Origin of the sequence: Microbulbifer sp. MI-G (assembly GCF_030440425.1) — a bacterium.
Lineage (GTDB): Bacteria > Pseudomonadota > Gammaproteobacteria > Pseudomonadales > Cellvibrionaceae > Microbulbifer > Microbulbifer spongiae.
The window spans coordinates 3662231-3777573 of sequence record NZ_CP098023.1; the positions used below are offsets into that span (position 1 = coordinate 3662231).

The 115343-nt window shown below is 51.8% G+C and carries 80 protein-coding genes (2 of these 80 running past the window's edge); 44 read left to right on the plus strand and 36 right to left on the minus strand.

The window, feature by feature from the left end:
* The 7 genes from M8T91_RS15030 to M8T91_RS15060 form a co-directional block, all read right to left on the minus strand.
* Positions 1–1547: the 5' portion of an aldehyde dehydrogenase family protein gene (locus M8T91_RS15030; RefSeq protein WP_301414980.1), read on the minus strand. It extends 1516 nt beyond the left edge of the window; only the first 1547 of its 3063 coding nucleotides appear in the window; it begins with the start codon at positions 1545–1547; its stop codon lies beyond the left edge, outside the window.
* A 673-nt stretch (positions 1548–2220) separates the two neighbouring features.
* A complete protein-coding gene (locus tag M8T91_RS15035; protein WP_301414981.1) occupies positions 2221–2619 on the minus strand; it encodes a hypothetical protein in 399 nt (132 codons plus the stop codon).
* Between the two features lie 182 nt (positions 2620–2801).
* Entirely contained in the window at positions 2802–5237 is a 2436-nt protein-coding gene (locus tag M8T91_RS15040) for an ABC transporter permease (RefSeq protein WP_301414982.1), read from the minus strand.
* A complete protein-coding gene (locus M8T91_RS15045) occupies positions 5238–5990 on the minus strand; it encodes an ABC transporter ATP-binding protein (RefSeq protein ID WP_301414983.1) in 753 nt (250 codons plus the stop codon). It lies immediately after the preceding gene.
* 24 nt (positions 5991–6014) lie between these two features.
* Positions 6015–7268 (minus strand): efflux RND transporter periplasmic adaptor subunit, encoded by a 1254-nt coding sequence (locus M8T91_RS15050; protein WP_301414984.1) that lies wholly within the window; start codon positions 7266–7268, stop codon positions 6015–6017.
* A 1593-nt stretch (positions 7269–8861) separates the two neighbouring features.
* Positions 8862–9389, minus strand: a complete 528-nt coding sequence (nusG, locus tag M8T91_RS15055; protein WP_301414985.1) for a transcription termination/antitermination protein NusG — start codon at positions 9387–9389, stop codon at positions 8862–8864.
* A 3766-nt stretch (positions 9390–13155) separates the two neighbouring features.
* A complete protein-coding gene (locus tag M8T91_RS15060) occupies positions 13156–13416 on the minus strand; it encodes a hypothetical protein (RefSeq protein ID WP_301414986.1) in 261 nt (86 codons plus the stop codon).
* Positions 13417–13607: 191 nt separating this feature from the next.
* Here M8T91_RS15060 and trhO point away from each other — a divergent pair, with 191 nt between their 5' ends.
* On the plus strand, positions 13608–14621 hold the full coding sequence (gene trhO / locus M8T91_RS15065; RefSeq protein WP_301414987.1) for an oxygen-dependent tRNA uridine(34) hydroxylase TrhO: 1014 nt from the start codon (positions 13608–13610) through the stop codon (positions 14619–14621).
* Here the strand turns inward: trhO and M8T91_RS15070 are convergent.
* Both M8T91_RS15070 and apbC read right to left on the minus strand, forming a co-directional pair.
* Positions 14609–15019 carry a hypothetical protein gene (locus M8T91_RS15070; protein ID WP_301414988.1) on the minus strand — a complete coding sequence of 137 codons (411 nt, stop codon included), beginning with the start codon at positions 15017–15019 and terminating at the stop codon, positions 14609–14611. The two genes, trhO and M8T91_RS15070, sit on opposite strands and share 13 nt — an antisense overlap.
* A gap of 606 nt (positions 15020–15625) precedes the next feature.
* The gene (gene apbC / locus M8T91_RS15075) at positions 15626–16777 is read right to left on the minus strand and encodes an iron-sulfur cluster carrier protein ApbC (protein WP_301414989.1); all 1152 of its coding nucleotides are present in this window, start codon (positions 16775–16777) and stop codon (positions 15626–15628) included.
* Between the two features lie 210 nt (positions 16778–16987).
* Here apbC and metG point away from each other — a divergent pair, with 210 nt between their 5' ends.
* Positions 16988–19015: a methionine--tRNA ligase gene (gene metG, locus M8T91_RS15080; RefSeq protein WP_301414990.1), complete on the plus strand. Its 2028-nt coding sequence runs from the start codon at positions 16988–16990 to the stop codon at positions 19013–19015.
* Between the two features lie 18 nt (positions 19016–19033).
* Here metG and M8T91_RS15085 read toward each other — a convergent pair whose 3' ends face one another.
* Entirely contained in the window at positions 19034–19936 is a 903-nt protein-coding gene (locus tag M8T91_RS15085) for an EamA family transporter (RefSeq protein WP_301414991.1), read from the minus strand.
* Between the two features lie 152 nt (positions 19937–20088).
* On the opposite strand from M8T91_RS15085, the gene M8T91_RS15090 reads away from it, so the two are divergent.
* The 3 genes from M8T91_RS15090 (at position 20089) to M8T91_RS15100 (ending at position 22160) form a co-directional block, all read left to right on the plus strand.
* Positions 20089–21030 carry a D-2-hydroxyacid dehydrogenase gene (locus tag M8T91_RS15090; protein ID WP_301414992.1) on the plus strand — a complete coding sequence of 314 codons (942 nt, stop codon included), beginning with the start codon at positions 20089–20091 and terminating at the stop codon, positions 21028–21030.
* A gap of 350 nt (positions 21031–21380) precedes the next feature.
* Positions 21381–21632 (plus strand): hypothetical protein, encoded by a 252-nt coding sequence (locus M8T91_RS15095; protein WP_301414993.1) that lies wholly within the window; start codon positions 21381–21383, stop codon positions 21630–21632.
* A gap of 39 nt (positions 21633–21671) precedes the next feature.
* Positions 21672–22160, plus strand: a complete 489-nt coding sequence (locus M8T91_RS15100) for a hypothetical protein (protein WP_301414994.1) — start codon at positions 21672–21674, stop codon at positions 22158–22160.
* Between the two features lie 288 nt (positions 22161–22448).
* Here the strand turns inward: M8T91_RS15100 and yghU are convergent, their stop codons facing one another.
* From yghU to M8T91_RS15115, 3 genes are all read right to left on the minus strand, one after another.
* A complete protein-coding gene (yghU, locus tag M8T91_RS15105) occupies positions 22449–23324 on the minus strand; it encodes a glutathione-dependent disulfide-bond oxidoreductase (RefSeq protein WP_301414995.1) in 876 nt (291 codons plus the stop codon).
* Between the two features lie 572 nt (positions 23325–23896).
* The gene (locus M8T91_RS15110; RefSeq protein ID WP_301414996.1) at positions 23897–24493 is read right to left on the minus strand and encodes a Yip1 family protein; all 597 of its coding nucleotides are present in this window, start codon (positions 24491–24493) and stop codon (positions 23897–23899) included.
* A gap of 382 nt (positions 24494–24875) precedes the next feature.
* Complete coding sequence (locus tag M8T91_RS15115; RefSeq protein ID WP_301414997.1) at positions 24876–25946, minus strand: branched-chain amino acid aminotransferase; 1071 nt, start codon at positions 25944–25946, stop codon at positions 24876–24878.
* Positions 25947–26551: 605 nt separating this feature from the next.
* Between M8T91_RS15115 and M8T91_RS15120 the strand changes: the two genes are divergently transcribed.
* The 17 genes from M8T91_RS15120 to M8T91_RS15200 all read left to right on the plus strand — a co-directional run bounded on the left by M8T91_RS15120 (position 26552) and on the right by M8T91_RS15200 (position 47952).
* Positions 26552–27847 carry an energy transducer TonB gene (locus M8T91_RS15120; RefSeq protein WP_301414998.1) on the plus strand — a complete coding sequence of 432 codons (1296 nt, stop codon included), beginning with the start codon at positions 26552–26554 and terminating at the stop codon, positions 27845–27847.
* A 170-nt stretch (positions 27848–28017) separates the two neighbouring features.
* Positions 28018–29151: a hypothetical protein gene (locus M8T91_RS15125; RefSeq protein WP_301414999.1), complete on the plus strand. Its 1134-nt coding sequence runs from the start codon at positions 28018–28020 to the stop codon at positions 29149–29151.
* 17 nt (positions 29152–29168) lie between these two features.
* Positions 29169–30398: a hypothetical protein gene (locus tag M8T91_RS15130; protein WP_301415000.1), complete on the plus strand. Its 1230-nt coding sequence runs from the start codon at positions 29169–29171 to the stop codon at positions 30396–30398.
* Positions 30399–30613: 215 nt separating this feature from the next.
* Positions 30614–32167 (plus strand): hypothetical protein, encoded by a 1554-nt coding sequence (locus tag M8T91_RS15135; protein ID WP_301415001.1) that lies wholly within the window; start codon positions 30614–30616, stop codon positions 32165–32167.
* A gap of 280 nt (positions 32168–32447) precedes the next feature.
* Positions 32448–34538 (plus strand): PEGA domain-containing protein, encoded by a 2091-nt coding sequence (locus M8T91_RS15140; RefSeq protein WP_301415002.1) that lies wholly within the window; start codon positions 32448–32450, stop codon positions 34536–34538.
* 9 nt (positions 34539–34547) lie between these two features.
* Positions 34548–34760, plus strand: a complete 213-nt coding sequence (locus tag M8T91_RS15145; protein ID WP_301415003.1) for a hypothetical protein — start codon at positions 34548–34550, stop codon at positions 34758–34760.
* 23 nt (positions 34761–34783) lie between these two features.
* The gene (locus tag M8T91_RS15150) at positions 34784–35578 is read left to right on the plus strand and encodes a MotA/TolQ/ExbB proton channel family protein (protein ID WP_301415004.1); all 795 of its coding nucleotides are present in this window, start codon (positions 34784–34786) and stop codon (positions 35576–35578) included.
* 50 nt (positions 35579–35628) lie between these two features.
* Positions 35629–36933 carry a hypothetical protein gene (locus M8T91_RS15155; protein ID WP_301415005.1) on the plus strand — a complete coding sequence of 435 codons (1305 nt, stop codon included), beginning with the start codon at positions 35629–35631 and terminating at the stop codon, positions 36931–36933.
* Entirely contained in the window at positions 36923–38005 is a 1083-nt protein-coding gene (locus M8T91_RS15160; protein ID WP_301415006.1) for a vWA domain-containing protein, read from the plus strand. Before M8T91_RS15155 ends, M8T91_RS15160 begins: the two co-directional genes overlap by 11 nt.
* Positions 38002–39006 carry a VWA domain-containing protein gene (locus tag M8T91_RS15165; RefSeq protein ID WP_301415007.1) on the plus strand — a complete coding sequence of 335 codons (1005 nt, stop codon included), beginning with the start codon at positions 38002–38004 and terminating at the stop codon, positions 39004–39006. Before M8T91_RS15160 ends, M8T91_RS15165 begins: the two co-directional genes overlap by 4 nt.
* Before the next feature lie 23 nt (positions 39007–39029).
* Positions 39030–39698, plus strand: a complete 669-nt coding sequence (locus M8T91_RS15170; RefSeq protein ID WP_301415008.1) for a hypothetical protein — start codon at positions 39030–39032, stop codon at positions 39696–39698.
* 12 nt (positions 39699–39710) lie between these two features.
* Positions 39711–40373, plus strand: coding sequence for a hypothetical protein (locus M8T91_RS15175; protein WP_301415009.1), 663 nt, complete (start codon positions 39711–39713; stop codon positions 40371–40373).
* 181 nt (positions 40374–40554) lie between these two features.
* Positions 40555–42015, plus strand: a complete 1461-nt coding sequence (locus M8T91_RS15180; protein ID WP_301415010.1) for a M48 family metalloprotease — start codon at positions 40555–40557, stop codon at positions 42013–42015.
* 102 nt (positions 42016–42117) lie between these two features.
* A complete protein-coding gene (locus M8T91_RS15185; RefSeq protein WP_301415011.1) occupies positions 42118–43749 on the plus strand; it encodes a long-chain-fatty-acid--CoA ligase in 1632 nt (543 codons plus the stop codon).
* A gap of 195 nt (positions 43750–43944) precedes the next feature.
* The gene (gene glpQ / locus M8T91_RS15190; RefSeq protein WP_301415012.1) at positions 43945–45042 is read left to right on the plus strand and encodes a glycerophosphodiester phosphodiesterase; all 1098 of its coding nucleotides are present in this window, start codon (positions 43945–43947) and stop codon (positions 45040–45042) included.
* 895 nt (positions 45043–45937) lie between these two features.
* Entirely contained in the window at positions 45938–47344 is a 1407-nt protein-coding gene (locus M8T91_RS15195) for a sodium-dependent transporter (RefSeq protein WP_301415013.1), read from the plus strand.
* A 17-nt stretch (positions 47345–47361) separates the two neighbouring features.
* Positions 47362–47952 (plus strand): carboxymuconolactone decarboxylase family protein, encoded by a 591-nt coding sequence (locus tag M8T91_RS15200; protein ID WP_301415014.1) that lies wholly within the window; start codon positions 47362–47364, stop codon positions 47950–47952.
* A gap of 884 nt (positions 47953–48836) precedes the next feature.
* Here the strand turns inward: M8T91_RS15200 and M8T91_RS15205 are convergent.
* Positions 48837–51182: a hypothetical protein gene (locus M8T91_RS15205; protein ID WP_301415015.1), complete on the minus strand. Its 2346-nt coding sequence runs from the start codon at positions 51180–51182 to the stop codon at positions 48837–48839.
* Between the two features lie 1233 nt (positions 51183–52415).
* Here M8T91_RS15205 and M8T91_RS15210 point away from each other — a divergent pair.
* On the plus strand, positions 52416–52961 hold the full coding sequence (locus M8T91_RS15210) for a serine O-acetyltransferase (protein WP_301415016.1): 546 nt from the start codon (positions 52416–52418) through the stop codon (positions 52959–52961).
* 513 nt (positions 52962–53474) lie between these two features.
* Here M8T91_RS15210 and M8T91_RS15215 read toward each other — a convergent pair.
* The 4 genes from M8T91_RS15215 to M8T91_RS15230 all read right to left on the minus strand — a co-directional run bounded on the left by M8T91_RS15215 (position 53475) and on the right by M8T91_RS15230 (position 57816).
* The gene (locus M8T91_RS15215; RefSeq protein WP_301415017.1) at positions 53475–54209 is read right to left on the minus strand and encodes an FkbM family methyltransferase; all 735 of its coding nucleotides are present in this window, start codon (positions 54207–54209) and stop codon (positions 53475–53477) included.
* Positions 54210–54529: 320 nt separating this feature from the next.
* A complete protein-coding gene (locus M8T91_RS15220; RefSeq protein WP_301415018.1) occupies positions 54530–55309 on the minus strand; it encodes an enoyl-CoA hydratase in 780 nt (259 codons plus the stop codon).
* A gap of 257 nt (positions 55310–55566) precedes the next feature.
* Positions 55567–56487 carry a dimethylarginine dimethylaminohydrolase family protein gene (locus tag M8T91_RS15225; RefSeq protein WP_301415019.1) on the minus strand — a complete coding sequence of 307 codons (921 nt, stop codon included), beginning with the start codon at positions 56485–56487 and terminating at the stop codon, positions 55567–55569.
* An 81-nt stretch (positions 56488–56568) separates the two neighbouring features.
* Complete coding sequence (locus M8T91_RS15230) at positions 56569–57816, minus strand: Zn-dependent hydrolase (RefSeq protein ID WP_301415020.1); 1248 nt, start codon at positions 57814–57816, stop codon at positions 56569–56571.
* 128 nt (positions 57817–57944) lie between these two features.
* Between M8T91_RS15230 and M8T91_RS15235 the strand changes: the two genes are divergently transcribed.
* On the plus strand, positions 57945–58727 hold the full coding sequence (locus tag M8T91_RS15235) for a tryptophan 2,3-dioxygenase (protein WP_301415021.1): 783 nt from the start codon (positions 57945–57947) through the stop codon (positions 58725–58727).
* 162 nt (positions 58728–58889) lie between these two features.
* Here the strand turns inward: M8T91_RS15235 and M8T91_RS15240 are convergent, their stop codons facing one another.
* The 3 genes from M8T91_RS15240 to M8T91_RS15250 all read right to left on the minus strand — a co-directional run bounded on the left by M8T91_RS15240 (position 58890) and on the right by M8T91_RS15250 (position 61531).
* Positions 58890–59309: an ExbD/TolR family protein gene (locus M8T91_RS15240; RefSeq protein WP_301415022.1), complete on the minus strand. Its 420-nt coding sequence runs from the start codon at positions 59307–59309 to the stop codon at positions 58890–58892.
* A gap of 185 nt (positions 59310–59494) precedes the next feature.
* Positions 59495–59947 (minus strand): methylglyoxal synthase, encoded by a 453-nt coding sequence (locus M8T91_RS15245; protein WP_301415023.1) that lies wholly within the window; start codon positions 59945–59947, stop codon positions 59495–59497.
* Between the two features lie 186 nt (positions 59948–60133).
* Entirely contained in the window at positions 60134–61531 is a 1398-nt protein-coding gene (locus M8T91_RS15250) for a tryptophanase (protein ID WP_301415024.1), read from the minus strand.
* A gap of 945 nt (positions 61532–62476) precedes the next feature.
* Between M8T91_RS15250 and M8T91_RS15255 the strand changes: the two genes are divergently transcribed.
* Complete coding sequence (locus M8T91_RS15255; protein ID WP_301415025.1) at positions 62477–63262, plus strand: hypothetical protein; 786 nt, start codon at positions 62477–62479, stop codon at positions 63260–63262.
* A gap of 76 nt (positions 63263–63338) precedes the next feature.
* Here M8T91_RS15255 and M8T91_RS15260 read toward each other — a convergent pair whose 3' ends face one another.
* From M8T91_RS15260 to M8T91_RS15275, 4 genes are all read right to left on the minus strand, one after another.
* Positions 63339–64265: a phosphoribulokinase gene (locus tag M8T91_RS15260; protein ID WP_301415026.1), complete on the minus strand. Its 927-nt coding sequence runs from the start codon at positions 64263–64265 to the stop codon at positions 63339–63341.
* A 40-nt stretch (positions 64266–64305) separates the two neighbouring features.
* Positions 64306–67452, minus strand: coding sequence for an efflux RND transporter permease subunit (locus M8T91_RS15265; protein ID WP_301415027.1), 3147 nt, complete (start codon positions 67450–67452; stop codon positions 64306–64308).
* Positions 67449–68651: an efflux RND transporter periplasmic adaptor subunit gene (locus M8T91_RS15270; protein ID WP_301415028.1), complete on the minus strand. Its 1203-nt coding sequence runs from the start codon at positions 68649–68651 to the stop codon at positions 67449–67451. Before M8T91_RS15270 ends, M8T91_RS15265 begins: the two co-directional genes overlap by 4 nt.
* Positions 68652–69023: 372 nt before the next feature.
* A complete protein-coding gene (locus tag M8T91_RS15275; protein ID WP_301415029.1) occupies positions 69024–69734 on the minus strand; it encodes a cyclic nucleotide-binding domain-containing protein in 711 nt (236 codons plus the stop codon).
* A gap of 340 nt (positions 69735–70074) precedes the next feature.
* Here M8T91_RS15275 and M8T91_RS15280 point away from each other — a divergent pair, with 340 nt between their 5' ends.
* From M8T91_RS15280 to M8T91_RS15290, 3 genes are all read left to right on the plus strand, one after another.
* Complete coding sequence (locus M8T91_RS15280) at positions 70075–71298, plus strand: TonB family protein (RefSeq protein WP_301415030.1); 1224 nt, start codon at positions 70075–70077, stop codon at positions 71296–71298.
* Positions 71299–71464: 166 nt separating this feature from the next.
* Positions 71465–73534 carry a M13 family metallopeptidase gene (locus M8T91_RS15285; RefSeq protein ID WP_301415031.1) on the plus strand — a complete coding sequence of 690 codons (2070 nt, stop codon included), beginning with the start codon at positions 71465–71467 and terminating at the stop codon, positions 73532–73534.
* 184 nt (positions 73535–73718) lie between these two features.
* The gene (locus M8T91_RS15290; protein ID WP_301415032.1) at positions 73719–75605 is read left to right on the plus strand and encodes an MFS transporter; all 1887 of its coding nucleotides are present in this window, start codon (positions 73719–73721) and stop codon (positions 75603–75605) included.
* Between the two features lie 218 nt (positions 75606–75823).
* On the opposite strand, the gene M8T91_RS15295 is transcribed toward M8T91_RS15290, so the two are convergent.
* Entirely contained in the window at positions 75824–77755 is a 1932-nt protein-coding gene (locus M8T91_RS15295) for a cytochrome c/FTR1 family iron permease (RefSeq protein WP_301415033.1), read from the minus strand.
* Between the two features lie 171 nt (positions 77756–77926).
* Between M8T91_RS15295 and M8T91_RS15300 the strand changes: the two genes are divergently transcribed.
* The 5 genes from M8T91_RS15300 (at position 77927) to M8T91_RS15320 (ending at position 83437) form a co-directional block, all read left to right on the plus strand.
* Positions 77927–78406: a glutathione peroxidase gene (locus tag M8T91_RS15300; RefSeq protein ID WP_301415034.1), complete on the plus strand. Its 480-nt coding sequence runs from the start codon at positions 77927–77929 to the stop codon at positions 78404–78406.
* Positions 78407–79145: 739 nt separating this feature from the next.
* Complete coding sequence (locus M8T91_RS15305; protein ID WP_301415035.1) at positions 79146–80681, plus strand: 2-isopropylmalate synthase; 1536 nt, start codon at positions 79146–79148, stop codon at positions 80679–80681.
* Positions 80682–81440, plus strand: coding sequence for a hypothetical protein (locus M8T91_RS15310; protein ID WP_301415036.1), 759 nt, complete (start codon positions 80682–80684; stop codon positions 81438–81440).
* The gene (gene rimI, locus M8T91_RS15315) at positions 81437–81922 is read left to right on the plus strand and encodes a ribosomal protein S18-alanine N-acetyltransferase (RefSeq protein ID WP_301415037.1); all 486 of its coding nucleotides are present in this window, start codon (positions 81437–81439) and stop codon (positions 81920–81922) included. Before M8T91_RS15310 ends, rimI begins: the two co-directional genes overlap by 4 nt.
* 132 nt (positions 81923–82054) lie before the next feature.
* Entirely contained in the window at positions 82055–83437 is a 1383-nt protein-coding gene (locus M8T91_RS15320) for an MATE family efflux transporter (RefSeq protein WP_301415038.1), read from the plus strand.
* Positions 83438–83632: 195 nt separating this feature from the next.
* Here the strand turns inward: M8T91_RS15320 and M8T91_RS15325 are convergent, their stop codons facing one another.
* Positions 83633–85396, minus strand: coding sequence for an aminopeptidase P family protein (locus M8T91_RS15325; RefSeq protein ID WP_301415039.1), 1764 nt, complete (start codon positions 85394–85396; stop codon positions 83633–83635).
* Positions 85397–86309: 913 nt separating this feature from the next.
* Here M8T91_RS15325 and M8T91_RS15330 point away from each other — a divergent pair.
* The 3 genes from M8T91_RS15330 (at position 86310) to M8T91_RS15340 (ending at position 90939) form a co-directional block, all read left to right on the plus strand.
* Entirely contained in the window at positions 86310–88493 is a 2184-nt protein-coding gene (locus M8T91_RS15330; RefSeq protein WP_301415040.1) for a tetratricopeptide repeat protein, read from the plus strand.
* A gap of 303 nt (positions 88494–88796) precedes the next feature.
* Positions 88797–90602: a VCBS domain-containing protein gene (locus M8T91_RS15335; RefSeq protein ID WP_301415041.1), complete on the plus strand. Its 1806-nt coding sequence runs from the start codon at positions 88797–88799 to the stop codon at positions 90600–90602.
* Positions 90603–90639: 37 nt separating this feature from the next.
* Positions 90640–90939 carry a hypothetical protein gene (locus tag M8T91_RS15340; RefSeq protein WP_301415042.1) on the plus strand — a complete coding sequence of 100 codons (300 nt, stop codon included), beginning with the start codon at positions 90640–90642 and terminating at the stop codon, positions 90937–90939.
* Positions 90940–91164: 225 nt separating this feature from the next.
* On the opposite strand, the gene M8T91_RS15345 is transcribed toward M8T91_RS15340, so the two are convergent.
* The 3 genes from M8T91_RS15345 to M8T91_RS15355 all read right to left on the minus strand — a co-directional run bounded on the left by M8T91_RS15345 (position 91165) and on the right by M8T91_RS15355 (position 97441).
* Positions 91165–92475 (minus strand): DEAD/DEAH box helicase, encoded by a 1311-nt coding sequence (locus M8T91_RS15345; RefSeq protein WP_301415043.1) that lies wholly within the window; start codon positions 92473–92475, stop codon positions 91165–91167.
* 315 nt (positions 92476–92790) lie between these two features.
* On the minus strand, positions 92791–94785 hold the full coding sequence (locus tag M8T91_RS15350) for an alkyl/aryl-sulfatase (protein ID WP_301415044.1): 1995 nt from the start codon (positions 94783–94785) through the stop codon (positions 92791–92793).
* 301 nt (positions 94786–95086) lie between these two features.
* Positions 95087–97441 (minus strand): tetratricopeptide repeat protein, encoded by a 2355-nt coding sequence (locus tag M8T91_RS15355; protein WP_301415045.1) that lies wholly within the window; start codon positions 97439–97441, stop codon positions 95087–95089.
* A 324-nt stretch (positions 97442–97765) separates the two neighbouring features.
* Between M8T91_RS15355 and M8T91_RS15360 the strand changes: the two genes are divergently transcribed.
* The gene (locus tag M8T91_RS15360) at positions 97766–98971 is read left to right on the plus strand and encodes a right-handed parallel beta-helix repeat-containing protein (RefSeq protein ID WP_301415046.1); all 1206 of its coding nucleotides are present in this window, start codon (positions 97766–97768) and stop codon (positions 98969–98971) included.
* A gap of 82 nt (positions 98972–99053) precedes the next feature.
* On the plus strand, positions 99054–100256 hold the full coding sequence (locus tag M8T91_RS15365; protein WP_301415047.1) for a RidA family protein: 1203 nt from the start codon (positions 99054–99056) through the stop codon (positions 100254–100256).
* 213 nt (positions 100257–100469) lie between these two features.
* Here the strand turns inward: M8T91_RS15365 and cls are convergent, their stop codons facing one another.
* The 3 genes from cls to M8T91_RS15380 all read right to left on the minus strand — a co-directional run bounded on the left by cls (position 100470) and on the right by M8T91_RS15380 (position 105097).
* Complete coding sequence (gene cls, locus M8T91_RS15370; RefSeq protein WP_301415048.1) at positions 100470–101894, minus strand: cardiolipin synthase; 1425 nt, start codon at positions 101892–101894, stop codon at positions 100470–100472.
* A gap of 400 nt (positions 101895–102294) precedes the next feature.
* Positions 102295–103659 (minus strand): glutamate decarboxylase, encoded by a 1365-nt coding sequence (gene gad, locus M8T91_RS15375; protein WP_301415049.1) that lies wholly within the window; start codon positions 103657–103659, stop codon positions 102295–102297.
* Between the two features lies 1 nt (position 103660).
* Positions 103661–105097: an amino acid permease gene (locus M8T91_RS15380; protein WP_301415050.1), complete on the minus strand. Its 1437-nt coding sequence runs from the start codon at positions 105095–105097 to the stop codon at positions 103661–103663.
* Positions 105098–105474: 377 nt separating this feature from the next.
* Between M8T91_RS15380 and M8T91_RS15385 the strand changes: the two genes are divergently transcribed.
* Positions 105475–105777, plus strand: coding sequence for an HdeA/HdeB family chaperone (locus tag M8T91_RS15385; protein ID WP_301415051.1), 303 nt, complete (start codon positions 105475–105477; stop codon positions 105775–105777).
* A 74-nt stretch (positions 105778–105851) separates the two neighbouring features.
* Positions 105852–106391, plus strand: a complete 540-nt coding sequence (locus tag M8T91_RS15390; RefSeq protein WP_301415052.1) for a general stress protein — start codon at positions 105852–105854, stop codon at positions 106389–106391.
* Positions 106392–106639: 248 nt separating this feature from the next.
* On the opposite strand, the gene M8T91_RS15395 is transcribed toward M8T91_RS15390, so the two are convergent.
* From M8T91_RS15395 to M8T91_RS15405, 3 genes are read right to left on the minus strand one after another with little or no spacing between them, the layout of a single operon-like run.
* The gene (locus M8T91_RS15395; RefSeq protein WP_301415053.1) at positions 106640–108043 is read right to left on the minus strand and encodes a sigma-54-dependent transcriptional regulator; all 1404 of its coding nucleotides are present in this window, start codon (positions 108041–108043) and stop codon (positions 106640–106642) included.
* Positions 108024–109541, minus strand: coding sequence for a sensor histidine kinase (locus M8T91_RS15400; protein ID WP_301415054.1), 1518 nt, complete (start codon positions 109539–109541; stop codon positions 108024–108026). The genes M8T91_RS15395 and M8T91_RS15400 overlap by 20 nt, the downstream gene beginning before the upstream one ends.
* Before the next feature lies 1 nt (position 109542).
* Positions 109543–109881 carry a hypothetical protein gene (locus M8T91_RS15405; protein ID WP_301415055.1) on the minus strand — a complete coding sequence of 113 codons (339 nt, stop codon included), beginning with the start codon at positions 109879–109881 and terminating at the stop codon, positions 109543–109545.
* Positions 109882–110690: 809 nt separating this feature from the next.
* Between M8T91_RS15405 and M8T91_RS15410 the strand changes: the two genes are divergently transcribed.
* The 4 genes from M8T91_RS15410 to M8T91_RS15425 form a co-directional block, all read left to right on the plus strand.
* A complete protein-coding gene (locus M8T91_RS15410; RefSeq protein ID WP_301415056.1) occupies positions 110691–111110 on the plus strand; it encodes a hypothetical protein in 420 nt (139 codons plus the stop codon).
* A gap of 1304 nt (positions 111111–112414) precedes the next feature.
* Positions 112415–113851 carry a copper-containing nitrite reductase gene (nirK, locus tag M8T91_RS15415; RefSeq protein WP_301415057.1) on the plus strand — a complete coding sequence of 479 codons (1437 nt, stop codon included), beginning with the start codon at positions 112415–112417 and terminating at the stop codon, positions 113849–113851.
* Between the two features lie 21 nt (positions 113852–113872).
* On the plus strand, positions 113873–114688 hold the full coding sequence (locus M8T91_RS15420; protein ID WP_301415058.1) for a formylglycine-generating enzyme family protein: 816 nt from the start codon (positions 113873–113875) through the stop codon (positions 114686–114688).
* A gap of 107 nt (positions 114689–114795) precedes the next feature.
* Positions 114796–115343: the 5' portion of an SCO family protein gene (locus M8T91_RS15425; protein ID WP_301415059.1), read on the plus strand. The gene runs 322 nt beyond the window's last position; only the first 548 of its 870 coding nucleotides appear in the window; the start codon lies at positions 114796–114798; the stop codon falls past the right edge of the window.

Below are 115343 nucleotides of genomic sequence, written 5' to 3' on the forward strand. Positions count from 1 at the left end.
TTAATGTTGCCGCCCACGAGAGTTGGCATTATCGAAGCATCTGCGATGCGAATACCTTCTATACCACGCAGTTTCAACTGATCATCGACCACTGCCAACTCGTCATTGCCCATTTTGCAGGTTCCTGCCGGGTGAAAGATATGGTAGGTTTTGTCTATTAGTTCTGCTCGCAACTGCTGGTCAGTTTTCACTAGTTCCCCAGGTATCAGCTCCATTTTATAATGACTTCGATATGCAGGCTGAGACAAGATTTTGCGAGCTATACGTATTCCGTTACACAAGTCTATTTGATCCTGTTCCTCGGTCAGCAGATTTAGCTGGATCTGCGGCGGATCTCTAAAATCAGATGACTTTAATGTTACTCGACCACGGCTTTTAGGGCGCAACAAAGATACATGTAAACCAAATCCATGGCTTTTCATAACACTTGTATCAAAACCGTGTTTGTTGAATAAGTTTATGGTCCCTTGCAATTGAATATCCGGAATAGGCTGCTCGGATGATGATTTAACAAAGCCACCAGCAGCAGCAACTGGACGAGATAGAATACCCTCTTTACCACGCATATACCGGTAGAAACCATGTGCCAGTTTAGATATTCCCATAGGTGTAAATGTCAGTGTATCTTTGATGCGACTCGCAATCGTTACAGTAAAGTTTGCATGCTCTTGTAAGTTGGCACCGACTCCGGGCAAGCAATAATGAGGTGTAATATTATGCTGCAACAAATCCCGTTCTGGACCAATACCAGACAACATTAATAATTTTGCAGTATTATATGTACCTGCACACAATAACACCTCACGACTGGCTCTGACGGCAAAATGGCTGTTATTATGCTGAACTTCTAACCCTGTTACCTTTAAACCATCTATGATTAATCTTTTGCTATGAGCGCGGGTTAATACAGTGAGGTTTTCTCTGTGCCTGACCGGATGAAGAAAAGCACTAGCAGCGCTGCACCTTTGAATCCCATCTAAAGTAGCCTGATAATAGCCAAAACCTTCCGGATCCGTACCATTAAAATCATTATTGAAACTATATCCTGCCTGTAATCCGGCCAGTATCAAACGTTCATCATGGGGGTGCAGATAGTCAGGGCTTCTCACCTTTAGCTCACCTTTACTACCATGAAAATGATCATGTATATGCTGATTATTTTCACAAGCAACAAAATGGCGCAACATATCTTGATAACCCCAGCCTTTATTACCAAGTGCCAGCCAGTGGTCGTAATCCCTCTGATGCCCTCGAGCATAGACCATAGCGTTAATGCTACTACTGCCACCTAGGCCCATTCCCTGAGGGCAGTAAATTTTACGATCATTAAGCTGTTCATCTTCCTGACTCCAGAAGCCCCAGTTGTAACGTTTCATATGATAGAGAGGAAACACGCCAAAAGGTAAGCGAATCAATGGTGAGTTGTCTTCGTCACCTGCCTCCAATAACAACACCTTGAATCGAGGAATTTGACTCAATCGATTCGCCAATACACATCCTGCACTACCTGCACCAACAATAATGAAATCAAACACCTCTTTGATCATATTGGCATATCCATTGTTTCTAATTTTGAAAATGTGCAGAGGATCCTGACTAAAAATTACGCGTCCTTGACTTATACATATTTTTTACAATGTGATGTTTTCTGGACAACCGGGATTACTTTATTTGTTAGCGATTTATTTCCATATATTACTTATTACCTGGGTACGCTAACCTGTATTTACACTGATTGTGTGTGGAAGCTTTTTTTATTTTCCTATCCTTGCAGTAACCGGTATCTAATTGCAGGATAAAGCTGAGAAGCAAGATCTATATCAGCCTTATGCCGAGATAGTTAAATGATTTTTATACTTGGTGTCTTTTCCTTGGGATTTATCATAAATATCATGCAGTATCTGTAGTGATACTCAGATTATAAATTCCAACCAGTTTGGCTGTAAATTGTATAAATTTCGAAGTACTATGAGTTTAAACACTATACCCTCATTAGATGGTTTTCTGACAATATTGCTTTTATGTTCTTATATTTAAACTTTGCTCAAATTGACAAGCAATATTTTTCAAGCAATCAGTTATTTCATCGCCAAGTTAGGGTTGCACTTGCTCGGTGTAAAATCATAGTCCTCGTATTAGACTATGATCGTGGAATATTCAGAAATAATAGCACTAAGCAAAACACTAATAGTTTTTGTCGATGCTAATAAAATGATACAACTAGGAATATTTCATCAATATTGGCTTGTAACTAGGCAAATATGCCCGCAATAAAATCGCCGAACAAACGAACACCACGGTGAAGGCGTAGTACCAGTGCAAAACCAGTAAATAATACATGCAAAGTACCGCTGAAATAGGCATCAGCAAAGCGAAACCGAGAGCTGGTCGATAGTTAAAAAGCAAACTAAATGCTCCAATCGCCTGGATTAGCTTCATAAAAATCCAAAAAAACAGCGTTCCTTTTAATGCAGCTAAAAATGGCTCAGTGGGATTCCCAGTGATTTTTATATCAAAAAAGATATATAAAAAACCATCTATTGCACCGAATAAATAAACAATCCCCAGCATATAGCGGGCTATTTTTTCATGAATTTTGAGTTTGGTTATCTCTCCCACTACCATTCTCCTGAACATTGATTTGAGTAATATTCTGCAAATGCAAATCTCAGCTTTAAATACTGGTGCTTTTTGCCGATCACTGTAGCTCCTGGTCATGGGGCATGTTACATACACTTCATACAATAGATCCTGAGACCAGCTAGATGCTCCGCAAAAGGACTATTTAAGCTGAAATAGCACTATTCGTCACGTAATGATTCAATAGGCTCCATTTTCAAGGTTCGTATAGTAGGCAAGTAGGTTGCGTACAACACGATGGTAGCAATCAACGAGAATACTACTATCACGGTGATAATTAACACGGAGGAGCCTCCTGAGGCCAATACTTTGGACATGACAAAACCTAAGCCGCCACCAACCAACAGCGCAGGTATGCCCCCCCAAAGCAGATGTTTGGAAGATTTTGAAAGGTAGTCTTTGATAATGCGTAGATCAGTGGCACCCAATGCACGCTTGACACCGATTTCAGTGGCTCTCTGATTGATAGTGTTGGTCATAACTCCATAAATCCCACTAGCCGCAAGCACTGCAGCAGCAATACCAAAAATAAAGAAAATACTAGTGATAAATATTAGTGGCGCTACATTACGATTCATTCGCTCTACATAGGGCTCGACTCGGAAAGCTGGCAACTCCTGATCCATCGAAGAAAGCACTTTCCTAAGCTGTGCGATCATTTGTACCTCATCAGCATTCATCTGCATAGCAATCGTCATTTGTGCTAAGGGAGCCTGAGTAATAGGTCGAAATACAGTTGGTACAAACCTACTGGTGCGATTGGCCAAGCCTTGAATGGTATGTTCAACCACACCAACCACAGTTAACCATTGCTGATTTTTAACAGTTTCGTCCACCACCTTTATACGCTTACCTATTGGATCTGCATTGTTGAAATATTTATCCACAAAGCTTTCAGTAACAATTGCAGTTTTGTTGTTGAGACCATCATCACTACTGTCAAAATATCTACCGTTTACCAAGGAAACACCCAGATCTCTTAGTGTACCCGGCATAACCGCAACATAGTTGAGTCTGGGATAAAGATTGTCTTCTTTACCCTGGCCATACTCCTTCCCTTCAATGGCTACTGGCATCACAGTAGCAAATTCCCCCGGCAATGCCGAAGCCAGCATTACTTTCTCTATCTCTCTTTTGCTGGAAAGATTGGCTTGTAATGATTTATAAAACTGAATCCTGGCTTGATCATTCTGATATTTTGCCTCGTTCAGAGTGATTTTGGCCGTCAGAATATTATCCGGATCAGCGCCGTAATCTGCATTTATTGCTTTTGCTGCACCTATAACTGCAACAGTAGCCGCAATCAAAACCATAATAGCGATAAATATTTCACTGATTACCAGTAGCTGGTTTAACCGACCTGACTTTTTACTTAGTGCTCCCCGAGTACCATCGCGTAATACAGCATTAAAATTGCTCGCAGAATTTTTCCAAGCTGGTACTAATCCGGTAACCACAATCGCGCTGACGACAAAAATACCAAATAATATTAGCGCATAACTATCTATACCAAATTGCCACCAGAAACGAGGTCTATCCGAAAAAAAAGATCCTATAATACCCTGGGTAAATTCAAGACTTAACCACAATGCTATTAAGCCTATCACACCACCAGTTAAGCAAATCATGATGCTTTCCCAAAGCATTTGAGCAATTAAACGCATGCGCGGAGCACCCAGTGCTACTCGAATGGCCGTTTCTTTATTTCTCTCAACAGCCCGGGAAAGCAATAAATTACCGACATTAACCGAGGACAGAAGTAAAATCAAAATTGCAACTACATAAAGGGCATATATCACCGATATGCCATCACCAACAGTTGCTTTTTGAATGGTTTCCACGTAAGCACCAAAGCCACTATTGGTTTCTGGATACCGATGCTGTAGGCGCTGCATAACTAATGCAATCTGCTGGTTCAACTCTTCTATAGTTGCATCAGACTGCATATGAGCTATGCCCCAAACATTACCTGCATCACCTCGATTAATCCGGGTAGCATCTTCACGAAGAGGAATCCATAGTTCTGCGTTGTTGGGGAAGAAATATCCATCTGGCATAACCCCTATAATACGGGTACTAATACCATTTATACGAATGATTTGATCAAGAATATCCGCCTGTCCACCAAATTGGTTCTGCCAGATTTCGTAGCCTATAATGGTCACATATTCATTCCCAGGTAAATTATCAGCTGGGATAAAGTCCCTGCCTAGAATTGGCTGGGTACGAGTTAAAGAAAAAAAATTGTGCTCAGCTTCAATTCCCACATAGCGACGTGCACCATCACGGCCAGAAACATTTAAATTAGTAGGGCGATAGGCGGTGAACTCTATCAGTCCGTCGACATTATTTCTGATTTCATAGTAGTCATGTAATGAAATTCTACGATTGTTTTTCTTTCCATTTTCTGAGCCACTAATTTGAACAATGCTAGCACCATCCTGAAATGGTAACGGCTTAAACATTATGGTGTTAAGAAATGAAAACAGGAAAAGACTAAGACCGATTCCTATCGCCATAACAAAGACTGTTAACAGAGTAAATCCGGGTTTTTTCAATAACAGCCTTAGCGAGTATTGTAAATCTGCGAAGTTCATTTAGCTCTCCTCTTTACTCACCTGTTCTTGTTTTTGTATCGGTTTATTGCTTTCCGCAGAGCTATTTTTTCTTATACTGGTCACTGAGCCATCAAACAGATGTATTTCTCTTTCAGCCAAAAATGCCGAGCGCGGATCGTGAGTGACCATGCATATGGTAGTGCCCTCCCGGTGTAGCCTTTGCAACAAGGACATCACTGATTGAGTATTTTTACTATCCAAATTACCAGTTGGTTCATCTGCCAATAACAGCGATGGACTGCCCGCTATAGCACGTGCAACAGCAACTCTCTGCTGTTGGCCACCAGATAATTGCGAAGGAAAATGTTTACTCCGATGGGACATTTCAACCTTCTCCAGCGCCTCCTTAACCAAGCGTTTCTGGGTAGCTTTATTTATATCAGAACGATAAGTTAACGGCAGCTGTACGTTCTCTTCTGTAGTCAAATCACTAATTAGATTAAATGACTGAAAGATAAAGCCAATTTCCTTATTACGGATGTACGCCCTATCATTCCTGCTTATATCGGAAACATTATGACCAGCCAGAATATAGTTTCCTGCTGTAGGCGCATCTAATAATCCTAGAATTGACAGCAAGGTTGATTTTCCACAACCAGAAGGTCCAGATATTGAGACAAATTCACCTTTGTCAATGCTGAAGGTAATACCGGCTAGCGCCCGCGTTTCTACTTCATCGGTATGAAATACTTTTTGAATATCTTCCAGTTTAATTATATTAGTGTTACTCATGATGTATTTCTTATCCCCACTTAACTATCGAACTCTAAATTTTTGATAACTATCAAAGCGACTGGGGTCGGATGTTACAATTTTATCCCCGGCTTCCAATCCCAAGATAATCTGTATTTGATTAACAGACCCCAGCCCTAATCTAACGTCTATTCGCTCAGCAAATTGTCCATCCCCTGTTAATTTATAGAGCGTTGTACTGCTCTTACTTTGTGAAAACAATGGACGTTTTACATAAAGGGTATCTGGTATTTTTGCAATAAAAATTTCACCATCCACACTTAAATCCGGGCGTGCATCAGACGGTAATGGTTCGGAAAAGGTTACATCAACCTGTACGTTACCATTATTAACCGTAGGTTCCACGCGAGAAACTACGCCTTTAACCTTGCTGTTTCGCGTGTCTATTATTACAGGCTTACCCACTTCAATATCTCTGACCTGGATTTCCGGTACCTGCAGCTCTGCAATTAATGTGTCCTTTTCTGCGAGCTTGGCAATGTTATCTCCCAACCTGACTCGCTGACCTGGCTCTAAAGGTATATCCAGTACGATACTATCAATAGTAGCTACAACCTTCAGATCAGTAACCTGTTGCTGGATCCGTTCAAATCGCTTAATAAACTGCTTCAGCCGTGCTTCGTTAGCATTTTTCTGAGCTTGTACGTTATCTTTAATTTTTTCCAGCCGACTGACAGAAAACTCCCAACGTCTTTTAGCCTGATTCATAGCAATTTCTGAACGCACATAATCTAGTTTTGGCACTATCCCTTGTTCAATAAGATCAGAGAACGCTTTATATTCGATACGACCTTGATCATAGGCAAGTTCGGCATCTAAAACTGCAGCCTCTTGCTGTAAAATACTGGTATCTAAACGGACAACCTCAGCCATATAATTGGCTTTTTCAGCCTCCAGCTGCCACTCGGCCTCTTCTAATTGCTGTGATAGTTGCTGGTTACTCAGCTCTACCAATAAATCCCCTTTTTTAACACTATCTCCAGGTTTTACGTAACGTTTTTTAATTTCTGCTTCAACTGACGCTGACAGCCATTGGATATTTTCAGGTACTAAAATACCAGTACCGCGAACAGAAATACTGAAATCCCCACGTTTTACTTCACCAAAAACCAACTCATTTTTGTCAATACTCAGACCTGTCTGACTAAACAACCATAAATACCTAACAGCGTACAGCATCCCCATTAACGCTATAACATATAATAAATATTTTTTCTGGAAGGTTTTCTTTTTTGGTGACGTTAATTTGATATCCAACAAAAACTCCTAGTTTACATTTACATGAGCTTCATTATAAATAATGAAAACTATGAATCTCCTATCCTGTTCACTATTTGACTGACGCGTAATCTAGACAGCTTGTCCAGTCGCAATAAAACACCAAAACACCCAAGCCTGTTAATCTTTAATATCCGTAAATCAATCATCCCAGATCGTCAATCATATCACAATAATTTATAGTCGATTTATCTTACCGAATGACTTTTGTTTGATATATTTTCAATCTTGTTAGTGGAAATATTTTGAGTAGTTTCGAGAGTTAGAAGCCTGGACCTACAAGCCTCGAGTCACAAAGAGAACTGCTTTAAAGCAAATCCAGATGGACAGTGAACGACATGAAAGTTAGCATTCATTTATCGACTTCCGAAGAATACCGACCTTACCAAATTGAATACCTTTCCGGAGTATTGTAAAAGCAATCTAGACCATATCACTTCAGCGATATCAGCACCTATCAGTATCACCACTTTCTTGTCCGTTGTTTTCTTTTTTGATATCCTATGTTGAATGTTGCAATTCCTAATGAATACTTGTAAAGCCTTGCCATCGTATCCTCAACTATCACATTGGAGAAGACAAATTTAACAGTTTTCAATAACTTAGATTGTGAGCCTTATCCCGGTACAATTCAAAAAATACAGAAAACCATGCTTTATTTTAAGGCCGCTCATTTTCAGTCAGTTTTGATGCCGATTCTCTTTCTCCAACTCAAGCCCTTGGCATTGGAGTGCTTTTAAATTGCTGACTCTTTTCTTGCTTCATTAGAATCACTCCAGACACAAGCTCTATTATCAAGGAAAAGCTCCACTATAAAGCAGGGTTGTGAAAGTTCACGGCAGTCACGGCAACGCTATGAATCTGATTGATTTTACTTTCTACACTGATGTAAGCCTTCCTACTGAATTATCACTCATTCCCATTACATGCTTTCTGTATAATTTAGGCCCCATTTTGCCCTTGCCTTGATGGAGCTTAAGCATTGATGATTGCCCCTGGATAATCATAGGCCACTCCCATACAGAGATACATTCGCCTTATAAATAATATTTCCTAATCTTTTTCACTATGAAGTGGCAAAATGACCAATAGTGATCTCATCAGGAACGCGTTAGTTACTGAAATATATATCAACAAGATTGCGTATCCATAGAGAGGCGCAGATACCCTTTTCGGCAATAAAACTAGACAAATTAACGCAATCTTGAAGGCAGTAAATGTACAACATTCGACTCCGTGTCAGATTGTCGACCACGGTATCTTGGGGAGAAAGGGATTGGTGCTACAGACAAGCCCTCCCCTGGGGAGGATGTCATTTAGCTCTCGAAAAATCACTCTTTATACACATTTGCACCATGCTTCCAACGCTATCCATTTAAACTGTTGTCACAAGAGATCCTGTCTTGCCGCTTTAATCAGTTGGCACTAGCAATACAATTTTTATAAATTAATAAGCATCACAATAAATTTGAGAAAGGCTCCGCCATTTTGACGAACTTTACACACGTCAAACTAAAAATAGAGCTAAACTTTACACTACCGTAATTATAGCCAGCACCCTGGCTGAAAATCTCAACTTACTTTTTCTAACAAATCGATATGCACCTCCAGCACTTTACTTTGTTCCAGCCAATTAATCAATACAAAGACCCTCTCTTTAGAGCTCAATTTTGATACGGTTCCTAGGATTTCGTGAAAACCGTCGGCATTAATATTTACAAAGTCGCCTTCTCGCAAATAAGCATCTTGCTTTTTTTGGCTAACCCAATTCTCTCTGAACTGTCGAATCTTGCATATTACGTCATCAGCTATGGATGCGTAACCGATTCCGAACTGTACAAATTTAACAACACCTGGATAGTAACGGATTTCATCTATTTTTTGAAAACAACTTTCGTTTAATCTAATGAAAACATATCTGGGAAACATTGATTCCTTTCTGATTTTACCAACTTTACCATTTGCTTTTTTATTCCCTTCAATAACTGGACGGTAAACTACAAATCCTTTATTTGATAAACCTGACTCCACCAAAGCATCTCTTCCAGCTTTGCAGAATAATACATACCATTTAGCAGTACACACACCCTCTTCAAACACATCGCCTCTCCTTGCTTGTATTTTTTCGCTTCCGAGCTGGTGCGTGCTCTGGGAATAAACTCTATGCTGCCACTTCCCTAAAAATTTCTCAGGGTATTAAAGAAATCAATATAGTATTTTCGTTAATCCCATACCCTACACCAATAACACAGTGTGGTGGGGCAGACTTGGAAGATTGGTTTGTCAGTCCGCCAGATCACCAAATTTGTTAGAGCGCTTGTAAGAGCTTGCCATCCATACACGGATCCGGGTAGGTTGGAGAAGTCCGGCCTCTGTGTAAAGCTTGTTGCCGTGAAGACAGCGTAACCGTACTTCCTTTTCATGCAGATCCGTGTGCAGCATCTCCATCTCCTCAGCGACCTAACTCAACAAGAGGATTTAGCTCCTTTATTGGATTTTATCGGCAACCTATCCAGAGCATAGATAAAACATGTTACTCATTTAGGGGCATTCATTTTTTTCATCCAAACAACTTCCTTGTATGCCTATGTCCTTGCCATCGACAATATGAGCCGAACTATAACGACGAGATTCACTGTTTAAAAAAATCAACTACGGTTTAGAAAGCAATCTCTACCCTAACACTTGACTCTCCACAATCACCACCAAAACTGCTAGTAGCAGAAATGTATAATCGTTACCACCGCCTCCACAAGTGGACAATTCGAATCTCGCCCCTATAAACCCTCTTCGTAGAATTGTAACAAGAAAATATATTTTTTATCTTCGTTTTCCTGTAGAAGAAGCTGTTCATAACTCTACATTACAGCGCAGCTGTCAAACCTGAAGTTAAGTAAATTGCAACTAGTTGGCTGCAAATTTTTCTCAACTTACAACCCTATCGCAAAAAAGCGACAGCAGCCGTGAAAATCCAGAGCACTTTTCATAGTCAGACAGCATCCCTAAAAGCTTCTTGCTTTTAGTGACAGAAGTTAGCGCAAGTGGACTTACTGACTGGCTAAAATAGTTTTCATCATCAAAATAGGTTCTCTCCTGAGTTTAAGCTACACCCATCTCTTTAGAAACAATTGAGCAGCACATCCCTGCTGCTGCAGACGCCCATGTATGGCTTCAACACGCAAGGGGAGTTTGCCCTTGCAGCACCAAATCAGTTGACGATCAACGCAGCTTTCCCGTCACCATCGGCATAGACTACGATTAAGTGTTTCATAGTCTAGTGACAGATGCGATTTGTCCTATATTGTAGAATGCCGCGCCCACCTCATGCAATAAGTAAGTCGATTGAATTTTCTGTTGGACGCCTCTGATAATAAATTATTTTTGTAGAACACTATCACCCGAGCAAATCCAAGACCGTAATGTAACCCAATCCTTTTTTAGTTAGAGAACCATCACTATGTGCTGAATAAACCTGATCCTTTCGTCGAGCTGATCAGACTGATTATTTTAAGAGACCCTAGTACCACTTTGGACAAAGTTTCCACAAAGAAACATAAGAACAATACCGATAGACAGACAAGCGCTGTACCGATAGTATTTAAGTTCCCATTACTGCAAAGCCTGTAAAACTTGTCAGTTGGTACGCTGAAGCTTCAAATCCAAGATTTTTATAGCCTCTGCTGCCTCTTGAAATTAAAACGCAAGAATAAGGCAATCGATACAAAAGCCATTTGACCACTTGTGGTGCAACTGGCCACTGCAGGCTTGATGAAAACTATGTTTCGAGAATGTGACCTGTATTTGATGCTAGCTTTTTGAAGCTCAAAGACGGCGTGACACCCCTAAGGGACACAAGGAGATCGACAAAGGCGAAATCTGGCAGGGTCTTCAAGCCAATAAAACGCGCTGTGGCAATTAGGTTCCGGAACATCGCCAGAACAGGAAAAATAACGAAACACTCTAAGAAACTTTCTAAACTGCGCTCACGCAAACAATCAATATATGTTGCGCAGCTACCCAATGCGCTTCCCTGTAGTTCACGATTTCAACCTATTCCAAGTGCTGCTGGTTGAAGGCAGAAGCTGCCCACTACAACTAAAACAGAGAAACCACTTTAAGTTTCATAGTTTACGAGGCAATATTCACAGGAAAAGTTGTCGCCAGCAGTCACTGACTGAACAAGAGGGGCAAAAAAATCGACATCAGCCTGAAATCCGTATGCGTATTGGGCATGCCTTTGATTCTATGAGAAACATACAGGGCGGTGTGTTGTGAGAATCGTTGGATTTGCGGAGGCGACCTTCAAGGCTACGATGGACGTGAGATGCTATTTATATCGGTTGGTCAGCCTTCACAGGCAAACCGAGTCCACGTAGTGAGAAATCCAAGGAATTACATCTTTTGCGAACCAACTTATTTCTTTTTTCGGCAAAAATTTCAGTTGTGACTCTACAGGTAAAACAAGTCACCAATATATACAAATAATATTCTCAAAAATTTAGCGCAGAATCCTCGGTAACTTTTTGAAATTTATAGAGGTGCCCTATAGTACATCCTGAACAGAACACAGATACCACTTGTTAGCATTACTTCAGGCTTGCCTTTCAGAAGAATTTCCCGCCACTATCAAAAACTCGCTATCGAAAAAAAATTTTGAATTGGCGTGGAACAGGCTGGCGGTTTTCAGCATTCTGTGTCATATCTTTGCCAATAGCAAAAAAGGTATGTGCTATAACCAAACCTACTTTCTTTATGGATGCTACTGCATGGTATTGTGTGAGGGCAAAGACTGCAGTGGCAAAAGGAGCATATTGTTTCCTCTGATCAAATCACTCACTGAAACTGTCATAAAATCGCAGCTAGACTAGCACCTCGCTAGTGAGGACAACTTTAACTGCAACAATTGTACTACAATCAAAACCATGAAAAGTCCCGCAGGCAGCTTCGAGACACAGATTTGTCAAAAAGTACCAACCCAGCTTAGCCTAGCATGGCCTCCCTGGGACCATTCAGAGCTTCTATCCCAAAGTCGAGCTGTGGCTAAGTCACCCCTGGCAGTGGGCTGCCACTATGATGCCCTAGTGAATACCCACAGTTGACACAATCGCGGCCTTTGGTCAGCGCCGGTAGTTTTGGGGTCCGAGTGGGTTGCAGGTTCACGCTGTCTCCTTGAGTATTTCCGATCCAAACAGTGAAATCCACAGGCACAGCTTGTCTTCCAATACACCATCAGACATGGGTAGATACACTATCTTATCCAACCACCCGCCTTTATTAAGTCCAGATTGTGGGGCAGATCCTCGCCCGGTACGGGCTCGAGGTCATCCAGACGGCCCTTGTGCGAGCCTTTTACTTTACACCAACACCGGTAAATCCTTCCTCCAGTGCGATACTCAGCAGTTCCCAGGCGGACCGGACCCGAGGCACAGAGCCACCCACCGCCTGCCCGATGGTGTTTGGCATGGTAAAACCTTGACTCGCGCTATGTCCTGGCAGCGATCACCCGAGTCAATCGCCACCAGCTTGTTGAACCCTCCCTGGTTCAGATCGACAGACGCAAGGTGTCATTCGAGAAGGGATATTTCCCGCTACAACAACAAGACAAGCTCTATTCCGTGAAGTAGTTGTGGTTGGATATTGTGTCACCAGTTACGAAAAAGCCCGCAATGAGCGGGCTTGGGAGGATTCGAGGTGTAAAACTGCAAACCTCAAAGCTGCTGGAGCAAACTACCGGCCTGTTGGGCGGTATGGCGGTATATAGCCGCGTTAGATATAGAGACAAACCTGCAGGGAGCCACCTGTATTTCATCGGTTTGCACTAAATCAGTACCAGCAGGTCACTGCCATTAACAGCTTAATAGTTGACTCACCAGCTGCCGTTCATTTCCTGAACCGGCCCTACAAAGGAGGCGATGCCCTCCTCACGAAGGGAGTCGAGAGCCTCATCCAGGGCCTCCTTGTCTGTCTCGAACACATCTTCCCATACGGTGGAGTAGTTATTCTCGTCGACGACCTCGAGCAGCCAACCACCACCCTCACCTTCGTATATATCGATCCGGACAGACACGCCTCCCTCGCGATAGCTCTGGCTCAACTCAGACTCTCTCGGTGCATATTCTTCGTCCATGGAATTCGCCTCACTGTGGCCCTGAAATTTCAGCCAGAACTTTGACAAGTTGCGGCCTTCGGGTCAACCACCGGACAAATCCGGTGCAAACTGCCAGCCAAAGCTACGACAGGCTGTTTTTTTGCGATAAACTCCACGGTGATTTTTTCTGCTCCGGATTTACGCTCCGGCCCGCAAAATAAGGTAGTACCATGGATCAATTCGTTGTCTGCGCACTCTACAAGTTCGTCACCCTGGAGGATTTTGAGTCCCTACGCTCCCCCCTGCTGCATGTTATGCTGAAAAACCGTATACGCGGCACTCTGCTGCTCGCCCGCGAAGGGATCAATGGCACTGTTGCCGGTCCCCGCGGTGGCATAGACGCACTGCTGTCCTATTTGAAATCCGATCAGCGCCTGGCCGATCTGGACTACAAGGAGTCCTTCACCGGCGAGATGCCCTTCCTGCGCAGCAAGGTCAAGTTGAAAAGGGAAATCGTTACCATGGGCGTGGAGGGTATTGACCCCCTGCACGTGGTGGGCACCTACGTCGAACCCAAGGACTGGAATGCTCTGATCAGCGACCCGGAGGTCGTTTTGGTGGACACTCGCAACGACTATGAGTTCCAGGTGGGCACATTCAAGGATGCCATCAACCCGAGGACCGACACCTTCCGCGAGTTTCCCCAGTACGTGAAAGACAACCTGGACCCGGCCAGGCATCGGAAAGTCGCCATGTTCTGTACCGGCGGCATTCGCTGCGAAAAGTCCACAGCCTATATGAAAGAACAGGGCTTTGAGGAAGTCTACCACCTCCGCGGCGGTATCCTCAAATACCTCGAAGAGGTACCCAGGGAGGCCTCCCTGTGGGAGGGTGAGTGCTTCGTCTTTGATGAGCGGGTCACAGTCAACCACGAGTTGGAGCGCGGCCAATACGGCCAGTGCAACGCTTGCCGTATGCCAATCACCAAAGAAGACCAACATTCCCCACTATTCGAGCAGGGAGTCAGCTGTCCCCACTGCCACGACAAGGTGGAGGAAGCCGACCGCGCCCGTTTTCGCGAACGGGAAAAGCAGATCCAACTGGCAAAACAGCGTGGCGAACAGCATATGGGGCAGGATGTCCGCAATCTGATAGCCAACAAGCGCCAGCAAAAACGAGAAGAGCGTCGCCGCCAAGCACAAAGCCAACTGGTACAAATCCAGCAACGGGCTTATAGCGATTGAAGCACCACAGGCCTGGGGGCGCCCTTGATTCGGGAGAGCCAGGCCTCGGCTTCGGACTCGGCAACAAACTCCCTAGAACTGTGCCAAAATAAACAACTCCGCCTCGCCAGTGGCACGGTGCAGCGACTGCGCGGGTGCAACACGGCAATATAGGCACGCCGCAGCACGGGGTGTTCCGCAATATAACGGGTAAACTGCCGCTGTTCCTCCAAAGTGACTTTGGAATGTGCATAACGCAGATCGAGCAGCACGCGCAACCGCGCCCTGTGGCGGTATTTTTCTACCAAACGGGCCGTGGCCTCCATTTTCTCCGCGAATCCCACTGTCCCATAAAACAGCACCCGCACTACGCCACCCACCGGTCGATAACTGATATGAAAATTCATTAATTCCAGCATCCATGCTTTCGCCTGTATTTCATGAATTACCGCTTCAATAACGCCTGTTTCTTACCTCCGCACCATATTTTCCAACCAGGCTGGTCAAACGCTTTTCCGGTACACCCCTCACACTATCACTACAGATCATATAAGCCCTGGCCCGCCAGTATATTATCCACGATACACAGAAAACTGTGCGATGGGAGTTTACCAGCTTGTGTGTACCACCCAGGGCAGTAATTCCGGCTACCGCGAGGGATTAAATTCCCAGACATCCCTAACCGTCACGACAAGAATACAGTATCAATACTGGAATTTTCCGATAACGTCGGGGCAGCAGCAATTGCGGAGTATCAATCCAGGTTCACAAAGACCAAAAATGGTTGACCAATGAATAGCGCAAAACCAGCAGTGATTATTTTATCTTTTGTATTCTCTCCCAAATGCCGGCAGTTGAAAAACCGCGGCCGGACTCGTGACCCGGCCTCGGCTTGACAACCCTTGCACGCAACTGGGATTCCCGCTAGTGGCGCACCGGGAGCGTCAATATAGGGACAATTCGTTGCGCGAAAAACCCCCCAAAAAAAAGAAATTACTTCTTTGTGACCGGCATCGCGATTGCGCTCAACTAATTTCGATTTCCGGCAGTGCCTCATCGCCGCTACTGTTTAGCCAGATACCCGCTGCCATTCTGCGGGCTATTTGCCGATAAAAAGCGGCGATCTCCCCCTCGGGATCCGCAATAACACTGGGACACCCACTGTCTGCATCCTCACGGATTTTCTGTGCCAGCGGAAGTGCTCCAAGCAGATGCGTGCTGTACTGCTCTGCAATGCGCGCACCACCGCCAGTGCCAAAAACAGGTTCGCTGTGGCCGCACTTGGAGCAGGTATGCAGTGCCATATTCTCCACGATACCGAGCACCGGCACCGACACCTTGCGAAACATCTCCACACCTTTTATGGCATCTTTCAGCGCAAGGTCCTGAGGAGTGGTTACAATGACAGCACCGGCCATAGTAGTTTTTTGTGCCAGTGTCAGTTGGATATCCCCAGTGCCGGGGGGCATGTCAACAATCAGGTAATCCAACTCACTTTTGGCATTACACCAAAGGGTTTGAGTCAGAATCTGGTTGAGCGCACCACTGGCCATAGGGCCGCGCCAGACTGCGGGGGTGTCCTCTGTCATCAGGTAGCCCAGGGACATGGTCTCAATGCCATGAACCGTTACCGGTACAAAACATTTTTGTTCCTTAACCTGCGGGCGCACCCCCTCGGTACCGAGCATAGTAGGCAGGCTCGGTCCGTAAATATCCGCATCCAAGAGCCCCACACGGGCACCTTCTGTCATCAGGGCCAGAGCCAGGTTTACCGCAGTGGTAGATTTTCCCACACCACCCTTGCCAGAGGCCACCGCAACAATATTTTTTACACCACGCAAGGATTCAGGCGCATTTGCAACGGAATTAGCCGGAATATCGCTGAACAGTTCAAACTGCACGCCACTGCCGGCCAAAGGCCCCCCTTTCAACAGGGGTTCGCACGCTGTCAACACCCGCTCGCGCCAGCCTGCCTCTTCGCCCGCGCAAGGGTACCCGAGGGTAATACCGGCAAAGACCCCGCCCGCTTCAAAACCCACTTCTATTTTCGCATCCAGCTTGTCCAACGCTAAACCGCTGACCGGGTCGTGTAATTGACCAAGGCATTCAGCCAGGCGCTCCAGGTCTGCCTGAACTTCCTGTGATAGCTCTTCATGGTCGTGATAATGATCGCTCACGGTGTTCCCCTCTCGGTGCTTCTTGTCAGACTCGCATTGTCTCGAATGAACCACACCAAAGCCAGTGAGCGAATCAATCCGGCCATGCCTTGGACATGCACTCCCATCTCCACGGCATTGTCCAAATCTGCTATATTCCGCGGTCTTTTGACAAGCTCCGTCCCCTCCAGCGGAGCCTCTGGTTTAAACCCCTCAGCGATGGAAAAACCGATGTCCGATACGCGCAAGATCCTAGTCACCAGCGCACTCCCCTACGCCAATGGCTCCCTGCACTTGGGCCACGTACTCGAATATATTCAAACTGATATCTGGGCGCGTTTCCAGCGCGCCCGCGGCAACGATTGTCTGTACCTCTGCGCCGATGATGCACACGGCACTGCGATCATGCTCAAGGCGGAACAACTGGGCCTTACCCCGGAGCAGCATATCGCCCATATGCAGGCAGAACACGAGCGGGATTTCGCCGACTTCCTGATCGCGGTGGACAACTACCACTCCACCCACTCCGAGGAGAACCGCGCGTTGTCCTCAATGATCTACCGGCGCCTCAGTGACAACGGTCATATCGCCTCGCGCACCATCACCCAGGCCTTTGATCCGGAAAAACAGCTGTTCCTGGCGGACCGCTATATCAAAGGCACCTGCCCACACTGCGGCACCCCCGACCAATACGGCGATAACTGTGAGGTCTGCGGCGCCACATACAGCCCTACGGAACTGATCGATCCGGTCTCCGCAATCTCCGGCAGCACTCCGGTAGAAAAAGAGTCCGAGCATTTTTTCTTCACTCTGCCTGTCTTTACCGAATTCCTACGCAACTGGACCCGTTGCGACACCCTGCAAGAGGAAGTGGCCAACAAGCTGGCCGAGTGGCTCGAAGAGGGCCTCCAGGAGTGGGATATTTCCCGGGACGCCCCTTATTTCGGCTTTGAAATCCCGGATGCTCCGGGTAAGTACTTCTATGTCTGGCTGGATGCCCCCATTGGCTACCTGGCCAGCCTGAAAAACTACTGCGACCGCAATGGCAGGGACTGGCTGGAATATTGGAGGAGAGACAGCACAGCCGAGGTCTACCACTTCATCGGCAAGGATATCGTTAACTTCCACGCACTCTTTTGGCCGGCAATGCTCAACTCCGCGGAGTTGCGCACCCCCAGCAAAGTGTGCGTGCATGGCTTCCTTACCGTCAATGGCAAGAAGATGTCCAAGTCTCGTGGCACGTTTATCAACGCTCGTAACTACCTGGATCATCTCAACCCGGAGTACCTGCGCTACTATTTCGCCGCCAAGTTGACCGCGGGCGTGGACGACCTGGACCTGAACCTGGACGACTTTATCGCCAAGGTAAACTCGGACCTGGTAGGGAAGGTCGTCAATATCGCCTCTCGCACTGCCAAGTTTGTAAGCAAGTCCGGCGGCAAGCTGGCGGATGCACTGGCCGATGCACAACTCTGGAACCAGTTTGTGGAAGCGGCGCCGCATATTGCCGACGCCTACGAGCAGCGAGAATACGCCCGCGCCATGCGCAACATCATGGCCCTGGCCGACACCGCCAACGCCTGGCTTGCCGACAAGGCGCCCTGGTCTCTGGCCAAGGCGGACAACAGTCAGGCGCAGGTACTGGCCATCTGCTCCCAGGGCATGAACATGTTCCGCGCTCTGATTACCTGGCTGGCGCCGGTACTGCCTGTCACCGCACAAAAAGCGGCGGAGTTTCTCAACAACGAACTGGATTGGAACGGTGCCACAACCCCGCTGACAGGCCACCAGATCAAGCCGTTCAAACCGCTGCTGCAGCGTGTGGATAAAACCCAGGTGGACGCGGTGATGGATGCCGCCAAAGAGTCCCTGGCACAACTGCAGGCCGAGGCTAAAACAGCCACAGGCCCACTGGCCGAAAACCCCATTGCTGAGCAGATCCCGTTTGACGATTTCGCCAAAGTGGACCTGCGCATCGCCCTGATTACCAAAGCCGAGTACGTGGAGGGTGCCGGCAAACTGCTGCGGCTTACCCTGGACCTTGGCGGCGAAACTCGCCAGGTGTTTGCCGGTATCAAAAGCGCCTACACACCGGAGCAGTTAGAGGGCAAGCACACGGTAATGGTCGCCAATCTGGCACCGCGTAAAATGCGCTTTGGCATTAGTGAAGGCATGGTGCTGGCCGCGGGCCCCGGTGGCAAGGATCTGTGGATTCTCGAACCCCATGCGGGCGCCAAACCGGGCATGCGCGTGATGTAACGACACGGGCTGTCTCCTCTAGCGCAGAGACACTGCAATCAAACCGGCACACACCAACCCCACGCCCAGCAGCTGGGGCCTGTGCGCCGGTTCCTTCAACAACCAGATCCCCATCCCAACCCCCAGTGGAATACTGAGTTGGCGCAAGGCCACCACGTAGCTCACATTTTCAGTCATGGTCATTGCCAGCAGTACCAGGCCGTAGGTCACCCCCATCATCAGGCCGGTCAGGGCCCCTAGCTTCAAATCCCCCAGACCCAGTGCCAACTGGGCGCGCCCACGTTTGCCCAGACAGCCCAAAAGCAACCATATGCCACAGGCAAAAAACTGCATGCCCAGGTAACTGTAAGCCATTGCCAAAGGCGTCACGGCACCTTCGAGTGCCACCTCCAGATACATCAGTGCCCCTTTATCTGCAAGGGAATAGCCAACCGTACCCAGCGCCGACACCAGTGCCCAGGCACAATCCGCACGCCAGTAAGCCCGCCAGTGCCATTGGCGGAAATACACCAGGGGAACCAGCAGACAGCCGACAGTAACCAGCAGCATCCCCACCCAGGCCAACCCCGGCAGCCGCTGCCCCAGCAGCACTGTGGCCACCGCGACCAATAGCACCGGCAGCGCCCGTGCTATGGGGTACACAAGTCCCATGTTGGCGCGCTGGTAGGCCAGCGCCAGGCTGCCCATATACACCATTTGGAAGAAACCACTGCCCACCAGCAACAACCAGAAGGCGCTGGGCAGTGCTTTTGCCTGCAACAGTACCCAAATATTCAGAGGCAGCAGTGACAGGCCCACACTGAGCGTGGCGATACAGAAAAATGCCGGGGAAGGAGTGCGGGACTTTCCTAGTAGATTCCAACCCGCGTGTAGAAATGCCGATACCAGAACCAGAGCTGCAGCGGTTATCGATATTCCCATAAAAGCCCTTTTCAATCCCAACAGAAGGGCTCACGAACGCACCGTAGTCATGCACACCGGACTCAGCGCGCCATACTCGGGAGTCGCCATTGCATTCAGCGCCCACTGCCATAGCATATCTGTACCTTATGTACAGATACCAAGGAGACCCCATGCGCGGCGTATTTCTGGACGCGTTGACGATGAAGCTCGAGGAACTGGACACATCGGCCCTGCAGAACAGTCTAGACCACTGGGATTTCTACGATACCACTTCCGCCATGGAAACCGCCGGGCGCATCGCCGGTGCCCAAGTAGTGATCACTAACAAGGTGATCCTGGATCGCCCGCTTTTGACACAGGCATCCCAGCTCAAACTGATCTGTGTCTGTGCCACTGGCACCAACAATATCGACCTGGAGGCGGCACGGGATCTCGGCATTGTTGTGCGCAATGTCAAAGGCTATGCCGGCGCCTCAGTGCCACAGCACACCCTGGCACTGATCCTGGCCCTCGCCTCCCGCTGGTACCGCTACCACCGGGACGTGATGGCCGGGCGATGGAGCCGGTCTGAGATTTTCTGCCTGCTGGATTACCCGGTGATAGAGCTGGCCGGCAAGACTCTCGGGATTATCGGCTACGGCGCACTGGGACAGAGCGTTGCCAGACTTGGACAGGCTCTGGGGATGCGGGTGCTGATCGCCGAGTCTCTCCGTGGAAAACCCCATAATAACCGGGTGTGCCTGGCACAATTGCAGGCGGAATCGGATGTGATCAGCTTGCACTGTCCCCTCACCGCGGAGACAGAAAATTTGATCGATCACCCCTTCATCGCAGCCATGAAACCCGGCGCTCTACTGGTGAATACTGCCCGCGGCGGCCTGGTCGACGAGGAGGCCCTGGCCGGTGCGCTGCGCAGTGGGCACCTGGGGGGGGCCGCACTGGATGTACTCAGTGAAGAGCCACCGCCAGCGAACCACCCCCTACTGGACTCCAGTATCCCCAACCTGATCATCACGCCTCACACCGCCTGGATCAGCCGCGAGAGTCGCCAGCGGCTACTCGATGGCGTGGTAGACCATATAAAAACCTGGAAACGGGATGCAACCCGTTAAACTACACACAAGTTCACACGGTTGCGCCCGAAGATCTGGGGCAGATACCCCATTGCTGATGAAAACCCCATTCGATTGCCGAACCAATCCCTGTGAGGCCAGAGGGGGGTTATCCATTCTGGGTTGATTTACCCCCTGAGCTGTGCACCCAATCAGAAACCTGTCCTCGGGATAACCGCACTTCAACAAGGATACCGCAGCGGTCCAGCGAAGTCCTGATATAACTTTTCTTGAAAACATCGACAGTGATTATTTTCTATTGTCCTATAAAAACTATTTATCCGAGTGGGAATTCGCCGACGGGACTATACAATGCCTCGGCAATTAACCCCTGAAAAGGAGAAACCCCAATGGCAACCGCAAGAGCTCCACATACCAATTCCAGTAGGAAAAAGCTGCAACAGGCCTATAATCTCGCAGGGGAAGCAGCCTCAGAGGCCGCCGAGAGCCTAAAACAGAGAGCCCGGTCTTCTGTTGAAATCCAGAAACAACGCGCTACCGATATGATGCAAAAGGCGGAATCCTCGGTCAGGGCGCGCCCGATTCTGGCAGTAAGCTGTGCTTTTGTGGTCGGCTGGGCCATTGCCAAGCTTCTTAAATAATCCTTTTACTTTTTTCCAACAAGGAAGAACATCCGCAACATGGGAACTGAAAAAAAATCCCAGGCATCTGGTACGCATCCCGATCCGGCAGCGCAGGCGCATACTCGGAATCAATCTGCCGGTCAGGATGGCCACGGTGAGGGGGCTGACAAGCGCCTGGAAATGACTTTGGCCCGTGCCGAAGCCATGTTGGCCCTATTGACTGCCTGGCTGGCCAATATCCAGAAGCTGTTCCAGTTGGAGCTGGATAGAACCTTAACTGCCGGTAAACGCCTTGTCCTTCTTCAGCTGATGTTGGTGCCTCTGGGCACAGCACTACTCGTAAGCCTTTGCGGGGGCATGGGTTTAGTTGCCTATTACTTCTCCCAATCGGTGTATTTCGGGTTCCTGGTTTTCCTGTTACTACAGGTGGTTATCTTTATCGGGGCCGTGATCTACCAGAAAAAACTGCGCCCACTGCTTGGCTTCGCAGAAACCAAACGTCAGATCAAAGAGGCTTTGAACGATGTCGCTGAGACAATTAAATAAGCAGATCCAGCAGTGCAGCCACGAGGCTGAGAAACAGCGACAAAGGCTGCGGCGCATAGTTAATCGGCAGCGGCAGCAAGTCTACCGGCGCCTACGGGCAACCCCTCTACCCGTTCTGTTGGGTCTGGCGTGCCTTGCCGGTTTTGCCACCGAAAAGCTGTGGCGATTCCCGGGAACCGCGCAGATGGTACGACTGATGCTCTCTCTGCGCGCTTTTTAGTTCTGCCCGGCAGCGCTACCCGATACCACAAGTGACGCAATGCGTGTTGCAGACCGAGCGACAGATCGCTAACGACCCTCCTGGGGCATCTTGTCCTGAGTTTTTGTCACAAAATCACTGGCATCATGGCGTTCATGCAACTGTTCACTGGGTTCGCCCCAGGTGCGGTTGACCATACACCCCCGCATCACCGCCGGCCGCGCAGCAATCTCCACAACCCACCGGTTCAGATGCTGATAGCTCTTGCTATCGAGAAACTCGGCGGCATCATAGGCCTCATTGCGCACCAGTGCGCCGTACCAAGGCCAGATGGCCATATCCGCAATGGTATATTCCCGCCCGGCAATAAAGGGGTGTTTTGCCAGCTGTCGATCCAGTACATCCATCTGCCGCTTTACTTCCATCGCAAAGCGGTTAATGGGGTATTCGTATTTTTCCGGTGCATAGGCGTAGAAATGCCCAAATCCACCCCCTAGGTAGGGGCCCGCGCCCACTTGCCAAAACAGCCAGTTAAGGGCTTCAGTGCGCTGTTCCGGGGTGTGCGGCAGGAAAGCGCCAAACTTTTCAGACAGATAGAGTAGAATAGAACCACTCTCAAACACACGAATCGGCGGTGTGGTGCTCTGATCCACCAGAGCGGGGATTTTTGAATTGGGATTGATTTCCACGAAACCACTGCCAAACTGGTCGCCTTCGGTGATGCGAATCAAGTGAGCATCGTACTCCGCACCTTCAAAACCGAGTGCCAGCAATTCCTCCAGCATAATCGTGACTTTAACCCCATTAGGGGTCGCGAGCGAGTACAACTGTATGGGATGCCTGCCACGCGGTAACTTTTTTTCATGGGTAGCGCCCGCCACTGGGCGGTTGATGTTGGCAAACTGCCCCCCGCTTTCCGTATCCCATTTCCAGACTCTTGGCGGAGTATAGGGTTGATCCGACATTGCACGACTCCAACTGGGGTTACACGACAATCCAACAATAGTTATGGATCGACCAATTTACCCTAAACCGTGATCCTCGCGCTTATCGATAAAGCACAACCAGATTCACACTTGCTTACGGCATTCTGTCGATATTGGCGTCGCTGTGCAAGCGGTTGACAGAGTGGAGTGAAAGTCTACAAACTTTGTAGCGCTTTTCTCGACAAGCATCCCAATGATGCCTGGATGAAATTTATACATGCCAGCCACGAGAACAGCAGGAAACGAAAGATTGTGCCTTATGCAAGTCAAACTCAGTACCTAAAACAGATTATCAACAACCCTTTTTTATAGTGATCACTGCCCCTGCAAAGTAGAAAAACCTCAACTCCCTCAGATTCTGAAACCTCAAGCCTTGTGTTATGTCAGGGTGCCGGCTCGCCCTGCTAATCGAAATGCATAGCCAGCGCTTCATTTTGTATTGTCATTACGGTCGCACCATAGGTAACCTTCATGAACCGGGCCCTATAGAGAAACATAATGTCATGTTCAGATGCCGGGGGCAGCCTGCGCGAACCACTCCCGGTGCAGGATTAATAAAAGACCGGTGCAGAGACATAGCTCCAAAACAGCACGGTACCCACCATGATCAGCACGGCAACCACCAAAGAAACCGTGACTATGGCACTGGCAAAGAGAAAACCCCGCTCCTCGGAAACACCCATCACTATCGGGATACCGAGATACAGCAGATAAACCGCGTAGGCTACGGCCACTGTGGCCAAGAGAATATCCAGCCACAGTAGTGGATAGACACCGGCAATACCGGCAAGGAAGATCGGCGTCGCGGTAAATCCGGCAACAACCACGCCTTTCATTGGGTGGGTTTCTGCTCCGTAGGTCTTGGCCATCCAGTGGATAAAGTAGCCAATTGCGACAACCGCCAGCACCATGGTGCAGTAGAAAACCGCGACCAGCTCAAGGGCGCTCTGACCAGTAATCTTTACCGGGTCACCACCACCGATGCTCCAGCCAATTTTGGTTGTGCCAAAATACCAAGCCACCGCTGGCAACAGGGCCAGCAGAATCACGTAGGGTATTTGCCGACGTAAATTTTTCTCGGATAAATTGCCAATCAGTTGCCACTGCCTGCGCGGCTGCATCATAAGGCCGAACATATGGATCAACATCCCGTCTTCCTCACGCTCTGTAAGGAACCCTGAGTGCGACCTAGCTGCTCAAATTGATCTTGGAACCACTGGTCAAAATGAGAGATACCACTAAAAGGTCATCCTCCAAGTTCCAGCTCGTTTCTTCTAGTACCAGGCTAGTTGTAGAATCCTTAGTCGTTGAAGTCAACAGCAAGAAGGGGATTGGCGGGAATGCCCATAATGACGTTTCCCCTCGAAACAATAGGTGACATTCAAGTGCTACGAATTAACCCGGTACGATAGTGACAAAACCGGGTAAGCCACTGAAACCACATTCCTGGAAGATTGTCACAGGGCTTTTGCGCGAGTCCTCTGTTCCCAAAACCCCTGGCTGCTTACCCGGGGTAGGGTGTAGCCAGATTCAGATATTTGTGATGGCCCCCAGCAGCTGCATCCAGCCATAGCGATCCTCAGCCCGCCCCTCCTGGATATCCAACAGCGCCTGGCGCAAACTCTGGGCGACAGGTCCTGGCGCCTTTGATAAGCGGTAACTGCCACCTGCATCTCCTATCACACTGATGGAGCTGACGATCGCAGCGGTACCACAGGCAAATGCCTCTGAGCAGACACCGGAAGCCACCTGTTTCAGTAGCTCATTGATATGGATCTCTCCCTCTACCACCTGATAGCCGCGGTCTCTGGCCAGTTCGATCAGGGATGCCCGCGTCACTCCCTCCAAAATGGAGCCGTTGAGTGCCGGGGTATAAAGTACCTCTCCCATTACAGCAAAGAAGTTCATGCCGGAGAGTTCATCCACGCTGCTGCGGTTGGCAGGGTTGAGCCACAGGGATTGATCGTAGCCGCGTTCCCGGAGGCGCCCAGTACTCAGCAGGGAAGCCGCATAGTTGCCGCCGACTTTTGCGTCTCCAGTACCGCCCACCGCAGCCCTGGTGTCATCGCGTTCCACCCAAAGGCGCATATTACCAGCGTGGTAGGCCTCCGATGGACTGGCGATCACGTAGAACATATAAGAGGCACTGGCCGACACCGTCAGGTCGGCCTGTGTGCCCATCAGGAAAGGGCGCAGATAGAGGGACTCACCACTGTTGGCAGGCACAAGATTTGCGCAATACAAAGCGACTGTGCGCACCCCATCGAGAAACAGGGATTCAGGCACGGGGGACATGCACAGGCGCTTGGCGGAGTATGCCATGCGGGCAGCGTTTTTTTCCGGGCGAAACAGAGCGACTTCGTCATCCGGGGTACGGTACGCCTTCAATCCCTCGAAGCACGATTGACCATAGTGCAGCACTTTAGCCGCGGGATCCAAAGATAGCGCAGTATAGGGAACCAGTTCGCCTCTGCTCCAGCAGCCATCCTGGCAGACAGCACGAAACATCACAGGCGCTATAACGCGCCCAAAACCCAGTTTTCCGGGCATTTCGTACTGGCGCAGACGCGATACGGCATCAGGATCAATATAAATGCTCACCAAAATCCTCCTCTTACTCCAATTGGCGGATTATGGTACCTGAGGTGCTGTAATCCAAATGCAGTTTTCAATAGTCCCCAAATCACCGCCATTCTCTCACTATCAGCCAGACTAAACGCCCTTTTTCCTCCCGCTGCGCCTCATATCACGATCGATCCCGCAACCGGAAGCAAGCGCCATCTGCGCGTGCAGAAGAAAATTTGAATCCTTCTGCGCAAACTTTTGGCATCTGCTTGCTGAACCCCGGAACTCCTTGCCCCTCCAAACTGCTAAACCAAAAGGGTGACCCAAAGCATATTGGTATTGCGACGGTTGGTTGAAGTCTCCGTCACGGTATCTCTGATGACAGTTTATGCTGGCTATACTGTTTAATACTCGGCCAGAAAAGCGTATATCAGCGTCAGGGAGCGTTTTAACTGAAGGCCTTTCAGAGCGAGCAATCGCCGGCACTCAGGATTGGATGGAACCATATTTCAGGAGAGAGCTTCCGCCATATTGATGCCGGTCAGGCCGGCAGGCGGAAACGAGGACACATACCCGCGCAATAGCACAGGTGCAATTCGCAGGTGTGGGTAAAGCAAATATGGAACGGAAGTGGTTCAATTGTGACACAGACAGATACCGGCAACTCCCTCGCTATCGGCTTGATGTTTACAGCCACAGCATTGCTGAGTAGCAGTGCTCTCGCGACAAGTGGCACCCCTGTGAACCCGGATACCGCCCCTCCCCAGGCGTTTATCGAAGCTGCCTCCAAGCCTCTAAAGAAAAAACAGCGACAGCTGCGGCCCTCTGAAGCCGTGCAGAATTATCGCGAACGCATCGAGGAGCTGGAGGCTCAGCACGGCGCCTATGGCGCTGGCATTGACGAACAACTGCTGGGGCTGGCCACAGCTTTGCAAAAGGCCGGAGCACACCGCGAGGCTGCCGGGGAATTCCGGCGGGCAATGTTGGTCAACCGGGTCAATGAAGGGCTTTTCTCACTCAACCAGATTCCAATGATTGAACGCTTGATCGAAAGCCAGATCGCAATGAATCAGTGGGATGAGGCCAATGACAACCAGCAATACCTCTACTGGTTGTACGAGAAGAATTACGGCGAAAAAGACCCGCGCATGTTACCGGCAATTGACAACTTGAGCCGTTGGCACCTGCAGGCCTTTAAGGAGGAAAAAGGCGATACAGTGGTTGAGCACCTGATCAGCGCCACCAAACTGTATACCCTGGCAGTGGATATCATCAGCAAAAACTTTGGCTCTGCGGACCTTCGCCTGGTGGATGCGCTTCGCGGACTGACAGCCACGAACTATTACCTGGCCACCTACAAAGGCGAACCACAAGCGCCCGTGATTATCAACACCAGTTTCAGGCATATCGGCCCCGGCGTGCACCAGAATACCAAACTGGATCAGTACCGGGCGAAAGGATTTAATACCGGCAAAAAAGCCATTACCCGAATTGTCGATGTCTACCAAAAAAATCCGCAGTCCCCGCCGGCAGCCTCGGCGAAAGCCAAAGTGGAACTGGGTGACTGGTATATGATGTTCAACAAATGGCACTCGGCGCGCAAAACTTATGGCGAAGCCTACCAGGCCCTGTGGGACAACGGCGCCTCCAATGATGAGATCAGGGCTATTTTTGGCCGCCCGGTCGCTCTACCGGCACTGCCGATATTGGACTCGGAAAGCAAAGCGCTGGCCAATGCCCATATTACGGTTACCTATGACGTTACCGCCTTTGGCAAAGCGCGCAATATCAAAATTCTGAGAGCCTACCCGCCGGGCAAACTGCACACCGGTTCCAAGGTTCGCAACATTTTAAAACGCGCCAAGTTCCGCCCTCGCTTTGAAGATGGCGAAGCGGTGGAAACTCGCGGCATAGTACAGCGCTTTGTCTTCGACTGAAGATTTTGCTTTACAGCACTCCGATATTTGTGTGGAAATCGTATTTACCATGCAATAAGGGCTATTTTTAAGATTCCACACTGAGGCATGTCGGGTTGGCACTACTGATCAGTTTTCACCGCCAACCCCTTTGCCCCGGTACATCACCGGGCAATCTAAGGAGAGTAGAGATGACATCTCGGGAAGCGGTCAGCAAAAGCCACCGCCGGGTCACAGGCTGGCACACCCTGTGCTCTGCCGTTCTAATGGCCTCAGCGATTGCCGGGTGCAAAAGCCAGCAGACACAATCCCAGCCTCCGGCAGTGCCGTCGATGCCCTCGGCCAGTTCCCCCGCTCAGCCACAATCCCAGAGCAGCCCGCCATCTACTAGCCGCTCACAAAGTCCCAGCCAACCCCAAACAGCAGGCAGCGGCCAATCGCGCAGCAGTTCTTCCAGCCAGCCAGGCGCCAGGCCACCAGCAGCGCAGAAAAGATCCCGTCGCGATCCGCAAACAGCCGCCAATAGCGACGAACAGTCATCACAGGCGCGCCCGCCGGAGGACAATTTACCCACATCAGATTCACGCAGTCGCTCCCGCTCTTCACCGGTGTACAGCGATTTCGACCAGACGCCAAAAGATCGCACAATGCCGCCGGATCCCTCCTCAGGTGAACAGGGTCCCCCGCCTGAAGACATTGATTTTTCCGAAGAGGAGCAATCAGCCGCCTCCGCCAACACCGCATCCAGCAGTTCTGCCAGCACCTCCGCTTCCAGTAGCAGTGCCACATCGGGGCAGCCACCGGCGGGCGCTGCCCGCCCGGACAGTGCCCCCAACGAGATACCCACCTCGGCTGCAGATCGGGTTGCAGAACTGGAGGGACGTTTCGAGTCCACGATGGTGAGCTACGACGGCATGATCCTGCGCGAGCGGGACTATGTCCGTAACAAGCCTGGTTCCACCTCCGCCGAGGCTGGTGAAGAAACGATGGATGAGCCCCCCGCGGGCGAATCCCTGGAAGATCTTATAGAGTCCGCCGAAGCCGAAATTCCCGCACCTCCAGGTGGCAGCAACTCTGCGGACGGCGGGCCGCAGCAGAATAACTCCAGTGGTCAGATTACCGGGCCCGGCCTGCCGACCTCTGGCCGTCAGGGGGATTACAATCACAGCAACACACAGGCGGTGATACCCGCCGACATCCCCAGTGGTACCGATGACGATGTGGTAGCGCGCCAGATTCGCGAGGCCGCCACGCGCGAAACCGATCCCGAGTTGCGGGAAAAACTCTGGGAGGAGTATCGGAAATACAAAAGTGCTACGAAATAGCACTTGAGGAAAACGGAATGTTATTTTCTAAGAGAATCGGCCTCAGTGGCCAGCTGCATTCGAAGTGCTTCGATACCTGGCTGGTTGTTTTTCTGGTTTTCTCTGTGCTCTCAGGTTGCACCACTACCGAAGTGCGAACCACCGCGTTTACCCCTCTGACCATTGAAGATGAAAACATCGCCGAAGAGCGCCTACTGGATGTAGGGGTTATCCAATTTAATCCCGGCCTCGACAGTGCCGAAGCCGGGGAGGATACGCTTGTTTTTCCCGAATTGCGTCAGGCTGAATCCCGATATATGGCGGTAACCCTGGCAGATTCACTCCAGTCCAGTTTGGGCTGGGGGGCTGTGCGGGTTATTCCCTCCGCCCGCACCAATATTGACGTCACTGTCTCAGGGCGTATTTTGCAGTCCGATGGAGAAACACTGTCTGTGGAGATCACGGTGACCGACTCCCGCGGCCAGCGCTGGTTCACCAAGGCCTACTCCGAAGCCGCCTCTCACTACGCTTATGACCGCAAGCACCCCACCGAAGGCGACGCCTTCCAGGGCATCTATAATCGTATCGCCAATGACATGCTCGCTTACCGGCAAAAACTGTCAAACCGGCAGATCGCCGAACTTCGCACAATTTCAGAGATGCGTTTCGCCCGCAGCTTTTCTCCAGAGGCTTTCAACCGCTATTTACGCCAAAGGCAGGATGGTATCTACTACCTGAGCGCCCTGCCCGCGGAAAATGATCCAATGCTCGAACGTGTGCGTAAAATCAGGAAGCGGGATCATCTGTTTGTAGATACCCTTCAAGAATATTACGGAACTTTTGCAAAAACCATGGAGGCCCCCTATCAGGAATGGCGCGCTAGAAGTTATGAGGAGGTGCGGGAAATGCGCGAATTAAAGCGCAAGGCCCGCAACCACACGCTTATTGGCGCTGCCGCTATTATCGGCGGCATTGCCGCGGCCGGCTCAGGAGCCGGTAGTGCCCGGGCCGCGGGCCAGGTTGGGCTAGGTGCGGGAGGCTACCTGATCAAAAGTGCATTCGACCGCCGCGCGGATGCCAAAATGCACTTGGAGGCCCTACAGGAACTGGGGGATTCCATGGAGGCCGAGGTAGAGCCACAAATCGTTGAACTCGAGGATCGCACAGTAACCCTCACCGGTTCCGTAGAGAACCAATACAGACAGTGGCGAGAAATTTTGAAGGAAATCTACAACGCGGAAACCGGCTCATCGACTTCCAGTATCTAGAGACAAATAGGATATCTTTACAAATCAGATCTCAACAAAGCCGGCAAGCGGGTAGACCGACTGCCAACTACGCCACTGCCTGCCCTGAGAAACAGGCGCTGCAGTGTGGAGCCGCTTGTCTTGCTGAGGTGCAACACGCCACCACACTAGCCCGGCCACCTTTTCAAAGCACCCGAAATTTTCACTGGAGACATCAATAACACGGCGGAACCACTATGCAGCCCCGCAACAACTCCAAGGAAGATTCAGCCCCCATTGAACCCGCCGAATTCACCTTTGGCGGTGAGAGAGCGCACAGGCCCGAAAACCCAATCGAAAGCGTTGACAATAACCAGCGGAGGCGAACTCACTGGCCAACAGCCATCGGCGTTGTATTGCTTTGTGCCCTGGTTGGTGTCTTTTGGGGATTGCCCAGAGTGGTAGACAAGCCGCAATTACGCCTGGGGGGTACAGACAAGATTTCTGTAAAGGCCGGCGGACCCACCAAATCCAATCAGGCTTCCCCATACAGCGATGCGGAGATTATGCAGCAGCGCCGAAGCGTACAGGAGACGCTACAGGATATTCTCGCCCTCAAGGAAGAATTGCTGGAGCGGCGGGTGGAAGTATGGGCTCTGGAGGAATTCACCGCGGCTGAGGGTCTGGCGCTAGAGGCAGACGGAATTTACCGCAACCGGCAATTCCTGCAAGCGCTGGAAAAATACAGGGAAGCCCTGCAGGCTCTGCAATCACTGCGTGAGAGTATCCCCGATCGCCTGGAAAAACATATCACTGAAGGAAACCAGGCTCTGGAAAAGGGCAATCGGGCGGCCGCAGTCGCCGCATTTCAACTGGTGCTGACTATTTCTGAGCACCACCCCAGAGGGTTAAAGGGGCTTGAGCGTGCAGATCGATTACCTCTGGCTTGGTGGAACTTTATTCATGGCAAAGCGGCTTATCTGGAAGGAAATCTGGATCTGGCAAAAAATACCTTGCAAAAAGCGCTCTCCGTCGACACCGAAACGGCGCCGGCAAAAGTGTTGCTGAAAAAAGTTCTAGAGGAAATTACTGAGCGGAATTATCAGGATGCCATGTCGGCAGGGTACGCCGCGATCGCGGGCAAGCGTTATGCCTCTGCAAAAAAATACTTTACGCAGGCACAGAAACTGAAACCGGATGCCAAAGCACCGGGCATCGGCCTGACCCAGGCCCACAATGGTGCCGAGAGAGACGAAATTGATCGGTTATTTCACCAGGCCCGTAAACAGGAGAACAGAGAAGCTTGGCATGCGGCTTTACTCAGTTATACCACTCTTGTTAAAAAAGATGCCAGCCTGGTCGCTGCAATCACCGGAAAGGCCCGCGCTACTGCCAGAGCCCAACTCGATGACAAACTGCAGGATCTTCTCAAGGATCCCCTGACTCTGGGTGAACAAAAGCGCAATTCCCTGGCCCGACAGGTACTTGCAGATGCACGCACACTCAACGCACAGACACCGCGCTTACAACAGCAAATCAAGGATCTTGAGCATGCGCTCACACAGGCAATGATTCCATTACCCGTACGCTTTAAGTCCGATAGCAGTACTCACGTCACTATTTATCATGTAGGCAGACTGGGCATCTTTGATAGGCGCGAAATTGCACTCAAACCCGGCCGCTATACGGCTGTAGGGACCCGTGAAGGCTATAGGGATGTGCGGCGCGAATTTATTGTTGTACCTGGTAAACCCGTCACAGAAATTGTCATCCAGTGTGCGGATAAAATAAACGGCGTCAATAACAGCTAGAAACAAGAACCCCACCCATGGCTATCGTTCTAAAAAATGGCGATATTGTTGGGTAGTGGCACCGGAATGGAAATGGTTGCCCGTTGCCGCGAAATGAAGGATTTTGTGACAAACAACCTGTCAGGTCCACTATCTGCAGTGCCTGCGAGCTAAGCTTTGTTGCACACCGCAAGGCATCCACCCCTGTTTTCGCGACACCGGAGTATCCGTTTCGGCACAGGCGTACGACGCCAGAGCATTTGCGATAAGTCCATAAGTGCGCAGCCATAGGGAAGCAAACATGGCAGTGAAAGAGGCAGTACCTGTCCGCGATGAAGAATCTGCGCTCGATGATTCCCCCTTCATCGAACCGATCGGTTTTACGCCGGTACAGCTGAACACCACCCGCGCCCGCCTATTGCTCTCCAAGCGCGCCCTGGTTGTGTCGTCCTGTCTGGTACTGGGTCTTCTCGCGCTCGTTTACCTGGTCAGTGCACGGTCTCTGATCTTCGATACCAAACCCGCCAATGCAAACGTCAGCATTAGTGGCCTCGCGCTTCCTCTGGGTGATGGCCATCTGGTATTGCCGGGCAGTTATCGCTATACCATCAGCGCCGAGGGTTATCTGCCTAAAAGTGGAGAGGTAGAGGTCACTGGCGATGGACACAGCCGCCACAGCGTAACCCTGGAAAAATTACCGGGTCGGCTGCAGGTGGAAAGTGATCCCGCGGTACCGATCAGAGTACTCATCAATGGTCATGAAGTGCCCAATGAAAATGGGCTGGTAGAAAAAATTCCTGCCGGGATCATGCAAGTGACCGTGCTGACTGATCGCTACCTGCCATTTACCCAGGAAATCGATATTCAGGGATTGGGCAATACCTATCGCCTGCAGGCAAAACTCCGCCCCGCCTGGGCCAATATACACATCAGCAGTAATCCTATCGGAGCCACAGTCACAGTCAAAGGGACCGTTCTCGGCACCACACCACTTACCGCTGAACTAATCGAGGGCAATCAAACGGTCTCTGTCTCACTTCCAGATCACAAGACAGTGGATATTCCCGTGTCGGTCACAGCCGGTGTGGATCAGACCCTGGCCACAGTACACCTGGGCCCGGCTGACGGGCTGCTGCGGGTCGTCACGGTTCCTGAGGGTGCCGGAGTCACTGTCAATGGCAAATTTCGCGGACACACACCCTTAACACTGGAACTGCCGTCAGGGGAAATACATCGTCTGCGTTTTTTCAAGGACGGCTATAACTCGATCGAACACACCATTGACCTGGGTGCCGGTATGGAGCGCGATCTCAGTATCAATCTGAATGCGATCTATGGCAGGGTGCGAATAACCAGTGTCCCCGTCGATGCCGAGGTATATATCGATGGACAGTATGCAGGGATGAGTGGCCAGACTTTTAACCTCCCCGCCAGAAATCACAGCATCGTCGTGCGCAAGGAGGGTTACGCAGCGTTTGATACCAATATTATACCCAGTGCCAAACTGCAGCAGACTGTGCGTGCGGTCCTCCTCACTTCCGAGCAGGTACGCTGGGAGAAGGTGCCGTCGGAGTTTCGCCACGGCGCGGGCGGAACCATGAAACTGATGCGTCCCAATACCGTGTTTACCATGGGCTCTTCCCGCCGTGAACAGGGTCGCCGTGCCAATGAGGTCATGCGCAAAGTATCCCTCACCCGCCCTTTCTATATAGGCACGACGGAAGTTACCAACCGCGAGTACCGCCAATACAAACGTATGCACAGCTCGAGCCATGTCAACGGCGTGAGCCTGGATAACGATAACCTGCCTGTTGTCAATGTCAGTTGGGCCGATGCCGCTCTTTTCTGCAACTGGCTGAGTCTGCGTGACGGTTTAACGCCGGTTTACCTGACCGGGCAGGGACGGGTTATTGGATTTGACTCTGCGGCAAACGGTTACCGCCTGCCTACGGAAGCAGAGTGGGCCTGGCTGGCGCGCTATGACAACGGCACCATGCGCAAATACCCTTGGGGCGATACGCTTCCAGTCAGAGATAACTCCGGAAATTATGCCGACAGCCATGCGGCAAAACTGCTGCCAACCGTCATGCGCACATACAGCGACCGCTATTCGGCAACAGCCCCCGTCGCCAGCTACAGCGCCAATTCCCTGGGCATTCACGACCTGGGGGGCAATGTATCAGAGTGGATACACGATCTCTACACCATCGGTACAGGCCTCTCGACACGCCATGAAGAGAATCCTACGGGTCCGCAGGATGGTGATTACCATGTGATTCGCGGCTCCAGCTGGCGCCATTCCGGGCTGACAGAATTGCGCCTGTCTTACCGAGATTACGGAGAGACACCGCGCAATGATATCGGATTCAGAATAGCGCGCTGGATAGACTAGGAGGGTCATATGTTCCGCAACAGTCTTATTCTTATCCTGTCCCTTTCACTGCCCCTTTTTGCCCAGGATAAACAGGACGCTGAAAAAGCATCGGACAATACCGTTGTACAACAAAAAACCGAGGTAGAGAAGAATAAAAATGCAGGGAAGCGCTCTGACGAATACAAGGCCTCAGAAGAAATTTCCGAGGACCTCTCGGTTTCCTATCCCGTGGATATATAGAAACGATTTACAAGAGTACAACCATGAACTTCAAGTCATCAGAGTTTGTTTTCCAACTATTCGCATTACTGGCTTCCATCATTCTTGTCCACGCGATCTATGTTGCCATTATCCGTCCCAATGCCGATGCATTAATCGAAGAGCAGTTAGCACGTGAAGCTGCTGGTGAGACCTACGTGCAACAGCGTTCAATCTATATTGTGATGCGCGACTACGAACAGGAAGCCTGTTTTGTGCTGATGCTCTGGGCGATGGCGATTATGGTACTGAAGGCCCAGCGCAGTATACGTGAACGGAAATTACTCGACAAAGCGCTGCTGAATATCAGCGAGGGTACATCAATATTACCCGAGGACACCCGTGACCTCTCCCGTCCGATACAGGCACTTCCTGAAAGTGAGCGCAGCTTTCTTGTCCCCAGAGCCCTTCTCACCGCTCTGCAGCGGTTCGGATCAACACAAAATGTGGCGGCGGTTTCCAACTCAGTCAAAGAAGTTTGTGAAACTGAAGGTGACCGGCTCGATTCTGAACTGGCGATGGTCCGCTACATTACCTGGGCCATTCCCTCGATTGGCTTTATCGGCACTGTACGGGGAATCGGCGAAGCGCTTTCGCAGGCACATAAAGCTGTAGAAGGCGACATTGCCGGCGTTACCGTAAGCCTTGGCGTTGCCTTTAACTCCACGTTCATCGCTTTGGTGATCAGTATTGTCATTATGTTTTTTACCCACCAGTTGCAACTGATGCAGGAAAGACTGGTTTTAGACACGCAAAACTATTGTGACAACCGCTTGCTGAGATTTTTAAAAATCAGTTAACTGTTCACCAAACATCAGATTTTTTGGGTAGCTGCTGCGAGGGATAATCCATGGAACAAGGTGTCCTCGAAATAAATGACTGTGGTTTGAGGGTTTTCTCCGGTACTGTGGAAGTGCTGGAAAGCCCAGGTATTGCAGTGATTGAACCGCGCAGTATCCACGTGGGTACCGCGGCTCAAATGCGCGCACGCAGCCACCCCACCCAGGTAAACAACCAGTTCTGGCACCGGTTGAGTCTTGAATCATTGAAATCCGAGAACCTGCGTTGTCGCCATCATGCGGATCTTGCCTACTGCCACCTGAAGGAGATCTGCGAACTTTGTGATATGCCCGACGAATTGGTTGTCGCCGTGCCCGGGAACTTTACCCGCGAGCAGCTCGCACTGCTGCTCGGCGTGCTCAAGGAAAGCGGCATTCATACCGTCGGCCTGGTCGACACCGCCACCGCCTGTACGGGAAACCTCTCCCCCGCCGGTGTTCAGCTTCATGTCGAATTACAACTGCACCAGACTCTGGTGTCCCGCATTGAGGTGAATCAGCGAGCAACCGTCACGGCTGCGGAAGCCATCGCTGATGCCGGTTTGCATCACTTCCAGGAAGCCTGGGCACGCGTATTTACTGATGCGTTTGTTATGCAATGCCGCTTTGATCCACTGCATTCCGCCGGATCTGAACAACAGCTCTACGATTTGATGCCGCAATGGGTAAATCGTGCTATGCAGCAGGGAGAAGTGCTAGCAGAGCTGGATGACCGCACGGCAAAAGCCACCCTCCGGCAGCTGCAGGATGCCACTACCCCGATACTTTCACGAGTGCGGGCAATGATCGAAAACCTTGAGGAAAGCACCAGTGTGAAATTTATTTCTCATCGCTGGACAGAAATCCCCGGGGGTATCCAACTGGCGCAACGCATGTATCTTCTGCCCAGGGATTGCATCGCACAGTCCATCAGCAGGCGTTGGAAGGAACTGCACAGCGACACCCCAGCGCTGCGTCTAATCAATAGTGTCAGTGCCCTGCCGGAAAGTGAGGTCACCGTGCAGGTGGATTACCCATCTGAGACAGGGGCAACACATCTTCTGTACGGACATCGCGCGCTCGCTGCACACCAACCTCTCTTCGTCTTCTGGCACGAGGATAAATTTCAGGTGACTCCCACTCCACCTGAGCACCCCGCCGCAACCGTTACCAATCACGCTGGCAGGCTGGCGCTGCGGGTGGACGCCGGTGTGTGCCTGATGCTCAACGGAGAGGAGATTACAGCGCCGATCAATCTAAATGCCGGCGACAAAATTGGGATTGCGAACAGGCACGATGCGATAACCGCAATCAGTGTGGAGCACTATGAGACGTAAACAGCGTCGTTTTTCCACCTTTAGCCTCTCTTTTCTCGACATCATGTCCTGTGGTTTTGGTGCCGTGGCACTGATTTTCCTAATCATCAAGCATGGCTCTGATCACGAAATTGAAATCGAAGCCGAGAACCTGAATGCCGAAGTCAATCTGCTGCAGGAAGAAGTTGAATTTGGCCGGGAACACCTGGTGCAAGCGCGCAATACCCTGGACACGGCCAGCGACGAGTTGGCCCAGGCACAGGGCCTCTCCCGCCGGATACTGGCGCACATAGAAGAGGTAAAAGGCAATATCGCCGAAGTCGACAGTGTCGACGAACAGGAAGACATCAAAAGGCTGCGAGACAAGCTGAAAAAACTGGAGCAGGCCAAGAAAAATCTCGAGGAGGAAAACAAAAAACTCGGCAATAATGTACGCAAGTATATCGGCGATGGCGATCGCCAGTACCTCACCGGTCTGCGCCTGGGGGGTAACCGCATTCTTATTCTACTGGATGCATCCGCCTCCATGCTGGGAGACGAACTGATAAAAATCATCCGCGCCCGAAATATGTCATCAAGGATCAAACGCCAAACAGAGAAATGGCGCAGGGCAGTCAATACGGTTTCCTGGTTAACGGCACAATTACCGCCGGATAGCCGATACCAGATCTATACTTTCAATACAGCATTTCGCGCCGCTATCGCCGGCACGGAAGACCGCTGGCTCAATGTGGATGATCGCGACCAGCTGGATCAGGCCATCAAAGAGCTGGATGAGATAGTACCTGAAGACGGCACCAGCCTGGAAAGAGTTTTCAACGCCATTCACGCCATGACGCCTCTGCCGGATAATATCATTCTGATTACCGATGGTTTGCCCACCCAGGGAATGAAGCCACCCAGGAGCAGCACCATTTCCGGCAGAAACAGGCGCAATCTGTTCAAAAGCGCCGTCAAGGTGCTGCCCAAGAATATTCCCGTCAACATCATCCTGGCACCCATGGAGGGAGATCCCTTCGCCGCCAGCGAATTCTGGAAACTGGCCATGCAGACTCAGGGCTCCTTTCTGGCCCCGTCGAGGGACTGGCCATGATAGGTTCAAGAAAAAAAAAGCGACAGGAAGAGTTCAGTATTTCCTTTCTCGATGTGATCTGCTGCGGATTCGGCGCCATCGTGCTGCTGTTGATGATCGCCAAAACTGCCGAACCCATTGTTCTGGAAGAGGTTGAGCTAGACCTGGAGGCTCAGGTCATTGAATTGCAGCAACAATTGATGGAAATCCGCGGGGAAACCACAGTGCTCAACCGCGATCTCAATGCCAAGCGCGAACAGATCGATATTGAGCGCAAGCGTATTGCCAACCTACGCGGAGAACTGGAAGCACTGCAGGCAGTGTATGCCAGCAAAACTGAAGGCCAGCACGAGGAGGGCAGGCTGAAAGGCGAGCTGACCATCGCCCTGCAGACCATGACCGAGGAAATGCGTCGGTTACTCGGGGAAAACTACCAGCGTAAAAATAATGTCATCGGCGGAATTCCGGTAGACAGTGAATACATTCTTTTCATCATTGATACCTCGGGCAGTATGTTTAATTACGGCTGGGAACGCATGATGGAGGAAATGGTCAACACGCTGGACCTCTATCCCGAGGTCAAAGGTATCCAGATAATGAACGACATGGGCGACTACATGTTTTTCAATTATCGCAACAAGTGGATTCCGGATACTCCCGGCCGCCGCCAGGCTATCCTCAAGCGCCTCAAGAGCTGGAATCCGTTCAGTAACTCCAGCCCGGTGGAAGGCATTCAAAAAGCGGTGCGAAGTTTTTACGACCCCAGCAAGAAAATCAGCATTTATGTGTTGGGTGATGAATTCACCGGCAAGTCTATTCGCAATGTCATGATGGCTGTAGAACGGGTAAATGCACGACATGGTGAAGGCAAACGCAATATCCGCATTCATGCGGTGGGGTTTCCAATACAGTTTTCCCGCCCGCCCCATTTGCAAACCACCGGACTTCGGTTTGCAGCCCTGATGCGGGAGCTCACTTACCGCAATGGCGGTACCTTTGTAGGGCTGAACGATTTCCGCTAGCTAACAGATAGTTGGAGAAGTTTATGAAGCACAGGATAAAGTGGAATTTTCCTGCCCCCCTGGTGGCAATGGCCGGTCTTTTGCTGCTGATGGCATCCTGCACCCATACAGTACAGGTGGCGGATGATTACCCTACACCCGTAGGGGAACAAATCCCGCTTTCCGTGGGTATTTATCTCAGTGAGGACTTTAAGAATTACACCTATCGCGAAGACAGTGAAGATCGCGAGGAATGGAATATCAATACCGGCAGGGCACAGAAGAATCTGTTTGAAACGGTGCTCGGCTCCATGTTCTCCAATACTGTTTCCCTGTCCCAGTTTCCGCAAAAAGTGCCCGCAAATGTTGAGATAGTCCTAGTACCCGAAGTGCGGGAACTTCAATTTACTATGCCGCGGGAAACCAGGGTGAATATCTTCGAGGTGTGGATAAAATACGATATCAATGCCTATGACCCCCAGGGAGAGCAGCTCGCCAACTGGGTGATTACCGCCTATGGGAAAACCCCCACCGCCTTTCTGAAAACCCAGGAGCAAGCTTTGGCCCAGGCAATCAATATTGCCTTGCGTGACGCGGGAGCAACACTCTATACGGGTTTCGAGAAAGTGCCTGAACTGCGGGCATTTCTTTCCGGAAAGCTCAGATCCGCGTCCCTGCAGGAGTTCAAAGTGAAATCCAGGAAGATGGAATAGAGGGAGTATGTCGTGCTCAAGCCAGTATTTATGACTACGCTGATTTTCCTAAGTGGTTGCACCACGATCGTTATCGATGAGTACCGGCGCAGTGACGGCGAACTTGCCATGGGTGACTCGGTTGTCATCCTGGGGCGCCGCCATTCCAGCGACTACGAAACAGAGCCCGACCTGATCTCCTGTGTCGGCAGCGAGCTGCACAACCCCGCATTGGGGGTCAATATTATTCCGGAAAAGGAATTTGTAGACATTATGTACCCCTGGTTTGAGCCGCGCACTGCGCCCATGCATGTGCGCTCGCTGGATCGCCTGCTGGAAAACGCAGGCGTGCGCGAGCGCATGGAGGCATATGGGGTGAAATATATAGTCTGGATAGACGGCTCTACCGAGACAACAGCCAGTGCCGGCTCCATCAGTTGTACCATCAGTACTGGTGGCGCGGGCTGTTTTGGTTTCGGTACTTGGGACAAGGAATCCGATTACGAGGCTTCTATCTGGGATTTTCGCGACCGGGAATTGTCTGGAAAATTAAGTGCGGATGCCAAGGGAACCTCCTATATGCCCGCCATTGTTATCCCGATTCCCCTGATTGCCAGAGTCAAAAACAATGCCTGTAAAGGAATGGCGGCACAACTGCAACAGTTCCTGGTACCATCGAGTGGTGCCAGTTCATAAACAGTATCGGTCGGGAAAAAGCAAACCACTGCCACGATACATTCGGTACCGGAGGGAGGGTACTACCACCAGCCACTGACCGGTACTCCTCCTTGAACTGCCGCAAGGATTGTACGCCAGGGCTCAAAGCCCAATAAATGTTGATCATCGAATCAACAAATACGCAGGGAGGTATAAGCCAATGAACCACCTTTACCAGCTGTTTGCCATTACACTGATGATAATCACTGCAGGATGTGCATTTAACCCGGCCACGAACCGACCGGACCTGGTATTCATGTCTGAGGACAAGGAGATCGCCATCGGCAAGGAGATGCACGAAAAACTGATTGAAAGCACCCCGATTTATCACGACCCCGTCCTCACTGCATATGTCAACCATGTGGGGCAAAAAGTGGCCGCAGCCAGCGACCGGCCCGAGATCAAGTACCATTTCACCATTATCGATAGCCAGGATATCAATGCCTTTGCCCTACCCGGAGGCTATATCTATATTAACCGGGGCCTGCTGACCTATCTGCATTCTGAAGCCGAGATGGCGGCTGTCCTCGCCCATGAAATCGGCCATATCACCGCACGCCACGCCGTGCGCCAGAAAACGGCAGCCACCGGGGCCAATGTGGCATCGGTGCTTTCGGTACTGGTCACCGGCAGCGGTGTGGTCGGCGACGTGACCAACTTGTGGTCCACTGCCGCAGTAAAAGGGTACGGGCGTGAGATGGAGCTGGAAGCCGATCGGTTTGGCGCCCAGTATATGTTCAATGCAGGCTATGACCCTCAAGCCATGATGAATGTCATCGGCCTGCTAAAAGACCAGGAGACCTTTGCCCGGCGCCGTGCCCGCATAGAGGGCAAGAAACAACAGACCTACCACGGCGTCTTCTCCACCCACCCCCGCAACGATATCCGCCTGCAGGAAGTGATAAAAGCGGCCGGCAAATTACCTGAAGCGGACAGTGCCACCAAAGTGGCCTATTATCGGGAGAAAACCGATGGTCTGGTCTATGGAGACAACGCAAGGCAGTCGAAAAAAAACCGTTTTAATCACAAACGCCTGGGTTTTTCCCTCCTGTTTCCCGATGGCTGGACAGTGATAAATCAGCGCTCCGAAATTATTGGTACTGCCCCGGACAACCAGGCAACGATTACCATCAAGGTGGCCCAGCGCAATGGCAACCAGCCTGCGGATATGGCGCTTCGGGAAGAGTACGGCCTACGCAAACTGGAACAGGATGAAAAGTTGGCACAATATAGGCTTGTGGGCCACACAGGGAAAATACCCGTTGCAGAAAAGGGGAATCGCGCACCCGATAGAATTGCAGTCATTTACTATGGGAGTCGACAGTTTATGCTGGAAGGCAAGGTGGCTGATCCGGCAACTCAGAACAAAGAATCCCTCGATGGCTACGACAACCTGTTTTTGACCAGCATTCGCAGCTTCCGCCCCCTGCGCAAAACGGATATGGTGAAAAAAGAGGTTAAGCGCCTGCGCTATGTAAAGGCAAATAAAAAAACCACTTTCTCCTCGCTGGCCAAGCATATGGAAATCGGTGATTACGCAGAGGAACAACTGCGACTTTTAAATGGATACTACCCTCGCGGAGAACCCAAACCCGGCGAGTGGATCAAGATTGTGCAGTAATTGCCCCGGTTACCCGCATCTACACCAGGCAGCCGCTCTGCACCAGATCGCCTGCTCCGTTGACGCACAGATCGCAACAAACACAATACAAGGAGGTCGGTGATGGACGGTTTGATGATGCAGTCACAACTCACACTCACAGGGATTATTCACCAGGCACTGGGCAATGCACCAAACAGTGAAATCGTCTCGGTCACCGCTGACAATCCGGGACATCGCTGCACCTACCGGCAGGCTTTTGCACGTGCGGGCCAACTCGCCAGTGCACTGGCTGAACTCGGTGCAGTCAGTGGAGATCGTATCGGTACTCTAGCATGGAATGATCACCGGCATTTCGAACTCTACTATGCGACTTCCTGCAGCGGCCTCGTCTGCCATACCATTAACCCGCGTCTCTTCCCCGAGCAGATCGGCTATATTATCCAACACGCCGAAGACCGCTGGCTTTTTATCGACCCGGTCTTTGTACCACTTGTACAGGCCATGGGGGAAACACTCAGCTCGGTTGAAGGCATTATTGTCCTGACCGACAGAATACATATGCCCGCAGATTTGCCACCGGGCTATTTCTGCTATGAAGAACTGCTCTCTTCCGGGTCGAGCGGATACCAGTGGCCGGATTTGTGCGAGGATAGCGCAGCAGCCCTCTGCTATACCTCAGGCACCACGGGTAAACCCAAGGGCGTGCTCTATTCCCACCGCGCGATGACCCTGCATACCTACGGTGTGCTGATGCCGGATGCCTTTGCCATCCGGCACAACGAAGCCATTCTTCCGATCGTACCCATGTTCCACGTCAACGCCTGGGCCATCCCCTATGCGGCACCGGCAGTGGGGGCCAAACTGGTACTGCCCGGCCCCAGGATGGGGTGCGGACAAACCCTGAGCAAACTGATACAGCAAGAATCGGTGTCTATTGCCGCGGGTGTTCCCACCGTCTGGCTGGCGCTGCTCAAATACCTGCGCGAAAGTGGCGAAACCATTCCCAGCCTCAATCGCGTGGTGGTCGGCGGTTCCGCCTGCCCCTGGAGCATCATGGAGGAGTTCGAGCAGAAACACGGGGTCTACACCCACCACGCCTGGGGTATGACCGAGATGAGCCCGCTCGGTACCTACAACGCACGAGTAGCGGAGACAGTTCCACCAGAGGAAGCCAAAAACCTGCGCCTGAAACAGGGACGGGCGGGGCTCGGCGTGGAGATGCGGATTCTCGATCCCCAGGGCAGCCCCCTGCCCCACAACGGCCGTGCCTTCGGTACCCTGCAGGTCCGCGGCCCCTGGGTCTGCGAGCGCTATTACAGGGCGGAAACATCAGCTCTCAGCGCGGATGGCTGGTTTGATACCGGCGATGTCGCCACCATAGACCCCCTCGGTTACCTGACCATTACCGACCGTACCAAGGATGTCATCAAGTCCGGTGGCGAATGGATTTCCTCAATCGAACTGGAAAACTTCGCCATGACCCTGGACGGTGTCGCAGAGGCGGCGGTGATCGGTTTATCCCATGAAAAATGGGCGGAGCGCCCACTGCTGGTAGTCGTACCCGAAGCGGGCGCCAGCCTCACCCCGGATACCCTCCTCGGCGCCTTCCAGAACCAGTTCGCCAAGTGGTGGATTCCCGATGACTGCGTAATCGCCGATGCACTGCCCCACACAGCCACGGGCAAAATCAGTAAGAAAGCACTGCGGCAACTGTTTACAGAACACCTGTGGCCCAGGAAAGAAACCGTGTGATCAGTCGGCCAAATGCCTAGCCAGACCTGCAACCGGGAAGTGCCTGAAAACCTGCCTGGTTGCAGGGAAAGCAGTCACCGGGCCCCACAGCCGGTGCAACCGATCTCCGCCTTAAACTGCGCGCCCTGCCCTGATATATCCCTGTCATATTCCTCTGCTAGAAAGGCTTGCATACCACTATGGGACGGCCTTGAAATGTTCAAAAAAACTCTATCTGTTTTACTCCTGTTTTTTTCCATTGCAGCGGGGCTCACTTGTGCAGAGAGTACGGAAAGTGGCGCCAAACACATCCTGGTGATTGCGCACCGCGGTGCATCGGCCTATTTGCCGGAACACACACTGGAGGCCAAATCCCTGGCCTATGGCATGCGCCCGGATTATATCGAGCAGGACCTGGTGCTCAGCAAGGATAATCACCTGATCGTCATGCATGACATCACCCTGGACAGCACCACGGATGTTGCCGAAGTATTCCCCGACCGCGCCCGGGAAGATGGCCACTTCTACACCATTGACTTCACCCTGGATGAGTTAAAAAAACTGCGGGTTAGCGAAGCTTTTGTTATGCGGGAGGATGGCCCCAAAGCCAGGTATCCGCATCGGTTTCCTGTGTGGAAATCCAGTTTCCAGCTCTCTACATTCGAGGAGGAAATCGAACTGATACAGGGGCTGAATAAATCCCTCGGCTACGATATCGGCATCTACCCGGAAATTAAGAAACCCTATTTCCACCATTGGGAGGGCAGGGATATTGCTGCCATTGCGCTGGATACACTCAAGCAATACGGATATACCAGCGGACAACAAAAAGTATTCCTGCAGTGCTTCGACGCCGAGGAATTACAGCGCATCAAGTTTGAACTGATGCCGGCTCTCGCTATGGATCTGCCTCTGGTGCAGCTGATTGCTGAAACAAACTGGGGGGAAAAAAAGATTGAAATTGACGGTGCCATCCAACATTATGATTATAACTGGATGCTGGAGCCGGGTGGCTTGCGCAAGATCGCCACTTATGCAGACGGGATCGGCCCCTGGTACCCGATGCTGATGGAATTCAAGAACGGCCAGCCACGTGCAAACAATGTCGTGCGCCGCGCGCACCGCAGGCAGCTGCAGGTACATCCCTACACCTTCCGCGCCGATCCGGAAAAAATCCCGGAGGCGTTTGAGAACTTCAACCGGTTTTTACACTTCGCTATAACCCAGCTGCACGTCGATGGCCTCTTTACTGACCACCCGGATAAAGTGGTGAATTATCTGTCCAGCGTGCGCGTACGACCCCACGCCAGGTAAAAACCATCGGGAAAAGGTGGGATTCCAGCTCGCCAATCCTACATCACCGTACTTGCAGGTCTGTAGACGGCGGTTTATTTAAAAAGAGCACTCCAATACTGAAATGCGACCCGGGTATCCCTTACCGAACAGGCCCTGGATACCCAAGGGTCGGGTAGCTGATGCCCTGGTGCCCAGAATTAGACCTCGCCAACCGGTGGGGAGCTGAATTCAGTGCCATCTAAAGCTTTACCTTGATTGAATTCCTTACAAAAAGGGATTACGGTAGCTCTGCTGCCAAAGCGCCCGACCGCTTCACCGACGCAGTTTAAAGAAAAATAAACAGATAAAAAATACCGCAACGATTATCGCTCCACCCGCGAAGCGCCATGTAACTCGGCGTTCGCGGGTATCACCGCGAAAACCAAACATGGACTACACCATGGCTGTGTAAGCGCAACCAGTACGGCAAGCCAGTGAGCTTCCGCTCTGTACTGGTGCTACCGTAGTCACGCAACACTGGAAGTGACGCTGCCCTGGCTGCACCGCAAAGGTATGCCAACCGGCGAGAGTGAGAACCCCAGGAGATACGCCCACCTGGATAGTGCTGCAGTTTCACAGGCAATATGACCAAATACCAGTGGGAATTTCAGTCACTGTGACCGTTATTTTGAAGCAGTCTGCATTCAGAAGATTTTTTGTCCGCCCTCGGGCAGGTGGTCATTGTGGCGGAAACCTTTGGAAGCAGCTCCAGTTCCGGCGCGCTGGTGTTCGCGGCGGCGACAGCAACGTGGAGCACGGAAAGCTCTTACAGAAGCTGGAAAACGATATTTCCGAACGCTGGGTCCCATTCGTTGAATTTGGTAAAAAAGGGTGTTTATATTCCCTATTCCCAAACCAACAAAGGCATGCAGGAATGGACCAGGTCGCCCAGAAGCCTGCAAGGACGGAAGAGGTCGCCCGCAGAGGGCACGAGCAGTGGTCTTCGGACATGGTCTTCGTGCTGGCCGCGCTCGGCAGCGCCGTCGGCCTCGGTAATATCTGGCGATTCCCCTATGTTGCGGGGGAGAACGGCGGCAGTGCCTTTATCGCCGTCTACCTGCTATTCGTGCTGAGCATAGGGCTGCCGGCGCTAATCGCAACCATTATGGTCGGTCGCCGCGGGCAGGCGAGTCCCGATCACTGCTTCGAGCGCATCGCCGCCACCGAAGGGCTCAGCCGGCGGTGGCGGCAACTCGGCTGGCTGCTGGTCCTGACCACATTCCTGTTACTGACATTTTTCAGCGTGGTCGCAGGCTGGATCTTCGATTATCTGTTCAAGGCATTGAGCGGCCGCTTCGCCGGCCTGGAAGCAGACACCTCGGCGGCGCTGTTCGATGCGTTGAAAGCCGACCCGCTGCGCCAGGCCCTGTGGCACGGCGCCTTTATGAGCTGCACGTTAGTGGTGGTCGCGTTCGGCATCCGCCGCGGTATCGAGGTTGCGGTCAAGTGGATGATGCCGGGGCTCGCCCTACTGCTGGTGGTGCTGGTGGTGCATTCGATGTCGGTCGGCGACGGCGCGGCAGCGGCGCGTTTTCTATTCCAGCCGGATTTCTCCGAACTCGACGCCGACGTGCTGCTGCTTGCTGTCGGTCAGGCCCTGATCAGCCTCAGCGTCGGCGGTGCGGGCATGGTTGTCTATGGCTCTTACCTGCGGCGCGAAGCATCAATTCCGCGCACCGCGAGTGTTATCGCCAGCGCCGATACCCTGGTCGCACTCCTGACCGGGCTGGTGATATTTCCGATCGTGTTCGCATTCGGTCTCGAACCTTCTGGCGGTCCCGGAATGATCTTCGTAACGCTGCCCGTCGCTTTCGGACAGATCCCGGGCGGCGCGCTCTTCGGCACCCTGTTTTTCGTGCTGTTGCTGCTCGCGGCTCTGACGTCGGCTTTTTCGATGTTCGAGCCGGCCGTCTCCTGGCTTGAACAGCATCGCGGCCTCTCGCGTAAGCGCGCTGCGCTCAGTGCCGGGGCCGTGGCCTGGTTTGTGGGATTGTCGACGGTGTTTTCGTTCAATATCTGGTCCCATGTGCGGCCGCTCGCGTGGATACCGCCCTGGCGGGACATGTCGATTTTCCAGGGGCTCGAACAGCTGGTCGCCAATCTCGCCTCGCCACTCGGTGCGCTGCTGATATCGATTTTCGTGGCCTGGAAGGTCAGTGAGCGGTTGCGCCGCGAAGAGTTCGGTAGCGCCAACGGTGTGCTGTATCCAACCTGGAGGTTGCTCGCCCGCTACTTTGTGCCAGTCGCTATCGCGGCGATCTTTATCGCCAGCCTTTTCTGAACAAAAATGGAGACCATATGCCGCTGATCCTCCCTCTCTCCCCCGACGACAATGAAGAGGTCGCCAAGCTCACCGCCTTCTTCAATGAGACTCTCGGCTTCTGTCCCAACAGCGTCCTCACGATGCAACGGCGCCCGGAGATCGCCAAAGCCTTTATCAATCTCAACAAGGCGGTGATGGAGAACCACGGGCGCGTCACCAGTGGCCTGAAACGACTGATCGGCTATGTCGCCAGCCATGCCGCTGGCTGCCAATACTGCCAGGCCCACACCATCCGGGCTGCCCAGCGTTACGGCGAGCCGGACGAGAAACTCGAGCACATCTGGGAATACCCCCGAAGCCCGCTGTTTACCGACGCCGAACGCACCGCACTGGACTTCGCCATCGCGGCCTCCTCGGTACCGAACGGCGTCAACGAGGAGATTGACGCACAACTCAGGAAATATTGGGATGATGGCGAAATCGTCGAAATTCTGGCTGTGGTTGCACTGTTTGGTTATCTGAACCGCTGGAACGACTCGATGGGTACGGAGCTGGAGGCGCCCGCTGCGAAGTCGGGGCAGCGCTACCTCGCCGAAACGGGTTGGAATCCTGGCAAGCACGGCTGACGCTGCAGGCACTGTGCCCGCTAAAAGGCCCGATCCTCCAGTTGCTCTGCCCAGACATACTCGAGCAAGCGCCGGATCATGTTCTGCTACTGAAAAAAGCGGATAGATCCGGCTGCAAAACTAAGACAAATCAAACCGCTAGTTAATAGAATATTCATATTTTAACTGAAACATTGAGGTATATTTTGTATGCGTACCCTTTGCAGCTGAAGGCGATTTAACATTAACCTGACGCCAACAAAGCCGAATCTAACAATAGGCCAATTACGGCTTGCCATAGCTTCAAAAACATTTATAACCACGCTTACAAAAACCCAAATAGCAACAACAAAAACTAAAGAAACAAAAATTAACACAGAATAAACATGATTTGCTACCGCCATAAGAAAAAAATATAAAAAGAGAGATCCAAGATAAGTTTTAATTTAACATTAAACGGCAACATATTGGTTTTATTATATTTTCACAGCCGTCAATTGATTTTTTATCAACCCTCACCAAAATTCTCCAATCTGAAGAAAGTTTATTTCATCTATAAATTTTTTAAAGGAGTTCGAAGCATTAATATCAACTGCAATATAATGTTCCAATATCTGACTTTTTAACAAAAAATATTGGTGCTGAATTATTATTTAAATAAACCTGACGAATTTGTGTTCCTTCATAGTTCTTGCCAAAAAATACAGCAATAAAATCATCTCCGTAAAAATATGCAACTGGAGACAATTTTATCTCACACTTGTAGCTCCCAACTAACACCGCCCGCTATGCACAGGGCTGTGAAAAAGCGTTTCAACATGTTTAAAAATCGCGGAACGACTCTCGTCTTTAACTGCCTATTTAACAGGGAACCGCTTTTACACATACGACAAAAATACTCCTTGTTATCCGAAGAATACGCCCATTCTATAGAATTGCTTATCGCTGCCTTCACTGCCCTCCTCATGACGATGAAGCTCAATGCAATGGCCGCGGCTATCCATGGCGACGCAGAGATCAGAACCTTTAACGTATGGTGCACTCTTACTCCATTCGATGGTCTTCTTATTGAAGTCGACTTTACCGACTCGATAATAAAGGGTGTTTCTATCATTACTTCCGCGATGTACCTCTATACAATTTCCATTGTTGTTCATGGCGATAGAAAGAACAGAGCCAGTATCGTACCAATGCACATCTCCCCAGTCGATAGCAACATGGCCTAAGGGGCTAATTTTACCGACTCGATAGTAGTGCTCATTGCTATTTTCTGTACCATCAACACCACGATGTATCTCTACATAGTTACCGAGATTATCCGTGGCAATGGCAACATCAGAGCCCTTACCGTAAGATATGCTTGTTGTCCACAGTATCGTCTTTTCATCGAAGTGGATTTTGCCAAGGCGATAAAGCAATGTTTGACCGCCATCCGAGGCACGATGCACTTCGAGGCAAAAACCTCGATTATCCATGGCGATTGCAAGATTGGATCCTACACCATATGCCTCACTCTCGCCCCAATCAATCGTCTTTTTGCTAAAGTTAACCTTGCCAACAGCGTAATAATGGGTAGTGGAACTACCACCTCCCCGGTGTACTTCAACGCAATTCCCATTGTTATCCATAGCGATTCCGAAATCTGAGCCCGAGTGGTAGTAGATACTCTTACCCCAGTCTATTTCCTGTTTGGAGAAATTGACGTTGCCTACTTTGTGATACAACTTATTACTGTTTCCACCACTGCCGCGGTGCATTTCCACACAATGGCTATCATCCATGGCGATAGCGAGATTAGAGCCTGTATCGTAGTAGTGATCACCACCCCAATTAACGCTAGCGACACTGGCCGCTTCTCCTTGCCAAGTCACCACTCCAAAATTCTTTTTGTCTATAGGGCTGGGCAATATATTTCTATCTGTCGCAAATACTTCAATACTTGTAGGCGAGGTTATATCAAGACCCTTGCCCCATCGAAAGCTAGTATTTAGTGCACTTATAACATGATCACTGTTGGGGAGGTCCATAGCTTTTGTTGTACCCACTTGCTCCACGCTAGCGCTATTGCCAGTAACGATTAGCTGATACAAACTCAAAGTGTTGTTATCTTCCCCTTCGGAGCCGTGCATGGTGAAAATAAAGAGCTTTCCATCTGTTTGGGTTGCAAGGGCGAGTCCCGACCCTGTGTTAAATGAGTTTGGGAGATTATTTTTTTTAATCAGCTGGATTAGTTTAAACTTCGTTTCTTCACTTAGGGAGCTGCTGTTGGATCGGTAAACACTCAATCCTGAGTCATCCGCTGCTATGACCACATAGCAGCCTTCATCGCCAAGCTCTTTCGTCATTCCTCCACCATTGACCCCCCAATCCTGCTTAATCGTGGTGATCAGCCTCATCTGTTCGTTAAACGCTGTGGGGCGAGCATCGTAGATCTGCACCTCCGACGAATGATTATCATGATCAGTCTTTTCAAGAGTGAGTGCCATGTAGCTGCCACAAACCTGCGCGCCGCCTGGATGACCCCAAGGGGGGGTGTGCTCTGTGTGATAGCTCGCCTGAATCTTCCCCACACCTCCTGCCGATTTTACTTTGTCTCCTATCAGATATATCCCCTGCTTGTCTGATCCGCGTGCGACATTGGTGTGGGTAAAGATTAACTTACGTTTGAAGGCAGCCACGCCTTTGAAGTGGGAATAGGCCGAATGCTCATCGGCGTCATAATAAGTGCGCACGCCCCCGCCGCCATTGACGCCGCTGAAAACAGCCTCGGCATCTAACAAAAGTGGATTTGCTGGAATAACCTCATTTCCAAAGTTATCGATAATCCATTGTATAATACTGACTTCACCGTCTGCATTCGACACAGATACGATTATGTAGTCTTCGGTAGAACCTGCCATAGGAAAAACTCTCTGGACAGGAAGTAACTGGGACTCCATTGTATGATAGGTGTGCTCACTTATTCCAACATCCACTTTGTTACTATCATATACTGGATTTGAGAATAAAAAATAAAGATTAATGGGAGATTCGGGCGAGTCACCTGTATAGCTTACCCAGCCGGAACATCCAGCGGCAGAGGCCTCAATTTCATGGCACTCTACAGTTAACTCGCCACCATTAGCAGCAATTTCTTGCGGCCACTCAGCGCCATTGGCTAACTGTCCATGCTCCAGGTAGGCGCTCTTAAACTTAAAGGTAGATACGGTGTTGTTGATAATATGTAAATGATTACGATGTTTTTTAGTCATAGCCTCTTCCTTGCCGGAGTATAGGAATTATTAATCACCTATTTACCTTTGATCCAAAGTATTCTACTCGAACTTCCTGAAGCTGTTTACCTTTCAAATCCCGAGTTTTAAGTTGGGGGCGCCCAAAGTTGATCATTTTTTGTTCGGCTTGACTGAAAAGTCTTGCCGAATGGTCCGCGAAACGTAAGTCGCTCCATCGGTCTGTTGTCAGGCCCGCTGTAAGCTGTTGAAGTTGGCAGTGGTTGGCGTTACATCGTCTATCGAATAGACGAGTCTGCGAAGGATCGAACGGCCTGGCCTGAGGTGGTGCCCGCCCCGGTGGCAGTATGTGGTGAGGCATGTCGGTATTAGCGACTTTCTGCCTAGGGCCTGTTCACACTAAATCCTGTATTATTGCTGGATGAAAATTACAGCGCAACAATACAAAACTATTGGAGATTTTTTGCCTCTCCAATATGGCAACGAGAAATTTCCAACTCACAGGTGCTGAACACCATTCTTTACATAGCCGAGCACGGCTGTAAATGGCGAGGCCTACCGAAGAAATTCGGCCACAAATATGGGCAGTCTAGAAAACGAATATACTACCAATTCGTTTGATAGAAAGCGGTTTGCTCTTAAAAAGCATGCACTTTCAGATCTTAATTGGCGAGCTGACTATGCAGGTTCGAGTCTAACGGAACTAACGCGCCCCTAAAATCTTATATTGCCCTCAGGCGTTTTTATGAATCAGGACAATCAGTACACCTAAAAACAGACCGCTGCTCTAATGATTTTAGGAGAAAATCAATATGTTACCTTGAAGTCCCCCAATACCAGCACCACCGAATTCGCAAAAGAAGTCGTTATCAACTCTGGCCAGATTTACAACTGGCGGCGACAGTACAAAAGGCTGCCTGATAAACAGTGCATTAGCCTGGACTGGATAAACTATTGCTTGGTAGAAAGCGAACCGACCCGCAAACTGAAGCGTCAGGTTTCTGATCTTAAAGAAACGAATATATTTTAAAAAAATCGATAATGTACCTATCTAAAGAAAGCGGTTGCCATTACTGTCAGCCAGTAGGTATGATCACCGGCAGCCTGGTGATCATACTCCTCTGAAGAGAAGTTTCACCTCATTGGTTCACCTCAATGCTGGACATATAAAAATCCAGTAAGGTATACAGTAAATTGCGCCCATATTAGAAGCTTTATGTGCATCTACACTTAACCAAGCTAGGAGCACTAAAGATGTATACTTTTAAAGAATATTTAGCTTATGAAGTTTTAAAACCAAAACATAAATTTTCTTGGATAAAGGCTCTAAAAAGAATACAAAATAACAGGGAAGCCAACTATATATTTTGGTATCGTGCAGCATATGTTTTATATCGTAAAAATAATTTTTTAGCAGATAAACTAGCCAAAAGAATCAACAAAAGAATAAGATTCAAGTATTGCTGCGACATTCATAGAGAAAGCAGCATAGATATTGGATTTTGTATTGGGCATTTGTCTGGAATAGTTATCAATCCCAAGACAAAGATTGGTAAAAATTGTAAAATTCGACAAAATACGACCATTGGGACGACAAATGATGCAAGCTCAGAAGGTGTTGTAATCGGTGATAATGTCAATATTGGAGCAAATAGCTGCATCATTGGTGATGGCGTACGCATTGGTGATAATGTTACATTAGGGGCAATGAGCTTCGTAAATAAGGATATAGAGTCCAATACAACTTACATCACAAAAAAAGAATCAACAAAAAAGCAAAAACAGACATCGTACACATGACAAAGATTTCAGCGCATGCCTTTAGCACTTTGGCAAGATCACAGATAAGCAGGCTTGATTTGTTATGGGTTGCTTGAACAGCAGACCATGAACAATCAGATGTGATCGATCGCGAAATACATTATTTATGAGGCAGCAAAACGATTTGCTCGCTGCATAAGAGAATTGCCGTTATCGCCGGAAACTAGGCCTAGAATCAAGCGCCCAGGAAAAGCACCTTCACATTAGCAAAGATCGCGGCGATCGCTAGGCTTCCTACACTCAATGAATGCCACAGTCGCTCTATTATTAGAGTGCGGAATCAACCCATGCACCACTAGTGGCGATACGTTCCAGCAGCACCTGTTGTGGGAGTTTCAATTTAACAATTGATACTGAAAAGGGAAATTCCACTATTGGCTCGATATTCAAATCTGTTATAGCTGATAATTGTCTTGTTGAGATTTGACACTGTTTATTTTTCTACTTATTTTACATACTGCCTTTAAAGCTCTCCCTCTTTACAAGAATAAACTATGCGGAGCCTTGGGGTGATTTCACCAGGGTCCCATTTATCATCACACAGTCAACCTCAATAATTGCATGTCCACTCTTTTCTTTGGATACCGGAAATAAACCTGACACTTCAAATCCGCACTTGCGATAAATATTCAAGCTCTCTGTGATGTCAGGCATGTTTTTGTAAATTTTTTTCAGGGCCATTTCAGATTGAAAGGTATAGATATTTTTAATATTTCTTTGCCCGCCTGCAAAGGCCTCGACATCAAATCCCTGAGTGTCTAATTTTAAATGAATTTTGGGCTGTACAGGACCGCTGAAACTTTCTTCGATAAAGTTATCCAGGGTTGATATTTTGACTATTTCTGAATTTCCAGCTTTCCCTCTTTCTTTAAGGTAGTAGTCACTGTATTCATAAAAAGAGGAAAAGACATTATCAATATTGATCCTGAGCTCTCCACTTTCTCTTCCCAGGGCATAGTTATAGGAGAACCAATTTTTATCACCCTTGCTCGTTTCAATCAGTTCTTTATAGTACATTCTGACGGGCTCAAACGAGTGTATTTGTCCTTTGAAACCAATGGAGCGCAACAGCTTTCCATACTGCCCTCTGTTCGCTCCAACATCCAGAACGGTATCGATTTTAAAGTCGGCGAAAATTTTTTGTAAATGCCATTGTATTTTCAGAGCCTTCTCTTTTTTAACTATGTCATAGCCAAACAAATTGGCTAAAGGTCTAAACAAATTCATAGTTCAGTGGCACTTGATTAAGGCTTAGTAGTTCAGGCATATCCCACCACCTGCTGAAAAAATAAAGAAAGTTGCTCAAAAGTGGTAAGACAGCTTGAACAGTAAACGCAACAACCCATTTTAAAACCAATCATCATGGGCAACGGGTATACCCACCAACCCAGAGCTTGCCAACGTTTCCAAAGCAGTTAATGGACTCAGCTATCATCACCGGTAGCCCGGTGCTCTGGTCCTCCTACAGAAGGCTTTCACCACATTGGTTCATACCCATGCCGGGCACACATATTACACATCCATAACCGCTTCTGGCGACCGTGGGTTTAATCAAAGTGGGAGAAGTCAGCGGGCCGCTTCTCCATAAAGGCGGTTGCAGCCTCTTTAAATTCCTCGGAAGCCAGGCGCTCCTTGAAGTGGCGGCCCTCATTCTGGATAAATTCCAGGCCTTTTTCCTCAGTGGCTTGGCGCAGCAGTTGCTTGGTCAAACGCACTGCCGCAGGCGCCTTCGCTACCAGCTCAGCAGCGGCTTCGCGGGCGCGAACAATTGCCTGCTCAGGCTCTACCGCAGCGTTACAAATACCAATTTCCACCGCATCCTCAGCCGAGAACCTCTTGCCGAGCAGCAGCAGTTCTGAGGCCTTGGCATGACCTGCAATACGGGGCAACAGGTAACTGGAACCATACTCCGGACACAATCCCAGGTTCACAAAAGGCATCTGGAACATGGCGTCTTCACCGGCGAAAGACAGGTCGCAGTGCAACAGCATAGTGGTGCCGATTCCCACTGCTGGGCCATTTACCGCTGCAACTACCGGTTTGGGAAAATTGTACAGCGCGCTCATAAACTGATATACCGGCGACGCTTCACCCTCTGCAGAGCCCCCGAGGAAATCCATCAGGTCATTGCCACTGGTGAAGTTGCCCCCGGCACCAGTGATGATAACCACTCGAATATCCCTGTTGTCGGCAGCACGGTTAAACAGCTCCGCCATGGCGGAATACATGGCCATGGTCAGGGCATTCTTGCGCTCGGGGCGATTGATAGTAATTTCCAGTATACGATCACTGACCTGAGTCTGAATTTCCTCACATGCGCTTTGCATAGTATTCTCCGGGTTTGGAATCCAATGGGGCTGGCTGGCAGCCTTTCAGACTGGTCTGTGAGAAAGCTGTCTCACGCTAGCAACCCCTCTTTTTGGCGCTGTGCCGAGTTAATAACGGCGAGCCACCGGTTCAGAGAAGCCATAGTACCGGCTGCGCTCGCGTAAGCGAGTTCATAAACAACCACATTCCTTGACGGGAAGAGCCCGGCAGCCGCTGGCCGCCGGGTAAATTGGCTGACACCTGGAGAACAGCGCCATTACGACCTCAACGCTGAATCCCTGCGCAGGGGCTGGCACATGCAGTGAACACCACCCCCACCGGGGGTAATCATGGAGATGTCCGGATCGATCACCTCCAGGCCGTGGGCGCGGCACTTGTCAGCCAGGCCGGTATTGGCTCTGGGCAGCATCACCCGGTCATTGCCCAGAGCCACTACGTTTACCCCCAGCTCCAGCACCTGCGGAAAGGGGATTTCGATAATCTCAATATTACGGCTCTTGAACCACTGCACCAGGCTGAGCTCTACTGCATCGACGCAGACAGCCGCCAGCTTTTCCGCCAGCATCGCCACCATCACATCGATATGCAGGAAGAAGGGATCAAACTGGTAACCCTTCACTTCCCAGCCCTCTTTTTCCACCCAGCCCTGCATTTGTTTGAAGCCCTGGGAGCTGGTGCGCTCGCCAGAGTAACCGCACAGGATCACGCCCGGTTCCAGCAGCATAAAATCACCGCCCTCAAGGGAGCCCGCAGTAATCACATCGTAGATGGGGATTTCCAGTTCGACATACTTCTTGACAATGGGAACCCACTCACCACGGCGCCAGGGACTGTACATCTGTGTCACAATAGGTCCCCAGGGAGTCATCACTGATGAATCGCGCCCATAGATCTGATACGGCAGGCTGTTGTCTGCCGGGATCAGGTGCGTGTTCACCCCCGCATGGCGATAAGCATCCAGCATCTCTGTATGTTGGGCTTTTGCCACCTGGTGATCGAACTGCATGCCCAATCGCTCGGCGCGGCGGGCACTGGCATTGCCGGTGCGCCAGCTGAAGTTATCCACAGGCCCGATAAGAACATCGCGCAGCACACCGTATTCGGAATCCATGCCCCAGTGGGTAAGCGCAGCGGTACCGCCGTTATCCTTGCGGTACTTCAAGGTAAATTCACGCATCTGATCCATCCAACTCTTTTATGGCGGGCCACTGGCACCAGATGCCAGCAGCTCTTTTACTCACATCAAATGTTTACCGGCTCAGGCCAACTCCGCACTGGCGAGCATCGCTTGGAGCAATACATTGCAGCCAGCTTCAAGGTGCGCCGGTTCTGCGGACTCAGCCTCATTGTGGGAAAGCCCCCCGGCACAGGGGACAAAAATCATGGAGACCGGGGCAACCCTGGAAACATAGACTGCATCGTGGCCGGCGCCGGAAACCATGCGGCGATGACTGTAACCCAACCGCTGTGCCGCACTGTGCACCGCTTCGATGCAGTCCTTATCAAAGGCCACTGGTGGTGAGTGCCACTCCTCACGCACAGTGATGGCAACGCCAGTGGCTTCTTGGACCTGCGCCGCCAGACGGTAGAGGGTACGGTGCAGATGCGCCAGGCCCTCCGGCGCGGGATGGCGCAAGTCCAAAGCCAGTACCACCTTTTCCGGCACGGTATTGCGGCTGCCCGGCTCGGCACGCAGATCGCCGCAGGTGATCCTGGCGTCGCCAGAGTAAGCCTTCACTTCGGCATAAAGCCTCTCACAAAGCCCGGACAGGGCCTGTACCGGATCGCGGCGGTCCTCCATGGGCGTGGGACCGGCGTGACAGGGCGTGCCGGAGAAGGTGACATCGTACCAGCGGATACCCTGTACTCCGGTCACCACGCCAATCACCTGATTCTGCTTTTCCAGAACCGGTCCCTGCTCGATATGGGCTTCAAAAGCCGCCTTGATCTGGGTGGGTTGGGCCGGCTCTGATCCCAGGTAACCGATACGCGCCAGTTCCTCCCCGATACTTTTGCCGGCTTTGTCCCTGCGACTGTGACCATACTCAAGACTGAATTCCCCTGCCCATACTCCAGAGCCCACCATCGCCGGGGAAAAACGTGCTCCCTCCTCATTGGTCCACACCACCAGTTCCAGCGGCGCTCTGGTCCTGACCCCCTTTCCCTCCAGGGTACGCAGCACCTCCAGGCCCGCCAGCACGCCGTACACACCGTCGAACTTGCCACCGGTAGGCTGGGTATCCAGATGTGACCCTGTCATGACTGCGGGCAGGCTGTTGTCGATCCCGGGGCGCCGGGCAAAGAGATTTCCCATACGATCCACACGGATCTCACAACCGATTTCCCGGCACCAGCGCACGAACAGATCGCGCCCCTCGCGATCCTCATCGGTGAGTGCCTGGCGGTTGCAACCTCCAGCCGGAGTTGCGCCAATTTCAGCCATTGCCATCAGGCTGCGCCACAGACGGGCGCCATCAACGCGCAGTTGTTGTGCGGGATTTTCCATGCAAAGAACTCCGGGCCGGGTATTGCGCAATATACTAATCAATCTGCCGAAACTTTTGTTTTGATCCGGGCGGGTGAAAGTGCGCATTATTTCGTGATTGATCAAAACCTGACCAGGACGCAATCCACATGCCTCTTACCTATAGCAGTTACCTTCAGTTAGATGCGCTTTTACAGTGCCAAAAGCCGCTCTCAGAGGGCCCGGAGCACGACGAACTGCTGTTTATTGTGATTCACCAAAGCTATGAGCTTTGGTTCAAGCAAATGCTCCATGAGTTGGATTACCTGGTGCGCCTGTTCAATGCCGGTGAGCGCAACCGCGCCCTGCATACCCTCAAGCGGGTGGATGCAATTTACCGCACCCTGATCCAGCAGGTGGATATCCTCGAGACGCTGACCCCACTCGAATTCCTCTCCTTTCGGGACCGCCTCTCCAGTGCCAGCGGTTTCCAGTCCTTTCAGTTCCGTGAACTGGAGTTCCTGTATGGCGCCAAGGACCCAAAGAAACTGGACAACTATACACCGGGTTGCGAACACTACCGCCGCCTGCACCAACGTCTGGCCTCCCCGACACTTTGGGATGCTTTCCTAAGATTCCTTGTTCATGAGGGACACCAGGTACCCAAAAGTGTATTGGAGAGGGATGTCAGCCAGGTTGCGGAGCCCTCTCCAGCCGTGCAGAACATACTGATCGATATTTACCGCAATGACCCCCTGGTAAGCGAGATCTGCGAGGCCCTTGTGGATATCGACATTTCCCTGCAGCAGTGGCGCTACCGGCATGTGAAGATGGTGGAGCGCACCATTGGCAGCAAAAGCGGCACCGGGGGCTCCAGTGGCGTTGGCTACCTGCAGAGTACCTTGCACAAGACGGTGTTTCCCGATTTGTGGGCTATCCGCTCGGAATTCTGACCACAGGCGCTGGCGATCGGCCCGCTAGGGCTAAAGCGGGCAGGGGCCACACAAAGGATGCATTTGCGGGGAAAAGCCGCCCTCTGTCATGGATCGATACCATTGTGGTAGATAAAAAAAGCCAGCGGATCGCTGGCTTTTTTGACTCAGTACAAGCCGCACTCAGTTTTCGGAAGGAACCAGGGATACCTGTATGCGCGGGTTAACTTCCTTGGCCGCATCCGCGATCTGTACATAGGTGTCCGCACTGGACTTGTTGTGCGCACGCACAATCACAATGGCCTCGGGGTTCTCGGCGTACAACTGGGCAATGCGGGCGCGCACGGCACGGGTATCAATACGGCTGCCACCCAGGGTGATCTCGTCATTGGCATCCACCATCAGCAGGATGTTCTTATTATCCTCATTAGTTCTCTGATCAGTCTCATTCGGGTCCGGCACATTGACATCCAACGCCTTCTCTTTCACAAAGGACGCCGTCACAATAAAGAAGATCAGCATGATAAATACAACGTCCAGCATGGGCGTCAGGTCGATATCCGCCTTTTCTTCTTCTACGGCCTTTCCGCGTCTTCTACTCATAAAACACCGTGCAGTTATCAAATACCAAGGGTGCCGGTTTAACCGGTCTGATCAGGAGGGCAAGATTGCCGCGAATTGGCAAGCATTGCAAGCACAACCTATTACCCGGAAAAATAACTATTGTAAATCAATAAGTTATGTAAAAAAACCATACTGACAGGTTATTTTTTGAGCAACAAATCCGATTAGCGCTGTTTCAGATAACACTGGTAATCCGGCACCTCCCGGCCAAAGGAACGCTCCATCAGGGCGGACTGCACCATCATATCGGCACTGCTCGAATTACAGGCCACGGGAATATTCCACACCGCTGCAATGCGCAACAGCGCCTTGACATCCGGATCGTGGGGCATGGGCTCAAAGGGGTCCCAGAAGAAGACAAGAAAGTCCACCTTGCCTTCGCTGATCCGCGCTCCCAACTGTTGGTCACCGCCAAGGGGGCCACTCAGCAGCTTTTCGACTTTCAGACCGGTAGCGGCCTCTATTTTGCCCCCCGTGGTCCCTGTGGCCAGAAGGTAATGCTTCTGCAGCGATGTGCGATGCCGGGAGCACCATTGAATCATCGCACTCTTGCGATGATCGTGGGCAACCAGGGCAACTCGCTTGTTGGCCGGTAGGGGTTTAGTAATAAATTCCATCTGTTCCTCAACGCGGGGGACAGTCCCCAGCAATCCTATAGTATCCCAATTTCTCCGGCCTGCACGTCTTTTCCCAAGTCAAGGCGGTTTAGGTACCCCCTACTTTCACCCTACAATCCCCTCAATCGCCGGGTCAGCCACCGGAGGGTTCTCCCGTGCACCATCGGTACCCCCCAGATGGTTCGCCTACAGAGACCGGAATCTCGCCGTAAAATGCCGCAACACCGGAGGTTCGTATTCAAATTCCAGGCCCTTTAACCGGTGAGCCCGCTTTTGCAGCTCGATAATGGCTTCTGCGATATAGTCCATATGATCATTGGTATAAACCCGACGAGGAATCGTCAGGCGCATCAATTCCAGTTCTGCCTGCTTCTGCTGCCCGGTTTCCGGATCCCGTCCCAGCAGCAGCGATCCGATCTCCACTGCGCGAATCCCCGCCTCCAGATACAGCGCATTGGCCAATACCTGTGCGGGAAATTGTTCCGGCGGGATCTGCGGTAACATTTTGGCGGCATCCACAAAAACCGCATGGCCCCCAGTAGGGTATTGAATGGGTACCCCCCCTTCCCGCAGCCGTTCTCCCAGATAGGCCACCTGGCCAATGCGGTAATGCAGAAAATGTACATCCGCGGCCTCGTAGAGTCCGCGCGCCAACGCCTCCATATCGCGCCCGGCCATACCGCCATAGGTCACAAAGCCCTCCATGGGCACACAGCGGGTACGCACCGCCTGGAAAAGCTCCTCATGATCGCGAATGCAGCAGAGACCCCCAATATTCACCATAGGGTCTTTCTTTGCCGACAGGGTCAGCATATCGCCGTAGCGGTACATTTCGCGAATGATCTCAAGGATTGATTTGTCCCCGTAACCCGCTTCTCGCTGTTGGATAAAGTAGGCATTCTCGCAATACCGCGCTGAATCGATCACCACCGGAATATCGTATCCGGTAGCGATTTCGTAAACCGCCCGCATATTCGCCATGGAAACCGGCTGCCCGCCAGCGCTGTTACAGGTCACCGTGGTAATAATTGCACAGATATTTTGCGGCCCGTGCGCCTCAATGGTGTTCACCAGTTTATGTAAATCAAAGTTACCTTTCCAATCGTAGGCGGTCGTGGTATCAAATGCGCGCTCATCCACCACATTGACCGCTTTGCCACCATTGAGCTCAATGTGACCGGCGGTAGTGTCAAAATGATAGTTTGAGACAAATACCGGCGTGGTGCCGCCGCGGACCTGGCGCATGCGCTCTATCAGCGCCGGAAACAGAATCTGCTCTGCCCCCCGGCCCTGGTGCGCGGGCACGGTTAACTGATAGCCAAAGAAATGCTCAACGGCCTTGCAAAGATTGTAATAATTGCGGCTGCCCGCATAGGACTCATCCCCCAGCATCAACCCCGCCCACTGGTTATCACTCATGGCACCTGTGCCAGAGTCAGTGAGCAAGTCAATATAGACATCATCACTGCGCAGTAGGAAAGGGTTCAGGCCCGCTTGCACCAGGGCTACTTCACGGTCTGCCCAGGTTGTCATTTTGATCGGCTCAACCATCTTGATGCGGAAGGGTTCAGGAATACGCTTCATGGTTATTTTCCTTGTAAATCCATCCAGCGCCCTTGGTACCGAAACTGCCACTGGCACTGCCTATTGTTACAGGAAATCCAGTGTACAGCCGAAGAAAGGAATAGACCATGGCGATTCGCCCGGTTTTACCTGTACTAAAAAAGAGGATACTCCCCAACGGTATCACGGATCCGCAACTCTCTCCGCCATGGCAATGTCACCTTGCGCTTGTCTAGGCAGACTCACTGGCAATGTCTTCACTTAAGGTCTGTGCCTTTTTATAGAAGTCTGGGCATGCTCTGCCAGTTTTCCCTGCCAAAATGACCCGGCTCTCAAACAATCTACACAGGGGTCCAAAGGTCCTGAAGAGTTAGGTGGCAGAACAAACTGTCATTGCGGCCGATCAGTTCAGTACCTTTGGCGCATCGGCAAGGCCATACAATTTCGTCACTGCTGCAAGAACCGTTGTCGAGAAGAGCGCGAAAGACCTGCTGGATTGCCGGGTGTATTGAACAAAATGGAAAAGCATACAAAATAGCGCGCAGCGGGATAGTTGATAATCGACAAGTCTCCAAAACCACTGCGAGGGTATCCCGAGGTAACGGCTCAACTATTCGATGTATCGCACTGTTTGCGAATACTTGCCACACCAGTCAGAGAGAAAAAGCCGGTTGCCATACGGGCACCTGAATAAACACCAAAAGCATCTGAGAACCCGTCCACAGATCAAAAATCGGTAAAAAGAGCATTTTTTTTCTTTATTTAACAAAATTTCTTATAAAACACTTGCATTTAGGTATATAAATAAGCTGCAATTAGCGCCGCTCGCTTGGGGGGACTCACTATCAATTGTTTTTTGCTGGGTAAATGTGGTTTGAGCGATGTAGATAACCACAGAGGTGGCTGAGAATAATTGATAGGAATACCCCCATTTCTAGAACAATTCTTTTCACAGGGATATATATAATGGCTAGCAAGAAAGTACCCAAAACCGCTATCGATAACGTTGCCAAACTGGAAGCAGAGCTGCTCTCCCTTACCGCCAAACTGGCAAGTGCCCGTCTCAAGCAAGAGAAGGATGCGATTGGCAGAGTGGAAAAATTGGCAAAAGACGCCAAGAAAGCCGTCGTAAAGGCGAAAACCGCCCAACAAAAGCTGGCTGCCGTAAGAGCCAAGAAAAAAACTCCTGCCCAACAGCGACAGCTTCAGAAAGCCCGTGATGACGTCGCAGCGGCCAAAACCGTTGCAGTTGAAATCAAGGGTGCTGCGGCAGAAGCCAAAGAGAAGTTGGCTACGATCAAAGTCGCAAACAAGCTCGCCTCTCAGGTAGCCAAGGTTGTCGCCAAAGAGGAAGCGGCTATTGCCAAGAAACTGGCTGCTGCAGAGAAAAAGAAAGCTGTTTCTGAAGCCAAAAAAGCTGCTGCTGCTGCCAAGAAGGCCGCTGCTGCGGAGAAAAAGAAAGCCGCTGCTCAGAAGAAAACCGCTGTAAAGAAAAAGCCCGGCCGCCCGGCCAAAAGTGAGGCTGCCAAGAAAAAACCGGGGCGTCCCAGAAAAGCTGATACCGCAGCCACTCCGGCAAAACGTGGTCGTGGACGTCCACCAAAGGCCGAAACCGTCAGCAAGAAACCGGGACGCCCGGCCAAAAGCGCAACGGCCAAGAGAAAGCCAGGGCGCCCAAAGAAAGCTGAGAGCGCAACTGCAGCAGCCGCTCCAGCAAAGCGTGGCCGCGGCCGGCCGCCAAAGGCCAAGTGAAATATCCGGCTGGGGTGTGAAAACTCCGGCCGGATCATGCCCCGGCTCCGTCGGGGCACAACCTCATAACCACCGCTCAGTGCCTCAGCCTGACCGCTTCAATCCGGTGGTCCTCCCCCAACAAAAAAACACAATCTGCCCACTCGGGCATCTCCGCAATCAAATTGCGGGTTATCCTTTCGTAGTGCTGCACAAAGCGCAGCAATTCCCTGTCCTGCAAGCCCTTGCCGCCAGTTTGTTCACGCAGCTTTTGCTCCTGTAACTTCCGCCACTCGAGAATAGATTCCATACTCGGCGCTTTCAGCATCACTATCACCTCGGGCAATGCAAACAGATCCCGATAAGGACCCGCAAGCTGCCGGTTGATAAAGTGCCTCCAGGTACCGGAGGCATCTTCTGACTGCTCCAGAGCATTCAATGGGAAAACCGGATTGAGCGATGGTTTGGCCCCCAGGCACCACCCTTCCAGCAATACAATATCAACCGGACCCGTGTGTTGCGGCCAGGCAGCACGAGGTACACGCTCATCGAGAGATTTGTCAAAACGCGGTAAGGGGATCACTGACTGCGCCCCTGCCCTACAGAGGGCGTTGAGAGTGTCAATGCCCAGCTGTACGTCATGCGTACCCGGCACCCCACGGGTCAACAGGAGGGGATGTATTCCGCGCGCGAGCTGCTGCCGCTCGGCGCGGGTGAGGTAGAGATCATCCAAAGAGAGCGTGCAGCAGTGGTTGCCCAACTCGGTCAACACAATTTGAAGAAAATCAGTCAGTGTGGACTTCCCCGTGCCCTGGCCACCACTGATACCCACAATCAACGTTTTCCCCGGCCTATGCCGCTCCCGCAACCATAGTGCAAGGGGCAGGTAATGGTCTCTTACTACCCGATGAAATACAGCCGGTAATCGGTGCTGCCGAATAAAACCCTCAATGACCTCACCGGGAAGTTTGCCTGCGAGTTTCTGACTGTGCGCGATAAGCTGTCGGGGCCAGGCATTGACCATGTTCGATTCCTCTCAAAAGCTACTGGTACAGAAACCGGCGCTAGCGCTGGCCTCTAAACGCGGCAACAGGTAGCCAGCGGCGTAGATGCCCCGGCAGCACCAACATCACCGGTGTCACCAACAGTGTGAGCAGCGTGGAAAAAGAGAGGCCATAGACAATGGCACTGGCAAGTTTGACCCAGAACGAGGCAATAACCCCATCGACCACCACATTCCTGCCCACCATATCCACACTCACCCCCAGCGCCAATGGCAACAGCCCGAAAATGGTGGTGGCGGTGGTCAGAAATACCGGGCGCAGTCTCTGCGTTGCCGCTTTGAGCACAGCCTGAGTCGTGCTAAGTTGGGACTCCTGCTTGCGAACAAAATTGTAGGTATCAATTAGTACAATGTTGTTGTTTACGACAATACCCGCAAGGGCAACGATCCCAACCCCAGTCATAATTACGCTGAAAGTACTCTGGGTAAGCAGAAGACCAAGCAGGACTCCAGTGGTGGACATAATCACAGAGGACAGGATTAGCAGGGACTGGTAAAAGCTATTGAATTGCGTCACCAGCAAAATAAACATCAGAAACAACGCGAGCAGGAAAGCCACACCCAAAAACTGAAAAGAGGCATTCTGCTCCTCATCGGCGCCTCTGAACAACAACGCAATACCCGGGTCCACCGGATTGCGCTTCAACCATGCCCGGATTTCCTTCACCTTGTCGTCCGGCAGCACACCCTCCTGTGCATCCGCCTTGACTTGCATACGGGTAATGCCATTAATCCGCTCAATGTTATCCACTCTGGGCATCGCTTCGGTGTGTACGAAACTGCTGACAGGTACTGTGCCACGTGCGGTATTTACTTTCAGGTCATCCAACGCGGCAAGTCCGCGGGCGCTCTGTGGATACCGAATGCGAATGTCCACTTCTTCATCCGTATCATCCGGGCGATATTCAGCCACACGAACGCCATTGGTTACCAGCTGCACTGCGCGTCCCACTTCAGTAAGATCGGCCCCATACAAAGCCGCTTTGGCGCGATCCACCCGCACCTCCCACTGAATACCTGGCACCGGGGCCGTACTCACGATATCTCTAAGACCATCGAATTCGTCCTCCATGGCCCGCTGCAGGCGCTGGGTTTCCAGCAGTAGTTTTTCATAATCCTGTCCGCGCAATTCCAGCACAATATCCTTACCGACCGGGGGCCCCCCTTCCATCACATTAGCGGTCACTTTGATTCCGGCAAAACTGGCGGTACGCGCGCGAATATCCGCAAAGATAGCGCTGCTGCGACGCTCGCGCGCCTCTGCAGGCAACAGCTCCACTAACAGGTTGGCAATCTGGTCCGGCGCCCGGTCCGTTTTGCCGGATATCCCCCCGGAGCCTATGGTCGTATGGGCAATACGCACCTCGGGTACAGCGAGTATCGCCTGTTCCACCTGTGCCACCAGCACTTTCTTTTCCGCCATGGATAAGTTGCCCTGAGCCCGAACCTCCACATTGCCGTATTGCTCCTCGGTCTCGGTAAAAAACTCGACCCCGGCTCCATAGCGGCCAAAGCCAATAAAAATCCCAACAAGTACCACAATGGTGACCGCAAAGGCGGTGGCAGGACGGCGCAGAATCAACATCAACAGGCGGGCATAGTGTCCCGTAATGCCCGCCAGGGCCGTAGGCTGTCCCTCCTCCAGTTGCCTCAGGTAACCCCGGGTGGGCGCGCTCAGATGACTCTTGCCAAACAGGGAGCCCAGCACTGGGGCGAAAAAGAGTGCGTATAAGAGAGAGCCGGCCAATACGGCGAAAACCGTGACCGGCAGATAGCGCATAAACTCCCCTACCACACCCGGCCAAAACATAATGGGCAGAAATGCGGCGAGCGTTGTTGCAGTGGAAGCGACTACCGGCCAGAACATACGGGTTGCCGAGGCGATATAGGCGCTGCGCGCGCTCAAACCCTCGGCCATCTTGCGATCGGCAAATTCGGTGATCACGATGGAACCGTCGATCAGCATCCCCAGTGCCAGCAACATACCGAACATCACCATAAAATTGAAGGAATAGCCCAACAACCAAGTGACAATAGCGCCAAATAACAGCGAGAAAGGCACGCCCAATCCCACCAATATCCCCGAGCGAAAACCCAGTGCAGCAACCACAATAATCATTACCAACAGCATAGCGGTGAGAATATTGCCCTGCATTTCGCTGACCATATCCCGCGCGAAATTGGATTGGTCAAATACAAATTTCACCTCCATGTCCCGGGGCAATGCTCCCATCTCTTCCAGTACAACCTCCCTGACCCGGTCCGTCACATCGACAGAGCTGGCATCACTGCGCTTCTTGACATTGATAGCAAGGCCGGGGACGCCATTGATACTGGTATAACTGGCCGCATCCTTAAAAGTACGCCGGATGTCGGTAACATTCCCCAGAGTTACCACGCCATCTCGAGAGGTTTTTAAGGGGATGTCATAGACATCCCGCGCGGTTTCGATAAGCCCCGGAACCTTTACAGAAAAGCGGCCGCGCTCTGTATCCAGCTCACCGGCGGGAATCATCAGATTATTGCCCAGCACCGCATTGATCAGTTCGGCGCTGGTCACCTGGTAGTGTTCCAAACGCACGGGGTCAATAGTGATCTCGACTACCTCTTCGCGATTACCGTGCAGATCCGCACTCAATACATCGCTGATATTTTCGATCTTGCGCTTCAACCGCTGGGCACTACTCAACAAGGTGCGCTCACTGAGCTTCTCCCCGGAAAGGGTAACCACGATTGTGGGGAATGGCTGTGCCGAGACCTCTTCAACTGTCGGTTCCTCAGCATCCCGAGGCAATTCCGCTCTGGCCCTCTCCACCGCATTGCGAATATCGTCAACCGCATCATCCACATTGATTGCAGAGTCGAACTCCACCACAATATATGCGAGTGATTCGCTGGCAACCGCTATCACTTCCACAACACCCTCAACCGCCCGTATCTCCTGCTCCAGCGGGCGCACCAGCAATCGCACACCATCCTCGGGGGAAATCCCCTCATGGGTGACCTGCACTATCACAAAGGGAGGGTTGACTTCGGGGCTGGATTCAATCGTCATCGCGCTGCGCGCCACCAACCCAATCAGAATAATCAGCAACATCAGACTGAGCGTACTGCGATTTCGCTCAATCCCGTTTTTCAGTATCTTCACCGCTGGTTACCCCTCTCGGCGGGGTGCTGCTCAGCGGTTGGCATCAAGACTGGCCCCAGTGGGATATCATCGGGCCGGGAGGCACTGTCGACATCCTGCTCGGGTGCAATCATTTCCACCTGGACAAGATCGCCGGTGCTGACATATTCCTGGCCAACGGTGATCAGGGTGGCTTGATGTGGCAGGCCACCGACCCAAACGCTCCCATCCTCATCGCCTACAAGGGTGACTTTGACAAATTCCACACGATCATCGGCATCGAGAATACGCACGCCCAGTTCGCCGCGATCATCCAGCGTCAACAGGGAGGCGTTAATGCGATGCGCCATGATCTCACCCGTGGGCAGTGCCAAACGCCCGCTCAACCCACCGCGCAACTTATTGCCGGGGTTGTGTACCGCCACCTCGACCCGGTAGGCACGCGTGATTTCCTGAGCCTGTTGGCTGATATAACGCAGTGTGCCCTGCACCGGAATACCCCCCTGCAATTGTGCGCTGGCAGAGCCACCAGGAATCAGGTTACCCACCTGGTTTTCCGCCACCTCACCGACCACCAGTATCGGGTCCAGATCCAGCACGGTTGCACAGGTTTCACCGCGGCGAATAAAATCCCCCAACTCCACCGCTCGACTGTTCACCACCCCGTCAAATGGCGCACGGATCTTAAGGTCATCCACCGACACTTTCGCCCGAACGTAATCTCGTTTGGCAAGGGCCAGGGCAACCTGCTGCTGGGCCATGGCCGCCTCAGCCAGCAAACCTTGCTTTTTCAGATTCAGGGCACCGGCGTAATCCAGTTCAGCCTTGCGCTGTGCCGCCTCGGCAAGAGCGAGTTGCTCCTGGCGGTCCTCCGCCCCAATCTCACAAATCACTTCCCCCCGCTGTACAATGCTTCCCTCCGCCACCGGAAGACGGGTAATCACCCCATCCAACTCCGCGCGCAGACGCACACTGCGGTTGGCTTCGGTATAACCATTGACCAATACCTGCGTAATAAAAGACCGGGCGCGGATTTGCCGGGCCTGAACCCGCTGGGAAGCCCCGGGCCTGGTCATTGTTGCCTCACCGGCCTCGCCCCCGGTGCCCTGATTGTCCGGAAGCAATACACCGCTCAATAGCCAGGCGGCAGCCAAAAGGGTGACAAGCGCTGCCACCCGATGGTTGTGGTTGGACCAGATGGACGCCAGTGAACTTATCATTCAAAAAACCTGTTGAGAAAAACGAAGCGATCAGTGTAAGAATGGAAACCGCGCTTAATCACGCTGATCATCGCAGCATCCTGCACTGGTCAAATTTTACATAGTGAAAACTGATTCCAAAAATAAATTCTCAACGCAGAGTGCGTGCCCTGTCGGCGGACCCAGCGGCACATCTGCGCTACAAGCGCACTTTTTCACGATTGTTTGAGAGATTCATACGGCGGGTTCAGGAACCCGCCATCGGCAGGGATATCCATCGACTCGGCTGGTTTGCGCAAAACCCTCAGCGCCGCCGCCCTACAGCGCGCCAGAATAGTACCGGTGGAGAGGGCCGGCGGCCAGACCCCAGGCAGAACAGTCGCTTGGGCCGGGTCAAGAGAGCATCGATTCCAGAAAATCCTGCATATCCGACTCACCATCTACCAACTCGCCGGAACCAAACTCCGCATTCCAGTCCAGCAGAATGCGCGCCAACCCACGGGCCTGTTCCGACAGTGCCAGCAATTCCTCCCGGCAGCGCTTGGGACCCGTGTAGAGTTTAATTTTGCGGTGGCTGTCGGCCAGCTGATGACCCGGGTACTTCGAGCGATAGACTTCCAGTTTCCAGCGTAATGAGTGAACCATATTGCGGTAAAAAATCAGTTTTGCCGGCAACTGCAACAGAGAGAGGTCATCCAGATCACTAAACAGCGTGCAATCCAGGCCCAGTACCTGGGTGTCGCGGCTGTGACGCGAAGCGAGCACGTTGGCGCTGCGGGGTTCCGATAGCAGCATGGACAGATCGCCAAACAATTCTCCCGGGCGAATCACCGCCAGGAGGCGCTCAGCAGCCATTTCCGTCATTTCGCCGGCGGTATCCACATGCACTTGCAACTCGCCCCGCAGCAAGAAATAAAGCCACTGATCCACCTCTCCGGCACGGAGCAATTGCTCTCCCGGCTGTAAACTGACCAATCGGGAGCGCTTGAGCAAAACAGTGTACTGCCACTCACTGGAAGCGCGGATATCACGAAACAGATGAATAGTGTTGAGCAACCGATCCACGGCATCCCGTGGGTAATCGATCAGAGGTTTGATTTCCATGTGTGCTACAAATTAGTGAAAACGATTCCGTTTTTTGGAAAGTGCGGTTGAAGCCACTTTATAAAACCGAATTCTATACGATATTGATCCGCCACACCCAACTTCAGAAGTGACGATCATTTCCAGCACCCACTTTCGGTACCAGACAAAAAGACATTGCAGCCATTTCGGACTTGAACTCCATCACAGTTGCAGTAGAGTTAGAAAAAACGGAGAGCACACTGTGCTCACTCACGCTTGAACCGCGCACTGTGTTACTCGGCTCTTGCACTTCTGGGAGGGACCCCAAATTCTTATTTGCCGGAACTTTTGCCTCCGGACTTCCAGGCGCTGTGGAACAATGAAACCGATAAAAACTGTCGTCTCACTCTTGCTAATCACCGTCACGGTATCCGCCAAAGCGGTACCGCTGCTGAACGGTCTTGCAGTCGAAAAACAATTCAACAAGGATCTCTATATCGCCGCCGTTTATTCGGAAACTCTCACAGATGAAACGGCCATCCTGCTCGACAGCAACGCACCGCGCCGGCTGGAAGTACGCATCATCGCCAGCAGCCTGCCCGCGCGCCGCTTTCGCAATCAGTGGATGGAGGGGATCGCCATCAATAACCGCAGCGATACCCTGAGCAGCCAGTCAGAATCCATGCTGACTTTCGCCAACCTGTTCAAAGGCCGCTTTTTACGTGGCGACCGCCTGGCAATTGAGTTTGCCGCTGACACCGGCGTCACCAGAGTTGTACTGAACGGCATTACCCTCGGGGAAATCGGCGATCCGGATTTCTATAATACCCTTTTGCTGGCCTGGATTGGCCCGGTTCCTCCATCTACCGGCTTTCGCGATGGGCTGCTCTCCGCGGGCAACGTGGCAAGCAGCCTGCTCACCACTTACGAAGCGCTCGAACCCAGCAGCGAACGCATTGCAGAACTTCAACTGAGGCAAATCAGCGTGGAGGAGACCCTGGCAGCGCAGACCCCGGTGGCTGAAGAAATCCTGCCCAAACCGACCTTGGAGGTGGCTGATCTTCCCCCTCCCACCCTGGCCCTGGCGCCAAACCCTACATCGACCACGCCAAACCCTGCATCGGATACGCCAAACCCTGCCTCAGCCACGACAAGCCCTGCCACGGACAATGCAAGCGTCGAGCCCGTTGAAGCCGCAGCCGTGGAACTGGCCCAGGGGACACCGGCCACTGAAACGCCCGCGGCGTACAGGGAAGAAGTTGTAGAGGATATGGAAGAAGAGGAGGCGCCGCTGACAGCCGATCTGATCCTCGCCCGCCAGATATACCATTCCGCACTGCTACGCCACACTTTCCGCCACATTCGCTACCCCAAGCGTGCCCAGGAACGGGGCCATGAGGGCAGCGTACGCCTCAATGTGGTGATTAACACCCGGGGGGAAGTGCAGGAAATCCTGGCAGTGCAGGAATCCCGCTATTCCAGTCTCAACCGTGAGGCAATCGCTGCCGTTGAGCGGGCCGGTCCCTATCCTGCGGTGCCTGCACAACTGGGGTCAGACAGCTTCAGCTTCACAGTGCCAATTACTTTTGACATCCCCGATTGATCCAGCCCTGTGTAAAAGGCCCCGTCCGGCGGGGCTTTTTCTTTGGCCACACCATCTGTCGCGATCTCACCACACTTAGCCGCAGTTCCCTTGCCCCCTGATGGCGCCGACTTCTACCATGTGGATGTCGTTTGACTACCTTGAATTGAGCCAAACAGAGCCACTAATGAAAAAACTACTATTACCAGTTGCTATCCTTGGCATACTCACCAGCCCCTCGTTAACCCTGACTGCGCTGGCCCACAATCACCCGGACCCCACCCACAGCAAGGTCGCCCCTGAGCAGGAGAGGCCCTCTTCCGGTATTGATCTCACCGCACTGGATACCACTGTGCGTCCGCAGGATGATTTCTTTTCCTATGTAAACGGCACCTGGCTGAAGAACACCGAGATTCCTGCGGACAAATCCCGCTGGGGCGGATTCTCGATCCTGCGGGACCAGAGCACCGAGCAGGTGAAAGCACTGATTATGCAAGCGGGCCAAAACACCGGCAGCGACGGCGATAAACAGGTCGGTGACCTCTACAACAGCTTTATGAATGAAAAGCTGATCGAGAAGAAAGGTCTGTCTGCTGTGTCTGGTGAACTGGCCAAAGTCGATGCTATCAAGTCCCGCAAAGATCTGACGGACTTTTTCGCTTATGCCGATATCGCCGGCTACAACGTGCCTTTTGGCGGCACTATCTACCAAGACCTGAAACAGGTCGAAAACTACATCCCCTTCCTCTGGCAGGCGGGCCTGGGGCTGCCGGACCGCGATTACTATTTCGAGGATAGCGAGAAGAGTCGGAAACTGCGCAGAGCCTATAAAGAGTATCTGGTACAAATCCAGGAGTTAGCGGGGCTCAAGAATGCCAAAGCCTTCTCCGACAGGATCTTCAATTTGGAAGAGCACCTGGCTGAACACCAGCGCAGCCGACTGGACAATCGCGACCCTGAGAAATATTACAACAAGAAATCCGTGACGGAGCTGAAAAAACTGATGCCTGCGGTGGACTGGGACAGTTACCTGGCCAAGGCCAGGCTGGCCAAAGCCGAGAGTTTTATCGTCGGCCAGCCCGAGTACCTGGAAGCGGCGAACGCGATGATTGCCGATACCGATATGGCGACCTGGAAACGCTATCTGAAGGTCAGGGTCCTGTCCGCGATGGCACCCTACATGCACAGTGCACTGGTGCAGGCCCACTTCGATTTCTACAGCACTGCCATTCGCGGTGTCAAGCAGATGGAGCCACGCTGGAAGCGCGGCGTACAGTTTGTCAATGGTGCAGTGGGCGAACTGGTCGGCAAGCGCTATGTCGAGAAGCATTTCCCACCGGAAGCCAAGGCGCGCATGATCGTTCTGGTGGATAATCTCAAGGATGCGTATCGCGAGTCCATCCAGTCCCTTGAGTGGATGGGAGAGGATACCCGCAAGCAGGCGCTGGCCAAGCTGGAAAATTTCACCACTAAAATTGGCTACCCGGACAAGTGGCGCGATTATTCCGCCCTTCAGGTGGATGCGAATAACCTGGTAGGTAATGTGCTGGCCGCCAATCTGTTTGAGGCCAGCCATGAACGCAATAAACTCGGCAAACCCATTGATCGCAGCGCCTGGGGCATGAGCCCGCAGACCGTTAACGCCTACTACAACCCGACGATGAATGAGATCGTCTTCCCCGCTGCGATTCTGCAGCCGCCCTTCTTTAACGTACATGCGGACGACGCGGTGAACTACGGTGGTATCGGTGGCGTCATCGGCCATGAAATTGGTCATGGCTTCGACGACAAGGGCAGCAAGTTCGATGGCAAGGGCTACCTGAATAATTGGTGGACCGATTCCGACCGCAGCAACTTTGAAGGCCTCACCAGCAAACTGGTCTCCCAGTACAACGCTTTTGAACCGCTGGAAGGCGAGCACATCAACGGCGAGCTGACCCTGGGTGAGAATATCGGCGACCTGTCCGGCCTGGGCATTGCGTACAAAGCGTATAAAATGTCTCTCAATGGCGAAGAGGCCCCGGTGATTGACGGCTTTACTGGCGATCAGCGCGTTTTTATGGGCTGGGCTCAGGTCTGGCGCAGCAAGATGCGTGACAAGGCGCTTAGCAGCCGTATGAAGACGGATACTCACTCCCCCGCCAAGTACCGGGTACAGGGTGTACTGCCCAATATCGAAGCGTTTTACGAAGCTTTCGATGTGAAAGCGGGCGACGGCATGTACCTGCCCGAGGAAGAGCGGGTAAAAATCTGGTAACAGGATGAAAACCGGCGGCCCCCGGCTGCCGGTTTCCTTTCTCCCTGCAACTTGTCCCGCCGCCAGCCCCGCTCCCCAATGTGTGTATATCATTCGCCCCCTGTTTTCTTGCCACGACAGGCTGGACAACTTGTAGCCGCGATGGCGTAACATAGGTGCGGTGCCTTTAGGAGAGAGAATAATTATGGCCCATCGCACTCAGCTCCAGCTACTCACCAGCCGCCGCTTCCTGCCTTTCTTCCTCACCCAGTTTCTCGGTGCGTTTAACGATAATGTGTATAAAAATGCACTGATCGTGATGATTGCTTTTCGCTTGATGGAAAGTGAGGCCAACGCCCTGATCAATGTTGCAGCGGGCCTGTTTATCCTGCCCTTCTTTCTCTTTTCCGCCTCCGCCGGCCAGCTGGCCGACAAGTATGATAAAAGCCGCCTGATCAGGCTGATCAAGCTGGGGGAAATCTGTATTGGCGCACTCGGGGTAACCGCCCTCTACAGCGGCAGCAATATATTCTGCCTCGCCGTCCTCTTTCTGCTGGGTGTGCAGTCGGCATTCTTCGGCCCGGTTAAATACGCTATCCTGCCCCAGCATCTGAAACGCTCCGAGTTGGTTGGCGGCAATGCGCTGGTGGAAATGGGCACCTTTGTCGGCATCCTCACCGGGACCATCGTCGGCGGCCTTCTGGCGGGGCTAACCGGCCAGGGGGAAAACGGTCTTTTTTACCTGAGCCTGGTGATTATGGGTGCAGCAACCCTGGGGTACCTGTCCAGCCGCAGGATCCCAATGGCACCGGCACCAGCGCCAAACCTGCGGGTCAACCCGAACCCCCTCACCCAGACAAAAAGCATCCTGGCAAAAACCGCCAAAACCCCTTCCATTTTCTACGCGATTATCGGTATCTCCTGGTTCTGGCTGATGGGCGCAGCCTACCTGACGCAGATTCCCAGCTTTACCAAAAACGTTCTGGGTGGTGACGAATCCGTTGTCACCCTGCTGTTGTGCATATTTACCATCGGTATAGCCCTGGGTTCACTACTGTGTGAGCGCCTGTCCAATGGGCACATTGAGTTGGGCCTGGTTCCTCTCGGTGCCGCCGGCCTCACCATCACCGGCATCGCCCTGTCCGCAGCCGGTGGCAATTTTGTCGAGCTGCAGCAGGCGGGTCTGGAAGCCTTCCTGAACCGTGATGGTGCCTTCGCGATCCTCACCTGCCTGGTGCTGATCGGCATCTGTGGCGGCCTCTACATCGTGCCGCTCTACGCGATGATGCAGGACCGTTCGGCTGCCGAAATCCGCGCGCAGATTATCTCCATCAACAATATCCTCAATGCCCTGTTTATGGTGGTTTCGGCCCTGCTCGGCCTCTTTTTCCTAAATGTGCTGGAGGTCACTATCCCCCAGTTCTTCCTGGTTATCGCCCTGATGAACGCCGCAGTGGCCATCTTTGTCTTTACCAGAGTGCCGGAGTTCGCGATGCGCCTGTTGATCTGGATGCTGTCCCATACGATGTACCGGGTAAAGCACGAGGGTCTGGAACAGATTCCCGCCCAGGGACCCGCACTAATCGCCTGCAACCATGTCAGTTACGTGGACGCCCTCCTGCTGGCGGGCGCGGTGCGCCGCCCCATACGCTTTATTATGTACAAACCGATTTATGAGATTCCGGTGCTGCACTTTATTTTCCGCACCGGGCGCGCCATTCCCATCTGCTCCAGGCTGCAGGATCCCAAGGGATACGAAATGGCATTTAGTGCCATAGAACAGGGCCTGAAAAACGGGGACCTGCTGTGTATTTTCCCCGAGGGGCAGCTCACCAAAGACGGGGAATTACAACCCTTCAAGGCCGGCATCGAAAAAATACTGGAACGCACCCCGGTGCCGGTGATTCCCATGGCACTGCGCGGTCTTTGGGGCAGCTTCTTCAGCCATAACGGTGGCCAGGCCCTCACCACCTGGCCACAGCGCTTTTGGTCCAAAGTCAGCGTCGTGGCGGGTTGCCCCATCGAAGCCACCGATGCCAAGGCGCAGACACTGCACGAGCAAGTATTGGATTTGCGCGGGGAACAGCGCTGATGGCTGGCGCGGGGCTGAATCCAGGGCACCGAAGCTGGTGCCCGCTCGGCACCCAACTGGTCATCAGGCCCCGGTAGCATACCCGAGCCGACAGCGATCGAGTGCATCGACAAGCGCTCTTCGGGCAAGGATGTACGCCTTTTCTAAACAGGGCAGGTGGCCGTGGGCAGGGGATGCCCACCCAGAGGGGGCATCCCTGTTCGCTCTGCCCGAACCGCTTACACCGATTTAAGCGCGGCCCGATCGGGATTGTGATTACTGAGTATCAGCCACAGGGCTGCTGCCAGGATGGCCGCTTGCAGACCGATACCCTGCCAGGTGGGATAAATGCCCAGCCAGTCAAAACTGAACGCCACCGGCAGTGGGGTAATCCCGATCCAGGCCGCTTCCTGCAGTGCCGCGACTGCCTTCCCTGCGAGCACGAAAGACAGCCCCAGCAGAATATAGGTAGTCGCGGAAAAAAACTTGCCGATCGGCAGGCGCGCCGAGTAATGCATCAGGGCGAAACCCAGTACAGCGAGCAGTGCAGCACCGGAGGCCATGCCAGCCCAGAGCGCGTTGTACTGAGTGGCAGAAGTCTGTGTTAGCAGAGCTTGGTAGAACAGGATCGTTTCAAAAATCTCCCGGTACACCGCGATAAATGCCAGCCCGGCAACCCCCCATAGGGCACCAGTACTCAGGCTGCGGTTGATACTGTCCTGAATATAGTTTTGCCATTCCTGTGTGCGGGTTTTGCTGTGCATCCAAAAACCCACATAGAAGAGCACCACTGCCGCCAAAAGTGCAGCCAAACCCTCCATCACTTCGCGACTGGCACCACTGATGGTAATGACGCTCTGGGCGGCGACCCAGGTAGCCACGCCTGCGGCGAAAGCGCCAATCCAGCCAAGGTGCACGAATTTCAGTGCATCGCGACGGCCGGTTTTTACCAGTATGGCGACCAGTGCTATCACCACCAACAGCGCTTCCAATCCCTCCCGCAAGAGGATCACCAGGCTCGCGATAAACAGAGCAGCATCGGACAGGCTGGAATCCGCCATCAGCGATTGGGCACGTGTCAGCTGCTCCAGAATGCCCTGAACCTGCGCTTCCACGCGACGGGGATCACTGCCGGCATTCAATTGGGCACGCAAGCCCAGCAGAGCGCGTTCCGTCGCCACACGCAGGTCCGCGTCCACAGAGTCCAGGGCATTCTCCGCCAATTCAAAACCGTCCAGGTAAGCGCTGATCGCCAGGGTGTGGGCGTTGGCATAATCCCCCTGCCGGTAGGCCGCCAGGGACCGTTGCAGCTGTGCGCGCGCCACCTCAAGGGGGGCCTCGGAGCCATTTTGTACTTTGGAAAACAGGGCGCTCGGATCAGCCCGCAGGGCCGCCACCGACTGCACAGATAGGTCCGGGCGGTCACTGCGCAATACCGCCGGGCTGTACATGACCAGATCCTGCAGGCTCGGCTCGCTCCCCTCCTCGGCAGGGGCCTCTCCGGCAAATGCCAGGCTACCCACGTAAAAAGCCAGGGACCAGCGCTGTTGTTCGCTCAGGTTCTTGAAGGCGGTCATTGCAGTGCCGTCAATTCCGTTACTGATGGCATCGTAAAGCCCTAGCAGAGAGCGGTTTTCTGCGCGCTCGCGCTCGTGGAAATTGGTGGGCGCCGGCTCCAGTGCGGCCGCCAGGGGTCCATCTCCTCGCCCTTCCACACCGTGACAGGAGGTGCACTGGGCCCGGTAGAGTGCACGGCTCTCATTGAGGCTGAGCAGTGCGCTGGGCAGGGAGAGGGCCGGCGCGATGGAGAGCAGCCCCTGACGCAGCCTGGCGGTATGTTTCTGCACCGCCGCAAGACTCGCCTTGCGCGCTATCGCGCCCTGCAGAGCCAGAGCCTCGGCGCGGATTACGCGCGCCTCGGGCGAATCCGGCAATTGCTGCCCACGATCCATCAGCAGTTGGGCAAATTCCTCCATTTCCGTGTACTCATCCGTGTTGATCACCTCACCGTCGGCCACTGCCTCCGAATAGTCCACACCAATATACTCCGCCATCTGCATCAACTGGCGCAGTTGCTGTTCGGAAAGGCCGGTTTGCTGGGCCTGGGCGGGGATCATCGTAATGGCCAGCAGCACCACAAACAGGCGGGCCAGATAGGGGAAAAGGCGCATGGAGAATCCTTTTTTGTTACTGCAAACGGGTTGATCATCAGGTGCATAATATAATTGATAATTATTCTCATAATAAAGCCCGTGCTGAAACTGATTCAGCCCGGGCGTGGACTTGATGTAAGAGTGTGTACAATCAAAATGTGCACACCATAAAAATACAGGAAGTGGATCATGGCCGACCTCTACTCAATTCCCATCGAAACTGCCGACGGTAAAGCCTCCTCACTGGAAGCCTATAAAGGCAAGCTCCTCCTAGTGGTAAACACCGCCAGTCAGTGCGGCTTTACCAAGCAATACAAAGGGTTGGAAGCACTTTACAACAGCTATAAAGCGCGTGGTCTGGTGGTACTGGGCTTTCCCTGCAACCAGTTTGGCAACCAGGAGCCCGGCAGCAACGAGGAAATCCAGACGTTTTGCACACTGAATTTCGGGGTCAGCTTTCCGGTCTACGCCAAGCTGGATGTCAACGGTCCCGCGGCACACCCGCTATTTGTGGAGCTCAAGAGGCGCGCCCCTGGCCTACTCGGCACCGAGGGCATCAAGTGGAACTTCACCAAATTCCTGATCAGCAGGGACGGCAAAGCGGTGAAACGCTTTGCCCCCAAAGATACCCCCGAGTCCCTGCAGGCTGAAATTGAACAGATGTTGTAATGGTAATTGGCTGCGATGACTGCGAAGCACTGGCCCTCAATCGCCACCTCTGCATTGCCCTCCATGTCGCCTCCAGGGGCGGCATCCGATGCCCGATTCCGGTACCTTGATCCCACTGCTACAGGGCCTGGAGCAGTGCGCCCTGAGCGAGGGCATCGCGCTATCTAAGATGAGCGCAGCCCTCTGGTGACGGCAAACCGTGCAGGGCTGGCGCTGAAATCCAGAGCCAGGGAGTGGATGGGCCGGCACCCGGTACGCGCTTTGAACGGTCGTGCGGAGGTAAAAAGCGGTGCGGCCATCTCTGCCTGTGTTTGCGCAAGCTGCCGGAGGGACTCCCGGTCAGGTTGGCGTATAAGACCAATCATTACCAGCAGGGACTGGCCTCGAAGGAATTGGGGTTTTTAGGTTATAAATTCCATATGAGGAAAAAATAGGGATAAAAACAGCAATCTTCATTGAATTTTAGAAATTAGTAGGATGAACATTGACCACCGGATCGGAGATCACGCATAATGCCAAGATACAGTCCGACGCGGAAGCCGCCACCTATGAAGACTGACTTCTGTACCACCAGACAAGGCCACCTCGCCCTAGCTTTCACGCTGCGACTGTCGCTACGCGGCATATAATTTTTCTCCTCCCCACCCTCGACAGGATTCCCCACTGTATTTGACCGGCGCATAGACAGCAGTGGAGCCCCTTGTTTAGCCTCAAACCAAATGAGGAGTAAAAAGCGAAAATGAGCATCCAGAAAGATAAATTAATTATTTTTGATACGACGTTGCGCGATGGTGAACAGAGTCCAGGCGCCTCCATGTCCAAAGAGGAGAAGGTCCGCATTGCCCGCCTGCTCGAGCGCATGCGTGTGGACGTGATTGAGGCCGGCTTTGCCATTGCCAGCCCCGGCGACTTCGAAGCGGTAAAGGCGGTTGCCGAAACCGTGCGCGAATCCCGTGTTTGCAGCCTCGCGCGGGCAGTCAATGCGGATATCCTGCGCGCCGGGGAAGCCCTGGAAAAAGCCAACGCCTCCCGTATTCATACTTTCATTGCCACTTCACCGATCCATATGCAGTACAAGCTGCAAATGGCTCCGGAAGATGTACTCCAGCAGGCGGTGCAAGCGGTGAAAACCGCCCGTCAGTTTACCGACGATGTGGAGTTTTCCCTGGAGGATGGCAGCCGCTCCGAACCGGACTTTATGTACCGTATTATCGAGGCGGTAATCGCGGCCGGCGCGGGCACCATCAATATTCCCGATACTGTCGGCTATGGTGAACCCGGCGAGTACGGTGCCCTGTTCCGGCGGGTGATCGAGCATGTGCCCAATTCCGACAGGGCCATCTTCTCTACCCATTGCCACAACGACCTGGGTCTGGCGGTGGCCAACTCCCTGTCCGCCGTCATGAACGGCGTGCGCCAGGTGGAATGCACCATCAATGGTCTGGGTGAGCGCGCGGGCAATGCCTCCCTGGAGGAAATCGTGATGGCGGTACAGACCCGCCAGGATCTCTATCCGGTAGAAACCGGCATCGATACCCGCCATATCGTGCCCACCTCGCGCCTGGTCTCCTCTGTTACCGGATTCCCTGTACAACCCAACAAAGCTATTGTCGGCGCCAACGCCTTCGCCCATGAATCCGGTATTCATCAGGACGGTGTGCTCAAGCACCGTGAAACCTATGAAATTATGCGCGCCGAGGATGTGGGTTGGGGACAGAACCGTCTGGTGCTGGGCAAGCACTCGGGAAGGGCCGCGGTGCGCGCACGCTACGAGGAACTGGGGGTCGCGTTCTCCGACCCGGAAACCTTCCAACAGGTTTTCCAGCGTTTTAAGATACTGGCAGACAAAAAGCACGAGATTTTTGATGAGGACCTGCACTCTTTGATCACCGGTAGCGAAACCCCGGTGGAGCGTTTCCACCTGCAGGATCTGGATGTGCGCAGCAAGATCGGCAGCGCACCCCAGGCTTTTATCAGCCTGCTGGTAGAGGGTGAGTCGCACCAGACCGAAGCCTGCGGCAGCGGCCCGGTGGACGCCATTTTCAAGGCCATAGAACGCATCGTTGGCAGCGGCGCCGATCTGAAACTCTACTCGGTGAATGCCGTTACCCAGGGCACCGACTCCCAGGGTTCGGTGACCGTGCGCCTGGAAAAAGACGGTCACCTGGTCAATGGTGTCGGTGCCGACACCGATATTCTGGTTGCCTCGGCACAGGCCTACATGGATGCGTTAAACTTGCTCGCCATGGGTGAAAGCAAGAAACAAGGCGTGTAAGTGAACGAGCTTGAGCGGGAAGAATACCTGTCGGTACTTGGCGTGGCCAGTTATGTGCCGCGATTTGTTTTGCCCCTTGCACCCGCACCCCGCCAGGCCCAACTTCCGCCGGCATTGTCCGCGGTCGCCACCTCCCAGCGGCAGCGGGCCGCACCCGCTGTGTTGAGCCCACTGCCACAATCGGCTGCACCGGCTGTCGACTCCATCGCGACCGCTCCCGCAAGCGACAGTGCGAAGGCGTCAGTGGCTGTCCCTACCTGGGGCAAATCCGATGAGGCAGTGGCCCAGCCACAACAGGCAGTCCAGCCCTTTATCCTCAGCTGCTGGCGGATCGGCGAGGAATTGCTGGCGGTGGACAGCCACGAGCCCGGTGCCGCACTGCCGATGGAGTCGCTGTTTGGCAATATTCTGCGCGCGCTGAATTGGCACCAGTTGCCATGCCAGCGCGAACGCCTGTGCTGGCCGATCACAGAAAACCCCTTTGCTCCGGCCGCGGGCGCCTCCGAGGCCCGCGATACCTTCTCCAGTTGGCTGGAAGCTTCCTGCACACGCCAGCCGGTGAAGTCCATCTGGCTGATGGGGGACGAGGCAAGGACATTCTGTACACCCATCTCTCTCGATGAGACCGTCAACAACTGGCAGGGGGTGCGCATCCTCCCCCTGCCCAGCCTGTCCCGGCTATTGCGGGAGCCGGAACGCAAACAGAACCTCTGGCAGCTGCTGTGCAAAGCCTACCCCTCCGAGACTCGGGCGCAATGAGGAGCTCACCCGCTACCGGTTTGCATCTGCGCCGGGCCGAGAAAGCGGATTGCAGCACCCTGGCCGGCCTGGCCAAAAGCGCCCACAGCCGCCCCTGGAATCAGGCTCAGTACCTGCAGAGCCTGGTGGCTGGTCACCAATGCTGGCTGCTTGCCACTGATGCGAGGGCCATTGGCTTTTGTGTATTCAACCAATCAGGTGACGAGGCTGAAATTCTGGACATGGTGATTTCACCCGGTTGGCGCCGGCGAGGCCTCGCTGAACAGCTGTTATCCCACCTGATTGCCCAGCTGCCCAGGCACACCCGGCGACTTCTGCTGGAAGTGCGCACCTCAAACCTCGCCGCACACTCACTCTACCGCAAACTGGGTTTTTCCGAGGACGGCTTGCGTAAGAATTACTACCCCGCAGACAATGGCGGGCGCGAGGATGCTGTGCTGATGAGTCTGGCCCTGCATCCGAACGTAAAGGAAGCGGGCTGAAGGTAAAATCCGCTGCTCTCTCACCGCACCTGGGCCACCGACGCACAGGGTGCTGCACCACATAAGCCAGCGCGCTCTGGCGAGCCCGGAGAGATTTGCCGCATATCCGGCCGGTTTGTAAAGAGTTACTGAATGCCACTAACAACAAGTAGTCCCTCACTGCTCGAAGGTTCGGTATCCGGCCACTTGCAGCGCTTGGCCCTGCCCATGGTGTGGGGCATTCTCGCCGTGATGTCGTTCAACATCGTGGACACCTACTTTGTCTCCCAATTGGGCAGTGCACCACTCGCGGCCATGAGTTTTACCTTTCCCGTGGTTATGGCAATCAACAGTTTTGCTATCGGCCTCGGTGCCGGCACGTCATCGGCGGTGGCGCGGGCTTACGGCGCGGGGGATGTCCACCGTGTACGCAGGCTGGTGACCGATGCCTCTGTACTCGCCCTGCTGATATCGCTGGTCATCACCGCCATCGGCTTGCTGACGATTCGCCCCCTGTTCAGCCTGCTCGGTGCCGGCCCGGAAATATTACCGCTGATCGCCGACTACATGGTGCCCTGGTATCTCGGCACCATCTTCGTCATAGTGCCCACCATCGCGCTATCCGCCCTGCGCGCGATCGGCAACAGCGCGCTCACCGGACGGATCATGGTGGGTGTGGCGCTCTTCAATCTGATTCTCGACCCAATTTTAATCTTCGGGCTGCTGGGTTTTCCAAGGCTGGAGTTGCAGGGCGCAGCAATCGCCACCGTGACCGTGCGCACCCTGAGTTTTTTCATGGCGCTGTATTTTTTGGTCCGCCGTGAACACCTGATGGCTGCGCCCCATTGGCATCTCGGCTCCCTGCTCGAATCCTGGCGCCGGGTATTGGCCGTGGGGCTACCGGCGGTGCTTACCAATGTCATTATTCCCATGGCCAGTGGTGTGATGGTGGCCCTGGTGGCGGTGCACGGCGAGGATGCCGTGGCCGGTCTCGGGGTGGCACTGCGCATTGAGCCTTTGGCTCTGATCATATTCTATGCGCTCTCCGCAGTTATCGGCCCGTTTATGGGGCAAAATGCCGGTGCCGGCAACATAGAGCGGCTGCGCGAGACTGTTGGAGTACTGGCCCGCTTCTGCCTGATCCTGGGCGCGGGCCTGGCAATTCTGCTGTTTTTTACCGGGGAGCCGATCGCCCGCCTGTTCAGCAAATCCCCCGAGGTGGTCGCAGTGGCCGTGGCCTACCTGAGTCTGGTACCTTTCAGTTACGCCGGCTATGGTTTTGTGATGTCAGCCAATGCGGCCTTTAACGGCCTCGGACAACCCCTGCCCGCCACTCTGATTTCCTTCCTGCGTGTGCTGGGTGTCTATTTACCCCTGGCCTGGCTGGGTAACAAGCTGTGGGGCCTGACCGGTCTTTTTGCCGCCACGGCCGCCGCCAACCTGTTGCTCGGCACCCTGTCCTGGTGGTGGTTGCGGCACAACCTCCGCCGACGCAGTGCAGCGGTGCCCTCTACACCACACATGTCAGCCAACTGAAACACTGAGCCAAACGGTCCTACGCAGTATTTTCCGGCAAGCAATCCTGCCAGATTGTTCGACGGATACAGTATTTCGCCACTGGCCAGCAATACTCCACGGGACAACACACCGGGGCGACTCCCTGGGCAGCACTGCGTATGGTACCGGAATCGAAAAAGCAAGCCGATGCCCGGACTGTGCCCGGCACCGACATCACAGAGGTTCAGTGGCTGCCCGCAGCCAGTTTGCGGTGTGCTGGTCAACCAGTGGCGTTATGACCTGTCGAACCCGCTGATGGTAGCGGTTCAACCAATCCCGCTCCCGGGTGGCGAGCAGATCCGTATCGATCAGCACACGATCAATCGGCACCAGGGTCAATGTCTCGAATTCGAGAAAACCGGGGTACTCCCCACTCTCTTTGACATACACCAGGTTTTCTATGCGGATACCGTATTGCCCGGTGAGATAAAACCCCGGCTCATTGGAGAGGATCATGCCGGGCTGCAGCGCCACCCCGGTAGCCACCTTGCCGATACGTTGCGGACCCTCATGCACACTCAAATAACTGCCGACCCCGTGGCCAGTGCCGTGGGCATAGTCCAGCCCGGCCTCCCACAGGGAGCGGCGCGCAATCGCATCTATCTGCTCTCCGCAAGTGCCCTGCGGAAAACGCAGAGTGGCGATGGCAATGTGCCCCTTGAGCACCCGGGTAAAATGCTCCCGCGCCGGGGCCGGGAAATCCCCCAGGGCCAGGGTGCGGGTCACATCGGTGGTGCCATCCGGGTACTGGGCACCCGAGTCGCACAAATATATGCCCTCGGGTTTCATAGGCAGACTGGACTCAGGACTCACCCGGTAGTGGACTATGGCTCCATTGGGGCCGTAACCGGATATGGTGTCAAAACTGTTTCCGCGAAAACCTTCTCTCGCCGCACGTTTACTGTACAGTAGTTTAACCGCCGACAATTCATCGAGCCCGGTATCGACCGCTTCGGGTAATGCCGCGAGAAATTCACACAGCGCAGCGCCATCGCGCTCATGCGCGGACCTGGCACCAGCCAGCTCCACAGCATTCTTGCAGGCTTTGGCCCCGGAGACAGGATCGCGCTCCTGTACCAATTGGATATCCAGGGCGCGTAACTGCTGCAGAATCCAGCAATTACTGATCTGGGGGTCCACCCAGATCTTGCGGATATGCCGCCGCCGCAGGTCCGAAAGCAGCAGGCGCTTGTCGGATACCACGGTCACTTCCCGGTCCAGGTGCTCAAGCAGCCCCTCGCCGACGGCCTCCGCCGACAGGTACAAAGTGGCGCTGCCATCCCGATAGAGCACAGCATTGGCCAGGGCGACCGGCAAATGCGGGATATCCTCACCGCGGATATTGAACAGCCAGGCACAGTTCTCGGGGCTTGGCAGCCACAAAGCATCGACGCATTTCTCCGTCAGCTGCGCCGCTATACGCAGGCGTTTGTCTCTGGAATGCTCGCCATTGAAGGCAAACGGATGGGGCCGCGCGGTACCGGATGGGGCCGCGGGCCTGTCTGTCCAGATGGCATCGATAGGATTCTCCTCCAGCGGTCTCAGGGTGATAGACCGCTCTGCCAGATACCCCTGCAACAGGGCCAGGCCCGGTTCTGTGTGCAGGCGCGGATCATAGCCCAGTGTCTGCCCCTCGTGCAGCTGGTCGCAAATCCAGTTGGCAATGCCATCGCTATCCAGGTTTTCCAGCGCTATTGGCCGGTCACCCAGCTGTTGCTGTCCCTGTAGTGTGTAACGCCCATCGACGAACAACGCGGCCGCTTTCAAGCCAATCACCGCCATACCGGCCGATCCCGTAAACCCGGTTACCCAGGACAGGCGCTCTTCCCCCGGCGGTATAGACTCATTCTGGTATTCATCGGTACGCGGTACCAAGAAGGCCTCTATTCCCTGCTGTCGAAGTCCCTCTCTCAAGGCCTCTAATCGCTCTTCACTCATACACCCCCCTTCACAAGCTGAGCCCGCCAAGCCGAAGGGTGCGGCCACGGGTCAGCTACCCTTTGCAGGCAATCCTGTTTTGACTCAATCGAACAATCGGGATAAACCACAAAATGTCGTGACTCGCCAATCCCGCTCCTACAGTGATCCCCATTGGAACCGAAAAAAGCGTTTGTGAGATTTTCCACCAAATCCAGTTATGCAGTATATCCTATCTTGGAAACACCACTGGAGGGTATAATAGAGGCCTGTGTTCACCGCCGGAATGGTTAATCGGATATTCAATGATGGGCCAGTGTGCTGCCCAGCTGCTGCTGGCACTGAGCAATGCTCTTTCCTCCAGTCAGGCGAATCCAGTGATTGGGTGTTCAGGCAAAAAAACACAGAAAACACTCTGAGTTTGCTTGGCCTTCCTCTTCCTGCCTGCGATAACCTGGGTCACCGCTATCGCTATTACGTTACCTCAAGCACGGAAGGGCGTATTTTACCGCGTGAATTCATTTCTGGCTGGATGTAACCTCTGCACAGAATAGAGAAAAGTGGACTGAACAGATTGGCCAACGCGGTTTGAGTACCCGCATCAGTGACAGACTGCCATGTCTTGCACACAGCAGCTACTCAATCTGCACTTGATAGAAGCAGAGAAAACCAACACTGTCAGGAAAAGTGGGGAGAGCGCCATCGCGCAAAATTGTGCGGCAACTGAAACACTCCGCAATGGCGAAAACTGCCCCGCACTGAAAAAAATGTTTCACAATGAGATCACCCCCTGCTGTTATAGGGGCGAAATAGTCCAACATGACATTCTTCGTGCATTTGCATTACCTAACCGCTTTGCCCCCAGCCCCAGGAAACGATCAGTGCCAGAAAGGGACCGGCGCTCGTTATAAAATTCCCTTATCAGGAAAAGCTTATGAAAAAATGCCTGTTGATTCTCTCTGCCCTACTGCTGGCATCCTGTAGCACTCAGACAGTCACCACTGCGCTCGAAGATCCATTGCTTTCACTCACACGGCAAGTGGCGCAGTCACCGGACTCGGTCAGTTTTGCCAGCTACTGGGAGGCTTACCTGGAATCTCCCCAATCGCTCAAAACAGTGACCGCGCAGGCACAGTATCTCGAAGCGATGGCCTCAGTGGAATCGGGGAAGAAAACCTGCGAGGAAATTAACTGGCAACAAATTACCCAGCAAAATACCTTTTCCCTACTGCCACACCTCAGCGCCACCGAATGCTATGAAACTCTCGGTAAAACCGAACTGGCTCTCTTCCATCAAAATATTTTCAATTTTATCGCCACTGGCATCTTGGGCAAACGCAGCGGTGATACTTACTACAGTGCCTATGAAATCGCAAGCTGGGGGGATGCCGAAGACCTGCTCACCCTTTCCGGCTATGAGATTATTGACAGTTATTTTGAGTTTGCCGAGAGCCGCAACGGGCTGTACCGGATTTATAATGTCCGCACCCAGGGTAACAATAAGGTCGCAAAAATCTATTTTGACAACAGCCGTTTCCTGCATCGCTTGCTTGCAGTCGAACACCCTTTTGCCGGATTGTCAGACGCTCTGTATCGAGAAATCCTGCAGCCACTGGCAAACTCCGATTACGCAGCACGCCACGCTGTCGGGCAGGTTTATCACGCAGAGGAAGAATTTCAAAAGGCTGAGCAGGCGTACCTGGATGCCATTGGTATGGGGTCCGTTACCGCCAATATCAGCCTCGGCAAACTTTGCCTGGCGGGGAGGTCGACCAGGTTCTCCCAAAGCGAGTGTGCGCAACTCTTTGTCTCCGCATCAGACCTTGGGCTTGAAGAGGCAAAGATCGTGCTTGCCTATATGGCCCTTACCGGCCTCGGTATAGAAGCCGATCCTACACTGGCGGAACAACTGCTAAACAGCGCTGCGGTATCAATGCCCCCGGGACAGGCCGAATATGAAATGGCCTTACTGATGGCTTCCACAGAATTCACCAACAGCAGAGAAAAGCTGGCACAGGATTTTCGCCAACTATCTGCCTCAAAGGGATATCCTCCGGCTCAACTGGCACTGGCTCTTGACCGACTCAGTTCAGATCAAAAACCACTGGAGGATTTTGAACCATTTATTCAACAGGCCGTGGATACCAATTTTCCGCCTGCACAATTTTTCTACGCCCGTTACCTTCTGAAGCAAAAAGGCGAGCACTCTGTAAAAACCGGTCTCGCGCTACTGGACAAAGCTGCTTCAGCCAACTTTCCACCAGCCCTCAATCTGCGAGCACGGATTGCTGAGGCGGGACTTTTTGAGCGAAAAATAGATACGGCCCAGGCCCTGCGGGACTATGAAGCCGCTGCAGTACGCTGGTATCCACCAGCACAGCTTCACATGGGCATTTTAAATTCCACCGGCAGGCTTACGGCAACTAACCACGATATTGCCTATGGCTGGTATGCCCTTTGTGCCAAAGCCAACAATCTTGATTGCATCACAAACCTCGGCTATGCCACTGCCCTTGGAAGGGGTGTGGAACAAAATTACCCGCGCGCAGTCGAAATTTACCAGTATGCCTCAGCACAGGGATCAGCCAGGGCCAGTTACAATCTCGGACAACTCTATCGGCTCGGCCAGGGCGTATCCAGAAACCTGGAACAAGCGATTGAATACTTAACACAGGCAGCAGAGGGCGGATCAACTGATGCCATGAATGCACTTGGGCTAGTATACCTGAATTCTGCCCCGGAATTTCACAGTTACTCCAAAGCCCTGTCCTGGTTTGAGCGGGCTGCGGAGAATAATTCCAGATACGGCTACTTTAACCAGGCTAGGATGTACGAGCAGGGACTGGGGGTTGAAAATGATCCATCCCGCGCTCTGGCCCATTACCGGAAAGCCTCAGATCTGGGACACGATATCGCTTCGCTTAAACTCGCCCAGGCCTACAGCTCTGGGGAGGCGGTCGATAAAGACCCCAAAATGGCAGCGCATTTTTTCAAACTTTCTGCCGAACAGGGCAATGATGGAAAGATAAAACGCGCTTTGGAAATGTGTCAGGAATCACAAAACTGTATCGAACGGAATCTGGACAGGATTTTCAATCTTTTATCCTCAGAAGAGTGATATTTTATGTTAATTATTTCACTTAGGGCGGTCACAAGGGTATTTCCAGGCGCCCCACCGGCACATTACTTCGCACTCTCAAAAGCTATGCCATTATTTCCCGACACTATTTTTCACTCCAATTTTCTGAGTAAGTTTCAAATATAATCCGATAACGAGAAAATAATTGCTAAACAGCCAATTTTTGGAAGTTTAATTTTCAAAAGCCCTGTCAATACACCTTACTTCACAGAATACGCTTAAATTGATTCCTATAATTTGACCCCCGTATAACCAAGCACAAACCAATTGGTCGGAACTATCATGAATACTCCTTTAAGGCTCCTTGTCGCAATCAGCCTGTCTGTTACCTTTACTGCCTGTGGTGGCGGTGGTGGCGGTGGCGGCTCCACCAGTGGAGGTGATACGGATACGGAAACGCCGGGGGTGATCAGCGGTGGCGAAGGCCGTGTTTTGGAAAACAGCGAGACCACAACCACCGGCAAGCTAACCGATAGCACCAATGCCAACCAGACCTTTGAGGCAAATAACTTCCAGGGTACCTATGGCAATCTGGAAACATCCGAAGATGGCAGCTGGACCTATACCCTGGAGGGCGAACTCGCAGACCCCCTGAATGGTGGCGAACAGGCAAGCGAGGCATTTACCGTTGGTGTCGCCGGTGGCAGTCGCACCACAAAAATCACTATTTCCATCACCGGTTTTGACGATCCCTACACCTTCCAGCCCGAATCACCTCTGGCCATGATGGTAGTGGACAGCAAGGAGTTCGCCACAGGCAGGCTGTCTTTGAATGATGTAGATGGCAACACCCCGGTGTTTGTCAGTGGCACCATTGCCGGAAGCTATGGCGATTTCAAACTTTCCGAAAGTGGCGACTGGGAATACACACTGAATAGTAAAGCGGACAGCATCAAGAAAGGGGATCTCACCGAGGATTCCATCACATTTACATTAAGCGATGACACAGAGCAAACCGTTGTCTTCTCCATTGCCACCCTTGAGCCCACAGAAAGCAGTATTGTTTTTATATTGATGAATTTTTCCGATGCACTGGCCACAGATCGGGCCGACATTTCTGATATTGCGGATATGGTCTTCAATGATGTGGATTCCCTCGATAACACCTATCGGGAAAACTCCCTGGGCCAGTTGAAATTCCTTCGTCACCGCGTGAGTGACAACACCCTCCAGCACTACTGCTACGGTGAGGCCAACAGGGAGGAGAGTTCCATTGATTGCATTCGCTTTGATATTCCGGACAGCCAGAATAGCGGCATCCTGAGTATTGCGGACGCAGCAGCCCGCGCCAAAGCTGGTCAGCAAGGGGAGTACACAGACAGCGGCCATACATGGCGTAACATGGCCTACCAGTGGGCTGAAAACAACCTTGTCGATGAGAACGGCGCACCTCTGGCGCTGAACAAATGGCGTCACCAGGTCTACATATACCCCCGGGCCGCGTATCGCGAAGGTCTTATAGGGTACGGCGTTGCCGCCGTGGGCGGAAGGTGGAGTATGGTGGCTTCCGACTCGGATCAGCTGCTCATGGGACATGAACTGGGGCACAATATCGGCCTCGGCCACGCTGGCTGGGACAGTAACAATGATGGGGATACCAACGACAGTGGCGAGGATGAGTACGGCACCGGCGGCGCCTATATGGGCAACCGCTCCGAGTCAAGGCTGTTTGGCAGCGCGCACCGGGAATATATGGACTGGTATCGCTTATTCCCGGAATACACGGTTACCGTAAAGCAGGCCTCAAACAGTTCCCAGGACCTGGAGATACAGGCCATTGAGCTGACTGCCGGGGATCGGTCCGGCACCCTGCCACAGCAACTTAAAGTGGAGAGTACCGGCAGCAGCAATGGCCAGAGTCATTACTATGTCAATTACCATGTGGCACACAATGAGCTCAATCCCCGGCCACATTATGCGCATTCAGTGACAGTTCATTACCTCAATGATAGAACTTCCAATCATGTTGCTGTACTTGCGCAGCCTGGAGATGACTTTACCGATGAGGCAATAGGATTGAAAATTGAATATAAGTCCCGAATTGCTGAAAACCAGTCAGCAGTCATTGCCGTCAGTTATAGCGAATAATTACTTCAAAATGGTAACAACCGATAAGGTGGATATTATGCTTCGAGTTCTAGCGCTGTTAGCCGGACTGCACTTTTCCCTTTTCGCCCAGGCGGAAGAAGTCGTCACCGGTACTTTGGAAGAGATTATTGTCGAGGATTTTGAATCCGGAAAATCGGAGCACCGCTTCTCCCTCAAAGATGAGCAGACTGGCAACTACTATTTTATTGATGCGGAGGAAATCAAGAAAAAAGGGATGAAATCCGGCGACAGAGTAAAAATCCGGGGAGAGCGCGGCGAAAAGCGCATGCTTCAGATTACAGAATCCCAAAAGCTCAAACCTGAGGGAGAGGAGTAACCGCTCCGGCCTCTATACTGATAGACCAGCCACGACAGCTATTTTTATTGTTTGAGAGCACCTGCGCTCTGCTTTTTTCCGCATCCACGGTCTCCCCGCCCAACGGTGGGGGGACCACATACTCAAGCACCGCGTCGCACAATCATAGCGCCGCTGTATACACCAGCTATCTGAAAACCCGGTGTATAGCCCTTTTCCACTCACGCATCGGTGTGGCCTCTGAGCCTAATAACCAGAATGGATGGGAGTACCCTCCCTGTTCCCGCGCCGCCCGGCGCGACTCCTGCTCGTGCGATCACCGCTGTGACGGCCTTTCCCGCGCGCACCCCCTGCGCGCTTCTGGCGTTCAGAGCGCTGTCTTTGCCCATCACTGCGCCGCGGACTGCCGGAGGCCGGCACCTGATGGTCGGGCTCGAAACCCTCGACCTCTTCCCGTGGCACTGCTTTACCAATCAGGCGCTCGATATCCCGCAACTGTTTGAACTCATCGGCGCTCACCAGGGACACTGCCTGCCCGTGGGCACCGGCACGTCCCGTGCGACCAATCCGGTGTACGTAGTCTTCCGGCACATTGGGCAGGTCGAAGTTCACCACCTGGGGCAGTTGGTCAATATCGATCCCTCGCGCAGCAATATCCGTGGCAACCAGGATCTGTACCTTGCCTGCCTTAAATTCCGCCAGCGCGCGGGTACGGGCATTCTGACTCTTGTTGCCGTGGATCGCCACAGCACGGATATTATCTGCCTCCAGCTGTTTTACCAGGCGATTGGCACCGTGTTTGGTGCGGCTGAACACCAGGGCCTGGTGCCAGTGATGCTCGCGAATCAGATGACTCAACAGTTTTGTTTTTCGCGCCTTGTCCACCGGGTGAAGAGTCTGGCGTACGGTTGCAGTGGTGGAGTTACGGGGGCTGACATCGATCTCCAGGGGATTGTTGACCAGCCCTTTGGCTAACTGGCGGATTTCTGCGGAAAAAGTTGCGGAAAACAGCAGGGTTTGGCGCTCGCGGGGCAGTAGTTTCAATATCCGTTTAATATCGTGGATAAAGCCCATATCCAGCATACGGTCGGCTTCATCCAGTACCAGGGCCTCCAACTGGTCGAAGTGGATAGCGCCCTGGCTGTGCAGATCCAGCAAACGCCCCGGTGTCGCCACCAGCATATCGGTGCCGCCACGCAATCGCGAGATCTGTGGATTGATCTTGACCCCACCAAACACCACCGTGTGGCGCATTGGCAGGTATTTGCTGTAGCTTTGCACATTCTCATATACCTGTGCGGCCAACTCCCGTGTGGGTGTCAGTACCAGAACGCGAACCTGGCCTTTGCAGGCGCGCTGACCCGCGCTCAGGCGGTGCAGCAACGGCAGTGTAAAACCTGCCGTTTTTCCGGTGCCTGTCTGGGCCGCCGCCATCACATCCCCGCCCTGCATCACCGCCGGGATAGCCTGGGCCTGGATCGGTGTAGGCTTGCGGTATCCCTGCTCCGCAACGGCGCGGGCAATATCCCGGGTCAGACCCAGATTTTCAAACAACATAAAGAACCTCTAACTGCGCTACAGGCGCAATCAAACGCACCCGCCCAAGGGTGCCAGGAAAGAAAGCGGAGTCGGCAATCCGAGCAAGGTGGCGCCCGGTGCACACAGCCGTCTATTCACCGGCAAAACCGGTGCGCGGCATTCAGTAGAAAATTCCGGGAAGAATTTGAGAATCGTTCCGGTGGGGATGTCGGAGTGTTACCGACCTACAAATGACGCAGCTGAGTAATCCCAGCCGCGCCACTATACCACACATGGCCGGGCAATACAGCGGTGTCTTTTGTTCACCCTGTATCCCAGGCAATGGGCCGCTGATCAAGACGCTTCCAGGGACTGCTTGTCCATAGGCTCGGGCGTAACCAGGTTCCACCAGAAGTCGAACTGATCCATCAGGGACAGCAACAACTTTAATTGCTCTGCATCCCCTTCGATATTCACCGCGCCATCCCGGATTTTCTCCTGCAGGGTCGCGGTACCGAGGAGGATATCGTTGAGGTCGCTGCGTTGAATGGTGACGCTGCAGTGGGGGCTGCTCACCGGTGCTGTATAATTCAGCACTGCATTTTCCAGCACCAGGGCATAGTGCTCATTGATATCCGGCAGGGTGATATTGATAGAAATCTGCTTACCCGTGGCCTTGGGACCGTTCAGGCGAATCCCCAGGTAATCAAAAATCAATTCAGTGGGCATATTACGGATGGTATCGGCACTGGCAGTCAGGGGCACAGGCAACCGTTCAATGCCATCACGCAGCTCCTTGGCACCACTCAGGAAGAAATTTCTCCAGGTTCCATTTTCCTGCTGGTATCCCATCTGCTCCAGGGCATCTGCCAGGAGATCCCTCGCCGCACGGTTGTTGGGTTCGGCGGACACCAGCTTGTCCAGCACCTCCGCCACCCAGCGGTATTCTCCCGCATTGTAGTCCCGCTTGGCCTGCTGAATAATATTCGCCGCTCCCCCCATATACTGTACATATTTTTTACCGGCGGCAGTGGGTGGCATCGGGTAGAGGCGCGCGGGGTTGCCGTCAAAAAAACCGAGATAATAATTCCACACAGCCCGGGTATCGTGATTGACACTGCCATAGTAGCCGCGGTTGGCCCAGTATTGGGACAGTTCCGGTGGCAACGTCATCATCTCGGCCGCTTGAACCATGTTATAACCATGGTTGGCCAGGCGCAGGGTCTGGTCATTGAGGTATTTGTACAGGTCCCGCTGCTTCTTCAGATGGTTGACGACATTTTCCTTCCCCCAGGTGGGCCAGTGGTGTGGCGCAAACAATACTTCCGCTTTCTCTCCCCAGCGCTGCAGGGTCTCATTGAGATAGCGGGACCAGTTCCGTGCATTGCGCACCTTGGCACCGCGCAGTGTATAGAGATTGTGTAACGTGTGCGTGGCATTTTCGGCGGCGGTGACCGCCTTTAACTCGGGAACAAAGAAATGCATCTCCGCCGGCGCTTCGGAACCCGGCGCCATTAAAAAATGAAAGGTCAGGCCATCAACCTTGAGGGTCTGGCCAGTTTTTGTAATCGTATCTGTGGGCTCGATCAGGGTGACCGTGCCCGTGGAGGTTTCCAGGCCAAGTCCTGCACCCAGGGTACCCTTAGGGTCTTTGGAAATCAGGTTGCCGTACATAAAACTGGCCCGGCGCGCCATATGATTACCGGCGAAGACATTTTCACTGACCGCCTCTATCAGGAAATTTTCGGGGGCAATGATTTTGACCCTGCCGGACTTAACCTCCTCCTCGTCTACTACACCGCGCACGCCGCCGTAATGGTCTACATGGCTGTGGGTGTAAATCACCGCAACCACCGGCCGGTTACCGCGATGCTGCCGGTATAATTCCAGTGCCGCTTTGGCGGTTTCCGCCGATATCAGTGGGTCCATGACAATGACGCCGCTATCGCCTTCAATAAAACTGATATTGGAGAGATCGGCACTGCGCACCTGGTAGATACGTGGGGTCACCCTGTAAAGCCCCCCCTCTGAAATCAGCTGCAGCTGGCGCCACAGGCTCGGGTTGGCGGTATCAGGTGCCACTTCTCCCCGTGCGAATTGAAAAGCCCCCAGATCCCAAACTGGACCCCCTTGATCGTTCTTGATGATGCCATTGTCCGGAAGCGGGGCAATAAATCCGCGCTTTATGTCTTCAAAGTCCTGCCGATGATCAAAGGGCAGCGCTTTCAGGATCTTCTGATTTGCCTTTTTGGTGACAACGCTCGCGGGGTTTTGCTCACTGGCAAGAGAGAGGCAGGGAAGCTGCAGCAGCACACTGAAAAATATGCGCCGCAAAAGAAATGTTTTCATTGTCTGATTCACACGCATCATTCTTATCCGGCAATGGAGCCGCCTGGCACTCCGAAAGTGCTGTGGAACTCTCAAGTGCTTCAGGGATACCTGACGGGTATACAGGGGTGACATTTTCCCGTAGAGAATAGGTAGGATCAGGCGGACAGGTAGGGATATTCTGCGCCGATGGAACTATTGCCGACAGAACTTGCAATGGCCAGGCCCGAGCGGATTTCCGCCCAGGTGACACAGCGACAAATCCAGCCTGGAAATCCCTCATGGATCTGTTTGCGCAAAGCTACCGCAGTGCAGTGCCGGGCTATTGCACCGCCTTTTTGCCAAGGCGCATTGCTTTCGCATTCGCCCTGGCCCGGCGAGCCGCATCGTGGTGCCCAAGGCGCGCCAGCACTCTGGCCAACTCCGTGTAAGCTGCCACACTGGGCTGGTTGCGAATGCGACGACGATAGGTAGACGCGGCGGCCTCCAGCTTGCCCTGCTGCACCTGGGTGGACGCCAGATGGTCGTAGGCGGCAGTATTTTTCGGATCTGCTTCAATGGCACTTTGCAAACTGGTGAGCCCTTCGCCGATATGGCCCTGCTGTATTAGGGCGATACCGAGCCCGGCATAGGCCTGTGTGCTCGGTTGTTGGGCAATAACCGCCCGGAAGTGGGTTTCAGCCTCCTGAAATGCTGCATCAAGCAGCAGGGCAGTCGCCAGGTTGAAATGTGCCGCCGCCGACTCCGGGTCCAGCTCCAGTGATCTGCGATACATTTCCATCGCCTCGTGGGGCAGGCCCTGGCGTTCCAGCACAAAGCCGAGATCATTATAGATCGCCGCCTGCGGCTCGATTGCCAGTGACTCACGGTAATGGGCTTCGGCCAATTCAAGCTCGCCAATCTCGATAGACACCAAGGCCATATTATTGTGGGACTTCCGATGCTTTGGATCTATCTTCAGCGCTTTCTCCAACGCCACTGCAGCCGCTTCGCTCTTGCCCTGTTGAAACAGGGCAAACCCCTTCGCGTTCAACAGCTCCACGTTCCCGGGTTCCACTGCCAGACCGCGTTCGTAACTACGAACAGCGCCGGAGTAGTTGCCGGTGCGTTCGTTGGCCATGCCGGCGCGAAGGAAGGAGTAAGCGTCCAGGAATTGCTCCTGAATGCGCGCGATGGCACCGGCCGGCAGCGGGACAAATTCCGGGATGTTGCCCGCGCGATCGCTGCCGGTAAACCAATCAAGCACCACTGGGGGGCTGGAGCGGCCCTCCTCATCGATATGGGTCAGAAAGAGCTGGGTATAGGGCGTGTTGACTTTTGAAGAGAATACCAGCCAGCGGCCATTCGACGAGAAACTGTGCCAGGAATTCATCTGCGCGGTATTCGCGCGCAGGCGCCGGGCTTCGCCGCCTGCCGCCGGGATAATGTACAGCGCACTATCCGGCATCAACAGCATGTAATTTTCTGCCTGGGTGAAAACGATCCACTGGCCGTCGGGGGAAAACTTCGCGAAAAAGTTACTTTTGCCATTGTGGGAGGCACCTGCAATGGGTTCGGCCTTGCCACCAAGGCCCCCGTTAAAGGGCACGCGATACAAATCGAATTTATACGGCTGCTGATTCTCGATAAATTCCGGCACATCCTGTTCGTTCAACAGAATACTGTTCGATTTGGCAACGGCGTCATTCCGGTAGACCTTCGCGCGTGCGAAGACAACCGACTGGCCATCGGGGCTCCAGGTGGGGTTGCTTTGTACATAGCCGGGGTCGTCGGCCCCCGGCAGTGACTTGTAGGTACCCTCTACCGTGTCGTAGACTGCCAGAATCCCCTTGATTGGGAAAAAGAGCTGGGAAAACTCAATGCCCGGTGTCGCCACGAATACTGCCCGGTCCTTAACGGTGCTGATCACGTAGCGGCCATCCGGAGATATCTGTGAGAGTAGGCCGAAGGTGGCTTCGCCATCGTCGCGCCTGTAGTCGCTCCAGGTGATGATCTTCTCGTCGTTCAATACCATCTGTTCTTCTACGGGAAGAATGGCATAACCGCCCTTGTCGTTTCCATAATCGACATCGAGACCCAATATACCGCCGTCGCCTGAGAAAGAGTGGCAATTACCACAGACCGGCAAATTCTCCAGCACAACGGGGGGGCGGTGTTGGGAATCAATGGCTCCGAAGCGCCAGCGGATACGCGAGGGATCTTGCACAGCACGGATAAACGGCAGCGGAACCTCGCGATAGAAGATCGCATCTTCTACCGGATCTGTTGAAGTGCGAATCCGCACAGTTGCAGAGGCGGCGACTATGCCGCCGGTGTCGAGGCCAATGACCGCCAACTCGGTGTCGCTCTTGATAGATTGCTGCTTGATGTCGGTCCAGTCTTGCTCCGAAGGGCGCCAGCGGGATTCCGCACTGTCAAAGCGAAGCACCGTTTCCCGACCGTGAAAACGCAACATCACCTGCCATCGCACAACACCTTCCGTCTTATCTTCCCAGACGACAGTGGGTGCCACAATCTCCGGTGGGAATAGCGTCTCGTCCAGCGGATAGAGAATCTCCAGCTGCCCTGCTGGCTTGCTGGGAAAAGGGGGCACAGGGGTGGGGCCGCCTTCCCGCCCACAGCCACACAGCACAAGCAGGGCGCCGAGAAGGCCGGCACAGACTGAAAATGTATTCACGTACACAGGCAATACAGAGGATCGTTTGTTGATGCCCGGAGCCCTTCACCGCAGGGCGAGGTCCTTCCATTATTCGAGAATATTACAGGCCGTCACCACAACCCCTGGGGACCCGGTGAGTGTGGAGTACCCCGGGATTGAAGTCAATTGAGGGCCCACTGGTCGGGGTTCCCGAATTGTCGTGGGCGGGTTTGTGATGACAGTCCCACATGGGCAATTGACATCTATCAGTCATCCATGTACGAATAGTGGGAGGTGGGATTGAACATACCACAAGCGCTGATCACAAACCCATGTAGGCCCTTTTCAAGTTGGGATAACAAGATGCCTGTGCGCTTTATACTTCAAATACTTGCTGTCGCCCTGTTAGTCACCACCGTCGCAGCCCGGGCGGGTATTCACCGGGTTTACCCCGGAGAATCGATCCAGGCGGCAATTGATGCAGCGAACCCCGGTGATACCATCCTGGTCGAGCCCGGTGATTATTATGAAGATGCCGCTAGCCTCTATGGCCTGCGTATCACCAAGGACAACCTCCGCCTGATTGGGAAGTCGGAAAACAGCCATAGCCATCCCTCTGGTACCGATGGGGGTATGTCCAACAGGGTTCGCCTTATCGCCAATGGCGCCCAGGAGACCGGCATTTACGTGGCACCCGCGGGTTGCGAGTACAAAGACAGTGCCTGTGCCGATGAACTGCAGGGTTTTTACCTCCGCGGCTTCAGTGTCGAGGGATACCCGGTCAACGGCATCCAGACCCGGTGGGTCAACGGGTTTCACTTTGTTCGCAATGCCTCTGTCAATAACCGGAACAATGGTATCTACCCAACCCTCTCCAGCAATGGTTTGGTGCGGGATAATATTTCCTATGGCTCCCTGGATACCGCTATGTGGGTAGCGGGCTCCGAGCATATTCGTGTGATCGGCAACGAATTATTCGGTAGCGTTATCGGCTTCGAAATTACCGTATCCAATCAGATTCAGGTAAGACATAACAAAATCTACGACAATACTGTGGGTGTTGGTTTGTTCCACCCCAACGGTGCGGGCAACCCACCCTTGCCGGTCATGGAAAACTGGATTATTGAGCACAATCATATCCATGACAATAACCGGCCGAACAGGGCCCCGGACGGCAGCTTCCAGGCGGATCTCCCTCCGGGAGCGGGTGTGTTGTTGATGGGGGTGAGCAATCACGTGGTTGATAAAAACCGCGTCGCGAACAATGATTTTGTTGGCATTGGCGTATTGGGCTGGTGTAGTGCCACTACTGGCACGGACAACAGTTGCGATAACAGGCCGCCGATTTCAGATCCGGCGGCAAACAATAACCAGGTTTCTCTGAATATACTGAATGGCAACGGCGAAAGCCCACCGGGGGGCATTTTCGACTTCCTCGCTTCGGACCTTGTCTACTTTCAGTTTGAGGTCACCGATGGCGCTGGAAATTGCTTCAAGAACAACAAACCTGAAGCTTTAACGTTTGTTTCGTCGACTCCGGGTGGTGAATTGCCCTCCGACAATTGTTAGAGGCAGTTTTACTCCGATCTCACTACCGACAGTTTGTAAGCGGCTTGGCCCTCCAGACCCTTTTGCTGCGAAAAGGTGCCCAGTGACTTTCCACCCTCCCGCTGAATCGTTTGAGGTCCATGGTTGTCCAATCGTCCTGCGCTGCATTGAGGGCTCCAGGGCCCGCGAACTCTTCTTACACTGTCAGGCTCCAACTCACCGGGCTGATGTGGGTACCCAGGCTGCAGCAATCTACAGGGCGATACAAAAGACGCTATCCGCCAAGGGCGGAAGTATCGCTTCAATCATTTCCGAGATGGTATTCCTGCAGAATCTCCCCGAAAATATCGCCCCTGTGCGAAAAGCAAGAGCACAGGTACTCGCTGCAAGTGGGGAAAAGTTCATCGACCCCGCCCGCACAGAAATCGGACAACCCCCGCTGCATGCCCGAGCCCACCTCGAAGTCCTGGTTCAAGCGATCATCCCCGGTACATCGATATTCAGCCTGACCACCGTCAAGACTGCTGTAGCCTGTGGCAGTACCGCCAGCACCACTGGGCGCGGTTTGCGGGTTCAGTTGGAGGATGAAACCCGTGTACTCGCCGGTGGACTCTGCAGTGCAGGCGACAATGCCCATGAACAGACCTACGGCGTGCTCGAACTGGCCGAGAGCTTACTGCAACAATCGGGCCTGGCGTTTAGCGACGTGGTGCGCACCTGGATTCACCTTCGTGATATAGACCGTGACTACAATGACCTGAACCGGGCACGGCGGGCGTTTTTCGACTCGCGGGGAATTGGGCCCGCTCCGGCCAGCACGGCTATCGGCAGTATCCTGGCCTTTGAAAGACACAAATTGTGCCTCGGTTTCTACGCGGTGAAAAGGCCCAATCCTGTAGAGCGGATCCCGATGCGATCGCCCACCCTGAATGAAGCGCCGGAATACGGTGCGGATTTCGTGCGCGGTATGCGAGTCACTGAATCGAATAAGATCATGCTGATTGTCTCCGGAACGGCCAGCATTGATCAGGCTGGCAGGTCAGCCCATGTAGGTGACTGCAGCGCGCAAACGGACCGTATGCTGGCGAATATACGCGCCCTACTGAAAGGCCAGGGCGCGACTTTTCAGGATATTGTTTTCGCGATCACCTACGTAAAACGGCCAGCCGATCAGCTGCACTTGCTGCACAAATTTCGAAGTGCGGGTTTCGAAGGCTTTCCTAATGTTTGGGTGCAGGCTGATGTTTGCCGCCCGGAGTTACTCTGTGAAACGGAATTAATTGCCGTCTTGCCCTGTGCCCGGTAGAAAGGGATGATGCCAAACCCCATGACATAAGACTTAAATACTTTGGCACCTGAATTGTGTTGAGGGTAGGTGAAAAGTTGCTTATATGAAAACACGCTGTCGCAAGCACAACTCCACGGTGACTCTAGTCTGAAAAAGGTGAACAATGCAGCAAATAATAGATAAACAATTCAACATGCATAGTTCTCTCACGCTAATTTTTAAGGCCAGCTTTTATAATACCGGCCCAATAGTTGCAATCACGTTTTGCCAGATCCTTTTGCGACGTGGCCAGGCGAGAACATCTTCAATAGCTACAGGATCTGATCGGGCGATGTATTCGGATTGGCGCTCCTGTATATTATTGCTGACCGCCTTATCATACAATAGCAAATTGTTTTCGTAATTGAGATCAAAGCTGCGTAAATCCAGATTGGATGATCCTATCAAGCTGACAATCCCATCTATTGTGAGTGTTTTGGCGTGCAGCAAACCGTCTCTAAATTCATAAATTTTAGCGCCTGCCTGCAGGAGCTTCCCATAATAGCTGCGGCTGGCCGCAGACACCACCCACGAATCATTATGTTTGGGAAAGATGAGTGCAACATTCACACCGCGATGTGCCGCAGCACACAGCGCTTCCAGAACGGTTGAATCCGGCACAAAGTAGGGTGTTGAAATTGTCAGCGCTCTTTGTGCCGTACTAATCAATGTTGAAAAAAGTTGCGGGGTGGAGCCCAACCTGCCTGTTGGGCCATCCCCCATAATCTGGGCAGGAATGCCTTGGGATACAGTCGTCATTACAAATGGCAAATTATCCAGCGTTTCCCCAGTTGTTTGCACCCAATCACTGGCAAAAAGCACCTGATTTTGTGCGACGACACTGCCTTTTACTCTCGTCATGATATCAACCCAGGGTGCGTATTTTGCCTTTATTCTAAACTCAGGATCGGCACAGTTTTGACTGCCACAATAGGTAATTGCATTATCAATGATGGTGATTTTTCGGTGATTGCGTAAATCAATACGACTGGTCAATATCGTATGAATGGGGTGTTTCAGTGACAACGATACGGCAGTATGCACACCTGCAGTGCGCATTTTCTCCCAGAGATGGGAGTTGACAAAAGCACGCGACCCTAAACCATCCACCATCACTCGGCATATCACCCCTCTTTGTGCGGCACGGATAATGGCTTTGGCAGTCGCGATACCCGTATGATCTTCCAGCCAGATATAATACAGCACATGTACATGATCTTTAGCAGCTTCAATATCCTCAATTAATCGCCCTCTGGCAGTAACCTGATCAGGCATCAGTTCAACGGTATTGCCGGCAGTGGTATAAAAACCATTTACCGAAGCGGCATAGAAAAATCCGGGCTGGTAGGCGGGGGAAACCAGCTTATGTGTGATTTTTTCATGACTAAAAACAGCTCCGCATTGTGACTTCAAATCACTCCAAATAGCGCTATGATGCTCATTGGCATGGTGACCAAGATCTATTTCTCCGAACAGGAAATAGAGGGCACCTCCCACATAAGGTAAAATGAGAATAACGACAAACCAGGCCAGGCGGGAGGTTGGTGATAAATCATCACGCAATAATATGCGAATGGTAAATCCAACAACAATAATGACATGTAGTATTAAAAACATAAAAATCCGGGATCACAGGATATCGTTTATTGGTTGATACGCTACCTAATAGTAGTATTTTTTAATCAGATACACTGATGCCTGAGGCATTCGTATTCCATCAGAGCTGGTGTTCATTCCGGCGTTTTGTGTCTCAGGCTACCCCCCGAAAGCACGCCAGCATCAAAATTACAAACATACCAGTAAAGGCTTTGGTATGTGCCGTATTTTTTGGCTGACTGCGAAAGTAAAACAGAATAGCTGATATGCCTGATCTATCTGCTGACGGTATCTGCGCCGTTTAGGCCGTATTGGGTGTGTTATTTTTGGCATATATGCGCCATGCGCATCAGGTTTGATCGCTGTGATGCGCAGTGGTCCCTTAACTTAAACAGGGCCTTTACAACCAGTTTGATCTAAACTAGTGGGAAAACATTCTCTGGCCTTTGCTGTTAGCCCCATTACAGTTGTAAGTGGCACGCTTGATATCCCTAATCAATGAATCAGCCATATCTCTGGAAAATCCCTCGCGAACCACAAGGCGTAATATAGACATATCTTGAATATTTTCTGGCATTGTATATGCCGGCACCTGCCAGCCGTACATTCGCAGGGCATCAGAGATATCATACTCGGTAAATGGTACCTCACCGGTCACATGAAACACCACAACCGGAATGGTCTCTCCATTATTGATAACCGAAAAATCCCCAAGTTTTTCAATTTCGGCAGCCAGGTACATCGCTGTTGATTGCAGGTTTTCCATAATTCGCTTGTAGCCTTCAAAACCCAAACGGATAAAATTGTAGTATTGTGCTACGATCTGGTTTCCGGGCCGAGAGAAGTTCAGTGTAAAGGTTGGCATATCGCCACCCAAATAATTCACGTGGAACACCAAGTCTTCAGGCAGCTCATCGGAATTGCGCCACAATATCCATCCGACACCAGGGTAGACAAGGCCATATTTATGGCCAGAAACATTGATAGACTTCACCAAGGGTAAACGAAAATCCCACTTTAAATCCGAGTGCAGGAATGGTGCAACGAACCCTCCGCTGGCTGCATCGATATGTAAAGGTGTGTCATATCCAGTGTGCTCATTATGCGCTACAAGAGCATCATGAATTTTCTCAATTGGCTCAAACTCTCCGGTATAGGTGGTACCGAGAATTGCAACAACACCGATGGTATTTTCGTCAATTAGGGATAACACTCCCTCCTCATGGATTACGTAACGCCCTGGCTCCATTGGAACGTACCTGGGCTCGACATCCCAATAACGACAGAATTTCTCCCATACAACCTGGACATTACTACCCATGATTAAGTTGGGTTTATCCGTTGCTTTACCCTTACTTTTCATGCGTTCACGCCACTTCCACTTCAACGCCATCCCCGCCAGCATGACCGCTTCACTTGATCCAATAGCAGAAGTTCCTATGCCTCCTTCCGGTGCATTGAACAAGTTTGAGACGATATTGATACACCGCTCTTCAATATGTGCAGTTTGTGGATACTCGTCCTTGTCAATCATATTTTTATCAAATGTTTCAGCCATCAACGCTTTTGCCTCTGGCTCCATCCAGGTTGTGACAAAAGTGGCTAAATTGAGTCGGGCGTTTCCATCCAGCATCAATTCATCATGAATCAAACGGTAAGCCACCGTTGGAGACATTTCCCGTTCAGGAAGTGTAAATTTTGGTGTTGGCTCCGTCATTTCCCTGGAGCCGTACCCCGGCGTTAACCCACTTGTCTTCTCGATATCATTCTTAATGTGAAAAACCATCTTATCCCTCTCCGTAAATAAGTGACGAATCTTGACTTTTGCCAATCCATTTGGATTTGCGTCTATTGATAATGATAAATGCCGCTATAATTGAAACAATGCACACTGAAATCAACAGGGATTCGAAGCCCCAGAATCCCCAAGGATTTGGTTTTGGAGGAATAAATCCAATAAGAAGACATGCAAATATGGAAATGCCACCGGTTAGACTGATGCCCCATATCCCAAGTTTTCCACCGGGTATTTTATAAGCTCTATGAACTTCGGGATGAGAATACCGAAGTCGAATTGCAGCCAGGAACATGAGAATATACATCATTGCGTACAATACAATTGCAGTTGACGTGAGCATTAGGAATATTGTATTCACATCACTTGATGACAGGAACAACAAGCCAATAACAGAAATCAATGTTGCCTGAATCAGTAATAGTTTCACCGGCACATCGTATTGATTGGTTTTTTGAAGATAAGGAGGCAGATTTCCCTCCATACCTGCAGCCCATAACCCTTTAATTGGTCCGACAACCCAGGTACTTACCTGCCCCGCCGCCCCCATGGCAATCAAAAAAGCGATTACAGGTATCAGCCAGGAAAGCTGGTAATGTTGCAGCAAAAGAGAAAAGGCTTGTGTTGCGCCATTAATAGAATCGATACTTTCAGCAGGCACCACAGCCGCAATCGCAAGCCCACCCAATAATGTCAATACAAATCCGATGAACGCTGCAGTGAATAGTGCAATGGGATAATTTCTTTGCGGATTCACCACGTCCCTTGCATGGCTGGCTGATACCTCTATGCCTACAAATCCAAACACAAAGCTAAGAAACAGCAACAGCCCGGTTGTATCCGTAAAAGAGGGTAGGAAGTTTTCCTGAGTAAGTTGATAATTCACTTGTATTGGGTTGCCCTGCAAAAAGTACCAGGTGCTACACCCTATCAAAAGAAGCGTCGGCGTGATTACTCCTGCAATAAGTGCGACACTTGAAATCAATCCCGACCGTTTGGCACCTTTGAAGTTCATAATGGTAGCCAGCCAGTAAATAGTAAAAATAGTTAGTGCAATAAAATACTTATTATTCCCAAGTTCAGGTGCAAGCACATAGGCCAAAGAGCCACCAACATAGGCCAGGATACTGGTTATCCCAAAGATACTCTGTACCCATTGCAGCCATACAGCGAGAAAACCCAATTTAGGCCCAAAGGCTGCTTTAACCCAGCCATACACGCCGTTATGCGGCCATCCGGTTGCCAACTCGGCAGAAACCAGAGCCGCAGGAATCAAGAATAAGAATACTGTAATAAAATTGAAAAAAATCATATGCATACCGGTTTCGGCCATCGCCGGCATGTTTCTCAAAGTCATGAACAATGCTGCAGTAATAAAGATCAGTGGTAAAGCGGTCAATTTGTTCGCATTGCGTTCAACTTCATGCATTGGACTATTTCCCGGACTATGTTGTATCGACATGCATCAATCCCAGATCATATCAAATTTACTTAATAGATCTCCATCGGAGATCTTACCAAATGGCAAGCGCCTCCTCCAGTAATGTGTAATGTAAAACACCTATCAAATCATCAAGCGGGCTCTCTTGAGCCCTATCCAAGCATCAACAATCAAGGCAAACTGAATAACAACTTGCTTACAACACTGCTTGTATCGACTGAATGGATGGTTTTATAGCTCCCTGGATATTGTTCATATTTCACACACAAACTATTTACACTTTCTAGGCCAAGATGTCCTAACCCGAAAGCAGGGTAAGCTGCTACATTTAGAGGCGCTTGACTTTACTCTCGAGGAGAAATCATATGCGGGTTAAAACCCTACTTGTTGCTTTATTGGCATTTTCTTTTTCAGCTGGCGCCGTGGCTGAAAAGAAAGATGACAAAAAAGACCATCCCTACCTGAATATTACATGCAGTCAGTTTATCGACTACGACCCGGAAGATTTTGTTCGAGTGTACTATTGGTATGACGCATATTCCTGGTTTACCTGGAATAAGCCCCTCATCGAAGAGGATGATTACGTGGATTGGCACGCGAATATGATCACTTATTGCAAAAACAATAAAGGTGACACCGTATACGAAGCCATTGAAGAGCTTTATTAAATAGCGAAAATCATTTAGCACGCCGCTATTGTAACCTGGCAAGGTTAATAGCGGCATTTTTTTGAAGGTACGAAATGGACAGTAAAAACTCTTGCACAGCGGTCTTCCCTAGCCATGATTTGGCTGAATCGGCGATAAAACCCCTGCAAAACATAGGAATTGACATAAAATCGATTTCGATTATCGGAAAAGATTACCACACAGAAGAGAAGGTGCACGGTTATTACAACACCGGAGACCGGGTAAAGTTCTGGGGCAAAAACGGCATGTTCTGGGGCAGTATTTGGGGCATTTTATTTGGCGGAGCCTTTCTATTCATTCCCGGATTGGGTCCGGTAGCTGTCGCCGGCCCTCTGGTCCAGGTGATTGTTGGTGCTCTTGAAGGTGTTGTCATTGGTGGTGGTTTAGGTGCCTTGGGGGCAGCATTGGTCAGTATTGGCATTCCCAAGGACAGCATCGTTAACTACGAGACCGCTATCAAGGCTGACAAATTCATAATGATCGTACATGGTGAAGACGACTTATTGAATAAGGCTCAAGATACATTACAAGAGATTTCAGGTGTTGAATCCGTTGATCTGCATAGGAATAATGCCACTCAGCAATCGAGATAAATACAGGCACGTCACAGAGAACATTTTTTTACAGTAACAGTTTAATGGTGTCAGACACTGCGGGTTTGTTGCAAATGGTTTTCTCTGAATCATACTCCTTGTACAGACCTGCTCTGTTGACAATACAACTTTTAAGGGACAGGGTATTATAGTTGGGCTGCTTCCTGTCTCACTCGGTCAAAATGTAATTTTATTTTCGCAGCTTGACAGCACTGCCCATACCAACAAGCGTCTACTATTCCTATTATCTAGCCTTGATTTATATTGTGTTTTTTTAATCTGTATCGCATCGTTTCCCGGCTGAGAGACAATATTCGTGCGGCAGCAGAGATGTTGTCACCAGCCAGACGCATCGCAGCTTCGCAAACCCGCTTTTCCATACTCTCCAGTGATTCACTTCCATCAAGGTTCATCACCACAATGGGAGTTTCCTTGGAGGTTACTTCACTGCTGGTGCCTGGTGTGGATTGTCCTAGCGATAGCCAGCGGTATGGAAAAATCTCACTATCAGACAGTAATACGCAGCGCTCAATCACATTGCGCAATTCCCGTACATTACCGGGCCAGGCATACGCCATCATCACCTCCCAGATTTTATCTGGAATTTTATTCACGCATTTACCGGAAGTATGATTGAACTCCTGGATAAACTGCGGGACAAGCTCATAGATATCTTCCAATCGCTCACGAAGAGGGGGCACTTCAATATTGATCACATTTAGTCGATGGAATAAGTCCTTTCTAAATTCCCCTTTTTCCACCTGATCTTCCAGGTTTTTATTGGTTGCTGCCAGCAGCTGAAAATCAACTTGAATTTCTTTCTCACCACCAACTCTCCGGAACGATTTATCCTCAATAGCTCTTAATAATTTGGCCTGCAAACCCGAAGGAATTTCGCTAATTTCATCTAAAAACAGCGTTCCTCCATCTGCCTGCTCAAATAAGCCGCGACGCCGACCTTTTGCACCGGTAAAAGCACCCGCCTCATGACCGAAAAGTTCGGTCTCAAGAAGAGATTCCGGTATTGCAGCACAGTTTACTTCCACAATACGAAACTCTGCACGCTGGCTGGCATGATGCAGAATACGGGCAACGAGCCCTTTGCCTGTACCGGACTCACCGGTGATAATTACCGAACTAAGGGGTACCGAAGAAAATCGTCTTAAAAGATAGCGCAGGGAATTCGCCTTTGTGCTGGAACCGGTAAACCGTTCAACAGAGAATTTTTTTCGATTGGCGTCAGATTCTTCCCATACACGCCTTTGCGCACGGGTACTTCTCAATGCCGACGTAATGACCAGATCCATTTGATCAAAGTCGCAGGGTTTTGTCAGAAAATCGAAAGCACCCAGGCGCATCGCTCTGACGGAATCCGGTACACTCCCATACCCCGTCAGAATAATCCATTCACAGGTATGCACAACATTGGTGATTTCCTCGAATAAATCAAGACTGTTTCCATCGGGTAATTTCATATCCGCAAGAACGATAGAGGGATCACTTGAATTGAGAAGTATTTCCCGACGAGCCTCCTTCAGGCTACGCACCCACTTAACTTCCCAACCACCCCGCTGCAAATAACGCTTTAGTTCGCTAGCGAAGAGTTCCTCATCCTCAATTATCAAAATGCTTTCAGCTGACTGAGATGTCATGTCGTATTGTGACCGTAACTTTCGAACCCTTCGGATAATTTTCACTAATTTTTAGTGTACCGCCAAACTCATGCGCAAACCGCAGAACAATCGCCAATCCAAGCCCGGTTCCATGCCTTTTTTCTGAAGAAAAAGCCAGTACTCGTGTATTTCTATCGCCTGTACTGAAGCCTGGTCCGTCATCACAAACCTCTATCTCCAGTAAAATATTTTCTCGCACGTTAATATGCACGGTAATATGGCCGTCTTTATCCCCAATGGCTTGCGCACTGTTTAAGATAAGATTCAACACCACTTGTCGGAATCTGTCTTCCGGCAAGTTGAAATACACAGCGTCTTCACCTGTGAACTCGAGTCTGACTTGATTGGGGATGGAATACACAGCCAAGTCAACCAGATCCCTGATCGATTGAGATACGTTGATGCGAGTTGGTTTCTCTGGCTTATGTTGAGCAAGATTGAGCAGATTTTTTAAAAGTTCAGAAATCCGATTTAGTTCGCCGTCTACCAGCGCCAGTCGACGCTTGACATCATCGTCATCAACCTCGATGCTTACATTTCTGACCACAGCCTTGATGCTGGACAAAGGATTTCTTAGTTCATGGGCTATTTGAGCGCTTATTTCGCCGACATACGCCAACCGCTCTGAATTTGCCAGTGTAAGCTGCTGTTCCACTATGGCTTTTGTTGCAATCTGCACACGGCTCTCCAGACTTTCCTGCTTCTCCCGTTGCGCAAGTTCCAACTGTTGCAATCTACCAACCATTTGGTTGTAACGCTCAAAAATAGGCAGAATAATGGGGTCTATCTGCTCTGTTTCAGCCAGTTGATAATCCCTTTCCGCTAAAACTGACATGAGTTGTGATAAATTCGATAGGGGTACCGCCACTTTTCGACGCACAGAAAAGATAACCAACACGATGGTCAACGCCAGCATCACCATGATGAATAAAGACATATTCACTTCGCTGACCGTTTCATTATGAAGAACCTCTACCAGAGCGGTATGTGCTCTGAATTCACGCTTTGTGATCGACTCCATTTCACCCAGCATTAGCAGCAAGGCTTCTCTTGGCTGGGCCTCTAAATCGTCAAAAGCTACCTGAATGCGTCGCAAGTGCGCAGGGGTTTCCTCATTGAGATGCCAACCGAGAGAGAGTAAATAGTCAATGTCTTTGCGAATTTTGGCTTTCGCATCAGAAGAAATTCTGGATTTGCTGTCTAATGCCTGAATAATGTGTTCTTGTACATTGATACCTGTTTCTTGTAACGCGGTCAGGTGCGCAAGATTATTTTTGATGGACTCGTATCGTGTTAAATTCAAGCTGGCTCGCAAAACAACAGCAATCAATGCAATCATAACGATTGCACCCATTGTTAAACATAACAGCCATAGAGGTCTAAATACCAACTGTTTAAGCATACCAATCCCAAGTGCTTTGGTTACAATATGCGTAACGGAAGACAGCAACCTCCTGAAAGAGAGAAATGCTGTCACATCAATCAGCTACTACCAAACCTAACTCCCAAAGCAACAATCGCCAGGCTGAGTAACTGATTCTTGATTCACCACTGGTCCAGCGCCGCACTGTTCTCGAATCGGACACGCCCAGAATCTCCGCTACACAGGCCCCTGTCAGTTGATACACTGCCAGCAGTCGACGAATTTCCAAGGCGCTGGGGGGTGAATAATATCCACTGTCAAAGCGCGCCAGGCAGGCTTCAGGCAAACCTACCAATTCAACGTCTAGGTAACGATTTCTTTTCCGGGCAATGTCCATGCTTGCCATTCCACCTCTTGAAGACAAACCGGTTTCGGCTGAATAAAAGAGGCTCATTGCAAACGCCTTGCCAAGGATCTAAAAACCCCAGGTCACAAGGACTTAGGGAAATCAGAAAGATGTATTCTACGCCAGAAATAGGTTGATATAAACCATTTTGTGGATATCAACCAAGAGAAAATGGTTTATATCCACCGGACAAACCGTCGAGGTGTTTCAATCCCTGGCAAATCCAAGCAATTTAATTCCCGGGATTGCCTTACGGACTGTGGCACGCAAATTGTAGTGTTTATCGGTATGCCGCACGACAAGCTCAGGCCGGCGAACGGCGCCCTGCGTTCCGCCGTCACCAACAACATCACATCAGCCGCATTACAACTATCCTGGGGGAGGTAAGAAAACAATTGCCACGCAACCAACCGCAGTGACCAGAGGGTCTACGAGTGATACCACGCTGGCCACTGCCATACCTGATCGTTGACTGCACAGCAGCCTTCAGCTAAAGCTGAAAGGGAAATGGTTAAGGAGGATCGTTAGAGCAATTACTTCACCTGATCTGCAACATTGCTCATCTCCCAGTTCCAGCATTGCGAAGGCAAGTTGGCCAGTTTTTGCCAGAGAAACGGATGGTGACTGCCAGAAAAGTCTCCACTCAACGCGTTAGAAAAAATTCAACCAGTGTGTTTCAATCAGCCATAGATCACCCTAAAAGGACACATCGAATGAGCGATAAACAGCAAAATCCGTCACCGAGTACCAGAAACAAAATAATCCTGGTTTACAATTTTCTGGAATAGCATTGGCTCACCCAATACCGCCTACCCACAGCCAGTGGGTTCATCCATGTATTTAAAGGTATACGTTATATGAAATCCTCCCATTGTTTCTCAGCCCTCCTACTATTCAGCCTGCTTGTTGCGTGTTCGGAAACCTCCCACGACCAGACACCAAGACAAGTGTCAGAAGCATTCATACAGGCCTACTATATTGATGACAATTTACAAAAGGCAAAAGCACTCACCACCGGACAAGCCAGGGATATGCTTGATAAAGAAATCAACCTGGATAAAGCTTATGGCGAAGACTCCAGCGATCACCCGCGTATTCACAGTGAATTTATAAATCGCACTGAAATTGATAACAATACTATCGAAATGAAATACAAGGTATCTACCAAAGAAGAAGGCTATTTAATTTCTACTCTTGGACTTGCTCGCATTACTGAAAATAATACTGATCAATGGCGAGTATCTTCAGTCACTGAAAATAACCACTTCTCACCATAAGTGAGCCTTTCACCGGTTACAGATAGCGGCTTCAATTTGAATATAATGATCAATCACTTATAAATTGTTCGCCACATTAAAGTCTCAACAAAAGCTATTGAATATCACCCTTTGACCATACGTGAATCATCTCGGGTGATTCACGTAATTAATCCTGAAAATTTTAGGAAAGGCTATCGACAAACACTCTGCAACCATTCGGAAATTTAAAGCAAGGTGTATATGTTTATAAAAAATGCAGCCTGTTCTATACGAAAATCAATTTTTTACCGCACCTTCTCAATTTGGCATTGGCTATAAGCTGAAATTCTTTCATCCTTTTAAAACCTGTAAAATCCAAAACAACTTATAAAGTTTGCTGTAAAGGTACCGATAATTTGAATTATTACATAGCCCATCCGGCCACTTGCAAAACTTCTACCCGAACCAACAATACTGGTGGATCACTGGCCACAGGAACTACTTTTCTGCACTCCATGAAATTTCTGGTTGATTGCTCTTTTTCTGGACATTACCCGATCGGCTCTGACAGAGTCAGGCCTAAGCAGTTATATTTCCCGTGAGATAGCAGAATCTATTTCTTTTTCACAGCTTCGGTTATGTCAATAGTCGCCACCTTAATTGATATAAATCAAGATCCTGTTTCAACCATATTTTAGAATAGTATCTGAGGTGAAAAGCACATATGGAAGATATTGCATCCCACACAATGGGAGCTTGGTAACACCTCATCCAGCTGGCACAGACTTTCTAGCACTGTAATCGGCTCTAAGAATACAGAGGCCTGTGTATCACCATGCTTGTATGCTTAAAGCCCACGTATTTATTGTGGTTATTTAAGTACCATACATAGCTGAGGTTGGTTGTATGAAACGCTTAAAATTCACATTGATGGATATCAATAGCCGCTGTAATTATGCAGCACGGTCCTACTGTACCTGCAAACGGTGTAAAGCACTGCGAATAAGTTCGAAGACTCTACTGGCCTTAAGAACAGCCGTTCTCCTGAACACCGGGGATAGTGCTTACTTGGGCCAACACCGTCCAGACAAACACCCATGATTCACTCAAAGGCTTAATGAGAGGTAGATGCCACCCATTCACTGATTTAAGGGTCTGGCTTTCTGACTATTGTCGATCGCTTCCTATCCACCCTTACTTTGAGAATTCGAGGGAGGAACTTCTTTATACATAACTGTATTTGAATTTAACAGGCAGTATATACACCGGGATAACTGTCCCTAGTGACTACTGTATCTGTTATTAGGCTCAAAAATTGCAACGAACCATTGGGGGATATAGCAATGATGACAAACAGAAAATACAAAATAGACAGTGTAGGCATTATGATGTTTGTTCTGGTGGGAATGATCTGGTCGATAGGTATGCCCGCATTTGCAGAGATGGATTCCCAGCTTCCGACTGAGCATGCAGTGCTCACGGCGGCACCTCTCGTGCCTCCCCCCATTGCCCGGGACTACCCGGCAAAGGTGATTGTCACTCTTGAAACCATAGAAAAGATTGGTCGCCTGAGCGACGGGGTTGATTACACTTTCTGGACATTTGGTGGCCAGGTACCCGGTAACTTTATTCGCATTAGAGAGGGTGATCAGGTTGAATTTAACCTGAATAATCATCCGTCGAGCAAAATGCCACATAACATAGACTTGCATTCTGTTACAGGACCCGGTGGCGGTGCCACCTCATCCTTTACCGCGCCAGGGCATTCTTCACGCTTTTCTTTCAAGGCGCTGAACCCGGGTTTATACGTATATCACTGCGCCACGGCGCCCGTTGGTATGCACATTGCCAACGGTATGTATGGGCTGATTCTTGTAGAGCCCAAAGAAGGTATGCCGCCGGTAGATAAAGAATTTTACATCATGCAAAGCGAATTCTATACCAAAGGAAAGTATGGAGAAGAAGGTCTGCAACCTTTTGATATGGAGAAAGCGCTGTCTGAAAACCCTGACTACGTTGTGTTCAATGGCTCTGTGGGATCGACAACAGGTGATCAGTCCATACATGCCAATGTGGGTGAGACTGTTCGTCTTTATGTGGGCAATGGTGGGCCCAACCTGGTTTCTTCATTTCATGTCATCGGCGAAATCTTTGACAAGGTATATGTAGAAGGTGGTGATATGGTTAATCACCATGTGCAATCAACCCTTGTTCCTGCCGGAGGCTCAGCAATCGTGGAGTTTCTCGTGGATGTGCCGGGCACATTTATACTAGTCGATCATTCTATTTTTCGTGCATTCAATAAGGGTGCACTGGGCATGTTGAAAATTAAAGGTACAGAGGACCTCGCTATATACTCTGGCAAGCAGGAAGATACGGTCTATCATCCTGAAGGTGGGGGTATTCAAAGCATTGCAGAAAGTGGCAGTACATCAGCCAGGGCCCGGAACAAGGAAGAGCGCATATTATTTGGAAAGCGCACCTACGATCAAAACTGCATGGCCTGTCACCAATCCGGCGGTCAGGGTATTCCCGGAGCCTTTCCTCCACTGGCAGGATCTGACTATTTACTCGCAAAACCCGACCGCTCAATCGATGTACTGCTCAATGGGCTCTCGGGCAAAATCACAGTCAATGGACAGGCATATGATGGTGTTATGCCAGCAGTGCAACTGTCTGACGAAAGTATCGCCAATGTGCTGACCTATGTGTTAAATACCTGGGGCAACAATGGAGGTGAAATCACACCTGAACAAGTTGCCAAGCAGCGTCTACATTAAGGATCTGCTGGAATTGAAAAAATGAAAAACAGGCGTTTGCTAACAACTGGTCTGTTGGGGTTTGCCTTGCTGATATGTCTGCCAACCCTCGGTGAGGCTGATCAGGGAGCAAGCCAATCCAGCAAATCGACTCAAAGTGAAATGGCCTATATTCCCGGCGGGCGTTATACACCACTTTTCAAGGACAGCACCGATTCGCCGATTGTAAGGCCATTCTTGCTTGACCGCTATGCTGTTACCAATCGGCGCTACCATGCCTTTACACAGCACAATCCAAAGTGGAGTAAAGATAATATCAAGTCTGTATTTAGCGATGGAAATTATCTACAACATATGACTCCACTGAAAATGGATACACTGGCTGAGACCCCGGTGACTAACGTATCCTGGTTTTCTGCGCGGGCCTATTGCAAGTCTGTTGGCAAGCGCCTGCCATCACTTGCTGAATGGGAGTATGCCGCACAAGCCAGCGACACTAACAGGGATGGTCGTAATGACCCGGCATACCGCCAAAAAATTCTGGAATGGTACTCCAGACCCGCCGACAATCTGCTGCCAAACGTAAAAGATACTCCAGCCAACTATTGGGGTGTGCATGGTATGCATGGCGTAATCTGGGAACTGGTGAACGATTTCAATACCGCACTGGTCACCGGGGAATCCCGTGGAGATACACAACTGGAACTATCCCTGTTTTGTGGTGCCGGTGCTGTTTCCTCCGTTGACCCGAGCGATTACGCCGCATTTATGCGTTATGCACTGCGCAGCAGTTATCGCGCAAACTATACAATGCGCTCCCTGGGTTTTCGTTGTGCGAGAGATGCAAACCAGCATTGAACGAGATGGGTTTCATGGTTTTGGTTAAATTTATAGGGGGCAATAAGGCAATTCAGTCGGAACGTTTTCTTTGAGGTTAAAAGCCCACAACAGTTACGGAGCAAGTAATGAGCAGGTTGACCCCATGCAGCAATGATCCTGGTATTGATGGTACTGAAAACGAAAACACCGGGATAATACAATCCATGTCGCTTGTAGAAACTACATCATATATATCACTCACAGATCTCATAAACTCTATATCGGGATTTTTTTGTCAGCAATCCTCGCGCAGGAGAACACAAACCCGCAAACACAAAATACTGAATCGTAATGCCCAATGGATAACAACGGTCATCACAGGGTTTATGGCATGGATTCTGCCATGCTCCTCAGCCTGGTCCTTTGCTGAACTTCCCGATGACTCTGTTTACCACGCTGAATCACAATGGCGGGACCAGAACGGTAACGAAATATCTATTTCTGACTTACAGGGCAAAGTGCAGGTAATTGCCTTTGTTTATACTTACTGCCAGCATAGTTGCCCGGTTATTCTTTCCAACTTGAGAAGTATTGAGAAAAAAATAGCTTCTTCCGATATCCCGGATGTTCAGTTTACCCTTATTTCCCTCGACCCAGGGCGGGATAGTCCGGAAGTATTAAAACGCTATATGCA

Coding starts and splice junctions, on each gene's coding strand:
- M8T91_RS15225 (WP_301415019.1), bottom strand. CDS start 56,487: ATGCGTGAATTTACCTTGAAGTACCGCAAGGATAACGGCGGTACCGCT.
- M8T91_RS15410 (WP_301415056.1), top strand. CDS start 110,691: ATGAAATCCTCCCATTGTTTCTCAGCCCTCCTACTATTCAGCCTGCTT.
- M8T91_RS15270 (WP_301415028.1), bottom strand. CDS start 68,651: ATGATAAGTTCACTGGCGTCCATCTGGTCCAACCACAACCATCGGGTG.
- M8T91_RS15325 (WP_301415039.1), bottom strand. CDS start 85,396: ATGAGTGAAGAGCGATTAGAGGCCTTGAGAGAGGGACTTCGACAGCAG.
- M8T91_RS15170 (WP_301415008.1), top strand. CDS start 39,030: ATGAAGCACAGGATAAAGTGGAATTTTCCTGCCCCCCTGGTGGCAATG.
- M8T91_RS15245 (WP_301415023.1), bottom strand. CDS start 59,947: ATGGAATTTATTACTAAACCCCTACCGGCCAACAAGCGAGTTGCCCTG.
- M8T91_RS15340 (WP_301415042.1), top strand. CDS start 90,640: ATGCTTCGAGTTCTAGCGCTGTTAGCCGGACTGCACTTTTCCCTTTTC.
- M8T91_RS15330 (WP_301415040.1), top strand. CDS start 86,310: ATGAAAAAATGCCTGTTGATTCTCTCTGCCCTACTGCTGGCATCCTGT.
- nirK (WP_301415057.1), top strand. CDS start 112,415: ATGATGACAAACAGAAAATACAAAATAGACAGTGTAGGCATTATGATG.
- M8T91_RS15320 (WP_301415038.1), top strand. CDS start 82,055: ATGCCACTAACAACAAGTAGTCCCTCACTGCTCGAAGGTTCGGTATCC.
- M8T91_RS15280 (WP_301415030.1), top strand. CDS start 70,075: ATGAAACCGATAAAAACTGTCGTCTCACTCTTGCTAATCACCGTCACG.
- M8T91_RS15230 (WP_301415020.1), bottom strand. CDS start 57,816: ATGGAAAATCCCGCACAACAACTGCGCGTTGATGGCGCCCGTCTGTGG.
- M8T91_RS15405 (WP_301415055.1), bottom strand. CDS start 109,881: ATGAGCCTCTTTTATTCAGCCGAAACCGGTTTGTCTTCAAGAGGTGGA.
- M8T91_RS15195 (WP_301415013.1), top strand. CDS start 45,938: ATGGACCAGGTCGCCCAGAAGCCTGCAAGGACGGAAGAGGTCGCCCGC.
- M8T91_RS15095 (WP_301414993.1), top strand. CDS start 21,381: ATGGCAACCGCAAGAGCTCCACATACCAATTCCAGTAGGAAAAAGCTG.
- M8T91_RS15100 (WP_301414994.1), top strand. CDS start 21,672: ATGGGAACTGAAAAAAAATCCCAGGCATCTGGTACGCATCCCGATCCG.
- M8T91_RS15205 (WP_301415015.1), bottom strand. CDS start 51,182: ATGACTAAAAAACATCGTAATCATTTACATATTATCAACAACACCGTA.
- M8T91_RS15350 (WP_301415044.1), bottom strand. CDS start 94,785: ATGAAAACATTTCTTTTGCGGCGCATATTTTTCAGTGTGCTGCTGCAG.
- M8T91_RS15125 (WP_301414999.1), top strand. CDS start 28,018: ATGACATCTCGGGAAGCGGTCAGCAAAAGCCACCGCCGGGTCACAGGC.
- M8T91_RS15220 (WP_301415018.1), bottom strand. CDS start 55,309: ATGCAAAGCGCATGTGAGGAAATTCAGACTCAGGTCAGTGATCGTATA.
- M8T91_RS15335 (WP_301415041.1), top strand. CDS start 88,797: ATGAATACTCCTTTAAGGCTCCTTGTCGCAATCAGCCTGTCTGTTACC.
- M8T91_RS15090 (WP_301414992.1), top strand. CDS start 20,089: ATGCGCGGCGTATTTCTGGACGCGTTGACGATGAAGCTCGAGGAACTG.
- M8T91_RS15155 (WP_301415005.1), top strand. CDS start 35,629: ATGGAACAAGGTGTCCTCGAAATAAATGACTGTGGTTTGAGGGTTTTC.
- M8T91_RS15390 (WP_301415052.1), top strand. CDS start 105,852: ATGGACAGTAAAAACTCTTGCACAGCGGTCTTCCCTAGCCATGATTTG.
- M8T91_RS15420 (WP_301415058.1), top strand. CDS start 113,873: ATGAAAAACAGGCGTTTGCTAACAACTGGTCTGTTGGGGTTTGCCTTG.
- M8T91_RS15200 (WP_301415014.1), top strand. CDS start 47,362: ATGCCGCTGATCCTCCCTCTCTCCCCCGACGACAATGAAGAGGTCGCC.
- M8T91_RS15275 (WP_301415029.1), bottom strand. CDS start 69,734: ATGGAAATCAAACCTCTGATCGATTACCCACGGGATGCCGTGGATCGG.
- M8T91_RS15250 (WP_301415024.1), bottom strand. CDS start 61,531: ATGAAGCGTATTCCTGAACCCTTCCGCATCAAGATGGTTGAGCCGATC.
- yghU (WP_301414995.1), bottom strand. CDS start 23,324: ATGTCGGATCAACCCTATACTCCGCCAAGAGTCTGGAAATGGGATACG.
- M8T91_RS15180 (WP_301415010.1), top strand. CDS start 40,555: ATGAACCACCTTTACCAGCTGTTTGCCATTACACTGATGATAATCACT.
- M8T91_RS15070 (WP_301414988.1), bottom strand. CDS start 15,019: ATGCTGGAATTAATGAATTTTCATATCAGTTATCGACCGGTGGGTGGC.
- M8T91_RS15305 (WP_301415035.1), top strand. CDS start 79,146: ATGAGCATCCAGAAAGATAAATTAATTATTTTTGATACGACGTTGCGC.
- M8T91_RS15210 (WP_301415016.1), top strand. CDS start 52,416: ATGTATACTTTTAAAGAATATTTAGCTTATGAAGTTTTAAAACCAAAA.
- metG (WP_301414990.1), top strand. CDS start 16,988: ATGTCCGATACGCGCAAGATCCTAGTCACCAGCGCACTCCCCTACGCC.
- M8T91_RS15235 (WP_301415021.1), top strand. CDS start 57,945: ATGCCTCTTACCTATAGCAGTTACCTTCAGTTAGATGCGCTTTTACAG.
- M8T91_RS15255 (WP_301415025.1), top strand. CDS start 62,477: ATGGCTAGCAAGAAAGTACCCAAAACCGCTATCGATAACGTTGCCAAA.
- M8T91_RS15360 (WP_301415046.1), top strand. CDS start 97,766: ATGCCTGTGCGCTTTATACTTCAAATACTTGCTGTCGCCCTGTTAGTC.
- M8T91_RS15150 (WP_301415004.1), top strand. CDS start 34,784: ATGAACTTCAAGTCATCAGAGTTTGTTTTCCAACTATTCGCATTACTG.
- M8T91_RS15345 (WP_301415043.1), bottom strand. CDS start 92,475: ATGTTGTTTGAAAATCTGGGTCTGACCCGGGATATTGCCCGCGCCGTT.
- M8T91_RS15110 (WP_301414996.1), bottom strand. CDS start 24,493: ATGTTGATCCATATGTTCGGCCTTATGATGCAGCCGCGCAGGCAGTGG.
- M8T91_RS15060 (WP_301414986.1), bottom strand. CDS start 13,416: ATGGACGAAGAATATGCACCGAGAGAGTCTGAGTTGAGCCAGAGCTAT.
- M8T91_RS15160 (WP_301415006.1), top strand. CDS start 36,923: ATGAGACGTAAACAGCGTCGTTTTTCCACCTTTAGCCTCTCTTTTCTC.
- glpQ (WP_301415012.1), top strand. CDS start 43,945: ATGTTCAAAAAAACTCTATCTGTTTTACTCCTGTTTTTTTCCATTGCA.
- M8T91_RS15300 (WP_301415034.1), top strand. CDS start 77,927: ATGGCCGACCTCTACTCAATTCCCATCGAAACTGCCGACGGTAAAGCC.
- M8T91_RS15260 (WP_301415026.1), bottom strand. CDS start 64,265: ATGGTCAATGCCTGGCCCCGACAGCTTATCGCGCACAGTCAGAAACTC.
- M8T91_RS15140 (WP_301415002.1), top strand. CDS start 32,448: ATGGCAGTGAAAGAGGCAGTACCTGTCCGCGATGAAGAATCTGCGCTC.
- M8T91_RS15240 (WP_301415022.1), bottom strand. CDS start 59,309: ATGAGTAGAAGACGCGGAAAGGCCGTAGAAGAAGAAAAGGCGGATATC.
- M8T91_RS15385 (WP_301415051.1), top strand. CDS start 105,475: ATGCGGGTTAAAACCCTACTTGTTGCTTTATTGGCATTTTCTTTTTCA.
- trhO (WP_301414987.1), top strand. CDS start 13,608: ATGGATCAATTCGTTGTCTGCGCACTCTACAAGTTCGTCACCCTGGAG.
- M8T91_RS15145 (WP_301415003.1), top strand. CDS start 34,548: ATGTTCCGCAACAGTCTTATTCTTATCCTGTCCCTTTCACTGCCCCTT.
- M8T91_RS15215 (WP_301415017.1), bottom strand. CDS start 54,209: ATGAATTTGTTTAGACCTTTAGCCAATTTGTTTGGCTATGACATAGTT.
- M8T91_RS15380 (WP_301415050.1), bottom strand. CDS start 105,097: ATGCATGAAGTTGAACGCAATGCGAACAAATTGACCGCTTTACCACTG.
- M8T91_RS15165 (WP_301415007.1), top strand. CDS start 38,002: ATGATAGGTTCAAGAAAAAAAAAGCGACAGGAAGAGTTCAGTATTTCC.
- M8T91_RS15285 (WP_301415031.1), top strand. CDS start 71,465: ATGAAAAAACTACTATTACCAGTTGCTATCCTTGGCATACTCACCAGC.
- M8T91_RS15290 (WP_301415032.1), top strand. CDS start 73,719: ATGGCCCATCGCACTCAGCTCCAGCTACTCACCAGCCGCCGCTTCCTG.
- M8T91_RS15085 (WP_301414991.1), bottom strand. CDS start 19,936: ATGGGAATATCGATAACCGCTGCAGCTCTGGTTCTGGTATCGGCATTT.
- M8T91_RS15135 (WP_301415001.1), top strand. CDS start 30,614: ATGCAGCCCCGCAACAACTCCAAGGAAGATTCAGCCCCCATTGAACCC.
- M8T91_RS15040 (WP_301414982.1), bottom strand. CDS start 5,237: ATGAACTTCGCAGATTTACAATACTCGCTAAGGCTGTTATTGAAAAAA.
- cls (WP_301415048.1), bottom strand. CDS start 101,894: ATGTTTTTAATACTACATGTCATTATTGTTGTTGGATTTACCATTCGC.
- M8T91_RS15045 (WP_301414983.1), bottom strand. CDS start 5,990: ATGAGTAACACTAATATAATTAAACTGGAAGATATTCAAAAAGTATTT.
- gad (WP_301415049.1), bottom strand. CDS start 103,659: ATGGTTTTTCACATTAAGAATGATATCGAGAAGACAAGTGGGTTAACG.
- M8T91_RS15130 (WP_301415000.1), top strand. CDS start 29,169: ATGTTATTTTCTAAGAGAATCGGCCTCAGTGGCCAGCTGCATTCGAAG.
- M8T91_RS15185 (WP_301415011.1), top strand. CDS start 42,118: ATGGACGGTTTGATGATGCAGTCACAACTCACACTCACAGGGATTATT.
- M8T91_RS15295 (WP_301415033.1), bottom strand. CDS start 77,755: ATGCGCCTTTTCCCCTATCTGGCCCGCCTGTTTGTGGTGCTGCTGGCC.
- M8T91_RS15395 (WP_301415053.1), bottom strand. CDS start 108,043: ATGACATCTCAGTCAGCTGAAAGCATTTTGATAATTGAGGATGAGGAA.
- rimI (WP_301415037.1), top strand. CDS start 81,437: ATGAGGAGCTCACCCGCTACCGGTTTGCATCTGCGCCGGGCCGAGAAA.